Raw genomic sequence first — 115,343 nt, forward strand, 5'->3', positions numbered from 1 at the left:
CCGTTTTCCGAAGTGGGCGTTCCGCATTCAGGTGATGCCCGAGGCCGATGCGGCGAAGGTGCCGTACAACCCGTTCGACATCACGAAGATCTGGCCGCATAGCGACTATCCGCTGATCGACGTTGGCACGATCGAGCTGAACCGCAACGCGCAGAATTATTTCGCCGATGTCGAGCAGGCGGCGTTCACGCCGGCGAACGTGGTGCCGGGCATCGGCTTCTCGCCGGACCGTCTGTTGCAGGGTCGTTTGTTCTCGTACGGCGACACGCAACGCTACCGGCTCGGCGTGAACCATCACCAGATTCCGGTGAACGCATCGCGCTGCCCGTTTCACCATTCGTTCCATCGCGACGGCGCGATGCGAGCGGACGGCAACCTCGGGGGAACGGTGAATTACGAGCCGAGCCGCTTCGGCGATTTCGCGCAAGACCGCAATGCGATCGAACCGCCGCTCGCGGCCGGTGCAGTCGACCATTACGACCATCGCGAAGACGACGATTACTACAGCCAGCCGGCAGCGTTGTTCAAGCTCTTCGACGCCGCGCATCGCGAGCGCCTGTTCGCGAACATCGCGCGGTCGATCAAGGGTGTGCCGGACGAAATCATTGCGCGGCAGGTCGAGCATTTCCGTCGCATCGATCCGGCGTATGCGGAAGGTGTGGTTGCAGCACTCGTGAAGCTCGACGAAGCGACCGCAGCGAAGTAACAGGGAACAGCGGTGGGGCGCATTACGCTCCACCGGTTTTGAAGACGAATCGAAGGAGAACGATCATGATCCAGATGATGATGGCAGGCATCGGCGGAAACGCATTCGCGCAGCACGCGTACCGCCTGCGAGGCGCCGCATTCGTGCGGAAAATGACCGGACTTGCGGTCGTCGGCAGCGGCTTCGCGGTGATCTTCGCGCACGGTCTGCAGCACCTGACCGGCGCGTGACGGGTGCATGAGGCAACGCCGCCGGACAGCCGTGGCGCGGGGCTGCAGCGCATAGAACACGGGCTTTCTACGCTACACTGTCGGGCGTTCGAGCAACCGGGTTGTCTGTCGTCAATCCGGAGCCGCCGACCGGTTCGCATCACTCTTCAAAGGAGTCATCATGGCCAAAAAAGCAACCTCCGTACCGCACGTCAACATCGGCATCAGCGACAAGGACCGCAAGAAGATTGCGGAAGGTCTGTCGCGTCTGCTGGCGGATACGTACACGCTATATCTGAAGACGCACAATTTTCACTGGAACGTCACGGGTCCGATGTTCAACACGCTGCATCTGATGTTCGAGACGCAGTACACCGAACTCGCGATGGCAGTCGATGCGATCGCCGAACGTATCCGTGCGCTGGGCGTGGCCGCGCCGGGCAGCTACAAGGAATTCGCGAAGCTGTCGTCGATTCCCGAAGCGGACGGCGTGCCGGCTGCTGAAGAAATGATTCGCCAACTGGTGGAAGGTCAGGAAGCGGTCGTGCGCACGGCGCGCGAAATTTTCCCTGCGACCGAAGCGGCGAACGACGAACCGACCGCCGACCTGCTGACGCAACGCATGCAGACGCACGAAAAGACCGCGTGGATGCTGCGTTCGATGCTGGCGTAAAGCTGTTCGCGGGTTGCGCCATGTGGCGGTGACCCGCGTCGATGGAAGTGTGTAGATGCGGCCCGACAGGCCTTGCCTGTTGGGCTGTTTTTTTTGTGCGAACTGTTTGTGTTGCCTAGCTCCGCTGCCGCGTAGTGGACGACACGACGCGCCGCTGCTCTAGAATATCGGCATCGTCTTGATCCGTACCGCCATGTTCGCCCGACTTCCGCTTTACCTGCGCCTTGTCCGAATGGACAAACCGATCGGCAGCCTGCTGCTGCTGTGGCCGACGCTCAACGCGCTGTGGATTGCGTCGGGTGGCCACCCGACGCCGCAACTGCTCGTGATCTTCGTGGTCGGCACGCTGCTGATGCGCTCGGCGGGCTGTGCAATCAACGACTACGCGGACCGCGATTTCGATCGCCATGTGAAGCGCACCGTCGACCGTCCGTTGACCTCGGGCAAGATCGCCGCGTGGGAAGCGATCGCGCTTGCCACCGGGCTGTCGCTGCTCGCGTTCCTGCTGATCCTGCCGCTCAATACGCTGACGAAGGAACTGTCGGTTGTCGCGTTGTTCGTTGCCGGTTCGTATCCGTTCATGAAGCGATTCTTCGCGCTGCCGCAGGCGTATCTCGGCATCGCGTTCGGCTTCGGGATTCCGATGGCGTTCGCCGCGATCCAGAATCACGTGCCGATGCTCGGGTGGGCGATGCTGGTCGCGAACATATTCTGGTCGCTGGCCTACGATACCGAATACGCGATGGTCGATCGCGACGACGACATCAAGATCGGCATCCGCACATCGGCGCTGACATTCGGCCGTTTCGACGTGCTTGCCGTGATGCTGTGCTATGCGGGAACGCTCGGCATCTATGCGGTGATCGCCGTGATGCTCGGCTTCGGTGTCGTGTTCTGGCTCGGCTGGGCGGCAGCGGTTGCGTGTGCGATCTATCACTATCGGCTGATTCGCGACCGCGATCGTATGCAGTGCTTCGCGGCATTCCGGCACAACAACTGGCTGGGCGGTGCACTGTTCGCGGGGATTGCCGCGCACTACATGATCGCTGCGCTGTGATCGAGGCACGTAGGCGTCCATGCGCATGCGCGCATGTACGCCTACGGTGGTAACCCGCTTACTGCTTGCCGAATTCCTCGCCCATTTCCTTCGCGCGCGCATCCGCGGCCAGCGCGCCGCGCACGATCGCATCCTTCACGCCTTGAGCATCGAACGCTGCAAGTGCAGCTGCCGTCGTGCCGCCCTTCGACGTCACACGCTCGCGCAACACAGCAGGCGATTCCGTCGATTGCGCGGCAAGCTGAGCCGCACCGGTGAACGTCGACACGGCGAGCGCGCGACCCTGTTCATCGTCCATACCCAGTTGACGAGCAGCCTCCTGCAACGCCTCGATGAAATAAAACACGTACGCCGGCCCGCTCCCCGAGATCGCCGTGACCGCGTCGATCTTCGCTTCGTCGTCGAACCAGACCGTCTGGCCTACCGCACCCAGCACCTGTGACGCGAGTTCACGACCAGCGTCATCGACACCCGACGTCGCGACAAGCCCCGTCACCCCCATGCCGATCAGCGCAGGCGTGTTCGGCATCGTGCGCACGATGCGCACATGACCATTCAACCAGCGCGACAGGTCCGCCGAACGGATGCCCGCGACGATCGTGATCACCAGATGTGCCGCGCCGACATACGGCGCGAGTGCTTCGGCGACGTTGCGTGCGACCTGCGGTTTCACGGCAAGCACGATCGCATCGTATGACGCGAGGTCGGCGTCGGCCACTGCGCCGGTGCGAACACCGAACTGCTGCGCGAGGCGCGCGCGTGCCTCTTCATTGGGATCGATCGCGTACAGATCGGCCGGCGCGGTGCCGCGCTTGACGAGACCGCCGATGAGCGCGGCGGCCATGTTGCCGCCGCCGATGAAGGCAATTTTCATGATGGTGGTGAGTGTTTAGTGAGAGTAATCGCGGGCGCCGAAAATTGCGGTGCCGACACGGACCATCGTCGAGCCTTCGAGCACGGCGGCTTCGAGATCGCCCGACATGCCCATCGATAGCGTATCGAGTTGCAGCCCGTGTGTGCGTAGCGTGTCGAATAGTTCGCGTAGCACGCGATGCGGCACACGCTGTTCGTCGACGTTACCTGCAGGCTCCGGAATGGCCATCAGCCCGCGCAATCGCAAGCGCGGCAGCGCGGCGATTGCCTGCGCGACGCTCGACGCTTCAACAGGCACGACACCGCTCTTCGACGCTTCACCGCTGACGTTCACCTGCAGGCACACGTTGAGCGGCGGCAGATTGTCGGGACGCTGTTCGGAGAGACGCTGCGCGATCTTCAGCCGGTCGACCGAATGCACCCAGTCGAACTGCTCGGCGACCGGCCGCGTCTTGTTCGACTGCAGCGGACCGATGAAATGCCATTCGATCGATGCACGCAGATCGACCAGCGCCTCGAGCTTGGTTTGCGCTTCCTGCACGTAGTTTTCGCCGAACGCGCGCTGGCCGGCCGCGTGGGCCGCGCGCACGTCTTCGGCGGGGAAAGTTTTCGATACCGCGAGCAGCATCACCGTGCCCGGGTCGCGGCCGGCGAGCTGCGCGGCGAGCGCGATGCGCTGTTGCACGGCGAAGAGGTTGTGAACGAGATCGGGCATGAGGTCGGATTGCAGCAGGACGATGACCCGATTATACGGACGCTGGTGCGCACCGCCGACCTGGCCGATCGGCCAGGTGGCGGCGATGAACCTGCTCCGTTACGCTGACAACATGTGCTCGACGAGTTCGACCCAGTGCGCGACGGGCATCGACGTCCCGCTTTGCAGATGAGAGATGCAACCGACGTTTGCCGAGACGATCATCTGCGGTTCGAGCGCGCTCAGTTTTTCGAGCTTCTGGTTGCGCAGCGTGTACGACAGCGTGGGCTGCGTGAGCGAGTAGGTGCCGGCGGAGCCGCAGCACAGATGGCTGTCGACGGGCAGTCGCACATCGATGCCGAGCGCAGTCAGCAGATGCTCGACCTTGCCGCGTATCTGCTGGCCGTGCTGCAGCGTACACGGCGGATGGAACGCGACCGTATGCACGGCGCGGCGTCGCGCGAGGCCGGTCAGCGACTCTTCGAACTCGGGCAGGATTTCGGAGATGTCGCGAGTCAGCTCGACGATGCGTCGCGCCTTGTCCGCGTACGCCGGATCGTCGCGCAGCAGGTGCGCGTATTCCATCACGGTCACGCCGCAGCCCGACGCGTTCATCACGATCGCTTCCGCGCCCTGTTCGACGTGCGGCCACCACGCGTCGATGTTCGCGCGGATGTCGTCGAGTGCTTCGTCGTGATAGCCGAGATGCAGGCGGATCGCGCCGCAGCAGCCCGCTTCGGGCGCGATGACGGTCTGCACGCCGAGCGCATCGAGCACGCGGGCGGTCGCGATGTTGACGTTCGGCATCATCGAGGGCTGCACGCAGCCGGCGAGCATCAGCATCTTGCGCGGATGGGTCGCGGTGGGCCATTCGAGCGGGCGTTGTCGCGCGGGCACCTTGTCGCGCAGCTTCTTCGGCAGCAGCCGGCGCACGTGCTGGCCGAACAGCATCGCGGGCGTGAACAGCGCACTGTTCGGCACGAAGCTCGCCAGCATGCGACGCGTCAAGCGCTGGCCGACCGGTCGACGGATCTTCTCTTCGGTGAGCTTGCGGCCAATCTCGACGAGACGTCCGTACTGCACGCCGGACGGACACGTCGTCTCGCAACTGCGGCAGGTGAGGCAACGGTCGAGGTGAGTCTGCGTGCTACGCGTCACCGGCGCACCTTCGACCATCTGCTTGATCAGGTAGATGCGGCCGCGCGGACCGTCGAGTTCGTCGCCGAGCAGTTGATACGTCGGGCAGGTCGCCGTGCAGAAACCGCAGTGCACGCATTTGCGCAGAATCGCGTCGGCCTCGTCGCCTTCCGGTGTATTGCGGATGAAGTCCGCGAGGTTCGTCTGCATCGTGTCCCTTAGAAATCGGGATACAACCGGCCGCGATTGAAGATGCGGGCGGGGTCGAACGCGGCCTTGAGGCCGCGGTGGATTTTCATCAGCGGCGCGGGCAGCGGCGTGAATACACCGGAGCTGCGATCGTAGCCGTGACCGGTGCGGAAGATGGTCGCGTGGCCGCCGGCCTGCTTCGCGCTCATGCGTACGGTTTGCGCGTCGGTGTCGGTGATCCACCATCGCTGCGCGCCGCCCCATTCCATCAGTTGCGCGCCGGGCAACTGCAAAGGCTCGGTGATGGTCGGCAACGCGAGGCGCCACAACGCGGCCTTCGGTGCGATCGCCGAGAAGAACGGATCGGTCTGTTCGCGCAGGCCGGCCCAGAAGCGTTCGGCCTCGACCGCGTCGACCACCTCGCCGCCAAGCGATGACTTCGCCGCTTTCACTGCGGCTTCCGCGCCGCCGAGCCGCAGCGCGAGCGTGCCGTTGCGCCATGCGCTCGCGGTGATCGGCAGCGGTCGGCCGCCCCATTCGTTGAGCTTGCGGACGGCATCGGTGCCGTTCATGTCGAACTTCAGCGTGGCCTCGGTCTTCGCGCGCGGCAGCACTTTCACCGACAGTTCGAGGATCAGCGCGAGCGTGCCGAGCGAGCCGGCCAGCAGCCGCGACACATCGTAGCCCGCGACGTTCTTCACGACCTGTCCACCGAAGTGCAGCACCTGGCCGTTGCCGTTCATCACGACCGCGCCGAGCACGAAGTCGCGAGGCGCACCTGCAGTGGGGCGGCGCGGTCCTGCGATACCGGCCGCGATGCAACCGCCGAACGTGGCCTGCGCGCCGAAGTGAGGCGGCTCGAACGGCAGCATCTGGTCGTGTTCGGCGAGCGCCGCTTCGATCTCGAGGAGCGGTGTGCCGGCGCGCGCGGTGATGACGAGTTCGGCGGGGTCGTAGGAAACGATGCCGCGATGGGCGCGCGTGTCGAGGATTTCACCTTCCAGCGTTTGACCGTACCAGTCCTTCGTGCCCCCGCCGCGAATGCGCAATGCACGCCCCGCTGCGGTAGCCGAGCGGATTCGCTCGGACCAGCTAGCGACGATGTCTTCCTCTTCCATGGTGCCTTGCCTGGTTGTCGCCTGATTGTCTTTGCTTCGATTGTACCGGGCAGGACCGCGCTGGCAACCCGGAGCGGCCCCTAGGCCGTGGACCGACCCTGCAGCAGATGACGCACGGGGGCAGGACAAAAGAAAACGCGGCCATGCGTGACGCACGGCCGCGTTTCTTTGGTTATGTCCGGCATGCGGACGGCATCAGAAGCGGGGCAGCTCGGGATGCGGCAGCAGGCCGCCGCGGATATGCATCTTCCCGTACTCGGCACAGCGAGCGCGTGTGGGGATGCCCTTGTCGGGGTTCAGCAGACGGGCCGGATCGAATGCACGCTTCACCGCATGGAACGTATCGCGTTCTTCCGGCGAGAACTGCACGCACATCGAATTGATCTTCTCGATGCCGACGCCGTGTTCGCCCGTCACCGTGCCGCCGAGTTCGACGCAGGCCTCGAGAATATCGGCGCCGAACGCTTCGGCGCGATGCCATTCGTCGAGATCGTTGCCGTTGAACAGGATGAGCGGATGCATGTTGCCGTCGCCTGCATGGAACACGTTCATGCAGCGCAGCCGATACTTCTCTTCCATCGCTTCGATACGCGCAAGCAGCGGACCGATGCTGCGGCGCGGCACCGTGCCGTCCATGCAGTAGTAATCGGGCGAAATGCGGCCGGCTGCGGGGAATGCGTTCTTGCGTCCCGACCAGAAGCGTAGCCGCTCGCTTTCCGAACGCGAGATCTGGATGCGGGTCGCGCCGTGTTCGCGCAGCACCGCAGTCATCCGGACGATTTCATCGGCGACTTCTTCAGGCGTGCCGTCCGATTCGCACAGCAGGATCGCGGCTGCGTCGAGATCGTAGCCGGCGTTGACGAAGCCTTCGACTGCACGCGTCGCCGGCTTGTCCATCATCTCGAGGCCGGCGGGAATGATGCCGGCCGCGATGATCTCGGCTACGGCGTTGCCGCCTTTCACGACGTCGTCGAAACTCGCCATCACGACCTGCGCGGTCTGCGGCTTCGGGATCAGCTTGACGGTGACCTCGGTCACGATCGCGAACATCCCTTCGCTGCCGATCAGCACCGCGAGCAGATCGAGCCCGGGTGCATCGGGGCTCAGCGAACCGAATTCGACGACATCGCCGTCCATCGTCACCGCGCGCACGCGCAGCACGTTGTGAACCGTCAGCCCGTACTTGAGGCAGTGCACGCCGCCCGAATTCTCCGACACGTTGCCGCCGATCGTGCACGCGATCTGCGATGAGGGATCGGGTGCGTAGTACAGCCCGTAAGGCGCGGCGGCTTCCGAGATCGCGAGATTGCGCACGCCGGGCTGCACGGTGGCCGTGCGCGCATACGAGTCGACCTCGACGATCTTGCGAAAGCGCGCCAGCGACACGACGATGCCGTGCCGTATCGGCATCGCGCCACCCGACAGCCCGGTGCCCGCACCACGCGGCACGATCGGTACATCGAGCCGGTTGCAGATCTGCACGATGCGCTGCACCTGCGATTCCGTTTCCGGCAGCACGACCGCGAGCGGCAGACGACGATACGCCGCGAGCCCATCGCATTCGTACGCGGTCGTGTCTTCCTCGCGATACAGCAGACAGTGTGTGGGCAGCACGGCCATCAATGCTTGCACGACTTCGCGCTGACGCTGCGCGAGCACGTCGGCCGACAGCTCGGCGGGCGTGTTCAGGTCTTCGGTTGCTGCGACCTCTTTCATGTCCGGGCGCTCCGTATTGTCACGCTGGTTACGCTGCTTCACGCGGCCCACGAGAAAATCTTGCCAGGGTTCATCAGGTTACGCGGATCGAGTGCGTGCTTGATCGAACGCATCGTATCCACCGCGACGGCACCGTGTTCTTCGAGCAGGAAGTTCATCTTGTGCAACCCGACGCCGTGTTCGCCGGTGCAGGTGCCGTCCATGCGCAGCGCGCGCTGCACGATGAGCCGGTTGAGCCGTTCGGCTTCGGCGAGTTCTTCCGGTTTGTTCGGGTCGATCAAAATCGCGACGTGGAAATTGCCGTCGCCGACATGGCCGACGATCGGGCAGGGCAGCGGCGACGCGATCAGATCCTGCTCGGTTTCGACGACGCATTCGGCGAGTCGCGAGATCGGCACGCAGACGTCGGTGGTGACCGCGCGGCAACCGGGTTTTAACTGCAGCATCGCGAAGTACGCGTTGTGTCGCGCGTTCCACAGCCGGCTACGATCTTCGGGACGCGTCGCCCATTCGAAGCCTTCACCCGCGTTCTGTGCGGCGATGTCCTGCACGAGTTCGGCCTGTTCTTTCACGCCCGCTTCGGTGCCGTGAAATTCGAAAAACAGCGTAGGTGCTTCGCGCAGCGTCAGATGCGAATGACGGTTGATCGAACGGACCGCAAGTGCATCGACGAACTCGACGCGCGCGATCGGCACGCCGATCTGGATCGTCTCGATCACTGCGCGCACCGCCTCGCCCATCGACGGAAACGCGCACACTGCCGCCGACACCGCCTCCGGTTGCGGATAAAGCCGCAGCGTGATTTCGGTGATGACGCCGAGCGTGCCTTCGGAGCCGACGAACAGACGCGTGAGGTCATACCCCGCCGACGATTTGCGCGCGCGCGTGCCGGTGTGGATCGTGCGGCCGTCCGCGAGTACGACGCTCAAGCCCAGCACGTTCTCGCGCATCGTGCCGTAACGCACCGCGTTGGTCCCCGATGCGCGCGTCGCCGACATGCCACCGATGCTCGCGTCGGCGCCCGGATCGATCGGGAAGAACAGGCCGGTGTCGCGCAGCGCTTCGTTCAACTGCTTGCGCGAGATGCCGGGCTCGACGGTGACGGTGAGGTCTTCTGCGTTGATCGACAGCACGCGGTTCATTTCGGAGAGGTCGATCGACACGCCGCCCTGCACGGCCAGCAGATGCCCTTCGAGCGACGAGCCGTTGCCATATGGAATGATCGGCGTGTCGTATTGCCCGCACAGCTTGACGATGGTCTGCACGTCTTCGGTCGTTCGCGCGTAGACGACTGCGTCGGGCAACTGTGGATCGAAAGGCGATTCGTCGCGGCCATGGTTCGTGCGCACGGCCTCGGCAGTGGAGACGCGTTCGCCGAAAGCGGCTTTCAGCGCGGTGAGCAGTGCGTCGGGAAATGGACGGCGCACGGATGCCGGCGGCACGGGATGGTTCACGCATGTCTCCTGGTGGCGGGCGGGATGTTTTTTGATTCTGATGTATCGGGGCATTTTACGCCGCGATCGTCCGGGGCGGGCGCAGGGAGGACACCAGGTGCGCGCCCCGATCCGTCACCCCGGCCACCTATAATGACTGCGATCCACCGATCCACCGATCCACCGATCCACCGATCCACCGATCCACCGATCCACCGATCCACCGACTCGGCACGCGGCCAGCAGCCAGCGGCACGCAACGCCGACGGGCGGTCACCGAACGCAATCCACCGGGACTCATCATGGGCAACCGCTTGAGCAAGATCGCTACCCGCACCGGCGACGACGGCAGCACCGGCCTCGGCGATGGCCGGCGCGTGCGCAAGGACGATGCGCGGATCGCCGCGATGGGCGACGTCGACGAGCTGAATTCGAATCTCGGCGTGCTGCTGTGCGAGCCGCTACCCGACGACGTGCGCGCCGCGCTGACCGCGATCCAGCACGACCTGTTCGACCTTGGCGGCGAGCTTTGCATACCGGGTCACACGGTGATTTCGGATGACTATCTCGCGCGGCTCGACGGCTGGCTTGCCGACTACAACGCGACGTTGCCGCCGTTGAAGGAGTTCATCCTGCCCGCCGGATCGCGCGCGGCTTCGCTTGCGCATGTGTGCCGGACCGTGTGTCGCCGCGCCGAGCGGACGATCGTCGCGCTAGGCGAATCGGAGACAATCAACGCGGCGCCGCGTCGTTATGTGAACCGTCTGTCGGATCTGCTGTTCGTGCTCGCGCGTGTGTTGAATCGCGTGGACGGCGGCAGCGACGTGCTGTGGCGTCACGATCGCGGCGCGGGGTAGGGCTTTCATCCGGGTGCGGTGCGCGAGTGCGGTGCACGCTGTGGTTTGAAGAAGCGATGCTTACCGCCACATCGCACCGCGATGCCTCTGCGCGACCGCACCGCCGTGCCGTCGCGCAACCTCACCTCACGCGAGGCAACGCTCAGTTCCCGCTACCGCGCGCAACCCGCCGCTGCTTCACCGCCTCCGCGAGCCCTTCGAGCACGCCGATGCTCTCGTCCCAACCGATACACGCATCGGTGACGCTCTGACCGTACGTGAGCTCACAGCCTTCCTGCAGATCCTGGCGCCCAGCGACCAGATGCGACTCGACCATCACGCCGACGATCCGCTCGTCGCCCCCCGCAATCTGCCGACCGATATCCGCGCACACCGGGATCTGGTTCTCGTGCTTCTTCGAGCTGTTCGCGTGGCTCGCATCGATCATCAGACGCGCCGCGAGACCCGCCTTGCCGATGTCCGCGCACGCTGCGTTGACGCTTTCGGCATCGTAGTTCGGCGCCTTGCCGCCGCGCAGGATGATGTGGCAATCCTCGTTGCCGGCCGTCGACACGATCGCCGAGTGGCCGCCCTTCGTCACCGACAGGAAATGGTGCGGCTGCGACGCCGCCTTGATTGCATCGACGGCGATCTTCACGTTGCCGTCGGTGCCGTTCTTGAAGCCGACCGGGCACGACAGCCCCGACGCGAGCTCGCGATGCACCTGCGATTCGGTCGTGCGCGCGCCGATCGCCCCCCACGAAATCAGATCCGCGATGTACTGCGGGCTGATCATGTCGAGGTATTCGGTGCCGGCAGGCAGACCGAGTTCGTTGATGTGCATCAGCAGTTCGCGCGCGGTGCGCAGACCGTCGTTGATCTTGAAGCTGTTGTCCATGAACGGGTCGTTGATGAGACCCTTCCAGCCCACCGTCGTGCGCGGCTTTTCGAAGTACACGCGCATCACGATTTCGAGTTCGCCCGCGAAGCGCTTGCGCTGTTCGACGAGCCGTCCCGCGTATTCGAGCGCGGCCTTCGTATCGTGAATCGAGCACGGCCCGACGATCACGATCAGCCGGTCTTCCATTCCATGCAGGATCCGGTGCATCGACTGGCGGGCGTTGTAGATCAGGCTCGACACCGTTTCGTTGCAGGGGAATTCGCGGATCAGGTGAGCCGGCGGCGTGAGTTCCTTCAGTTCCCGGATGCGGACATCGTCGGTGTTGTGCGGGGGCATGGTTTTTCTCCAGGGTTTTGCTTGTAGCGTGTTCGCGCGGCGGACCGCGGCGGAAAACTCGTCAGGCTAAAAAGGTTGAAAGAGGGAAACGATGAAAACAAGGGAAACGGCGAGGGCGAAAAAAAACCGCCAGACTCGCTGGCGGTTTTTTCGGGAATTTCGGGTGCACTGTCACCCCTCTCGATCCGCCAGCGGTCTGAGATGCCAAAAGAAGTAAAAATAAAACTTGGCGGACATGGCGTTAAAAGTGATCGCTGATCTGGAAAAGGGTGTCGTGCTTTATAACCCGGCGTCGAACGGCTGACAAGCCAAGGCTCGTAAAAATGCGGAAAATCCGCACGTTTCGTTGCTGCAACGCAAGAAACGTGCGACTGGCTGCGATTTAAGCCGTGCCGCCGACCGTCATCTTCTCGATGCGCAGCGTCGGCTGACCGACGCCGACCGGCACGCTCTGGCCTTCCTTGCCGCACACGCCGACGCCGGTATCGAGTGACATGTCGTTGCCGATCATCGTCACGTACTTCAGCGATTCCGGGCCGCTACCGATCAGCGTCGCACCCTTCACCGGGTAGCTGATCTTGCCGTTCTCGATCATGTACGCCTCGGATGCCGAGAACACGAACTTGCCGTTCGTGATGTCGACCTGACCGCCGCCGAAGTTCACCGCGTACAGCCCGTTCTTCACGGACTCGATGATTTCTTGCGGGTCCTTGTCGCCGTTCAGCATGTACGTGTTGGTCATGCGCGGCATCGGCAGCGCGGCGTACGACTCGCGGCGCGCGTTGCCGGTGACCGGCATCTTCATCAGGCGCGCGTTCAGCGTGTCCTGGATGTAGCCCTTGAGGATGCCGTCCTCGATCAGCGTCGTGCACTGCGTGGCGTTGCCTTCGTCGTCGATGTTCAGCGAGCCGCGACGGTTCGGCAGCGTGCCGTCGTCGACGACCGTGACGCCCTTCGCCGCGACCTGTTCGCCCATCCGGCCCGCGAACGCGGACGAACCCTTGCGGTTGAAGTCGCCTTCGAGCCCGTGGCCGATCGCCTCGTGCAGCAGCACGCCGGGCCAGCCCGGTCCGAGCACGACGGTCATCGCGCCGGCGGGGGCGGGGCGTGCGTCCAGGTTCACCAAAGCCGCATGCACTGCGTCGTCGACATATTTCGACAACACGGCATCGGTGAAGTAGCCGTAGTCGAAGCGTCCGCCGCCACCGCCGCTACCGATCTCGCGACGACCGTTCTGCTCGGCGATCACCGTCACCGACACGCGCACCAGCGGCCGGATGTCGGCTGCGAGCACGCCGTCGCTACGCGCGACCAGCACGACGTCGTATTCGCCGGCGAGACCCGCCATCACCTGCGTGATGCGCGGATCGCGGCTGCGTGCCATCTGCTCGACGCGTTCGAGCAGCTTCACCTTGGCGGTTGCGTCGAGTGAATGCAGCGGATCGGACGGCAGATAGAGATCGCGACCGGCCACGCCCGTCAGCGACGATGCGACCCTCACCTTCTGCCGGCCGCCACCGGCCTTTGCGATCGAGCGGGTCGCGAGCGCGGCCTGGCGGATCGCCTCGGGCGACAGGTCGTCCGAATACGCGAACGCAGTGCGGTCGCCGGACACGGCGCGCACGCCGACGCCCTGGTCGATGCTGAAGCTGCCCGATTTGACGATGCCTTCTTCAAGGCTCCATGCCTCGCTGCGGGTCGCCTGGAAATACAGGTCCGCGTAGTCGATGCGATGCGTGAAAATTTCCGCGAGCGTGCGCGTGAGCACGGCTTCGTCGAGGCCGTAGGGCGTCAGCAGGACGTCCTTCGCGGTTGCAAGATTACGGATGCCGGGTTCGATGATATTCATGCGTGTGTGGGTCGATGGAGTCGGGTCGTCGGTTCGGAGGTGTCGCGAAATGCCGTTCGGTACGTAGTGTTGAGCGCGGGCTGTTTCATCAAGATGGATCGGATGGGCCGTACTTTCAATAGCTTAATTGTTTCGATGGAGTATCGACGCGAGGACATCAGGCCAGCACGCGATGGCGCCACGCCGGCAGGCTCGTGCGGACTTCGTCGATACGCGCGCGCTCGATCGTGCCCGCGACAACCCCGGCGCCCTCGTCGCGCACCGCGACGATCTCGCCCCATGGGTCGATCAGCATGGTGTGTCCCCACGTGCGGCGGCCGTTTTCATGTTGACCACCCTGCGCGGCGGCGAGCACGTAGCACTGGTTTTCCACCGCGCGGGCGCGCAGCAGCGTTTCCCAGTGCGCGCGTCCGGTGGTGTACGTGAACGCCGACGGCACGACGATCAGCGCACAGTCGCCCAGCTTGCGATACAGCTCCGGAAAGCGCAGATCGTAGCAGACCGACAGGCCGACCCGTCCGAACGGCGCATCGAACGTCCGGACGGCATCGCCGGGCCGGATCGTGCGCGCTTCGTCGAACGATTCGGCGCCTTTCTCGAAATTGAACAGGTGGATCTTGTCGTAGCGCGCGGCTTCGCGGCCCTGCGGATCGAACACGAGCGTCGTGTTGAGGACCCGTGACAGTTCCGGCGCAGTCAGCGGCAGCGTGCCGCCGATGATCCACACGCTGTGACGGCGTGCCGCATCCGCAAGAAACCGCTGGATCGGGCCATCGCCGTACGGCTCGCGGATCGACAGCTTGTCGGTGTCCTTGAAGCCCATGAAGCAGAAGTATTCGGGCAGCAGCACGAGTTGTGCGCCGTCGGCGGCGGCCTGCGCGATCAGTTGCTCCGCTTCCGCCAGATTGCGATCGCGGTCCGGCGTGCTGACCATCTGCAGCGCGGCGACGCGGGCCGACGGGACGAGCCCGGCTGCGGAAGGAACGTGTGGGTCGCTCATGGGCGTTTCGCAAAACTCCTGATCAGGACGGCGCGGACGATTGGGCCGCCAGTGCCGCAGCCTGCAAGACAGACAGATTCAGGGCGTGGCGACCGTGGCCGAAGCGGGTGCGTCCATCTTACCTCTATCGCCATGCACCCGCTCGATGTGCGGCTTGGACCACGATCCGGTGATCGCGTAGTCGAGCGCGAAGGCCTTGCTGATCGAATGCGACAGCGCGAAGTCGGCGACCAGTGCGCCGAGCCCGAGCAGCGGATTGACGACCGCCGCCGCGACCACAGCGGCGCCCGCGCTGACGGTCGGCACGACGTGGACGTCGAGATTCTGCGTTTCCTTCGCGAGATTCACGGTGCCGTGCATCTCGGCGCGCGCGGGTGCGGTCACCATTTCGAAGTTGTCGGTGCGGCCGATGCCGTTCTCGATCTTGCCGGTACCCGTCACGCGTTCGAACGGCAGCCCCTCGCCGATCACGTCGCGGAAGTTCAGCGTCGCGAAGCGCGCGAGGCTTTGCAGGCTCAGCACGCCAAGCAGCTTCGCGACGCCCGGATCGACCTTGAGAATCTGCCCGTGCCGCAAATCGACGGACAGATTGCCGCCGAGCGTCGGATAGTCGATCGCAGTCGGGCCGCCGCGCCAGCCGACCTTGCCGGCCAGCGTACCCGAGCCGCCCTTCAGCGTACGCGGCAGGCCCGCGCGTTCGAGCAGCGCACCCGCGTCCTTGATGTCGAGCTTGAAATCGAACACCGTGCGACGCGGGGTGTCCTCGTCGGCATTCGCGCCGAGGCGCCGCGACGTGCGCCAGTTCGCCGTCGCGGTAAGTTTCGCGGCCGGATTGCTGATCTCGAGATTGTCGAGCTGCCAGACCGCGACGCCGTCGTCGTCGGTGTTGTGCGCATCGACTTCGAGCCGGCCGATGTTACGGTCGCGCACGATCAGCTCGTTCACGACCAGATCGATCGACGGCATGTTCTGCGCCGGCTGCGACATCGCCTGGCCGAGCAGATCGTTCTGCGAGGTCGACGGCACGACGAGTCGCGCGAGCCGCGCCTGCAGCGTGCCCGGCGATTCTTTGGTCGCGCCGGGCAGCCAGGACACGTGGCCCGACACCTGGTTCGACGCGACGTTCGCCTGCCATTTATTGTCGACATGCGACGCGCCGACGACCACGCTTTCCCAGTGCCGTTTCAGCAGTGTCAGCGTCCCGATGTGGACCGCGAAGCGGTTCGGCAGGAATTGCGTCAACGTGCCCGGCGACACGCCGGGCGGGGGCACGTCCCCGCCGCGACGCCGCAGATCGGCGACGAGCGTGCGCCACGCATCGGCGTCGAACGTATCGAGATCGACGGCAGCGACGACGCCTTCGGACGGCAGGTCCGCCGGCTTGTTCACGCCGACCGCGCCGCGCAGGACCGACGGCTGCCCGTGCGGCGCGAGCTGCAGCAGATAGCTGGCGGCGATCGGACCGAACGTCAGATCCGCACGCTCCAGACCGGGGGCATTCGCGGCGCCGACGTGCGGTTCCTGCGGGGCGGCTTGCAGCGCGAAGTGCAGTGGCATCGGTGTGCCGACCGGCTTGTTGAACGGCGCCGGAAAATTCAGAGCGAGGCCGGTGAGGTCGGAATTCGCGGTGACGTCGGGCAGTTCTCCCTTGCGGCCGCGCACGCTCAGGTCGTACGGCGCCGTGCCCGACATCCGTGTCAGCACCTGTGCGGCCGGGCCGTGCAGATTCAGACCGCGTGCAGCATCGGCGGCGATGTGGCCCGCGACGTCGAGCGCATAGCTGCCGTCTTCCTTCAGGCCGCCGTTTGCGCGGATGTCGCCGCCGAGGATGCGGCCCGACAGCCGGTCGAGCGCGGCCGTGCGCTGCGTGAAGTGGACCTTGCCGTTGAGCTGCGACAGCGGCGGCACGTTGTCCATCGCGAGGCGGTTGTTCAGGAAGCCGACCGTGCCTTCGACCGCAACGTGCGGCTTCGGTGTGCGGGGAACGGTGAGTTTCAGCGCGAGCGTCGCGGGGCCGTCGGCGTGAATCTTTTCGGCCACGTGCTTCGACATGCCGCCGAGCGCGCTGCTGTTCACGTAGTCGAGCATATCGGCGAGCGGGCCGCGACCGTCGCCGGCGATCACGAGGCTCGACGCCTTGGTGCCGAGATCGTCGATCTTGCCGGTCACCTTGTTGAGCGCGACACGCCGGTAATGCGCGCGATCGACGTCGAAGCGCAGCAGGTTCTCCTTCAGCTCGAACACGCCGTCGATCCCGGCGAGCGGCGGCCACACGCTCGGCGTGCCGTCCTTCATCTTCTTCGGCGGGAACGGCGACGGGTCGAACGTGCCGCCCTTGAACGGCGCGACGATATGGAACACGCCCGCCGACGGCTCGCGCGAGTACGGGAATTTGGTCAGGTCGCCATGCACTTCGATCGTCGCGCCGTGCGACGTGCCGGCCTGCAGACCGTGACCGAGATAGGTGCGCAGTTTCTCGCTGATGCTGGTCGGCAGATAGCGGACGAGTCGCGGTACCTGCGCGTGGTCGATGTTCGCTTTCAGGTCGAGTGCGCCGCGGCCGTGGCCCGGGTTCGAATAGTTCGCGACGATCGTCCCGAGCAGGTCGGGGTTCTGTACGGTCAGTTCGGATACCGACACGGTGAACGCCTTGTGCTTTTCGCCCGGCGCCGGCGTGACGGTCCACGTGCCTGCGCCGTGCAGCCGGTCGAACGTCAGTCGCGGATCGTCGAACACGCCGGGCAGCGTGACCGCTGCGTTCGCGGTGTCGAGCGTGATCGAGCCGTGCGTTTCGTCGGCGTCGACGCGGCCCCACAGATTTTCGACGCCGGGAATCCCCGCGCGCGGGTGATTCATTGCAGTGAGGCCCGGCGGCGGTTCCTGCGCGGCGACGCTGATGCCCTGCAAGTCACCCTTGAAGCGGTAGTGCTCGACCGGCTCGCTGCCGGTCGAGCCGCGTTCGGCCGCAGCCTCGCCGCCCTCGGGCTTCGCGCGCTCGATTTCCATCTCGTAATTAGCGACGAGCCCGCGCGGATTGAAACGCACCAGCTCGTTCAACAGACGGCGCGGCAGCGGCAGCGCGCGGCTGAATTCGGCAAGGATGCCCAGGTCGACGCGATCGCCGGTCACGCTGACCAGTTGCCCGTGCTGCACGGTGGGCATCCGGTAGTGGCCGGTCAGCGTCGAGAACGCGAGCGTGCGGGTGAGCGGCGTGCCGTCGTCGAGCGGCGGCTGGCCGAGTTCCGCGTGCAGGTTGCGCAGCGTCAGCGTGTAGTCGCCGCGCTCGGGCGCCTCGAACATCCACGAGAAGCGTGCGGCCGGCATGTCGAGCTTCGGCTGGGTCGGCCGCACGCGCAGCGACACGTCGGTGCCCGACAGCTCGCCGCTCGCCGACTTCATCCGGCCTTCGCTGAAGTCGATCCAGATGGCGTTGTCGACGCGGCCCGCGAAGGTTTCGATCGGGAAGTCGAGGTAGTGCGACAGCGTCGGTAGATCGACGGGACCGGTCGATACATACGCAGTGCCGCTCCAGTTGATCGGCTTGCCGATCGCCGACATCCGCGCGTGGCGGAACTGCGCGCGGAAGTCGAGCGGACCGTGCAGCACGGTGCCTTCGGCGGGTGCCTGCAGCGCGACGCGGTGGTCGTAGCCGTCGTTGAGAATGGCGAGGCGGATGTCCTGCAGCGCGAGTTCGGGCGCGTCGTGCTGTGCGTCGCGCCAGCGCAGCGTGCCGCCGCGCAGCACGACCGCCTGCTGGCGCAGCAGCCACGTGCTGAACGTGTCGTTGCCGGTGTGGGTGCTCGGCATCTGCACGCCGGCCACCGACAGCGTGCCGTCCGACGCACGCTCGACCAGCACGTCCGGCTTGTCGACGATCAGGCTCGACAGCAGCGGCGTGAACTGCACGAGCGAGCGCCACGACAGCGTCGCGGTGGCATGGGGGATATTCAGCGCGACGTGGCCGTCGCGGTCGCGAATGGTGAGATCGGTAACGTCGACGCCCGGCTGGAAGCCGACCCAGTGCGGGGCGAGCTTGCCGATCTTCAGTTCGGCGTGGATCTTGTCGGAGACGAGCGCTTCGATGCGCGGACGGAAGGCGTCCACGCGCGGCAGCACGCCGTAGCGCAGCCCGAAAAACAGCGCGGCTGCAATGAAATAAACGACGAGCGCGATACACAGCGCCACCCGCAGCGTGTGACGCAGTACCACGTGGTCGCTTCCGCCTGCGGGCCGGGGATTTCCGGCTGGTTGCGGGTCGGCGGAGTCGTTTCGCTCGGACATGCTGCGGCGGATAGCGGGTATGGTAGTTTTGCGGTCTGACGACGAAATGTAACACACGGGCCTGTGCCCACGGACTCCCGGCAAACCCGCGTGCAGGCCGCTTTGCAGGCCGTCCGCGGGGATGCGCGGCAGTGCGTCGCGCGAGCGGATCGACACTGCGCAGCGACACAAGAAGACACGAAGCAACGAGTGAGCCAGACCTTTGATGACTGATCCCATCCCGCTGAGTTCCAGCTATTCACATTACGCCGCGCGCGCGATCGCCGCGCGTCCCGACCTCGCGGCGCGCGTCGCGGCGCTCGCTGCGGCGCCGATCACGCGCGAGCGCATCGAAGCGCGGCTCGACGCACTGTACGAAGCCAGCGCCGCCACCGCTTCCGGCGACGATGCACTGAAGCGGGCGCTGCGGCAGCTGCGCACCGAAGTGTTCTGCGCCGTGATGGAGCGCGATCTCGCGCGCACCGCGGACGTCGCCGAAGTGACCGGCGCGATGACCGACCTCGCCGAAGCGACGATCCAGCGCGCGCTCGCCGCCGTGTCGGCGGATCTCGAAGCGCTGTACGGCGAACCGCGCGGCGCGAACGGCGAACGGCTCGCGCTGGGTGTCGTCGGGATGGGCAAGCTCGGCGGGCGCGAGCTGAACGTGTCGTCGGATATCGATCTGATCTTCGTCTACGAGGACGACGGCGAGACGGCTGGCGGCGAACGCGCATCGATCGCCACGCAGGAGTTCTTCACGCGCGTCGGCAAGCGGTTGATCGGCGCGCTCGCCGAAGTCACCGCCGACGGCTACGTGTTTCGCGTCGACATGCGGCTGCGGCCGAACGGCGATTCGGGGCCGCTCGTGTGCAGCCTCGGCATGCTCGAAGAGTATTTCTACGTGCAGGGCCGCGAGTGGGAACGCTATGCGTGGATCAAGGGACGCCTCGTGTCCGAGGGGCGCAGCGAATCCGCGCAGCGTCTCGCGAAGCAGTTGAAGGCGATCGTCACGCCGTTCATCTATCGCCGCTATCTCGATTTCGGTGTGATCGGCGCGATCCGCGCACTGCACGTGCAGATTCGCCAGGAGGCGCAGCGCCGCGCGTCGATGCGTCCGGATAAAGCCGACGACATCAAGCTCGGTCGCGGCGGTATTCGCGAGATCGAATTCAGCGCGCAGGTGTTCCAGTTGATTCGCGGCGGCCAGGATGCGGGCTTTCGCGTGCGGCCGACGCTCGCGGTGCTGCGTCATGCGGCTGCGCACGGGCTGATCGCGCAGTCGGTGTGCGACGAGTTATCGAACGCGTATCGCTTTCTGCGCGAACTCGAACACCGGCTGCAATATCGCGACGATGCGCAGACCCATGCAATGCCGGTCGATCCGGCGGAGCGTGCATGCCTCGCCGACGCGATGGGTTTTGCCGACTACGCCGCGCTGATGACCGAACTCGAAGCGCATCGCGATCGCGTCGAGCAGCAGTTCGACCAGATTTTTTCCGACAAGGTGAAAGGTCATCGCGGCAGCGGCGTCAGCGAAGACAGCGCGGCCATGTGGGTATGGAGCAGTGCGCTTGCCGACGACAGCGCCGGTGACGCGCTCGAAGCGCATCTCGTCGAGCTGGGTGTCGCCGAGCCGCAGGCGTTGCTCGCGCGGCTGCGCGCGATGTGGCAGTCGTCGCGCTACGTCGGGCTGCCCGAGCGCAGCCGGCAGCGCTTCGACATCGCCGCGCAGCGCGCGCTCGAAGCGGCCCGGACGCTCGAACCGCCCGAGCGGCGTGGCGACACCGTCGCGCGGTTCTTCGATCTGCTGGAAGCGGTGAGCCGGCGCGGCGCCTATCTCGCGCTGCTCACCGAATATCCGAATGCGTTGCATCGCGTGCTGTCGGTACTCGGCGCATCGCATTGGGCGGCCGGTTATCTGATTCGCCATCCGCAGCTGCTCGACGAGCTGCTCGACGACGAAGCGATCGCGAGCCCGTTCGACTGGCCCGAGTTCAAACGCGGACTGCGTGCGCGTCTCGCGGCAGCCGACGGTGTCGAACTGCAGATGGACCTGCTGCGTCACGCGCATCAGGCGGAGGTGTTCCGCATCCTGCTGATCGATCTCGCGGGCAAGCTGAGCGTCGAACACGTCAGCGACCGGCTGTCCGAACTCGCGGACGCCGTACTCGACGTCGCGCTCGAAGCGGTGTGGGCGCATCTCGCGAAACGTCATCGCGACGTGCCGCGCTTTGCGGTGATCGCGTACGGCAAGCTCGGCGGCAAGGAACTCGGCTACGCGTCGGACCTCGATCTGATTTTCCTGTACGACGATCCGGACGATGCATCCGCCGACGTCTACGCGACCTTCACGCGACGGCTCATCACGTGGCTCACGATGGCGACCGGCGCGGGCACGCTGTTCGATGTCGATCTGCGGTTGCGGCCGAACGGCGAGTCGGGATTGCTTGTTACCGATCTCGATGCGTTCCGCCGCTATCAACTGCGCGAAGGCGATGCGGCCAACACCGCGTGGGTGTGGGAGCACCAGGCGCTGACGCGTGCGCGCTATTGCGCAGGCGACGCGGAGATCGGCGCGCGGTTCGAGGCGATCCGCGAGCAGGTGCTGACGATGCCGCGCGAGGCGGAACCGCTCGCGCGCGAGATCGTCGATATGCGTGCGCGCGTCGAGGCTGGCCATCCGAATCGTTCCGAGCTGTTCGATCTGAAGCACGATCGCGGCGGGATGGTGGATATCGAGTTCCTCGTGCAGTACTGGGTGCTGCTGCATGCGGCACGCGATCCGGAGCTGGTCCGCAATACGGGCAACATCGCGTTGCTGCGCGAAGGGTCACGCTTCGGTTTGATGAGTGCGGAGGAAGCGGAGACGGTCGGCGCGGCGTATCGCGCGTACCGGAAGATGCAGCATCGGCTGCGGCTTGATGGGATGGAGAAGGCGCGGGTCGATCCGGCGACTGTTACCGTAGAGCGCGGCATCGTGCTCGCGCTGTGGGCGCGGGTCTTTGGGGAGCGGGCGGCGGATTGAGTTCGCTGTTGCTGCCTTCGTTCGGACAGTGGCTCGACGATGCTGCTGCAACATCGTCGAGCGTTCGAGCGTGCTTTAGTAGTACAGGTACACGTCGCTCGGATCGACGGCGAGGTTGTAATTGCACTGCGGCGAGATGGACCCGCTCGCGTAACCTCCACGCCACGGCGGCGACAGCGTATTGCCGTTCGTGTCCCAGACGGTCACGCCATAGAACTGCGTCATCGCCTGCGGCGGAAGCTGATTGCAGTTCGCCACGCCATACACTTCCAGCACGCCGCCGAACACCCACTGCAGTTCTCCCTGCGGCGCGGTATTCAGCGTGACGCTGCGACCGTTGGTCGTGTCCTGCGTGACGATCGACCAGGACCCGCAGTCGTAGACGCCTACGCCACACAGCGAATACGTATCGCCGACGATCTCGTCACCCGGAGACACGGCGGCGGGATCGGTATGCGTCGTCGTGCCGGCCGTGCAGCAGTTCCAGCTCGCGATACTCCACGCGTGATCGCCGAAACCGTTCCAGCCGAGCACCGGCTGCAGGATCGACTGCACGTTCGGCGACTGCTCGAGCCCGGGGAAGAAGAACACGGTCTGATTCTCAGCGTCGTTTGGTGCGGACGGGACGCGCCAGCTGGCTCGCAGTCGGCCGACGTTGCTGCCGTTCTGATAATTGACGCTCTCGATCCAGCCGGTGTACGTCGGTTCTGTCGCACGCGTGCCGGGCGCTTGCAACATCGGGCCGACTGCCGTCGGTGCGATGCTGCGACCCTGACGATCGAAGTGTGCACGACCGCATTGCACCCGCGCACGAATCGCTCCGTTCTTCTGCCGGATACTGCCGTCCGCCTGCAGCGTCTCGTTCGAGTGGACGACCTGGACGCAATCGGGAGAGAAGTAGCCGTTCGGTGTGACGACGTAGTCGAGCGGCACGTTCGCGGGGCGTGTAGCTGCGCTCAACGAACCTGCGGTGGTTAATCGACTGGTGGAGGTGAGCGCTTCGTCTGCGTGCGCCGGTGTGAAGACCAGCATGAGCAGCCAGGCAAGCGCGAATAGAGCGAATGGCCAGAAGTGATGCGGCCGGGAGAGAAACCGTCGTTGAGTCTGGTTCATGGGACATCCTCGTGGAATGAAGGGGGTTGTTGTTACCGTCGCAATGTGAGCTACGGACCTGCGACCCTCGCTTACGTTGAGAATGGTCGACACGTTCCCCTTGAAATGTCCCGATGCGAAATCCCGTTCGAGAATGCGAAGCGACCGAACCAGGCTAGTGGCTCGGAAATGCGGAGTGGTTTAGATTGTTTCGCTTTGTTTTTTTCGGCTGGTGATCGTTGCAGGTTTCAGGCGATGTGGTGCTGTTGGGCTGAAGGATCGTGCGGGGCGAGTGGATGCGATGTCTGCGATTGCGCGCGGGAGCGCGCGCCATGCAGCACGTCTGGAGAGCGAAGTAATTCACACGGCCCGCGTGAACGAGACCGCTTCATGGCTCGGAAATGCCTCGTTCTGCGATGGCGCTGTTGCTGCTGCAGCACCCCCTCAAGCCGTCAACATTTCCTTCGCATGCTTGCGCGTGGTCGCGGTGATTTCGATACCGCCGAGCATCCGCGCGACTTCCTCGATGCGGTTCGCGCGATTGAGCGGCGTGACCGTGCTGATCGTGCCGCTCTTGCCGTTCGATGCCTTCGCGACCTGGAAATGATGATCGCCGCGCGCCGCCACCTGCGGCAAGTGCGTGACGCACAGCACCTGACGATTGCGCCCAAGCTGATGCAACAGACGCCCGACCACTTCGGCAACCCCGCCGCCGATACCCGTATCGACTTCGTCGAAAATCAACGTGGGCGTCGGGCTCGCGGCACTCGCGATCACCGCGAGCGCCAGACTGATCCGCGCAAGTTCGCCACCTGACGCAACTTTCGCGAGCGGCCGCAGCGGCACGCCCGCATGTCCGGCGACGCGGAACTCGACCTGTTCGAGTCCGTGCGCGCCGCCTTCCGGCAACGCGACCAGCGCGACCTCGAAGCTGCCGCCTGCCATCGACAGTTCCTGCATGCCCGTCGTCACCGCCGCGCCGAGTGCTTTCGCGGCCTTCGCGCGGGCCTTCGACAACTGCTTCGCGTCGACGAGATACGCGTCCTTCGCTTTCGCTTCGGCGGCGCGCAGGCTGTCGAGGTCGGCGGCGGCGTCGAGCGCCGCGAGTTGCGCGCGACGCGCTTCGTGTTCTTCCGGCAGCGTCTGCGGCTGCAGACGGAATTTGCGCGCGGCCGAATGCAGCGCTTCGAGACGCTTTTCGATCTGCGCGAGCCGGTCCGGATCGAGTTCGAGACGCTGCGCGTAATGCGACAGCGAATACGCGGCTTCCTGCAACTGGATCTCGGCGGGTTCGAGCGCGGCGAGCGCATCGTTTAACGCCGGATCGATATCGGCGAGGTCGCGCAGCTTCGACACGATCGAGCCGAGCTGCGAGATCATCGCGTCGTCGGATTCGGACAGCGCGCTGAGTGCACTCTGCACACCGTCGATCAGATTCGCCGAGTGCGACAGCCGCCGATGCTCGGCATTCACGTCGTCCCATTCGCCGGGTTGCGGCGCGAGCTTGTCGAGTTCGGCGAGCTGCCATGCAAGACGTTCGCGTTCGAGCTGCAACTCGCGATCGCGGGTCTGCGCGAGTTCGACGGCCTGCGCCGCGTCGCGCCAGCCGCGCCACGCGCGATTGACCGTCGCGGCGGTATCGAGCAGACCGGCATGCGTGTCGAACAGTTGACGCTGAGCGTCGGGACGCATCAACAGTTGATGCGCGTGCTGTCCGTGAATATCGACCAGCATTTCGCCGACTTCGCGCAACTGCGTGAGCGTGGCCGGCGTGCCGTTGACGAACGCGCGCGAGCGACCGTTCGCATCGATCACGCGACGCAGCAGCACGGTGCTGTGTGCGCTGTCGTCGGTGGTGGCGAGCGCCTGGTCGTCGAGCCAGCGGTCCACGTCGCCGTGCGTGTCGAATTCGGCCGTGATGTCGGCGCGGGTTTCGCCGGTGCGCACGACGCTCGCATCTCCGCGGGCGCCGAGCGCGAGCGCCAGCGCGTCGATCAGGATCGACTTGCCGGCGCCTGTTTCGCCCGAGAAAACCGTGAAGCCGCTGTCGAATTCGAGATCGAGCGCGGCGACGATGACGAAGTCGCGTATCGAGAGGTGGCGAAGCATGGAGTCGTCTGGTTGGCTGGGGAGGCGTCTAGCTGGCGGCGTCGTCTTCGTGCGACGGGGATTCGTTCCAGTGCAGCTTCCTGCGCAGCGTCGCGTAATAGCTGTAGCCGACCGGATGCAGGAACGGCACCGTGTGACGCGAGCGGCGCACCTCGATCGTGTCGCTGAGTTCGAGCGCGGTGAACGACTGCATGTCGAAGTTCACGTTGACGTCGCGGCCGGACACGATCTGGATGCTCACCTTCGAGTCGTCCGGCAGCACGATCGGCCGGTTGGACAGCGAGTGCGGCGCGATCGGCACGAGCACGAGTCCCTGCAGTTGAGGATGCAGGATCGGCCCCTGCGACGACAGCGCGTACGCGGTCGACCCCGTCGGCGTCGCGACGATCAGACCGTCCGAGCGCTGGTTGTACATGAAGCGGCCGTCCACCGACACGCGCAGCTCCGCCATCCCCGAAAAGCCGCTACGGTTCACGACGACGTCGTTGAATGCGAGCGCGTGATAGATCGGATCGCCGTCGCGCATGATGCGCGCTTCGAGCAGCGTGCGCTCCTCGCGTTCGAAGCTGCCCGCGAGCATTTGCGGGATGGCCTCGTACATGTCCGAGATCGGGATGTCGGTGATGAAGCCGAGCCGGCCGTGATTGATACCGATCAGCGGTGTGCGATACGGCGCCAGTTGCCGGCCGATGCCGAGCATCGTGCCGTCGCCGCCCAGCACCACCGCGACGTCGGCGCGTGCGCCGATCTCCGCGGGCCGCAGCGCGGGGTAACCGGACGCGCCGATTTCGGCAGCGGTGTTCGCCTCGAACACGATGTCGAAGCCGCGCTTCTCGATGCACGCGGCGAGCGCCATCAGCGGCTCGCCGATGCCGGGCGTGTTGCTGCGCCCGATGAGCGCAACGGTCCTGAACTGGCTGGTAACTTGCATGCCGGCATTACACCATAGGTGGGTTCCGAAAAGAACCGTTGCCGCCCCCATTGGTGCCCTGTCTTCCGGCACGTGCAGGACGGGCACCGGCGGCTGTGCCGGTCATCGCGCCGATTGCCGCGCGGGCCACGTTATTCCCGGCTTGTGCGATACCGATTGTCGTTAGAATGGTGAAGCTTCGATGACAACGGGCGTTGCCCGTTCGCCCGGCGCGGCTGCGTGCGGGTGCGCAGCGCCGGGCCGAGGTTCGTCGGGCCACGAGGACGTCGGCCTTTCCGTCATATCGTTCGTCGCGCCATTGAGCTAAAATTTTTCTCCATGCTAGATCCTCGCGCACAAACGCTCCTCAAAACCCTGATCGAACGCTACATCGCGGAAGGTCAGCCGGTCGGCTCGCGCACGCTGTCCCGTTATTCCGGGCTGGAACTGAGCCCGGCGACGATCCGCAACGTGATGTCCGATCTCGAGGAACTGGGACTCGTGGCCAGTCCGCACACGTCGGCTGGGCGGATCCCTACGCCGCGCGGATACCGGCTGTTCGTCGATACGATGTTGACGGTCGAATCCGCCGCTGACGAAGAAGCGGTCACGCGCGCAGTCAAGACCACGCTGCAGGCGGGCGAGCCGCAGAAGATCGTCGCGGCGGCCGCGAGCGTGCTGTCCAGTCTGTCGCAGTTCGCGGGTGTCGTGCTGACGCCGCGTCGCAGCCATGTGTTCAAGCAGATCGAGTTCATGCGGCTGTCGGACAAGCGCATCCTGCTCATCATCGTGACGCCCGAAGGCGACGTGCAGAACCGGATCATGGCGACGCAGCGCGACTTCTCGCCGTCCGAACTGATCGAGGCATCCAATTACATCAACGCGCATTTCGCCGGACTGTCGTTCGACGACGTGCGCCGCCGGCTGCGCGAAGAAATCGACACGCTGCGCAGCGACATGACCACACTGATGCACGCGGCCGTCACCGCGAGCACCGAAGAATCCGACACAGGCGAGACGGTGCTGATCTCCGGCGAGCGCAATCTGCTCGAAGTGGCGGACCTTTCGTCCGACATGGCGCGGCTGCGCAAACTGTTCGATGTGTTCGACCAAAAGACCAGCCTCCTTCAGTTGCTCGACGTATCGAGTCACGCGCAGGGCGTGCAGATCTTCATCGGCGGCGAGTCGACGCTCGTGCCGATCGAGGAAATGAGCGTGGTGACCGCGCCGTATGAAGTGAACGGGAAGATCGTCGGCACGCTCGGCGTGATCGGCCCGACCCGCATGGCGTACAACCGCGTGATCCCGATCGTCGACATCACCGCGCGGCTGCTGTCGTTGACGCTTAGTCAGCAATAGACGCTGCGCTCTTCGGTTCGTATAGATAGTGCGCGCGGCGCCGGCCGCCGCCAATCGGCCGGACGGCCAGGTGGCCGGCCCGAAGCGCGCCGCTATAATGATCCCTTTCGCCCCCACTCCGCAGTACGCGGTTGACTGTTGCCTATGCGTTTCGATCTCGAGCGGCCGTCGCAATCCGCTGCCCATCGCGTGGGCGTGCTGCTGATCAATCTCGGTACGCCGGATGCGCCGACGCCCCGTGCAGTGCGCCGTTATCTCGCGCAGTTTCTGTCCGACCCGCGCGTCGTCGAAATTCCGGCGCTGCTGTGGCAGATCATCCTGCGCGTGCTGATCCTGCCGTTTCGCGGCCGGTCGTCGGCGAAGAAGTACGCGGCGGTCTGGATGCCCGAGGGTTCGCCGCTGCGCGTGCACACCGAAAAGCAGGTCGATGCGCTGCGCCAGCTGCTGCACGCGAACGGCTACACGACGCTCGTCGAGTACGCGATGCGCTACGGCACGCCCGGCATTCCGGCGATGCTGAACCAGTTGAAGCTCGCGGGCGCCGAGCGCGTGCTGCTGATGCCGATGTACCCACAGTACTCGTCGTCGACCACGGCCACCGCATTCGATGACGCGTTCGCCGCGCTGCGCCGCATGCGCAACCAGCTCGAGATCCGCACCGTGCGTCACTACGCGGATCACCCCGCGTACATCGCCGCGCTCGCTGCGCAGGTTCACCACTACTGGCATACACACGGCCGTCCCGATTTCTCGGCCGGCGACAAACTCGTGCTGAGTTTCCACGGCGTGCCGCGCCGTACGCTGGATCTCGGCGATCCGTATCACGACCAGTGCCAGCAAACCGCCTCGCTGCTGATGCATGCGCTCGAACTGACGCCGGTCGAATGCCGCGTGACGTTTCAGTCGCGCTTCGGCAAGGCCGAATGGCTGCAGCCGTACACCGCACCGACGCTGAAGGAACTGGGCGCGGCGGGCGTGCGGCGTGCCGACGTGTTCTGCCCGGGCTTCACGGCTGACTGTCTCGAGACGATCGAAGAAATCGGTATCGAGGTGCGCGACGAGTTCGTGCATGCGGGCGGCAAGGAGTTTCACCGGATTCCGTGCGTGAACAACGCGCCTGCATGGATCGCGGCGCTCGGTGAGATCGTCGCGGTCAATCTGCAGGGCTGGCCAGTTCAGGCGGCGCAGCCGCACGGCGTCGCGACGACATGAATGCCTTCGCCATGACATCGCGCGCAGGCATGCTATCTGCGTTGGGTTGCGTCCGGAGCATCCGATGAACTACAGGATTTCGACGGACCCCGGCGCGCGGCTGCGCATCGACAAATGGTTATGGGCGGCGCGCCTCTTCAAGACCCGTTCGCTGGCAGCGGACGCAGTGGAGAAAGGCCGGGTGCGGATCGGCGGTCTGACTGTGAAGCCGGCGAAGGAAGTGCGGGTCGGCGACCGGGTCGAGGTCGAGATCGAACACGCGGTCTGGCAGCTGGACGTGCTGGGTCTGTGCGACGTGCGCGGTCCGGCCAGCATCGCGCAGACGCTATATACAGAGACAGTGGAAGGAAAAGCGAAGCGGCTGCTGGAACTGGAGCGCCGCAAGACGTATCGCGAACCGGCCGCCGCGTTTCACGGCCGGCCGACCAAGCGGGACCGGCGAACTATCGACAAACTTTCAGGTGGGGATTGAACAGCTGCTCCATCGTCGCGTGCACGCTACCGTATTCGGTCGTGCTGTCGGTGACGGCGCCGGACATGCAGATGGTCGTGGTACCCGCGACGAGTACCAAGGCGACCACGGATATTGCAAAGGTCAGTTTCACTGGTACCTCCTGAATGCACAGGATGGAAACGGGCAATTGAAAAATGATGGCTCGGCGTAAGGTTAGGGTAAACGTGCCTTTTCCTACGCTTGGATGGAGTTTAGGCCAGTCGCGAGGCAGGCTCAATCTCAATCTGATGAAGCTTGGGTAATGGTTGTAACGGGCCGTTTCCGCGGCACGGTTGAAGTGCAAAAAGCGCCGTCGGATGGCTTGAAAATGCCGTTTTTGCGCCCATCTGCACCGGCAGTGAGCGCAACGACGTCGCGCCGTGACAACACGGCAATGCGAGGGCAGCGACGACATTGGCTGCCTTGTCTTTGCTTCTGTTTTTATATTTCTAATGACTTTCAGCGACATGGAAAACACGCAAGAGAATCCGGCGGGGCAGAATCCTGCTCCCGCCGCCGACGCCGAGCGCCAGGCCGCCGAGGCCGCTGCCGCCCAGCAGCAGGAACCCGCGGACGCGGCGAACGAAACCGCCGCCGCGCTCGCCGAGGCTCAGGTGAAGATCGCCGAGTTGCAGGAAAGCTTCCTGCGCGCGCGCGCCGAGACCGAGAACGTGCGCCGCCGCGCGCAGGAAGACGTCACGAAGGCCCACAAGTTCGCGATCGAAAACTTCGCCGAGCATCTGCTGCCGGTGGTCGACAGCCTCGAGGCTGCACTCGTCCATTCGTCGGACGATCTGGTGAAGGTTCGCGAAGGCGTCGAGCTGACGCTGCGCCAGCTCACGGGTGCGCTCGAGAAAGGTCGCGTCGTGCCGATCGATCCGGTCGGCGAGAAGTTCGACCCGCATCGCCATCAGGCAATCTCGATGGTGCCGGCCGAGCAGGAACCGAACACCGTTGTGACCGTGCTGCAAAAGGGTTACGTGATCGCGGACCGCGTGCTGCGGCCGGCGCTCGTGACCGTGACGCAGCCGAAGTAACCCCGGCGGGCTCGCACACTTCCCCAAATCAGCAGTTGACCCGGCCATGACGAGCATTCCCGTCGACGCGACCGCATTCGCCGCATTCGACATGCAGGAAGTGACCGCGGAGTCGTTCGACGCGGCGCTGGCCGGGGCAGGCGACCAGCTGACGGTCGTGTTCTTCTGGGGGCTCGACTGCTTCAACTGCGAGATCGCGAAGAAGGCGATGCTGGCGCAGCCGGACGCGATCCGGGCGCTCGGGTTGAGGTGGTTTCACAGCAATGTGTACGAGCATCGGGAGCTGGGGCGGCGTTTTCTGCTGCACGGCGTGCCGACGTGGTTCTTTTTCCATCGGGGCAAGCGTCTCGGTCGCGCGACCGGCTGGCATGGACTCGGGCAGTTCGAAGCAGCGGTCGCGGCGGCGCGAGCTAAGGTGAACGAGTCGCCGGCGATTGAAAAAAATTAAAGACCGCATCGGGTAAAAGGTCTTGAAAACGATGCGGTTGCACTTACCTTAAGTGCAGGCACGAATTTGAACGCGGAAAACGCCTGAAAACCAGCAGGCAAGGCGTTCCGCAGCACATCGAATCTTTGGAGATTGGTAAAAATGGGCAAAATCATCGGCATCGACCTCGGCACCACGAACTCGTGCGTGGCGTTGATGGAAGGCAATCAGGTCAAAGTGATCGAAAACTCGGAAGGCGCCCGTACGACGCCGTCGATCATCGCCTACATGGACGACAACGAAGTGCTCGTCGGTGCGCCGGCGAAGCGCCAGTCGGTGACCAACCCGCGCAACACGCTGTACGCGGTCAAGCGCCTGATCGGCCGCCGCTTCGACGAAAAGGAAGTGCAGAAGGACATCAACCTGATGCCCTACAAGATCGTCAAGCACGACAACGGCGACGCATGGGTCGAAGCCCACGATCAGAAGCTCGCGCCGTCGCAGGTCTCCGCCGAAGTGCTGCGCAAGATGAAGAAGACCGCTGAAGACTACCTCGGCGAGCCGGTCACCGAAGCCGTGATCACGGTTCCCGCGTACTTCAACGACAGCCAGCGTCAGGCCACGAAGGACGCCGGCCGCATCGCCGGTCTGGAAGTGAAGCGGATCATCAACGAACCGACCGCAGCCGCGCTCGCGTTCGGTCTGGACAAGGGCGCAGAGGGCGACCGCAAGATCGCGGTGTTCGACCTCGGCGGCGGCACGTTCGACATCTCGATCATCGAAATCGCGGACGTTGACGGTGAAATGCAGTTCGAAGTGCTGTCGACGAACGGCGATACGTTCCTCGGCGGTGAAGACTTCGACCAGCGCATCATCGATTACATCATCGGCGAGTTCAAGAAAGAGCAGGGCGTCGACCTGGCAAAGGACGTGCTCGCGCTGCAACGCCTGAAGGAAGCCGCTGAAAAGGCGAAGATCGAACTGTCGTCGGGCCAGCAGACCGAAATCAACCTGCCGTACATCACGGCCGACGCGTCGGGTCCGAAGCACTTGAACCTGAAGATCACCCGCGCGAAGCTCGAAGCGCTGGTCGAAGACCTGATCGAACGCACGATCGAACCGTGCCGTGTCGCGATCAAGGACGCCGGCGTGAAGGTGAGCGATATCGACGACGTGATCCTGGTCGGCGGTCAGACGCGTATGCCGAAGGTGCTGGACAAGGTGAAGGAGTTCTTCGGCAAGGACCCGCGCCGCGACGTGAACCCGGACGAAGCCGTTGCAGTCGGTGCGGCGATCCAGGGCCAGGTGCTGTCGGGCGACCGCAAGGACGTGCTGCTGCTCGACGTGACCCCGCTGTCGCTCGGCATCGAGACGCTCGGTGGCGTGATGACGAAGATGATCAACAAGAACACGACGATCCCGACGAAGCACGCGCAGGTGTACTCCACTGCGGATGACAACCAGGGCGCCGTGACGATCAAGGTGTTCCAGGGCGAACGCGAAATGGCAGCCGGCAACAAGCTGCTCGGCGAGTTCAACCTCGAAGGCATTCCGCCGTCGCCGCGCGGCGTGCCGCAGATCGAAGTGAGCTTCGACATCGACGCGAACGGCATCCTGCACGTGGGCGCAAAGGACAAGGCCACCGGCAAGGAAAACCGCATCGTCATCAAGGCGAACTCGGGTCTGTCGGAAGCCGAGATCGAGAAGATGGTGAAGGACGCGGAAGCGAACGCCGAAGAAGATCACAAGCTGCGTGAGCTGGCCGATGCCCGCAACCAGGGCGACGCGCTGGTCCACAGCACGAAGAAGGCGCTCACCGAATACGGCGACAAGCTCGAAGCCGGTGAGAAGGAAAAGATCGAAGCGGCGCTGAAGGATCTCGAAGAAACGCTGAAGAGCAGCGCGAGCGACAAGGCGGCGATCGACGCGAAGATCGAAGCAGTGGCGACGTCGTCGCAGAAGCTCGGCGAAAAGATGTACGCCGACATGCAGGCAGCGCAAGGTGCAGCAGGCGCGGCGGCGGGTGCTGCCGGTGCGGCGGGCGGTGCTTCGGCAGGTGCGAGTGCCGGCCAGCCGGAAGACGATGTCGTCGACGCCGAGTTCAAGGAAGTGAAGAAAGACTAAGGCCGGTTGCGTTGCGTTTAACAACGACGACACCATGCGCAGCACCGCTGCGCATGGCCGGCTGCAAGAAGGTCTGCGCTGATCGGGCGCATGACCGGTTACCACGCTCGGCGAGCCTTCCGGCTCCCCGGGCACGTTTGTTTTGTGGAGGTCGCTGCGTGCGTCGTGCAAACGGCAGTGCGCGCGGTGTCCGGACGAGTCGCGAGACTCCAGCATTCAACAGGAGCCGCCGCGCTGTACCGCGCGGCTGGCGCTGAACCGATATGGCGAAACGGGATTACTACGAGGTTCTGGGCGTCGCGAAGAACGCGAGCGACGACGAGATCAAGAAGGCTTATCGCAAGCTCGCGATGAAGCATCACCCCGACCGCAATCCGGACAACAAGGATTCGGAAGAGCGTTTCAAGGAGGTGAAGGAGGCCTATGAAATGCTCTCGGACTCGCAGAAGCGTGGCGCCTACGATCAGTACGGCCACGCGGGCGTCGATCCGAATATGGGCGGCGCTGGTGCGCAGGGCTTCGGCGGATTCGCCGATGCGTTCGGCGATATCTTCGGCGACATCTTCGGCCAGGCGGCCGGCGGTGCTGCGCGCGGTGGACGCGGCGGCGGTCCGCAGGTGTATCGCGGTGCCGATCTGCGCTACAGCATGGAGATCACGCTCGAACAGGCCGCGCACGGCTACGACACGCAGATCCGCGTACCCAGCTGGGTATCGTGCGAGGTGTGCCACGGTTCCGGCGCGAAGCCCGGCACGAAGCCGGAAACCTGCCCGACCTGTAACGGCTCCGGCGCGGTCCGGATGTCGCAGGGTTTCTTCAGCATCCAGCAAACCTGCCCGAAGTGCCACGGCACCGGCACGTATATTCCCGAGCCTTGCACGCACTGCCACGGCGCGGGTAAGACCAAGGAAACCAAGACCCTCGAAGTGAAGATCCCGGCCGGCATCGACGACGGCATGCGGATCCGCTCGGCCGGCAACGGCGAGCCGGGGATCAACGGCGGTCCGTCGGGCGATCTGTACGTGGAAATCCACATCAAGTCGCACACGGTGTTCGAACGTGACGGCGACGACCTGCATTGCCAGATGCCGATTCCGTTTACCACCGCAGCGCTCGGCGGCGAGATCGAAGTGCCGACGCTTGCCGGTCGTGCGAGCTTCCCGGTGTCGGAAGGCACGCAGTCGGGCAAGACGTTCCGTCTGCGCGGCAAGGGCATCAAGGGTCTGCGCTCGAGCATCGCGGGCGATCTGTACGTGCACGTTCAGGTCGAAACGCCGGTCAAGCTCACCGAGCAGCAGCGCGAACTGCTGCAGCAGTTCGAGAAGTCGCTGGTGGAAGGCGGGGCGCGACATAGCCCGCAGAGCAAGAGCTGGTTCGATCGGGTGAAGAGCTTCTTCGATTGAGCGTCAGCGGTCACGCGGGGTGAACATGGTCATGCCGGGAGTCCCGACGACAGCTAACGAGCAGCACGAACGCGATGCCATGTTCGTGCTGCTGGACGACAGCGCGTCGACCGCGCAGCATCCGACGAGCCGCCTGTACACAGGCTTCGTGCGCGAGCATGTGTGCGCGGAAGCGAACGGCGCCGCGCTCGACGCGGTTGGCGTCGCAGTCACGGCGGGTCAGCGCGAAGGTTTGCACGCGGTCGTGCTGGGGGACTATGAGTTCGGTCGCGATCTCGACCTGTCCAGCAGCCGCGATCGCGATTCACACGCATCACCGAAAATACAAACGCAGCCGGGCGACGCCTCGCTGCGTTTTTTATTGTTCTCGCGCTGCGAGCATCTGTCGCGCGACGCGGTCGATGCATGGCTCGCGCAACGCGACGGCGGCGCGGAGCAGCCGTCGGTGGCCGGTGCGGCGAACCTGCGCGAAAGCGTCGACCAGACGCAATTCACCGACGCGATCGACCGCATTCACGAAGCGCTGCGCGACGGCGACTCGTATCAGGTCAACTACACGTACCGGATGACGTTCGACGCGTTCGGCATGCCGCTCGCGTTCTATCGACGGCTGCGTGCGCGTCAGCCGGTGCCGTACGGCGTACTCGCCGCGCTGCCGGACGATCGCTGGGTGCTGTCGTGTTCGCCGGAGCTGTTCGTGCGCAACGAACGCGGCACGCTGCTCGCGCGGCCGATGAAGGGCACCGCGCCGACTTCCACCGATCCCGATGCGAATCGCCGTGCCGCCGACTTCCTCGCGAACGATCCGAAGAACCGCGCCGAAAACGTGATGATCGTCGACCTGCTGCGCAACGACCTGTCGCGGGTCGCGCAGATCGGCTCGGTGAGTGTGCCGGCGCTGTTCTCGGTCGAACCCTATGCATCGGTGTGGCAGATGACGTCGACGGTGACCGCGAAGCTGCTTCCGCAGGCGTCGTTCGGCGACGTGCTGCGCGCGCTGTTTCCGTGCGGCTCGATCACCGGCGCGCCGAAGCATCGCACGATGCAGCTGATCGACACGCTCGAAACGACGCCGCGCGGACTCTATACGGGCATGATCGGCTGGCTTGATACGCCGGCGGAAGAGGACGCGTGCGGTGACTTCTGTCTGTCGGTGGCGATCCGCACGTTGACGCTCGATGTGCCGCTTCACGCGACACACGCGGACGGTAGCGAGCGGCGCGGCACGCTGGGCGTCGGCGCGGGAATCGTGCTCGACAGCATTGCCGCCGACGAATACGCCGAGTGCCGGCTGAAAGCCCGCTTCCTGACCGACGCCGATCCGGGCTTCGAACTCTTCGAAACGATGTACGCGACGCGCGAGCAGCACGTCCGTCATCTCGACCGGCATCTCAAGCGATTGTCTTCAAGCGCGCGCTGCTTCGGCTTCGCGTTCGATGAAGAAGCGGTGCGCACACGACTCGACGAGCAGTGTGCGGCGTTGCCGCCAGGCGTTGCACATCGTGTGCGGCTTGCGCTGGGTAAAGCGGGTATCGCGCAGATCGTCGCCGCACCGCTTGCACCGTTGCAGAGCGAGACGGTGGGTGTGCTGCTCGGGCCGGATCACGGGTTCGCCGCGACGCGGGCCGACGATCTGCTGCTCCTCCACAAGTCGACGCGCCGCGCCGACTACGATCGCGCCTGGCGCGAAGCGGAAACGCACGGCGCCTTCGACACGCTGTTCTTCAACGAGCGCGACGAACTGACCGAGGGAGGGCGTTCGAATGTGTTCGTCAAGCTCGACGGTCGCTGGTGGACGCCGCCGCTCGCGGCAGGTGTGTTGCCCGGCGTGATGCGCTCAGTGCTGCTCGACGATCCGGCATGGCAGGCAGAAGAACGTGTGCTGACGCGTGCCGATCTGCTGCGCGCCGATGCGCTGGTGATCTGCAACGCGCTACGCGGCGCGTTGGCTGCGCGCATCGTTACAACCTAGAGGCACAGCGCGCGTCGCGCTGCAGCCATTTGGTCGCTACCGCTATTACGCGGGCTCGTTCAGAAAGTGGCGAACCGTACGCTGCGTCGCAACTGCGCGCGTTGCCATGCGTCAGCGCGGCGGCCTTACCCGGGAATCAGAAAGAGCGCAGCGATGCTGCGCGACCTGCGCATGTCGCCACGCCCCGGCGCGAACCGTTCGCCGCAGCCTCACCCCAAATCAAAACGTATGCTCCGCCCCAGGAAACGCTCCATCCTTCACCTCACGCACATACGCCGATACCGCATCGAAAATACTCGGCTGTCCCTGCATGAAATCCTTCACGAAGCGCGGCCGCTTGCCTGGGAAAATACCCAGCATGTCGTGCAGCACCAGCACCTGACCCGAACAGTCCACACCCGCGCCGATACCGATCGTCGGAATGCGCAACTGCTTCGTGACGTCGGCGGCGAGCTGCGTCGGGATTGCCTCCATCACGATCAACTGCGCGCCCGCGTCCTGTAGCGCGCGCGAATCGCGCAGCAGCTGGCTCGCTCCGGCCTCGGTCTTGCCTTGCACCTTGAAGCCGCCGAACGCATGCACCGATTGCGGCGTGAGTCCGACGTGCGCGCAGACCGGCACCGCGCGCTCGACCAGAAAGCGCACCGTATCGACGAGCCATTCGCCGCCTTCGAGCTTCACCATCTGCGCGCCGGCGCGCATCACCTGGGTTGCGCTCGCGAATGCATCGGCGGGCGTCGCGTAAGTGCCGAACGGCAGGTCCGACACGATCAGCGCCGACGGCTGCGCGCGGGCGACACAGGCCGTGTGATACGCGATATCGTCGAGCGAAACCGGCAAGGTGGTGGTGTGGCCTTGCAGCACGTTGCCGAGCGAATCGCCGATCAGCAACACGTCGACACCCGCGCGATCCAGCAGCGCGGAAAAGCTCGCGTCGTAACAGGTGAGCATGGCGATCTTTTCGCCGGCGTCGCGCATCGCCTGAAGCTTCGGGACGGTGATCGCGTGCCGGCTCGCTTCCTGCAGATAGGTCATGAGGAAATCCGTTGAAAATACGTTGGAGGTGTCGTGCAGCGCGCCGTCGATTAAAGCGACGTGCCCTTGACGAAGAATTCCTTGCGCCCGCGCATCGTCTCGATGCGTTCGATCAGTAGCGCGAGATCCGCGTCGGAATCGAGCGGGTTCAGATGTTCGGCGTTGACCGTCAGCACGGGCGTGCGGTCGTAATGGTAGAAGAAGTCGTTGTACGCGTCGCACAGTGCGCGCAGGTACGCGTCGGGGATCTGCAGCTCCATCGGGATCGCGCGCTTCTGGATACGCGAGAACAGCACCTCGGGGCTGGCCTGCAGATACACGACGAGGTCCGGCGAAGGCGCGCCACGCGGACTGCCTTCGGATGCCGGCGCGTCGATGCGCGCGGCAAGCGAGCGATACAGCTGCCACTCGTCGTCGGGCAGCGTGAGGCGCGCGAAGATCTCGTTCTTCTGCGTCATGAAATCGGCGACGAGCGGCGTACCGGTCGCATACGCGGCACCAACTTCCTGCGCCTGCTGCGCGCGCTGCATCGCGAAGTGCAGCTGTGTGGCGAGCGCGTAGCGGCTCGTGTCGCGATAGAAGCGCTCGAGAAACGGATTGTCCTGCGGCCGCTCGAACAGCGTGTTCATTGACCAGCGTCCGGCGAGCCGTTTCGCGAGCGACGTCTTGCCGACGCCGATCGGCCCTTCGATCGCCAGATAACGAAACGGCGGACGCAGTGCCGGCGCGGTGACGGTAAGCGGCGGCGTACTCATGAGCAGGAGCCTTTGGCGGCATCGCCGTTGGCCGCGAGCGCGCTGAGCATCGGGCACTGGCACGGCGATTTGACCTTCTCGATGCGTTGTCCCGCGACGTCGCCGAGAAACGCATCGGCGCGGCCGCGCTGCGGAATGATCAGATTGGGTTCGATCTCGACGAGCGGCACCAGCACGAACGCACGTTCGACGAGCCGCGGATGCGGCACGATCAGATCGGCTTCTTCGATGGATTGCTCGCCGTACAGCAGGATGTCGAGATCGAGTGTGCGCGGCGCGTTGCGAAACGGACGCTCTCGACCGAAGTGGTGTTCGATCTTGTGGCACAGCGCGAGCAGATGTCGCACCGGCAGCGTCGTATCGAGTTTCACGACGCAATTGAAGTAATCGTCGCCGCCCGCGTCGACCGGGGCGGTGCGATAGAGGCTCGATTTCGCGAGCACCGAGATGGTGTGCTGCTGCGCAAGACACACCACCGAGTCTTTCAGGGTCTGGCGCGCGTCCCCGAGATTTGCGCCGAGGCCGAGATAGGCAACCGTCATGGCATCACTTCCTGCAACTGTCGTTCGACGTCGAACGCAGGCGCCGCATCAATCGTCGTGACTACCGCCGGGGCTCACGTCGTTTGCTGCGCGGCTGTCTGCTGTCGTACCGCCCTCCATTCCGTCACCCTGTGCGCGGTTTCTGGCGCCACCGCGCCGCCGTCGTTTTCTGGGTGCCCGGTCCTTCCCGCCTTGCACGAGCAATGTCTCGCGCGCAGCGATGTCTCCTTCGATGAACTCCGTCCACCACGTTCCCACCGACTCGTCGAGTTCGCCGGATTCGCAGCGCAACAGGAGGAAATCATACCCCGCTCTAAATCTTTGGTGTTCCAGCAGCTTCAGCGCCCCACGGCCGCGTTTTTCGAGACGCAGTTGCAGGCCCCAGATTTCTCGCATGTCGGACGAGAAGCGCTTGTGGATCGCGAGCTTCTCGGTCTGCATGTCGAGCACGTCGTCCATCGCCTGGTGCAACGCGGGCACCGGATATTCGCCGCGTGCTGCGTTCTGTTGCGAGCGCTGCTGCACGTCGTGCCACATCAGTGTCGCGAACAGGAAACCCGGCGACACCGGCTTGCCGGCGCGCACGCGCGCATCGGTGTTGGTCAGCGCGAGCGTGATGAATTTTTCGCCGTGCGGCTGTTCGAGCACGACATCGAGCAGCGGCAGCAGCCCGTGATGCAGCCCTTCCTTGCGCAGCCGCTGCAGGCACGCGAGCGCGTGACCCGACAGCAGCAGCTTCAGCATCTCGTCGAAGAGCCGCGCGGCCGGCACGTTGTTGATCAGGTCGGCGAGCGAGATGATCGGTGCGCGTGTCGCTTCCTCGATCTCGAAGTCGAGCTTCGCGGCAAAGCGCACGACCCGTAGCATCCGCACCGGATCTTCGCGATAACGCGTCGCCGGGTCGCCGATCATCCGCAGCAGACGCGCGCGGATATCGGCCATCCCGTTGTGATAGTCGAGCACCGTCTGCGTCGCGGGATCGTAGTACATCGCGTTGATCGTGAAGTCGCGCCGCGTCGCGTCTTCGTGCTGTTCGCCCCACACGTTGTCGCGCAGCACGCGGCCGCTCGCGTCGACGGCATGCGTGCGGCGATCGAGTTCGTCGCGGCGCAGGCGCCTCGGCGGCGGCGCGTCTTCAGTGCTGTCTTCCTTCGGCGCAGCCGGCGGATCGACCAGCGCGCGGAACGTCGACGTCTCGATGATTTCCTGGCCGAACTGCACGTGCACGATCTGGAAACGCCGCCCGATGATGCGCGCGCGGCGGAACAGCTTCTGCACCTGTTCGGGCGTTGCATCGGTGGCGACGTCGAAGTCCTTAGGCGCGACGCCGAGCAGCAGGTCGCGTACCGCGCCGCCGACGATGAACGCCCGGAAGCCCGCCTGCTGCAACCCCTCGGTGACGCGGATCGCGTTGCGCGAGATCAGCGACGGATCGATGCCGTGGATGTCGGACGGGATGATGACGGGGACGTCGGGATCGGGCTTCGCGTTTTTCGCGGATTTCGTCGCCGGCTTGCGGCGCGTTTTCGTCGCGGCGGAGGCCTGGGAGGGGTCTGCTGCTGTCGTCTGGGCGGAGTCCGCCGGTGAGTCGTCAGCGGCTGCCGTATCCTGGCCGAACAGCTTGCGGATGAGTTTCTTGATCACGTGGGTTGGAAGAGTTCGAGGATGCGCCAGCCGCGTGTCTGCGCATGGGCGCGCAGCGTGTCGTCGGGGTTGGTCGCGATGGGGTCGGTGACCCGTTCGAGCAGCGGGATGTCGTTATGCGAATCGCTGTAGAAGTAGCTGCGTTCGAAATCGGACCACGTCTTGCCGAGCGACGCGAGCCAGGCTTCCGTGCGTACGATCTTGCCTTCCTTGTAGCTCGGCGTGCCCGTGGGGCGACCGGTGTAGGCCGACTGCGGATGGCCGTCGACGGTCTCGGCCTCGCAGGCGATCAGTTTGTCGACGCCGAACACTTCCGCGATCGGGCCGGTGATGAATTCGTTCGTCGCGGTGATGATGCAGCACAGGTCGCCCGCATCGCGATGCCGGCCGACGAGATCGAGCGCGGCCGGTACGATGGCCGGCCGGATCACTTCATGCATGTACTGGTCGTGCCATTCCTTCAACTGCGCGCGCGAATAGCGGGCGAGCGGCGTCAGCATCGCGAGCAGGTACGCGTGGATGTCGAGCTTGCCGGCCTTGTAGTCGGCGTAGAAGCGGTCGTTTTCGCGCGCGAAGTTTTCCGCGTCGACGATTCCGAGCTTCACCATGAAGCGGCCCCATTCGTGGTCGCTGTCGGTGGGGATGAGCGTGTGGTCGAGGTCGAACAGAGCAAGATTAGCCATGGGGGCACATTTTACTTGAAGCGGGTGCCGGTAGCCGGCAATGGACCCGTACGCGGATCTTCGATGCCGCCGGGCGCGGCCAGCATCGCGCGCAGCAGCGGCAGCGTGACCGCGCGCTTCTGTTCGAGCGAGAAGCGGTCGAGCGCGTCCAGCAACGTCATCAGGCTCGGCATATCGCGACGGAAATGCGTGAGCAGGTACGCGGGTACGTCGTCGGCGAGTACCAGGCCGCGTTCGCGCGCCGCGTGTTTCAGCGCGGCGACCTTCGCGTCGTCGGGCAATGGGACGAGATGAAACACGAGCCCCCAGCCGAGCCGCGTGCGCAGATCCTCGCGCACCGCGAGACCGATCGGCGCCGCGTTGCCGGCCGCGACGAGCGCGCTGGTCGGATGCGCGCGCACTTCGTTGAACAGGTTGAACAGCGCGATCTGCTGCGCGGCCGACAGGCCGTCGCAATCGTCGACGGCATACAGCGCGGTCTGCGGATCGAACGCGAACGCGTCGAGGCTGCTTTGCGGCCCCGCGAAGCGCGCGTGTCCCGGCGCTGCTTCGTGAGTGAGCGCCTGCAGCAGATGCGTGCGGCCGCTGCCCGTTTCGCCCCACACGTAGAACGTGCGATCGGCGACTGGACCGGCCGCGAGCGCGCCGTCGAGCTCGCGCAGACGCGTCACGAGTTCGGCGTTCGCACCGGCGAAGAAGTTATCGAATGTCGATGGCGGCGGGGTGCCGAGATCGAGCGTCAGCTGTCGGAGCACGATGGGGGCGATGCGTAAATAAAGGCTGGAATCAATTAGTTCTTGTACAGCGTGCTCGCGAGATAGCTCTGCCGCAGTTCGCGCAGCGCCACCGTGAGCATCGCGCTGACCGGCAGCGCGAGCAGCACGCCGAAGAAGCCGAACAACTGGCCGAACGCGAGCAGCGCGAAGATCACCGCGAGCGGATGCAGCCCGATGCGCTCGCCGACGAGGCGCGGCGTCAGGAAGAAGCCTTCGAGCACCTGACCGACGCCGTAGATCACCGCGACCGCGCCGAAGCCGTACCAGTTGCCGAACTGCAGCAGCGCGGCGAGCAGCGCAAGCACGAGGCCGGTCGCGTAGCCGATGTACGGGATGAACACCGCGAGCCCGGTGAAGATGCCGACCGGCAGCGCGATCTCGAAGCCGGCGATCCACAGCGCGACTGCGTAGAACACGGCGAGCACGGCCATCACGAGCAGCTGGCCGCGCAGATACTGCGAGAGCATGCGGTCCATGTCGCGTGCCATCTGCATCGTCTTGTCGAGCAAGCGGCGCGGAATGAAGCCCTGCACGCGCGCGAGCATCGCGTTCCAGTCGTACAGCAGGTAGAACAGCACGAGCGGCACCATCACGATGTTGCCGATCAGCGTGATCATCACGTTGCCGCTGGTGCGGATCGACGTCCACGCGTAGGACGCGACGGTTTTCGCGCTGCCTTCCAGCTGACCCATCACCATGTCGCGCAGGCTCGCAAAATCGAGCAGCGAATCGTCGATGCCGAGCATCGCGAGCTTCGGCTGCGCCCAGTCGTGCGCGTGCGCGAAGAAGCCGGGCACCTGCTGGCGCAACTGCGGTCCTTCCTTCTGGATCACCGCGAGCACCAGCAGCACGAGCAGCGAGACGAGGATCGCGAACAGCAGCATCATCAGCAGCGCGGCGAGGCCGCGCGGTACCCGCCGCCGCACCAGCCACGCGACGCCCGGCTGCAGGATGTACGCGAGAATCGCGCCGAGCAGGAACGGCGTCAGCACGGGGCTCAACAGCCACAGCAGGATGCCGGTGCCGAGCGCAATCGCAAGCCAGATGAAGGCGCGGCGCTGATACGGGGTAAGAATCGGAGCGTTCTGCTGCAAGACGGATTTCCTGGTGAGCGGATCGGTGGATCGGCGTGACGGCGGCTAAGGCCCGGGTGACGGGCGGTTCATGGGCGATTCACGGGCAGATGAGCGCCGCGTCGGCAAATTCCAGCTTGCCTGCCTGCATCGGGTAAAATCGCATTTTACCGACCTTCTCGCGCTTCCCCATGAATCAACCAAAAACCGCCCCTGACGCCCAAGGTTTGTCGTATCGCGACGCCGGCGTGGACATCGATGCAGGCGACGCCCTCGTCGATGCGATCAAGCCCTTTGCCAAAAAGACGATGCGCGATGGCGTGCTGGGCGGCATCGGTGGTTTCGGAGCGCTGTTCGAGGTGCCGAAGAAGTACCGCGAGCCGGTCCTCGTGTCGGGCACCGACGGCGTCGGCACCAAGCTGAAACTCGCATTCCAGCTGAACCGGCACGACACGGTCGGCCAGGATCTGGTCGCGATGAGCGTCAACGACATCCTCGTGCAAGGCGCCGAGCCGCTGTTCTTCCTTGACTACTTCGCGTGCGGCAAGCTCGAAGTCGGCACGGCGGCGACGGTCGTGAAGGGCATCGCGCAAGGGTGCGAATACGCGGGCTGCGCGCTGATCGGCGGCGAAACCGCTGAAATGCCCGGCATGTACCCCGACGGCGAGTACGACTTGGCAGGCTTCGCAGTCGGCGCGGTCGAAAAGAGCAAGATCATCGACGGCAGCACGATCGTCCCCGGCGACGTGGTGCTTGGGCTTGCGTCGAGCGGCATCCATTCGAACGGTTTCTCGCTGGTGCGCAAGATCATCGATCGCGCACAGCCGGATCTGAACGCGGACTTCGATGGCCGCTCGCTCGCCGACGCGCTGATGGCGCCGACGCGGATCTACGTGAAGCCGCTGCTCGCGCTGATGGAACAGATCGCCGTGAAGGGGATGGCGCACATCACCGGCGGCGGGCTCGTCGAAAACATTCCGCGCGTGCTGCGCCAGGGCCTCACCGCCGAACTCGATCATCGCGGCTGGCCGCTGCCGCCGCTGTTCTCGTGGCTGCAGAAGCACGGCGGCGTCGCGGATGCGGAGATGCATCGCGTGTTCAACTGCGGGATCGGGATGGCGGTCATCGTGTCCGCAGCGGAGGCGGATCAGGCGCTCGGCCTGTTGTCCGCAGCCGGCGAACAGGTGTGGAAGATCGGCACCGTGCGGGAGAGCGGCGAAGGCGAAGCGCAGACTGTGGTGGTTTGAGGTTGTTCTGAATGAGGCGGGCCGCTGCGTTGTTTCTGTGTCGGCCCGTTTCATCTTGCTGTTACGGCGAACGCTGATTCAGGCGTCGCCGCACCCCTCTAGCGGTTACATGCGCACTTGTAGTACCGCATCGAGCGCCGCAAGCGCGCGCTCAGTAGCATCCCCCGCACAGCAATCCACGACGATCCGCTCCGGCATCGATCTCAACCACGTCAGTTGACGCTTGCAAAGCTGGCGCGTCGCGAACACACCCTTGTCGCGCATCGTGTCGTAATCGATTGCGCCGTCCAGATACTCCCACGCCTGCCGATACCCGACACAGCGCATCGACGGCAACCCCGGATGCAGATCGCCGCGTGCGCGTAGCCGTTTCACTTCATCGATAAAACCGTTCGCGAGCATCGCGTCGAAGCGTCGCTCGATGCGTGCGTGCAGCACGCTGCGATCCGACGGTTCCAGCGCGACCGGCACGAAGCGCCAGCGGATCGCTTCGTCGTCGCGCGACGGCGTCGCGAGCAGTGCCGACATCGGCTGGCCGGTCAGCATGAAGACTTCGAGCGCGCGCTGGATGCGCTGCGAATCGTTCGGCGCGAGGCGCGCAGCCGTGACGGGATCGACGTCCGCGAGTCGCGCGTGCAGCGCGGGCCAGCCGTCGCGTGCGGCGTCGGCATCGAGCGCGGCGCGGATCTCGGGTGCGGCCGCTGGCAGATCGTTCAATCCTTGCGTGAGCGCGCGGTAGTACAGCATCGTGCCGCCGACCAGCAACGGCACGCGACCGCGCGCCGCGATCTCGTCGACGAGACGCAGCGTGTCGGCGCGGAAATCGGCGGCGGAGTAAGCGTCGACAGGATCGACGATATCGATCAGATGATGCGGCACGCGCGCGCGTTCGTCGGCGTCCGGCTTCGCAGTGCCGATATCCATCCCGCGATAGACGAGCGCCGAATCCACGCTAATGATTTCGACCGGACGTTGTGCGGCGAACGCGAGCGCGGCGGCCGTCTTGCCGGACGCGGTCGGTCCGAGCAGACAGGCGACCGGCGTGCGGGCGTCGGTTGAGTTCGTCATGAGCGTTTCGCCGGATACCGCCGCGACCTCATTGCCCGCGCATGAACAGGCGGTCTAGATCGGTCAGCGTCAGCTGGTACCACGTCGGCCGGCCGTGATTGCATTGATCCGCGCGTTCGGTCGCTTCCATCTGGCGCAGCAGCGCGTTCATTTCGTCGAGCGTCAGACGACGGTTCGCGCGCACCGCGTGATGGCATGCGAGCGTGCCGAGCAGTTCGTGCTGCCGTTCGGTGAGCACGCGCGAGCCGCCGTATGAATGCAGATCGGCGAGCACTGCGCGTGCGAGCGCCTGCAGATCGGCGTCCTTCAGCAGCGCGGGCACCGCGCGGATCGCGAGCGTGGTCGGCGACAGCACCGCGAGATCGAAGCCGAGCGCATCGAGCGTGTCGCGTTCTTCTTCGACGACGCCGATCTCGATTGCGTCGGCGGGCATCGACAGCGGAATCAGCAGCGGCTGCACGGCGATCGTGCGATCCGCGAGCGCGTTCTTGAACTGCTCGTAGAGGATGCGTTCGTGCGCGGCATGCATGTCGACGATCACGAGTCCGCGAGCATTCTGTGCGAGCACGTAGATGCCGTGAATCTGGCCGAGCGCGAAACCGAGCGGCTGTTCGTCGTCGGAGAATGCCTGGGCCGGCGATCCGAAAGGTGCTGACGCGTTGTCGCGTGCGTCGAACGTGGTCGTGCCTTGCGATGTGCCGGCGTTGGTATCGCGACGGCCGAACAGTGCGTCGTAGAGCGCGAGCGGTTGTGCGACGGGCAGCGTGCCCTGCGTCATGCGTGCTTGCCGTAGCCAGGTGTTGCCGGGTTGGGCCTGCGAACCGCTTGAGCCAAAACCACTGAGGCCACCGAGGCCCCCACGCGAAAAAACATCGCCTCCCGGCGCAAGCGCTCCATCCGCCGCGACCGGGGCAAGATGCGCGGCATGACCGCCCGCGGTCGTTTCCGGCGACGCACCCGCATGCCGCGCAAGCGAGCGCTGCACCGCGTGGAACACGAACTGGTGAATCGACCGCGAATCGCGAAAACGGACTTCGATCTTCGACGGATGCACGTTGACGTCGACCGCTTCGGGCGGCAGATCGAGGAACAGCACATACGACGGATAGCGATCGCCGTGCAGCACGTCTTCGTACGCGGCGCGCACCGCGTGCGTGAGCAGCTTGTCGCGCACGAAACGGCCGTTCACAAAAAAGTACTGCTGGTCCGCGCGTCCCCGACTCGCGGTCGGCAGTCCCGCGCAGCCATAGACGGCAAGCGGACCAGCCGATTCATCAAGCGGCAGATGCGCGGTCGCGAACGTGTCGCCGAGAATCTTCGCGACGCGTGTCGCGGGATCGGTTGCGTTCCAGTGTTCGACTGCGCGGCCGTTATGCAGCACCGAGATCGCGACGTCGGGCCGCGCGAGCGCCGCACGACGGATCATCTCGAGGCAGTGGCCGAGTTCGGTCTGTTCGCTTTTCAGGAATTTGCGGCGCGCAGGCGTATTGAAGTACAACTCGCGGACTTCGATCGTCGTGCCCTGCGTGCCGGCCGCCGGTGCGAGCACGCCGGTGTGCGCGTCGATGCGCACCGCGTGCGGCGCGTCGCCGGTGCGACTCGTGATCGCCATCTCCGCGACCGACGCAATCGACGCAAGCGCTTCGCCGCGAAACCCGAGCGTCGCGACCGATTCGAGTTCGGCGAGCGAGCGGATCTTGCTGGTCGCGTGGCGCATCAGCGCGAGCGGCAGCTCGCCTTCGGGGATGCCGTGGCCGTCGTCGGTGATCGAGATGCGTTTGACGCCGCCTTCGTCGAGCAGGATGCGCAGCGTGGTTGCGCCGGCGTCGAGTGCGTTCTCGAGCAGTTCCTTGACGACCGATGCCGGCCGCTCGACGACTTCGCCCGCGGCGATCTGGCTGATCAGTTGATCGGGCAGCGGCTGGATCGCGCGCGCGGCGTGCGGTGCGCGGCGCGGCTGGGGCTGGACTGCGGTCGCCACGTTGGCGCTCGCGGACCCTTCAGCGGTTTCAGAAATTTCGGACATGGACGGATTATAGCGATTCGTGCCATTCGTCCGTGGGCGCGCGAAACCATGCAAAACGCCCGTTGCAGACAACGCATGCGCCGACCCGCCGGCTTTTTTTTATCGCGCCCGGGCACTTTCGGTATCATGGCGCGGTCGATTTTCCGGCTCGTGCTTTCGCGCGAGCACACTCCGCCCGCCAGTCCTGCATGTTGAGCGACGGGCCGGTCATCTCCTCCATTCGTAAAGGTTGCTTCTTGGATACGCTGCTACAGTTTGCGAACCTTGTCCTGCACATCGACAAGTTTCTCGGAATCTTCATTCAACAGTACGGCGCATGGGTGTATGCAGTGCTGTTCCTGATCGTGTTCTGCGAGACCGGCCTCGTCGTGCTGCCGTTTCTGCCGGGCGATTCGCTGCTGTTCATCGGCGGCGCGTTCTGCGCGACCGGCGAGATGAGCCTCGGTCTGCTGATCGTGCTGCTCGTCGTGGCCGCCGTCACCGGCAATACCGTCAACTACCTGATCGGCCGGTCGATCGGCTCGAAGGTGTTCGACTCGCACATCCCGGTGCTGGAACGTTTCCTCGACCGCACCGCGTTGCAGAAGACGCACAACTTCTACGAGAAGCACGGCGGCAAGACCATCGTGCTCGCGCGCTTCATTCCGGTCGTGCGGACGTTCGCGCCGTTCGTCGCGGGCGCGTCGCAGATGACGGTGCGCCGCTTCCAGCTGTTCAACATCGCGGGCGCGCTGTTCTGGGTGCTGCTGCTCGTGCTGCTCGGCTACTTCTTCGGCAACATTCCGTTTATTCGTCAGTATCTGAATGTGATCGTGCTGGTGGGGATTGGGGCGGCTGTGGTGCCGGTCGTGCTCGGCGCGTTGTGGAAGATGTTTCGGAAGTGACGGTGTGGTGGCACGGGGTGGGCCGCGATAGCGGTTGGCTGGAGGCTTTCGGCCAGACCCGGTGAGTCAGGCGCGGTTGGCGAGACGCGGTCGCTCAGACGCGACTGTCCCGGCAAAGCGTGCTCACACGCAATCAGCCTTACCCACAAAACAAAACGGCGTCGCGAACTCTCGCGACGCCGTTTTGTTTTTGCAGAAACGCGTGACTACGTTCAGCTCGCGTTCCGTCGCACGAGCGGCGTTTCCGGCGTCGGATAGCCGGCTTCGCGGAACGTCTCGACGATCGCGCGGTTCGTGTCGAAATAGACCTGCCAGTAGTTATCCGTGTGCGTGTAGGGACGCACGCACAGCAGTGGACCTTCGGGCGTGAACGACAGTACCTCGACATCGGGCGCCGGGCTTTCGACCACGTTCGGAATCTTCGCGATCGCCGCACGCAGCCGCGTCGCTGCATCGAGCGGATCGACGCCGTTCGCGATCTTCGCGGTCAGCTCGACGCGCCGCACCGGCAGCACGCTGTAGTTCGAGATCGTGTCGGAGAAGATCTTGTTGTTGCCGACGATTGTCGTCACGTTGTCCGGTGTGATGATCGTCGTGCCGAACAGACCGAGTTCGTGCACGGTGCCCGTTACGCCGCCGGCCGTGACGAAGTCGCCGACCTTGAACGGCCGCAGCACCTGCATGAAGATGCCCGCCGCGAAGTGCGCGAGCAGCCCGCCCCACGCAGTGCCGATCGCGAGGCCGAGGCCGGCGAGCAACGCGGCAAATGACGTGGTCTGCACGCCGAACACCTGCAGAATCGCAAGGACCAGCAGCAGGTTCAGCACCGTCGCGAGAATCGAGCCGAGGTAGTGCGCGAGCGTCGGATCGACACGTCCGTTGCGCGCGAGCATCTTGCGCAGCAGACCGATCACGAGATTGATCACCCAGCGGCCGATGATCCACAGCGCGATCGCCGCGACCACTTTGGTCCCGAAGTCGATGCCTCGGGTCATCAGGAATGTGCGTACGGTTTCGAGATCCACGTTGTCCTCGCTAGAGTCGGTTGCGTTTGACTGCGTTGCGTTGCGCTTTCTTCCGATACGGCGAACAACTGTGTCGCGACGGCAGGAGGATCTCTGCCGCGGATAAGGAGGATTGGGTGCGACTCCCGGAATCCCAGGGAGTTATAGCCGACGCGCGCCGCACGCGCAAGGATCATTCCCGACGCATCGACGGACGGCCATGCTGTCGACGCGTGTCGATGCATGTGAGGGGAGCAGCGTCGCGTGCGGGATCACGGGTCCGCACGCGACGGATTCCAGCGGTTGCCGGTTACGTCGAAGAAGATTCGGACGCGACGCCGAACACCGATTCAAGTGCAAACTCAAGCGCGGTTTCCAATCCTGATTCAAGCATGGGTTCAAGCGACTGCGGCAGCTCGACCGGTTGCTTGCGCCGGTTGATCCGCGCGCAATACGGACACCACGTGCCGCGACTATGGACGTTGCGCGGCGCCGCCTCCCACACGTGACCGGCCGCGCATTGCCACGCGAGCTTCGATTCGCAGCCGCTATAGGCGGTGCTGAGACAGCGTCCGCCACGTTGGGCGGCGGCTGCCTGCATATCGTCGATGGTGCGGCGCATGCGCAGGTTCGCGCACACGCGGCACCACTTTCCGACGAGAATCAGATGACCCCAGCCGAGCCATTCGTGTCCATGTGCGCAGCGGAAACGGTACTTCGCCTGCAGCTTCGCGCAGAAGTCGTCGAGGCATTCGCCGCCGCGTGCTTCGGCGGCCGCTTTGAGACGGGCCAGCGCGTTCGGATCGCGGCGCGGGCGTTTCGGCGCAGGCCTGGTGCAGGACGACGATGTGTCGGACTCGATGATGCCGATCGAGGCTGCGGGCGTATCGCCGCGAGTGGTGCGAGGCAGGGATGAGAGCGTCGGGGCGGAGCGGGCCATGAAGCAGAGTTCCTGTGGACTCGCCGGCGAGCGATGCGGACGCGCACCGGCTTGACGGGTCGAAAGCATTGACGGGACAGCGCGGCACCGACTCCTCGCGACATGGCGGCACGCGACACACGATCGCGCTTCGTGCAGGCGATGATTTCGCCGGCTGGCCAACGACCAGAGGAGCGGTTCGTCCGTTCCGTTGCAGACTTCGGTGCGGACGAATAGCCGATTCTATGCAGCCGCGATCAGGCAAATCTGAAGTTTTGAAAACTGCCTATCGCGTGTCATACAGGCAGCGTTGGAGTGCAATTCGATCGAATCTTGACTAGACGACGAGCGCATTTTTCGTGGCGCGAAGGCTGGAAAAAACACGCCCAAGGTGTGATTGCGCCAGGGTAAATCCCGACCCTCATCAAACTTGTCTAGTCAAATTTGACCGAATACAGTCATCTCGAAATCGACGAAATCGACGACCCTGACGAAACCAAGGACTCAACAAGAATGGCTGCTCCCAACCCAGGCGCGCCGACGCGTAGCGCCGTTGAACGTCGGACGATCGACTACATTCCCGATGCCGAACGCCACGGCAATCCGCTGAGCCAGTTCACGCTGTGGCTCGCCGCGAACCTGCAGATCACCGCGATCGTCACCGGCGCACTCGCGGTCGTGCTGGGCCGCGACGTGTTCTGGTCGTTGATCGGCCTCTTGATCGGACAGGTGCTCGGCGGCGCGGTGATGGCGTTGCACGGCGCGCAGGGACCGCAACTCGGCCTGCCGCAGATGATCTCGAGTCGCGTGCAGTTCGGCGTGTACGGCGCGGTGATTCCGATCGTGCTGGTGTGCCTGATGTACGTCGGGTTCTCGGCGAGCGGCACGGTGCTCGCGGGCCAGGCCGTCGCGCAGTTGCTGCACGTCGGCGACGAAGCCGGCATCGTGCTGTTCACCGCCGTCATCGTCGCGTTCACCGTGTTCGGCTACCGGCTGATTCATCGCGTGGGACGTATCGCGAGTGTCGTCGGCGTGGTGGCGTTCGTGTATCTGTTCGCGCAGTTGCTCACCGGCAACGACGTCGGCGCGTTGCTCGCGAATCGCCATTTCACGGTCAGCAGTTTTCTGCTCGCGATCTCGCTGTCGGCATCGTGGCAGATCGCGTTCGGCCCGTACGTCGCGGACTATTCGCGCTATCTGCCGCGCAGCACGTCCGCACGCAAGACCTTCTGGCTGATCGGCGCAGGCTCGGTGCTCGGCGCGCAGACGTCGATGACGTTCGGCGTGTTCGCGGCCGCGCTCGCCGGCGCGCGTTTCTCGGGACACGAAGTGTCGTTCGTCGTCGGACTCGGTGCGAGCGGTGCGATCGCGGCGCTGCTGTACTTCGCGATCGCGTTCGGCAAGATCACGATCACCACGCTCAACGCGTACGGCAGCGTGATGTCGATTGCGACGATCGTCAGCGGCTTTCGCGGCGACAACCGTTTCTCGCAGCGCGGCCGGCTCGTCTACGTGATCGTGATGATCGGCGCGGCGATGTGGCTCGCGCTTGCAGGGCGTCACGCGTTCCTGAAGGAGTTCTCATCGTTCATCCTGTTCCTGCTCGCGTTCTTCACGCCGTGGAGCGCGATCAATCTGGTCGACTACTACTTCATCACGCGCGACCGCTACGACGTGCCCGCGCTGTACGACCCGAACGGCCGCTATGGACGCTGGAACGCGACCGGCATCACGATCTATGTGATCGGCGTGCTGGTGCAACTGCCGTTCATCTCGAGCGGGTTCTATACGGGGCCGTTCGTCGACCGGCTCGGCGGGACGGATATTTCGTGGATCGTCGGACTCGTGGTGCCGGCGCTGCTGTACTTCTTCATCGCACGTCGCTCGGTGTCGCGGGCGCCCGACCATCTGATCCTGCCGCGCGACGATGCTCCTGCGTCGGCTCGACAGAGCGAACGAACGGAAGCGGTTTCGAAGTAGCAACGAAGTAGCGAGTGACGCGCACGACCCCGAACCGCAGCGAACAGACCGCGACGCGCATCATCTGCCGGGTTTATTCCTCAGAACGCAGCGCGCGATGCGGTAGAAACAGCCGCATCGCAGACAATTCACCGGTCAATTGTGCTGAACAGCCGTGTAGCAGGCTCGACGCGACTTGTGCAAGGCGCCCCGCTTGGGTTACGGTATGTGCGGGCGGCCCCTGTGTCCGCGCAATTGCCCACCCATACTGGCATTGCGGGGATGTGAACAGGGGACCGGTATCGCATCGCGATCGAATTGCACGACTCTCACGGAGACTCCATGAACAAGCAGGAATTGATCGACGCCGTTGCGGCATCCACGGGTGCAAGCAAGGCTGCGACAGGCGAAGCGATCGAAGCGGTTATCGACGCGATCACGCAGGCAGTCGCATCGGGCGACGGCGTACAGCTCGTCGGCTTCGGTTCTTTCACGCAGGGCTCGCGTGCCGCGCGCACCGGGCGCAATCCGGCCACCGGCGCGGCCATTGCCATCGCCGCGGCGAAGACGGTGAAGTTCACGCCGGGCAAGGCATTCAAGGATGTCGTGAACAGCCAGTCCTGAGCCGCTTCACATGAGTCGTCTGGTTGTCGTTTCGAACCGCACCGCCGATCCGCGCAAGACCGCGGCGGGCGGTCTGGCGGTGGCGGTCCGTGAAAGTCTGCAGGAGACTGGCGGACTATGGTTCGGCTGGAGCGGAAAAATCCACGGCGAGACGGAAGGCGCCGCCGGACAATCCGACGTGCGCATGCAGACCATGGGCCGCGTCACGCTCGCCACGCTCGATCTCGATCAACGCGACTACGACACTTACTACCTCGGCTACGCGAACGATGTGCTGTGGCCGGTGTTTCACTACCGGCTCGATCTCGCGAACTTCGACGTACGCTTCGCGGCGGGCTACCGTCGCGTCAACCAGCTCTTCGCGCGCAAGTTGATGCCGCTGCTGCGGCCCGACGATCTGATCTGGGTTCACGACTATCATCTGATCCCGCTCGCCGCCGAACTGCGCGCGATGGGCTGCACGAACCGTATCGGTTTCTTCCTGCATATCCCGATGCCGCCGCCGTTGATCATGGCGGCCATCCCCGAACACGAGTGGTTGATGCGCTCGCTGTTCGCCTATGACCTCGTCGGTTTTCAGGCGGAAGCCGACGTCACGCATTTCGCGCATTACGTCGAATCCGAAGCCCACGCGAGTCGTCTTGAGCACGGCCGTCTGCGCGCATTCGATCGCACGCTGCGGGTCGGTGCGTATCCGATCGGTATCGACGTCGACGAATTCGCCGGACTCGCGCAAGGCAAGGATGGACGCGAGATGTTCGCGCGCATGCGCGAAGAGTATTCGCGGCGTCGCTTGCTGATCGGCGTCGACCGGCTCGATTATTCGAAGGGTTTGCCGCAGCGTGTGCACGCGTTTCGCGAACTGCTTGCGCAGTATCCCGAGAATCACAACAGCGCGACGCTGATCCAGATCGCGTCGCCGAGCCGCGAGGACGTCGGCGCGTACGACGATCTGCGTCGGCAGATGGACAGCCTGTGCGGCGAGATCAACGGCGACTACGGCGAACTCGACTGGATGCCGGTGCGCTACATCCACCGCAACGTGGCGCGCAAGCGTCTGCCTGGGCTGTATCGCGCGAGCCGTGTCGCGCTCGTCACGCCGTTGCGCGACGGCATGAACCTCGTCGCGAAGGAATTCATCGCCGCGCAGGATCCGGCCGATCCGGGCATGCTCGTGCTGTCCCGCTTCGCCGGCGCGGCCGAGCAGTTGAAGGACGCGCTGCTGGTGAATCCCTACGATACGCAGGGCACCGCGCAGGCCATCCAGCGCGCGCTGACGATGCCGCAGGACGAACGCATCAACCGGCACGAACGGTTAATGAAGCGGATCCGCGAGCAGGACGTGCACTGGTGGTGTTCGAGTTTTCTCGAAGCGCTTGAGCAGACGGGCGAGGAGCCGGCGCACTGACAGCGTGCTAGCCTGGCGATGCAGGCTTCATGTGCTAACGATGTTCTGCTCAAGCGGACGTTCGCCGATGCGCGAAGCCCGCTCGCAAACGTCGCGCTCAATTGCAGGCTCAAGCCTCGGGCTTGTGACAAACCAGCTCGACGTTGTGCCCATCCGGATCGATCACGAACGCCGCGTAGTAGTTCGCGTGATAGCGCGGCCGCAGACCGGGCCCACCGTTGTCCTTGCCGCCGGCCTCTAACGCCGCGCGATAGAAAGCATCGACCTGCTGACGATTTTCCGCGACGAACGCCAGGTGAAGACGGGCGGGCTTCTCGTCGGTCGGGAACAGGCACAACGAAGTCTTGCCGTCCGCACTCATTTCGATGCCAAGCGACCCCTCCTGCACCACAGCCATACCGATCGGCTCGAACGCCTTCAGAAAAAACGTCTTGCTCGCTTCATAGTTGCTGACGCCGAATACGACGTGGTCAAACATAAGTTCTCCTCCTGTTCGAATCGTGTTTCGTTCTGGTTCTCGACGATTGAGCGGGTTCCATCGTTCTCCGCAGACGTCACTATAGCGTTCGCCACAAGCTCGTAACGCGCTCACTTCGTAGTTCATCGCCTCAGACAGACCGGTACAACCCGTCCGCTGACATCGCCCCGTCACACAAGGCCGAATAATGGACGAAGCCGCATTGTTCGCAGTGCGGTTCGCGCAGCCGCAGCCGCTCATGCGTGCGCGTCCTTTCGCCACCCCACGACGAGAACGCTCACATGTCCAACGATAAAGACTCCGACGCGCAGGCAGCCGAACTGGCCGCCGCCGTCTCGCGCCGCGGCTTCCTGAAGCTCGCCGGCGCATCCGGCTTCGCCACCGCCACTGGTGCGCTCGCTTCGGCGAGCCGTGCCGCCACCGGCGCGGCAATGACTGCACCGGATGGCACACCTGAACAGATCCACATGACGTGGGGCAGCGACCCCACGCGCGAGGTCGTGATCTCGTGGGTCACGCTCGCGCAATCGACGAATCCGCGCATCCGCATCTCCGGACCGGGCGAGCAGCATCGCACCGTGCACGGCGTGCAGCGCACCTATACCGACGGCCTGAACGGCGAAGTCGTGTTCGCGTACCACGCGCGCGTGCATGACCTGAAGCCGGCGACGCGCTACGAGTACGAAGTCACCGCCGACAACGACAGCAATGCCGCGCGTCCGTTTTCGGCGAGCTTCGAAACCGCGCCGCGCGGCCGTGCGCCGTTTCGCTGGACCAGCTACGGCGATCTCGCGACACCGAACACCGCGTGGGTGCTGTCGTATCCGCAGAGTCGTTTCGCGGTGCAGGCCGTCGAGCAGTTCGAGCCGCTGTTCCATCTGCTGAACGGCGACCTTTGCTACGCGAACCTGAACCCGACGCATCAACCGGACGTGTGGCGCGACTTCGGCAACAACAACCAGACGTCGGCGGCGAACCGTCCGTGGATGCCGTGCCCCGGCAATCACGAGATCGAGTTTCACAACGGACCGCAGGGGATCGATTCGTATCTCACGCGCTATATGCTGCCCGAGAACGGCACGCACTTTCCGGGTCGCTGGTATAGCTTCCGCGTGAGCTCGGTGCTGTTCGTGTCGCTCGATGCGGACGACGTCGTCTATCAGGACGGTGCCGCGTTCGTCGCCGGGCCTGCGCCGTTCGTTCCTGCCGCGAGCACCGGTCATTCGCCGATCGAGCCGGGCACGTCGTTCTACGTGCGCGGCTACAGCCACGGCGAACAGACGCGCTGGCTCGAGGAAACGCTGCGCCGCGCGTCGTGCGACGACGACATCGACTGGATCGTCGTACAGATGCACCAGGACGCACTCAGTTCGTCGACCGGCAATGGCTCGGACAAGGGCATCCGCGAAGCGTGGCTGCCGCTGTTCGATCGATACGGCGTCGACCTTGTGTTGTGCGGCCACGATCACGACTACGAGCGCAGCTATCCGGTGCGCGGGTGCAATCATCATGCGGGCGTCGATGCGACGACGGGTGCGGTGGTGGACACGCTGCAGCCGCGTCCGGTTGTCACCAGCGATCCGCCGAATGCGACGTTCGACACGAGCCGCGGCACGATCCACCTGATACTCGGCGGTGGCGGCACCAGCGCGCCGCTCGACACGTACGGCAACGATACGGCCACCGGCATTGCGCAGGCGAAGGTGTTCACGAAGCCGAACCGTCCGATCCCCGGGACGAGCCCGAACACGTTCGTGCGCAATAACGCCGACGCGCTCGAAGACGCGATCTGGTCCGCGCGGCGCGACACCGGCACGGGTTACGGCATCGCGGTGTTCGATCACGACCCCGGTCACGCGGGCGGCAAGACGACGATCACGATGAACTACTATCACGCGCCCGGTGCGGACAAGACGCCGACGTCGACGTATGAGCTGTTCGAGACGGTTGTGCTGACGAAGGATCGACACCGCCGCTAGACGCGCGCCACGCTGTTCAAAAAAGCCTGCCTCTATAAGCGTTAAAACCGCCCCGTCCCGATGGACGGTGGCGGTTTTTCGCGCTTAGCGAAGCGCTCAAAACATACACCGTGTTTCGCATGTTTCGACATGCAAGTGAAATACCCCGACGACACAATTTGCGCGCTACGTGACGGGAAAAAGCGGACTAAAGCTTTAAAACGAAGTCCGTAGCGATGCGTTCGACGATCCCAATTCCTCTCCTCCACATTACGTACGCAACGCAGATTGCGTGCTTCATCGGGGTGTCTCATGAACAGTGTCCTGGTCTCTCCGGAACGCGTGGTCGATGCGCCGTTCCACCCGCAACTGCATCCGCTTGATTTCGCGCAACCGATCGACGATCTGGCCGCAACGATCCGCACGCTGATCGAAGATCACGCACTGGAAGCACGCTTCGATGCAAGTGCCGACGCATTCGACGCGCTCTCGAACGAACTCCACGATATCCTCGACGCGGCATTCGAACGCGACGAACCGTGGGCGCTGACGCAGGCGCACGCGGTGCTGTTCGCGCTCTACGAACTGCACGTCGCGCCCGCCGCGAGCGAGCGTTGCGCGAACCAGTTCAACCCGTGGCTCACGCGCCTGCGCGGGGCGATCGAGCGGCGCTGGTTCGCCGCCGAACTGCGCCGCACGCAACCGCTCGATGCGAACGTGCACGACGCGTGTGGTCTCGTCGAAGCGATTCGCGCGGATTCTGCGGCGCATCGCGCGTCGCATCATCCGCTGTTCGATTTTCTCGAACATGACGCGACGCCCGCGCAGCTCGCCGCGTTTTTTCGCAGCGACAGCGCGCTGAACATCCGCTTCTTCGATCTGATCGTACTGGCGCTGCTCGGCTCGGACCCGTCGGTGCGCGGCGAACTCTCGCAGAACTTCTGGGACGAAGCGGGCAAGGGCGATCCGCGTCGCGGACATGTCGCGCTGTTCCGCAATCTGCTGCTGTCGACGGGCATTCCCGAAGCCGTCGACGATCACGCGTCGTCGCTCGAATGGCAAGGACTCGCGGGCTATAACGTTTTCATGATGACCGGGCTGAATCGCAGCCATGGGTTCCGCTCGCTTGGCGTGATGGCGGTGACCGAACTGCTCGACCCGTCGCAGTACGAAAAGCTCACGCGCGGCTGCCGGCGCGTCGGCCTCGGCACACACGGCGAACTCGACTACTACGACGAGCACGTGAGCATCGACGTCGTGCATGCGGAGGGCTGGCTGTCGAACGTCATCGTGCCGCTCGCACAGCGCTTTCCGCAGCGGATGGCCGACATCCACATGGGCGCGCAATGGCGCCTCAATACCTGCGCCGACTACTACGACCGCCTGCACGCGAACCTGCTGAACGTCGCCTGACCGCGTTCAATCAAGTCTTCGTCATAGCGATAAAAAAGCCGCTCCGGCGTCGCATTGCGCGGCACCGGAGCGGCTTTTTTGGTGCATGTTGATCGCATTCAGCGATGTAAGACAATTGAATGGCAATGTCAAAAATAATTCAATAAAAACACCGTTTTCGCCCATCGCTTAACCAGACCCTTCTGTATAGAATGCGTCGGAGTATTTCATTTCTTTACGATGCCTTACCTGCTGTTTCCGCAGCAACATGCGCGAATCACATGAGACGCATGAGGAAATACGCACCGAGACCGACGGCTTTATTCCGTTGGAAATCTTTGCTCGAGAAAGAGGGTTGACATGGAAAACTGGTCGACGCCAGGGGTTATGGCAATTACCACACGCGATCTAAGCAAGAATCCGTCGAAGGCATTGCGCGACGTCGGCGACCGGCCTCTGGTCGTCATGCGTCATCAACGGCCGGTAGCCTGTCTCGTATCGATCGAACAATGGGCCGAGCTGATCGGCAAACTGAAGGACATCGAAATGAATACGAGCATCGCGCGGACCGATGTGCCGGTGCATACGGTACATACAGCGGAAGCGGCGATGCACGTAGCGAAAAGCAACTGGCCGGCTGTCGTGGCATCGACCAGCGGCAAATGATGTGGGACCCGGCCGCGTGAGCGGCCGGATATGTGTGCAGTCGAGCGGTGGGCAACGGCCGCGAAACTCTGAAATCGATACCAGCCGGACGCATCGCAGTCCGGTCGCAAAGAACAATGTCATTGACGCAGAAGAACGGTGCCGCTCAAGGTGCCAACAAACGCCAGGTGCTGATCGACAAGGCAACTGAGCTGTTTTCGCAAGAGGGTTACCACGCGGTCGGCATCGATCGCATCATCTCGGAGTCGGGCGTCGCGAAGATGACGCTCTACAACCACTTCCCGTCGAAATCCGAACTCGTGGTCGAAGTACTCAGGCAGCGCGAGGCGAGTGCGGCCGACTCGCTGCGCGCGTTCGTCGACCGCTACGCGCAGCCGCTCGATCGTCTGAAGGGCGTGTTCGAATGGCATGAAGCGTGGTTCAGCGAGAAGACGTTTTACGGCTGCATGTTCATCAACGCCGCGTCCGAGTTTCCCGATCGCGCCGATGCGATCCATCGCGCATCCGCCGCACAGAAACGCCACGTCACCGAATTGCTCGGTACGTTGCTCGAAGAACTCTTTTCCGCCGCTGTCGCCGCGCATCTCGCCGGGCAGTTTCTGATCCTGATCGACGGGGCGACCGTGACCGCGCAGATCTCAGGCAAGCCGGATTCGGCGATGCTCGCATGGGACGTCGCGCATCAACTGGTCGTCGGCGCGCTTGCACGCAGCAGCGCCGCTACCGCATAAGCGGCGACGGCGCCGTATCGTGCGCGGGCACCGACTGCCCCAGAAAACTCTCGACCAGCATCACTTCCGCGCGCGTGAGACGTGCCGCACCGTGCGATAGAAAATCGGCGTTCATCGGCACCTCGTCGCACGCGAGCAGATGCTGTGGCCCCGGGAACATCGACACACGCGGCGGCCGGTAACGCAGCCGGAACAGCCGCGGCGCGGCGCGTCCCGCACGTCCCGTGCGCAGATCGCCGACGCAATGCACCGACGCGTCGAACCAGAAGCGCAGCCACGCCGATTGCGGCACGCCAGGTGTCGTCGCGATGAATTCCGCGAGCACCAGAAAGATATACGGCAGGTCGGCCTGAACGAGCGTCGGCCACGCCCATACGTGCAGCACGTCGGCATGCTCGATCACGCGCGTCAGGCGCACGGCGGTGAAGCCGGGCACCTGCTGACGGATCGCATGGAGATGCTGACGCCAGTGACGCGCGAATTCATCGCGACGCACGCGTTCGTGATCGGGATCGACTGCATGCGCATCGACGAGCAGCGGGTTGGGCAGCGCATCGTTGACGAGCGGACACGCGGGCCGCTCGTGTGCAATGTGAGCGAAGTAGCGCGTATGCGCGCGATCGCGCAACTGCACGAGCTGCAGTTCGTCACCGCACAGCGGACAGCGCGGCGGTGCATGCGACGTGTGCGGCGTGTGCAACTCGGAGCTGTCGTCGGGGAAATCGGCCAGATATTCCGCGACGGTCGCCATCCGCGGTTCGAGCGGATGAAGTGCACGTACTAGCACCGGATTTTCTTTCATGACGTGTGGTGCGTGCAGGTGGACGGTTGCCGGGCGCGGTCAGGTCGTGCCCGCGTTGCCCGTTTCCATTTCGCGCGGCGGACGGCGGTACGCCGCACGCGCCGGTCTGTTGCCGGTTACCGGACATCGCACCGCAGAGTAAGCGGCGTCCGCGACGATGCGATGAAGGATTGTAAGTACAGCGCACTTTCATCGCTCTCATCACTTTCGTCATCGGTTGTCGGTCGTGTGTAGATTCGGACATGGTTATGCCACGTGCACTGGCTACGCTCATCCGGCTCACTGCGAAGTGCTTTCCTTCCTTCGCGATTCCTGTGCCGCTTCCCGTATGCCGGATAGATAGCGAGCGATGACTCTTCCTGCCGTAGCTTCCATCCGCGTTCGTCGTTTTTGCCGTGTGCGCGCCGTACGGTCGTCGGGCTTCACGCTGATCGAAGTGTTGATCGCGCTTGCGATCGTCGCGATCGCGATGGGCGCGGCGTTGCGCGCGGTCGGTTCAATGGCGACGGACACCGAGACCGCGAGGGCTCGCACGCTTGCGTTGTGGAGCGCGGACAACGGGCTCGCCGACGTGCGCATCGCACGAACATGGCCCGATATCGGGCAGCAGACGTTCTCGTGTCCGCAGGGACTCTATCGCTTCGTGTGCCGGCAGACTGTGCGCGCATCGCGCACACCGTTGCTGCGCGAAGTGACGATTCGCGTGTACGGATCGGCCGGCAGCACAAACGTACTCGCCGCCGTGACGACCGAGGTGCAGGATGAAAGACAGCGTTAGCCGACGCCGCACGCACAGACACGCGGGCTTCACGCTGATCGAGATGCTGGTCGCGATCGCGTTGCTCGCGATGCTCGCGGTGCTGTCATGGCGTGGTCTCGACGCGACGATCCGCGGACGCGACGATATCGTTTCCAGCGTCACGCAGACGCGCCTGCTGGGGCGCTATTTCTCGCAGCTTCAATACGACATGCTGAATCTCGTGCCGCCGAATGAAACGGGCGGGGCGCCGTTGCGCATCCGGCCGGATGAGCTTGTGCTGGTGCGGCGGTTAGGCGCGGGCAATGGAGCGAGTCGCGTGCAGATTGTGCGTTATCGACTGGTGGGGCATCAGCTTCAGCGCAGCGCGTCGCAGCCGCTCGAAACACTGTCGCAACTCGCGGACGAGCTGCATCACATGGATGACTTCGCGAGTGTGACTGCGAGTGATGATGTGCGGTCGATGAAGCTGGCAGTGTTTCTGGCGCCGGGGGGGTGGACGTCGAGTCAGGAGGCGATCGATGCCTCGTATGCGCTGTTTCTCAAGCAGTACGCGGTGAGCACGCTTGCCACGCGCGAAGTGTCGCTGCCACATGGACTGCGCTTCTCGATCACGCTCGGCAAAACGGGCGACTACACGCGCACCGTGATGCTCGGTGAATAGAAGTTCGGCCAGTGGCTGATCATGAGCTGGATTGTTCGCAACATCGGTCACGTGCCGGTTAAGTCGCGTCTCTAAGCTCGGCCGAATCGCCATTCGCAACGAGGCTGCACGACCATGAGCACAGTAGACGAACGGGCCGGGTCGCATGCCGCCGCGCCGCAGGTTTCCGCCGCGCAGGCAGTCGCGCGGGCGAAGGCACTGCACGACCAGGGTCGCCTCGACGATGCGCGTCGGCTGTACGACGCAATTCTCGCGACGTCGCCGGACAACGCTGAGGCACTGCATCTATACGGTGTGCTCGAATACCAGACTGGTCGCACACGTGAAGCCGAAACGCTGATGCGCCGTTCTATCGCCATCCAGCCGATGCCGCTGCCGCTCGCGAACTTGGGTTCGGTGCTCGCGGGAGCAGGTCAACGCGAAGCCGCGCTTGTGCAGTTCGATGCCGCACTCGCGCTCGATCCGGTCCATCTGCATGCACTGATTCGCCGCGGCAACACGCTCGTCGAACTCGAGCGTCATGAAGAGGCGGTCAAGACATTCGACCGCGCGCTCGTCGTTGCGCCGACATTGCTCGACGCGCTGTGCAATCGTGGTGCCGCATTGCGTGGCCTCGGCCGCTTCCAGGAGGCGATCCAGAGCTACGATCGTGCACTGACGGTCGATCCGCGATCGTTCGAATCGTATGTGAACCGCAGCAACGCGCTGCGTGAACTGGAGCGCTACGACGAAGCGCTCGCAGGCTACGATCGCGCACTCACGCTTGCGCCGGGCTACGCACAGGTGCTGTCGCTGCGCGGCATGACGCTCGTCGATCTCGGTCGCTTCCAGGAGGCGCTCGCGAGCTTCAATGAAGCGATCGCGAGCCAACCGGATTTTGTCGAAGCGATCTACAACAGCGCGGTCGCGCTGGAACGGCTAGAACGGATGGACGAAGCGATCGCGCGCTGCGACCGCGCGATCTCGCTCGAGGCGGGTCACGCAAAAGCGTACGCGACGCGTGCGAACGCGCTTGCCCATCTCGAGCGCCGCGACGAGGCGCTTGCGAGCTACGATCGCGCGATCGAACTCGACCCGGGCGTCGCCGAGGTGCTGTGCAACCGAGGCAGTCTGCTGCGTCATCTGCGGCGTCACAACGATGCACTCGATGCGTACGAGGCGGCACTCGCGCTGAAGCCGGATTTTGCGCAGGCGCATTTGAACCGCGCGAACGTGCTGCAGGATCTGAACCGCTTCGACGAAGCACTGAGCGAGAGCGACGCGATTCTTGCCACCGATCCGCGCTATGCGATGGCGTGGTTCAACCGCGGCAATCTGCTGCAGGAAATGAACCGGCCCGACGAATCGATCAACGCGTACGAGCACGCGATCGAAGTCGATCCTGAATACGTCGATCCGCACTGCGCACTTGGTTTTCTGCTGCTGGCGCGTGGCCGCTTCACGGAAGGTTGGCAGAAATACGAATGGCGCTGGCGCGACCGCAAGGTGTTCGCGAATCAGCGGGCATTCCCGCAGCCGCTGTGGCTCGGCGACGAACCGGTCGCGGGGCGCACGGTGCTGCTGCATGCGGAGCAGGGTTTCGGCGACACGCTGCAGTTCGGTCGTTACGCGGCGCTGGTTAAGCAACTCGGCGCGCGCGTCGTACTCGAAGTGCAGCCGGGTCTCACGACGTTGATGCAGACGCTGCCCGGCGTCGATCAGCTGGTGACGAAGGGCGAAACGCTGCCGCCATTCGATCTGCATTGCCCGCTGATGAGTCTGCCGCTCGCGCTGCGCACCGAACTCGAGACTGTGCCCGCGACGGTGCCGTATCTGTCGACTGATCCGCAGCGTGTCGCGCAGTGGCGCGGTCAATTGGGAGAGGCACGGCGGCCGCGAGTCGGGCTCTCGTGGGCCGGCAATCCGAAGCACGTCAACGACCACAACCGGTCGATCGCGCTCGCCACGCTTGCGCCGCTGTTCGATCTCGACATCGAATGGATCAGCCTGCAAAAGCAGGTACCCGTCGACGACGAAGCGACGCTCGCGACGCTGCCGCTGCGTCAGGTCGACACCGGGCTGCGCGAATTTGCCGACACTGCGGCGCTGATCGATACGCTGGATCTCGTCGTGTCCGTCGATACGTCGACCGCGCATTTGACTGGTGCGCTCGGCAAGCCTTCGTGGGTGTTGTTGCCGACGCCTTGCGACTGGCGCTGGCTCGCCGAGCGCAGCGACAGCCCGTGGTATCCGCATACGCGTCTGTTCCGGCAACGCACGCCGAAGGACTGGAGCGACGTGCTCGGCGAACTCGTGCCGGCGCTGCGCGAGTGGTCTGCCGCGCGCTGACGGATTCGCTGCATGCGACGCGAGCAGACCAGCACGCCTTCAGCGTCCGCGGCGATGCCCGGCGGCATCGTGCGCGACGCAATCATGCAGGGCGTGCTGCGCGCGCGACGTCACTATCAGGAAGGCGCACTCGACGAAGCGAAGCGCGCGTGCGAAGCAGTACGGGCGCTAATGCCCGACCAGTTCGACGCGTTGCAGGTGTTGGGCCTCGTCGCGCTCGGTCAGGGCGATCCGGTGACGGCCGAACAATGGATCGCGCGTTCGGTGCGGGTCGATTCGAAGCAGGGCTGGGCGTGGGCGAACTACGCGGTCGTGCTGAATGCGCAGGGACGTTTCGGCGATGCACTCGAGCCGGCTGATCGCGCGTTGCGGCTCGATGGACGCAGCCTCGCCGCGCGGCTCGCGCGCGCGAATGCGTTACTCGGTCTGCAACGCTACGCCGAATGCGATCCTGCTTATGAAGGCGTGCTCGCGCTCGATCCGTCGTCGGCGGAAGCTTGGGCCAATCGCGGCAAGGCGTTGCTGAAGCTGGGCCGTTTCATTGATGCGCTCGCGAGCGTCGACCGGTCAATTGCGATCGCACCGCGCGTATCCGCGCCGCACGTGAATCGCGGCAACGCGCTGAGCGCGCTCGGCCGCCACGAGGAAGCATTGCGCAGCTACGACCGCGCGCTCGAATTGCAGCCTGAGGTGGCGGACATCTGGTGCCTGCGTGGTGTCGCATTGCAGGAGCTTGGACGTGATGCGCTGGCGCTGCATAGCTTCGACACTGCATTGCGGCTCGCACCTTCGCACTTCGAGGCGATACTCGGCAGCGGTATTTCACACGAGCATCTGCAACATCATGCTGAAGCACTCGCATACTGCGATCGCGCAATTGGGCTGGTCGCGGACGACAAGCGCGCATGGTTGACTCGCGGCAACGCGCTGCAAGGGTTGCTGCGCTACGACGACGCGCTGGAGGCATACGATCGTGCGCTTACATTCGATTCGCAGTACGCCGACGCACTCGGCAATCGCGGCGCCGCGCTGCATATGTTGCATCGCTACGACGACGCGCTAGACAGCTACGAGCGCGCCCTGGCGATCGCGCCGACGCGCGCCGACACGTGGGGCGTGCGCGGCAATCTTCTGCAGCAGATTGGCCGCTACGACGACGCGGCCGCGAGCTACACGCAGGCGACGCTGCACGAACCCGACTGTGCACCCGCGTGGTTTCATCGCGGCAGCGCGCTGCAACACATGAACCGTCACGACGAAGCGCTCGATTGCTTTTCTCGCGCGATCGAATTGCAACCGACGCATGCCGAATCGCTGACAGGACGAGCGATCTGCAAGCTGCTGCTCGGCGATTTCTTGCAGGGCTGGCGCGAGTACGAAACGCGCTGGCTCGATCCGGCCGCTGCGCGCCGCGCGCGTCATTTCAATTCGCCGCTGTGGTTGGGACAGCACCCGCTCGCGGGCAAGACGTTGCTTGTGCACGCGGAGCAGGGTTTCGGCGATACGTTGCAGTTTTGCCGCTATGTAAGCGTTATCGCTGCGCACGGTGCGCACGTGGTGCTCGAAGCGCCGACGCAGTTGATGGGCTTACTCGCGACGCTCGACAGCGTCGCTACGCTGATTCCGCACGGCAAACCGTTGCCTGCGTTCGATTTTCACTGCCCGATGCTGAGTCTGCCGCTCGCAGTTGCCACTGCGGGATGGTGCGACGCCGAGCCGCTACCGACATCGTCTTATCTGCATGCCGATCCGCAGCTCGTATCGCAATGGCGAGAACGCATCGCGGTTCGCGAAACGGGGAAGCGGTTGCGTGTCGGGCTCGCATGGTCCGGCAATCCCGACCACACGAACGATCACAACCGGTCGATCGCATTCGCGCAATTCACCGAATGGTTCGCGCTCGACGTGCAGTTCGTGAGCTTGCAGCAAGTCGTACGTCCCTCGGACAGCGACGCGCTGGCGCAGAGCGGTGCACTGCATTTCGGTGACACCTTGCGCGATTTCTCCGACACAGCCGCACTCGTCGAATCGCTGGACCTGGTGATTTCGGTCGACACGTCGATCGCGCATCTGGCCGGTGCGCTCGGGCGACCAGTGTGGATGCTACTGCCGTTCGTCCCCGACTGGCGCTGGCAACTCGCTCGCGACGATACCCGCTGGTATCCACAGGCCACGTTGTTCCGTCAGCGGGCGCCCGGGGATTGGCGCACGGTGATCGCGCGCGTCGCGGACGCATTGCGCGAACGCGCAGCGGAAACCGAAACGGAAAAATAAAACGGACCGCACCTGTGTCGTTCGCATGGCAAAAGAATGGCAAAAGGTACGTACGTTTATCAGGAATCCATAGCGCGATATGTCAGTAACATCGTAAATACGACTGCCATCGTCGCTGCGTAACCTCGTCGGGATTTGGCGGGCTGTCGCGTCCGCTATCGGCCGTGCAGTCGGCGCTGGGTCGCCTGCTGCGCGGTGTCCGCTTATTTGCGCTTCAGGGATTCGACGATGCGAGCTCGTAGCTTCAATCAAAAAAACAAGAAGCGCGTTCAGCGCCCCGCTCATCTGCCGCAGTCCGCTTTGCGGCCGCTCTACCACGCGGTTGCGTTGATGGTGGCAGCCGGCATGTCGGCACATGCGCACGCGGCGGGCATCGTGAATCTCGGCCAGGTCGGCGCGCGAATAGCGGCCACGGGCGTCGGCGGGGCGGGTGGTGGCGCGGGCATGCCGAATCTTGGCGTGTCGCCGCAGCAGGCGCTGCAGGCGAGCCAGCCGTCGATCCAGAATCTCGGACGTGCCGCGCAAAGCATCGCGGCGCAGATCGCTGCGCAGCAGGCTGCGGCCGCCGCTGCGGTGGCTGCTGCGAACGTTCCGAACGGATTGGCGACGGGCGGTCTGCAGGTCGCACCGGGCGCGACGAATAATTCGATGCTGTGGCAAAACGCGAATCTGCCGACGCAGACGGTGGATGCGAACGGCCACGTCGACGTCGGCGTGAAGCAGAACGGCCAGACTGCGATTCTCACGTGGCAGACGATGAACGTCGGGCGGCAGACCACACTCAATTTCGATCAGTCCGGCGGCACGCAGAGCAACGGCGCGAACAACTGGGTCGTGCTGAACCGGATCAATGATCCGTCGGGTGCGCCGAGTCAGATTCTGGGCAATATGAATGCGCAGGGCTCGGTTTATGTGATCAACCGGAACGGGATTCTGTTCGGTGCGGGATCGCAGGTGAACGTGCATTCGCTGGTGGCGTCGTCGCTTGATTTTCTGAACATGAACGACGCGTTGAAGCAGTCGGCGACGGATGTTCAGAACAGTAACAACCAGTTCACTGCGCAGTTGGGTGGGCTTGTCGGTACGCAAACGAGTGATCCGACTGAAGTGCTCGGGCTCGGCAACGCCGTGACGACGACCTCGGCAAATGCATATCAGCCGCCCGGCGACATCACAATCGCTCCCGGTGCATCGATCAAGACGAATGCCAACGGCACGGTCAGCGATGGAGGCTTCGTGCTGATCGCCGCGCCGAACGTGACGAACGCCGGCTCGATCACCACGACCAACGGCCAGACCATCCTTGCCGCTGGTGTCGGCGTGAGCGTGCTGCCGCCGGCCGCGAATTCGCAACTGCTGCGGCCGCAATTGAGCGGACAGATCCTGTTCAACGGCACCGATGTCACGCCAGCAGGTACGGTTACGAATACCGGCATTATCCAGGCGGACAAGGGCAACATCACGCTGCTCGGATCGAACGTGCGGCAGAACGGTGTCGTCGGTGTGACGACCGGTGTCAGCTACCCTGGCAGCATTAACATTTCCACCGTCGACGAAGCGAGAGCGCTGAGTCCCAATGGCACGCGATACCTCGACGCGAGCGGTACCGGAATTGGGCCCGACTCGGTTACCACGCCCGCGAATCGCCGTGCGGGCCTGCTTTCATTCGGCCCGGATTCCGTCACGACGATCCTGCCGTCCGACGACGGCGAAACCGCGACGTCCAGCCCTACCACTTCGTTTACGCCAGGCAGCATCACACTGACCGGCCGCTCCATCTGGATGCAGCCCGGCTCGCTGATCGAAGCACCGGGCTCGACCGTATCGATGGCAGCGCTCGTACAGTCGGGTATCTCGACGACTGCGCCCGGCGACACCGTCGCGCCGGGACGGATCTATCTCGACACCGGCTCGACGATCGACGTGTCGGGGCTCCCGAACGTCGAAGAAGCGATGGCGTCGACGCTGGTCACGATTCCACGTATCGGCCAGAACGAGCTTGCCGATTCGCCGTTGCTTCGCAACAGCTTCCTGTTCGGATTGAAGAACGTTGTCGTCGACAGCACGCTGTCGGGGACTGGTGCAGATGGCCTGCAATGGGTCGGCAGCCCGATCCTGAATCTTGCGGGCTACGTGAGCCTGATTCCGCGCTCGGTCGATCAGTTGCTGGTCAACGGCGGCACGATCACGTTAGCAGGCGGCGAAGTGATGACCGCGAACGGTTCATCACTGAACCTGAACGGCGGCTACGTACATTACCTCGGCGGCGACGCGGCGACGACGCGCCTCGTCGACTCGAACGGTCTCATCGTGCCGATCGGCAAGGCGAGTCCATTCGACAACTACGTGGGTGTTGCGGGTCAGTTCTCGCAGTCGCATGGACGCTGGAAGGTCGTGGAGACCTGGTACAACCCGCTGCTGACCGGCGGCGCGTATCAGGCGGACTACATCGTCGGCGGCAATGCAGGCACGCTGAACGTGTTCGCCGAGCAGGCGCTCGTGCTGGACGGCAATATCAGTGCGCAGTCGCTTGCGGGCACGAAGCAGGTGCAGGGTAATGCGCAGCCTTCGGGCGGCAGTTTTACGCTGGGGCAGAATCCGTTGCTGGCCGATCCTGCGGCTGTTAGTTTGACCGGCACGCCTGCGAACGTGATCCTGCAGAACACCGCACCGCAACTGAGCGATCTTGCGCCCGGCTTCGGCGCCGGCACGCTGCTCGACACCACCGCACTCAACGCGCTCGGCAGCAGCAACCCCGACAATGTGCTCGCGTGGCAGACCGTGCCGGTCGATACGCTGAACGCGGCGGGCATGTCGAATGTCAGCGTGACGGTGGATAAGGCCAGTGGTGGCAGCATCGTCGTCGCGGCCGGTACGAGCCTGCACGTGCAACCCGGCGGATCGATCAAGCTGACGGGAACGTCCCGTGCGCCGATCACCGTGCTCGGCGATCTGATCGCACCATCCGGCAACATCACGCTCGCGCTGGCGGGCAAATTTAGCGGGACGACACCCGCAGACATCACGGTCGGACCGGACGCGGTGATCAGCACCGCAGGCCAATGGGTCAACAACGACGTGCAGGCGACTGGCGGCACGACGACGCCCGGCGACAGCGAATACATCAACGGCGGCAGCATCACATTGTCGGTCGATGCGGCGAGCGCGACGCTGCCCGACAAGAGCGTTATCGACACGACCGGTTCGATCGTTCTGCAGCAAGGCAGTGTGCTCGATGTGTCGAGCGGCGGCATGATGCAGGCGAACGGTCAGTTGCTGATGAGCAACGGCATCGCACAAGGCAAGGGCGGTAGCATCACGCTGTCGACCTACGCGAATGGCTACGGCTCCGACACGACGCCGCCGCTGCCTACCACTGAACCGACCGCTGGCCAGATTGTGCTCGACGGCACCCTGAAGAGTCTCGGCTTTTCCGGTGGCGGCATGCTGTCGCTGCATGGACTCGGTTTCGAGATCGGCGGCGATCCGGCGCTCGCGCCATCATGGGCGACGGTGCTGCCTGCGGACTTCTTCGCGTCGCAGGGCTTCGGCCAGTACGTATTGAGCGCGGCATACGACGCCGGCATTGCGGCAGGCACGACAGTGCGCGTGACGCAGCAGAACCTGCTACCCGATGCGGTCGCGCTGCAATCGGCCGTGAGCGGCAGCGACATCATGAGTGGCGGCCTGACGAGTATCGGCGCGCTTGACCCTTATCACCGGCAGGCCACAAACCTGACCATGACAGGGGGCGGATATCTTGGGCAGTGGCAAGGAACTGTAATCGGCACGGCAACACATGTGGGGGTGTATCCCGACGTGACCGGTGGCGTAACGGTCGGCGAGGGCGCGTCGATCGTCGCCGACGCAGGCGCGTCGATCGGACTCGGCTCGCCGACTCAGGTCACGGTGCTCGGCTCGATCGTTGCACCCGGCGGCTCGATCACACTGAGCGCCGACACCAACCAGGCCTACGGTTTCATGCTCCCCGGCCAGCCAGTGTTCGCGAGTGGTAATGGTTACACGACGCGCAGCCAGTCTGTATGGGTTGGCCCGAACGCGGTACTCGACGTGTCTGGCGTCGCGCTGACGAATCCGCTCGCCGCACCGGTTCATCTGGGGCAGACGATCGGCGTGCCGCAGACCGGCAAGATTCTCGCGGGCGGCAAGGTCGTGTTGTCGGACGACGAAGGCTCGGTGATCGTGCAGGCCGGTGCGCGTATTGACGTCTCGGGTACGTCTGCGAATTTCGATCAGGTGCAGTCGAACGGCACGTATGTGTCTCAGCCGGTATGGAGCGACGCCGGCTCGATCACGCTCGGCGCGGCGAACGGGCTCTACTTCAACGGTACGCTCGATGCGCATGGGGGGGCGGCGCTTGCGCAGGGAGGTACGCTGACGTTGCTGCCGGAGCATGTCCCCATCACCACTACGCAACCGGACGGAACCACAGCCACATCGCCGGGCGCCAGCGCGCTGATCATCCAGCAAAGCGGCGACATCCTGCCGATCGCGAGTGCCCCGGGTGCTGACCTCGGGACGTCGAACGGCGCGATCCGCTTCTCTGCCGACCGTCTCGACGGTTCCGGCATTTCGACACTCGTGCTTAGCGGGCCGCCACCGGGTAACCAGCAGCCGTTGCCGGTCGCATTTGCCGGCGACGTGAACCTGTCGCTCGGCAACGCAGTGATCGTCAACGCATCGCAGATCGTCGCGCTCGCGGCAGGTGCGACGTCGTTACCTTCGTCGCTTTCCGGAATCTCGAACATCGGCACGCCGACTGTTCGGATCGACGCGCCGTACGTTGCGTTTGTAGGTCCTTCGACCGTGGCGGTGCCTACGCCAGTGCCGATGGCGGCGGGTGGCACGCTACAGGTCGACGCGTCGTTCGTCGATCTGGAAAACCAGTTGCAACTCGGCAACTTCGGTAACGCGACATTTGCGAGTACGGGCGATATTCGCCTGTCGTCGACCAATACCGGCGGTACATCAGCGCTGCTGCCCGGCACACTGTTCACCTCAGGCAACGTCACCTTCAAGGCCGCCGACGTCTATCCAGCGAGTGGCAGCACGTTCGTCATCGCCGCGGTTGCCCCCGTCGACCCGTCGACCGGGAAAGCCGCATCGACAACAGTAACGTTCCAGTCGAACGGCACCTCCGACGTACCGCTATCGGCAGGCGGCAGCTTGCTCGTCGACGCGACGAATATCGTCCAGGACGGCACCGTGCGCGCGCCGTCGGGCAGTCTGATCTTTGGTGTCAGCAATGCTGTGGACCCTGCGACGCAAAAGCAGTTCGGTGGCTTGCCGCTCGTCGCGACGCAGTCAGTGTCGCTCGCGCCGGGCAGCATCACATCGGTGTCGAACGGCAATACGGTGATTCCGTATGGCGTGACCGTCGACGGTACGGAGTGGCAATACAACGCGACGAACGCGTCGCAGCCGGCGGACGTTACCGCACCGCCTGCGAAACTCGTCAGTGTCAACGGCAGCCAGGTGTCACTGAGCCCCGGCGCCACGATCGACCTGTCGGGCGGCGGCGATCTGCAGGCATCCGAATGGATCGCGGGCACGGGTGGTAGCCGCAACCTGCTGCAACAGTACAACGTCAGTTTCGCAACCAGTTCGTCGGGCACTGCGGTACCGGTCAACCCGGGTGCAGCGAACGTCTACGCGGTGGTACCGGGTTATCACGCACCGGTTGCCGCATACGATCCGGTGATCGCGCAGGTCACGCAGCCGACTTCGACAGGCGGCACGCAGACGGTATCGATGGGCGTCGGTCAGGCAGGCGTCGGAGGAATGGCCGGACAGGCTGTGTATCTGCAGGGCGTGCCGGGTCTCCCAGCAGGTGTCTATACGCTGCTGCCTGCGCAGTACGCGACGCTGCCAGGCGCCTTCCGCGTAGTCGCTCAACCCAACGCGAGCACGCCTGCTGCGAACGCCGCGGGCGTACTGCCGGATGGCACCGCAGTGGTCGCGGGCTACACCGTGAATGCGTTGAGCGGCAGCCGCAGTTCGACGCCGACGCTCTTCACCGTGCAGTCGGGTCCGGTGTGGCAGCAGTATTCGCAGTACACCGAGACGAGCGCGAACACGTTCTTCCCGGCGCTCGCAAGCAAGGCCGGCAACGCGACGCCGCGTCTACCGATCGACGGTGGTCAACTGGTGCTCGCCGCTACACAAGGGCTAACGCTCGGCGCGACGCTGAACTCGGCGCCGGCGACCGGCGGTGCACCGGCTAACGTCGACATCGCGTCGCAGGACATCCAGATCGTCGGCAATGGCGAGGCGGCGTTGTCGGGCTATCTGCAGATCGACGCAGGCCAGCTCGATGCGCTCGGCGCAGGCAGCCTGCTGATCGGCGGCACGCGTACGCAGACGACGAGCGGCATCACGATCAACGCGCTCGCGAACAGCGTCGTCGTGAGCAACGATGCGTCGTCGCCGTTGAGCGGTCCCGAGATTCTCCTCGTCACGAAGACTGATCCGACCGGCACCGATCCGAACGCATCGCGCGGGCTCGATATCGCGGCCGGCAGCGTGATCAACGCGACGGGCAGCTATCCAGCTGCGGCGGATCAGTCGATCACGATCGGCCAGAACGCGAACACAACAACAGGCGCGGCTGCGATCTCGGGCGACGGCGCATTGCTGCGCGTATCGCAAGGCGCGCAGGTGCTGGTCACGCGCAACGACGTGACCGGCACCGTGCCTGGCTTGCTGACCGTCGGCGCGGGTGCGACGTTGTCGGGCGGTCAGTCGCTGACGCTCGATTCGTCGGGCGATCTGCGCGTCGATCCGACTGTCGCGTTGTCCGGCAAGGCGATCGCGGCCGACGGTTCCGCGATCACGTTCACGGATCGCACTGATCCCGGTGCAGCGAACCTGCCCGGTTTCGTGATCGGACCGAACACGCTCGCGCAACTCAGCAACACGACCCAACTGACGTTGCGCAGTCGCAGCGCGATGACGTTCACCGGCAACGAGAGCATTACGTTCGGACCGAACGTCGATTTGAGCGCGCCGACCTTCGCAAGCGATGGCGGTTCGGTCGTGCTGAACGGTCAGCAGATCGCATTCACGAACGAACTCGGCACGACGGTGCCGGCGAGCACGGGCGGCACCGGCACGCTGACAGTGAACGCGAAGGAGATCGACTTCGGTACGGGCAGCAAGGGCGTCAGCGGCATCGGTGCGGTGACGATGAACGCATCGAGCGGCATCGTCGGGCAGGGCAGCGGATCGTTCGATTTCGGTGCGGCGCCGGTGACGTTCGCCGCGCCGATCTATCTCGCCGATACCGGCTCCAAAGAGGCCGTGACCACGACCGGTGTGCTGAACCTGAATGCGGCTGGCGGCACCGCGACGACGCTGAAGCCGCTCGGTGGTCAGCTGTCGTTCACTGGTGGCACGCTGAACGATAACGGCGCGACGATCGCTGCGCCGGCCGGTAACGTGAATCTCGAAGCAACGACCGGCGACCTGAATGTGGGTGCGGGTTCACTCGTCAGTTCGGCAGGTGTCGCGTTGCAGTTCTTCGATGTCACTGCATACGCTCCGGCTGGTGCAATCAAATTAACGGCCGATGCGGGCTCGATCAACGTGCAGCCGGGGGCGACGCTCGACTTCTCGGGTGCAGCCGGTGGTGGCGCGGCGGGCAGCGTCACGTTGTCGGCTCCGTCACAGACGGTGCAGCTTGGCGGCACGCTCAAGGGTGCGGCGGCGGCGGGCTACCTCGGTGGCTCGTTCTCGCTCGAGACCGGTGGCGCAGTGGATCTCGACGGCCTCGCGAAGACGCTCGCGGCGAGCGGTGTCAACGATGGAATTTCGGTTTGGACGAAGGCGGGTAACCTGACTTTGTCCGCGGGCAACACGCTGACGGCGCACCTTGTTCAACTGACTGCCGACGGCGGCTCAGGTGGGCCGACTACGGCAAGCGGTAACGTGCAGGTGCTGGGGACGATCAATGCCGCCGGCAACGCAGGTGGCGAGATTGACCTGTATGGGCGCAGTGGTGTCGACGTCGAAGGCTCGTTGATCGCTACCGGCTCTAATCCGAATCAGCGCGGCGGTACCGTTAATCTCGGGACGACCGGCACACCCGATACCGTCGGCGGTGTCGTGCAGTTGAACCCGACGTATGGATACGAGGACGTGTCTGCGGCGAACTCCGGCACGATCACGCTCGGCAATCGCGCGAAGATCGATGTGTCTGGTGGGACGGCTGGCGGGCTGTCGGGCGGTACAGTTAATTTCCGCGCACCGTTGCTCTCGAACGGTGATGTGAACGTGACGCTTACGCCGGGGACGTCGACGGATGCGCCGGGCGTGCAGATCGTCGGCTCGCGCGCGACAACGCTCGAAGCGTACGCGGTGTGGAGTACGACCGATCCGGGTAGCGGTCCGAAGCATTTCGATTCGATCGTCGATCCGGCGGGGTGGTACGACAGTAACGGCAATCTGCTTGCTGGGACTTTCACGGATCAGAGCGGCAAGACGATTGCGTACACGCCGGGCAGTATGAACGCTGTTGACCTCGCTAACGCGCTGCAGAACGACTACTTCACGCCGACCACGCCGAACGCTGACCATCAGACGTTCTACGGTTATCAAAGCGGCACGACGAACACGCCCGGCACGCTGATGGGCTTTGTCGAGAATCCGGGCTTTACGTTTGAGAATCGCTTCGCAGGCGTCGCGAATTTTCATGCGATGCCGGGTATCGAACTCGATAACCCGAGTCCTGCGATCAACAACGGCGATATCTCGATCAAGACGAACTGGAATCTCGGTGCGGGTAGTTCGCCGACGAATCTCGCATTCCGTTATGAAGGGCAAGGGCCCGACATTACGTTCCGTGCGGAACACGATGTGCAGGTGGATGCGAGTCTGACGGATGGGTTCTTTCAGATTGCGAATCCGACGCAGCCGGGGGTGCAGACGACGACGGTTACGGTGACGATTACGCCGCCGTCGGCGAGTAGTTATCACGACGCGTATTTCACGTTGGCGTACAACCCCTACTATAAGTACGGTCCAGCCTACGGTCCGAAGTACAACAGCAAGTACAGTCTTAGTGCTATATGGGGCGCAGTTCTGGCCAAACCTGCACCTGCATCCACGTTTGCATCGAATGCCGACGCGGCGGAGGTCGCGCAGTACTACGGCATGTATCTCGACTATCTGAACGACGTGATAGGGCCAACAAACGCCAACGGAAATACCGCGCACAACCGCGCCATTGGCTTACTTATGGCGCAGTTTCGTGACGAGAGCACTGCCAAGCCATCGACACCGGTAGTCGCTGGCCAACCTGTATTTGGCGGTCAGGCTCCTACCGCAGCAGATGTAGCCGCCGACCCGGATGCCTGGTTGAAGTACGAGGCCGTTTATACGGCGTATGCGACGGCGATGAATACGTGGCTCGACCTGCCGGCAGCAGGGGGAGGGCAGAATTCAAGCCATCCCTACAATCTCGTACCGTTCGTGGCCCCACCGGCAGTATTGACAACACTGGTTCAGCCATCCACGACGACGACGACAGTTACCACCGGCACACCTGCTCCGGTCGACAACACGCCGTCTCCGGTTGCTACCTCGACCAATCCGCTGCCGCTACTGACTGCGTCGCTCAACGGCGGTGCGAGTACGTCGTTCCGTCTTGTCGGCGGCGCGGACCTGGGCAGTGCGGACCCGTTGGCGCTGCAGCCCGCTACCTCCACGGGTAGCGTCACGATCGACGGCCACTTCGCCTACGTCACATCGACCGGCGGCCACTTCGTCGACAACGCGGCCAACACGTTGACGATCCTCGCACCTACATTGATCCGCACAGGTACCGGCTCGATCGATATCGCCGCGGCCAACGACATTACGTTGCTCGACACGTCGGCACCAGGTGCGATCTATACGGCGGGGGCGCCGGCGGCAGGTACGACGCAGCAAGGATCGACGCTGATCGCAGCAGGCCAGGCTTCGGCGGCCGCACAGAACTTCCTGATCACGCCCGCAGTCAACCCGGACAGTGCCGGAGATATTTCAATTCACGCGCAGAACGACATCACGGGCATCGAGAATGTCGTCGATACGACAGGTGCTGTGACGGGCACCAGGGGCGCATCGATCTCGCAGTTCTGGTGGCCGTGGATGGAACTCGGCAACGTGGTGGATGGGACTGGAACGATCACGCAGACATCGATCAACTTCGGTGCATTCGACCAGGGCGTGATGAGCGTCGGCGGCAACGTGTCGGTGAGTGCGGGCGGCAATATCACCGATCTCGCGGTTTCGCTGCCGACCACCTACACCGGCAATGTAGCGGGAAGTACCTCGCAACCTCGCGTCGTGGGCGGCGGCAATCTCGACGTACAGGCGGGTGGCGACATCCTGAGCGGCGACTACTTCGTCGCGAACGGAACGGGCACGATTACGGCAGGTGGACGGATAGGCTCCGACGGGCAGGCTTACGCCGTCAATCAGGCCGGGCGGGTGGGGTCTATCGGCACCGTATCGACACTGCTCGCGACTCAGAACGGGCAGATCGACGTGTCGGCACGCTCCGGGGCAGACATCGGTGGCATTCTCAATCCGTCGTATATCGAGGGCGTCGACTTTGCTGTCTACAAACAGCATGCGGATTCGCAGGGGTACTCTGCTAGTTCTGCTGTGAGCATCGCATCGACCACCGGTAATGTCACATATGGGGCGGTCGGCGTCGGTGAATCTGCTTCGTCGAGTGGCGGCCTCATGCCGTTCCTGATTGGATCCAGCAGTAGCACAGCGCTGGCCGCTACAGAAATTCTGCCTGCGAACCTGAGTCTGACTGCATTCACAGGCGGTATCGCCATCGAGGCACCTGGGCAGATGTATCCGTCCGCCGATGGCGAATTGAGCATGCTTGCTGCACAGTCGGTTGTGTTCTCGATGAACCCTGCGTGGACCGGTGCCCTGTCGCTCTTCGGCATGATCGACTCGGATCCGTCGACGATGCCGTCGCCGACGAACACCGTCGCCAGTAGCATCGCTACTCTCAACGGCTACTTGAACAGGCTACCGAGCGGTGGTCTTCAGCATCAGGTCGCCGCGCTGCATGGGGGTGACACGCAGCCGGTGCGTATCTACAGCCTCGATGGCAGTATCGTCAACGGCGCCCCAGATGCGAACGGCGTTTACCAAAACCTAATGACGCTCGACGTCGACAAGGTCGCGCAACTCTATGCCGGCAAGGACATCGTCAACCTCGCGTTCAACGGGCAGAACCTGAGCGCCGACGACGTTACGCGTATCGTGGCCGGCGGCAACATTCTGGATGTGCCCGTCACTTCGCTCCCCACTCTCAGCAATGTTAGTGCGGTGACACCCGCATTCGTGCTCGGCGGCCCGGGCACATTCGATATCGAAGCGGGCAGCAACATCGGCCCATTCATCAGCCAGCTTCAAGCACCCAACCGCACAACCGGCATTAACGCGGTCGGCAACGCGAACAACCCGTTCCTGCCGCACGAAAGCGCGAACGTACAGGTGCTGTTCGGCGTAGCGCCCGGCATCGACAACGCGAATTTCATCGCGACATACATCGACCCTTCGCAGTCGGTCAAGGGCGTACCGAGCACTACACCGGCGTTGATCGCCTTCATGGAACAGTACGACGCGGGCAAGGGCGTCGACACAGGGTTGCAGGCAGACAGGACGAATGCGCAGAACGCGGTCGGGACGCTAACGGCCGCCGAAGCGTGGAAGGAATTCCAGGCGCTTCCCGCCTACGTCCAGCAGATTTTCGCGCAGCAAGTGTTGTTCAGCGTGCTGACCGCGGTCGGCACGGACTACAACAACGCGAACAGTCCGTTCTTCCAGCAGTACGCACGCGGTTACTCCGCGATCGCGACGATGTTCCCCGCATCGCTCGGCTACACGGCGAACGACACGGCAGGAGGCAGCAACGGCTCGAACAAGCCGGTATCGACCGGCAACCTCGACATCCGCAGTTCGACGATCCAGACGCAACAGGGCGGCTCGATCTCGATTCTCGGCCCGGGCGGCGAAGCACTGGTCGGCAGCAGCGCGGCGCCGCCGAACGTCGGCAACGCGAGCAAAATCGGTATCCTTACCCTCGAGAAAGGCGACATCAACATCTTCACCGACCAGAGCGTATTGCTCGCGCAAAGCCGGATCTTTACCGAGCAGGGCGGCAGCATGACGATCTGGAGTTCGAATGGCGACGTCAACGCGGGTAAGGGGTCGAAGTCCATCGCCGACGTACCGCCGCCTGAATACCTGTGCGATCGCGATCACTACTGCACGGTGGATGCGCGCGGCGAAGTGACCGGCGCCGGTATCGCGACACTGCAGACTATTCCTGGCGCAGCGGCGGGCGACGTGAACCTGATCGCGCCGCGCGGTACCGTCGATGCGGGCGACGCGGGTATTCGCGCGTCGGGTACGGTGAACGTCGCGGCGCTGCACGTTGCGAATGCCGATAACGTTACGGCAGCCAAGAGCACCGGTCTGCAGACTGCACCGACGGTAGACCCCGGTGCGTTGGCTGCGGCGAGTTCAGCGGGGTCCGCGGTTAACCAGATTGCGCAGGACATCGCCCGGAACGCTGCGTCGGGCGGGCCACGGCGGCGCTGGATCATCACGGTTGAGGTTGAAGGGTTTGGCGACAACGGTGACGACAATTCGTGTACCGGCGACTCACGCAAGTGCAAGCAGCCGTAACGCAGAGGTTTTATCATCGCATCGCGATCGTAAAAGGACATGACGATTTGACCCTGCTCGAGGAAAAGCAAGCCACACAGGCTGCGCGCGACGAAGCGCAGCCATTCATCAACCTGCGCGACACGGATCGCTTCCTGCCCGTGCTCGAAGCGCTGCAGTGCACGCTTGCGCTTAGCCGCAGGCCATCGGGTGTCGCACTGCTCGGTGTCGACAATGGCGTACCGACGCTGTCTGCGTGCTTGCTGCCGCGCTCGATGGGCCTTGCCGCGAGCGGCGATCGGCTCGCGATCGCGACTGCACGCGAGTTGATGATCTACGCGAACGTGCGCTCGATCGCTGCGGAATATCCGTTACGCCCGGATCACTACGACGCGGTGTTCGTCCCGCGTGCGTCGTTCTTCACCGCGTACTGCGATCTGCACGACATGGCGTTCAACAAGCAGGCCGTGGTCGCTGTGAACACGCGATTCTCATGTATTTCGGTGATCGACGGGTTTTACAACTTCACGCCGCTCTGGCAACCGCCGTTCGTCACGGAGTTTTCTGCGGACGACCGCTGTCATCTGAACGGCATGGCGATGGAGGACGGCAAGGTACGCTTCGCCACTGCGCTCGGCCGGACGAATACCGCGTACGGCTGGCGCAAGGACATGGCGCACGGCGGCATCGTGATGGAGGTGCCGAGCGGGCGCATCGTTGCCGAAGGGCTATCGATGCCGCATTCGCCGCGTGTGATCAACGGGCAGCTGTATGTGCTCGAAGGCGGTCGCGGCAGGGTGCTGCGTATCGATCAGCAGTCGGGAAAAATCACTGTGCTCGCGACGTTGCCCGGTTTCACGCATGGCCTCGCCGAATATGGTGGCGTGCTGTTCGTGGGGTTGTCGAAGCTGCGCGATAAGCGCGGTCCGCAGGGATTGCCCATCGAAGACGAAGGTGAACTGGTGGCTGGCGTTGCCGCGCTCGACGCGCACACCGGCAGCGTGCTCGGCATTCTGCATTTCTTCAATGGTGTCGATGAAGTGTTCGACGTGCAGGTGATTCCACGTGTACGTCGCGCGGAGATTCTGTCGCCCGATCAGTGGTTCCAGACACCAAGCCTCGTGACGCCGCACGGCGGCATGTGGGAGCGTCGCTCGCCCGATCAGACAGCGGAAGACGAAGAGGGCGCAGGTGCCTGATTGCGTCATACCGACCCGCGCGGAACGCGAACGTCGCCATGGTCATCGCGGGGCGGTGATCTGGCTGACCGGGTTGTCGGGGGCTGGCAAATCTACGATCGCTTCGGGTGTCGAGCAGGTGTTGTTCGATGCCGGGTATGAGGTGATCGTGCTCGACGGTGATCGGTTGAGGGCAGGTCTGAATCGCGACCTCGGGTTCGACGCTGACGACCGTGCCGAGAATGTGCGTCGGGTCAGCGAGGTTGCCGCGCTGCTTGCCGACGCGGGGATGATCGTGATCGTCGCATTGATCTCGCCGTTTCGTGAGGGGCGTTTGGCGGCACGGCGTGCAGCGGGCGATGCGTTTCACGAGATCTACGTGAAGGCCGATCTCGCTGTCTGCGAGGCGCGTGATCCGAAAGGGCTTTATCGACGCGCGCGTCGCGGAGAGATTGCTGAGTTCACTGGTATCTCGTCCCCGTATGAGGTGCCCGAAGCTGCGGAACTCGTGGTCGATAGCGCTCAGCTAGATGCTGAGGCCGCGATTGACTTGGTAGCGACGTATGTAAGGGCATCTGTGTCGTTCGATGGCCCCCCGTATTCGTGATCGCGCAAGACGAAGTTGCGTAGATTCGGTTGCCAATCCGATTTGCAAGGTTCATTGAGATTTAACTTGGCTAATTGCCGGGCGATCTAGATTAAGAGTTGTGAATTCTTATCTACCGTCGATATGCGGTTGGCAATTTAATCAATGGGAAGTCAAAATGAATCTGGTTAAGCGTAAATTGGCTGAGGCAGTTGTTTTAGCGTGTGCTGCCTGGGCGTCGGCAGAGGTAAGAGCACAGGTACCGGTCGTGATACTTGGTGGAGGGGCGTCGTCAGTAGCTCCGGCAATCGCTTCGGAAATCACGCAGTTTGGTTTGCCGATCACTTACTACGCAGTGGGCAGCAGTAATGGCGAGAGGGCATTTCTGGACAATGACCCGACGTGGTTGAGCGTAGAGCTCACCGGCACTGTGCACTTTGCGAATAGCGACGCCGCGCTGACACCGGTCCAGGTCGATACAACAGGCTCATATGCCCGCACCTCCACCGACGGGAAATTGATTCAGTTGCCCTATCTCGTGACGCCCGTCACGATTCCCTATGTGAGTCAACCGTCGACCGTGACGGGTACGGTGTCGCTGAACGACAATGACCTGTGCGGTATCTTCTCCGGCAAGATCACGGACTGGAACGCCATCATCAACCCGGCAACGGGCGCAGCCTATACGGCGGCTAGCACGCCGATCAAGGTTGTGTACCGCACGGACGGCAGTGGCATGACCGATCTGCTGACACGGCACCTGGCCAAGGTTTGCACGACCGGCGCTGGCGGCAACTCGAACATCGCATTCGCTGAAACACCGACGTTCGCCAGCAATTTCATCAACTCCACGCCGCCGTTGAATTTCACGGGCAAGTCCGGTGATGCTTCCGTTGCATCCCAACTGGTGTCGTTGCGTACCGCCGGCGCAACTGCATTTGGTTACCTGAGTCCGGCTTATGCGAACACGACGCTGGCCCCCGCGTCGACACTCGCGGCGGCGAACCAACTGACGGTGGCAAGCCTGCGCAACTCGCATACGAACGCCGACGTGACACCGACGTATCAGAACGCGACGCTCGCGATCGGCACGGTGGTGGCTCCGACGACTGCTGCGGATGAGGCCAATCCGTTCAAGTGGGTGCCGGGTGCCAATATCAGCTCGACGGACCCGTCGTGGGTTGCGATCTCCGATCCGACCGTCGGCTATCCGATCTCCGGTACGAGCAACATCATCGTCAGCCAGTGCTACAAGACGGACAGGCCGGCCCCGGTGGTGCGTATCCGTATGCTCAACTTCCTGACCAGCCACTACACCAACTCCTCGTTCGCTGCCATCCTGAGAAACAATGGTTTCGACGTGGTTCCGACTGTCTACAGGACGTCGATTACCACTGACATCCTGGCGAACAACAGTAGCCCCGCCCACAACCTGAACATCGGCAATCCGACGGCTTGCGGTTCGCTCGGTCGTTAATCGATGTAACGCAACACTCCGCGTAGATAGGCAAAAGGCGCACGACGTCAGGACAGCGTTCAACGTGAAGCCCTCTTCGCGGAACAAAAGCAATCAGGTTGAACATGGCAAGCAATACGCCGTGCAGGGTAAGACCTGGCAACATGGCAGCAACGTGCGTCCCGGCGAAGGCTTTCGCCGGGACGCATTTTTATTTTCGGCGGCAACGCGCGTGATGCGCACAATCTGGTGTGACAGATGGACAGAAATTCCGATATCAAGGGAATCAGTCCGCAAGTTTTATCTGTTAATAGGGAATTCAAGTTCGTCATTCTATTTTCGGAGCGAGAAAAACATCTGGTAATCAATGAGCATAAATATCAATAAAAGTTAAGCACATTCTGTTGCCAAACCGCCTCCTCTAATTCACGCACATTTAATCCATGACCAGGGAACTCAAACATATATTTGGCATGGCAGCACGACGAAATAGTCGTCTGTATTCCGTAGCTTCCCCTTGGACAATCCAGAAGGAATGGCGATGAAATTCAGCAAGCGCAAGATCTGCACCGCAGTCGTTTTCGCATGCTCGGCACTCGGCGCATCGGCAGCGATGGCTCAAGTGTCTCTCCTCGGTGGCGGTTCGTCGCTCGTGTTCCCGAGCATCACGTCGGAAATCACGCAGTTCGGCGGCGGCATCAATTATTTCTCGGTTGGCAGCGGCGCCGGTCAAACGGCATTCCTGACCAACGCCCCGGCTTCGCTCGGTCAGACGAGCGGCACGGTTCACTTCGCGAATAGCGACGCTGCTCTGTCGTCGACGCAAGTCGACACGACGGGCTCGTATGCCCGTACGTCCACCGACGGCAAGCTGATCCAGCTGCCGTACATCGTCACGCCGATTACGGTTCCGTATGTGAGCCAGCCTTCGTCGGTGACGGGCACGGTTGCACTGGACGACAACGATCTGTGCGGCATCTACTCCGGTAAGATCACCAACTGGACGCAGATCATCAACCCGACGACGAGCGCCGCCTATACGACGGTCAGCACGCCGATTCAAGTGGTGTATCGCCTTGACGGCAGCGGCACGACCGATCTGCTGACGCGCCACCTGGCCGCGGTCTGCACGACCGGCGCCAGCGGCAATTCGAACGTCGCGTTCAACGAAACGCAGGCGTTCGCGAGCAACTTCACCACGGTGCCGGCGAACTTCATCGGCGCGACGGGTAGCGGTGGTGTGGCATCGCAACTGGTGTCGTACCGTACTGCTGGCACGGCTGCATTCGGTTACCTGAGCCCGGACTACACGAACACGACGCTCGCTCCGTCGTCGCCGAACGCGACGAACGCGCTGGCAGTGGCCAGCCTGCGCAATTCGACGACGGGCCTTGACGTTGCCCCGACGTATCAGAACGCGACGATCGCCCTTGGCTCGGTGGCAGCGCCGAGCGGTGCGGCTGCCGAAGCCAACCCGTTCAACTGGGTGCCGGGTGCCAACATCAGCAAGACGGACCCGTCGTGGATCGCCATTTCGAATCCGAAGGCAGGCTATCCGATCTCTGGTACGAGCAACATCATCGTCAGCCAGTGCTACAAGACGTCGCTTCTGCGTACGCGTCTGGTCAACTTCCTGACGGCGCACTACACCAACGCCACGTACGCTGCGATCCTGAACAACAACGGCTTCGATGTGGTTCCGGCTTCGTATAAGAACGCGATCACCGCCGACATCCTGGCGAACACGAACGGCTACAACCTGAACATCGGCAACTCGGTCTGCGGCACGCTCGGCCGTTAATCGATGTAACGCTGCACTCCGCGTAGAAAAGCAAAAGGCCCAAGACGCTTAGACAGCGTCCAAACCCCAAAGCCCATCTCCACGGACCAAAAGCAATCAGGTAAAAAAACACGGTAAGTAGTAAGCCGTGCAGGGTAAGACTCAGCAGCACAGCAGCAACGGTGCGTACCGGCGAAGGCCTTCGCCGGTACGCATTTTCATTTCCAGACCCAGCGCAAGTGATGCGCACAATCTGTCACACGCGCTGCCAATCGCTCTGCTTAACCTGCAAGCACTGAGAAGCACCGCGCAGCACCAGGAAGCCCCGCACCCGGAGAACCCCACAATGACCGCATTCCGTTTCGAAGCCATCGACACGGCCGGCAAGGCACGCAAGGGCGTACTCGACGGCGACAGCGCACGCTCGGTACGCAGCCAGCTGCGCGCGCAGGGTCTGGTTCCAATGACGGTCACGACCGCCGCCGGACGCACGCAGGGTGCAGCAGGTCAAAACTCAACCGCAGCACGTTTCGGACGCAAACTCTCGCAACGCGAACAGGCACTGCTAACGCGCCAACTAGCGAGCCTGCTGACCTCAGGCTTGCCGCTCGACGAAGCGCTATCAGTGCTCACCGATCAAGCCGAACGCGACTACATCCGCGAACTGATGGCTGCGATCCGCGGCGAAGTGCTCGGCGGTCATTCGTTTGCGAACGCGCTTGCACAACATCCGCGCGATTTCCCCGACATCTATCGCGCACTCGTGTCGGCCGGCGAACATACCGGCAAGCTCGGCCTCGTGCTGTCGCGTCTCGCCGACTACATCGAACAGCGCAATGCGCTCAAACAGAAAATCACGCTCGCGTTCACGTACCCGGCGGTCGTGACGGTCGTCGCGTTCGGCATCGTCGCGTTCCTGCTGAGCTACGTCGTGCCGCAGGTCGTCAACGTGTTCGCGAGCACGAAACAGCAACTGCCGTTTCTCACGGTGATGATGATGGCGCTGTCGGACGCGGTACGTCACTGGTGGTGGGCGATGGCGCTCACCGTGCTGGTGATTGCGTATTTCGTGCGCTCGACGCTGTCGCGTCCCGGCCCCCGTCTCGCATTCGATCGCTGGCTGCTCACCGCGCCGCTCGCGGGCAAACTCGTGCGCGGCTACAACACGGTGCGTTTCGCGAGCACGCTCGGCATTTTGATTGCCGCCGGCGTGCCGATCCTGCGCGCGCTGCAGGCAGCAGGCGAAACGCTCAGCAACCGCGCGATGAGCAGGCTCGTCAGCGATGCGATCGTGCGTGTGCGCGAAGGCACGTCGCTGTCGCGCGCGCTCGGCAATACGAAAACGTTTCCGCCGGTGCTCGTGCATCTGATCCGCTCCGGCGAAGCAACCGGTGACGTGACGACGATGCTCGATCGCGCATCGGCCGGCGAGGCATCGGAGCTCGAGCGTCGCACGATGTTCCTCACCAGCCTGCTCGAACCGCTGCTGATTCTCGCAATGGGCGGCACGGTACTCGTGATCGTGCTCGCAGTGATGCTGCCGATCATCGAGCTGAACAACCTGGTCCACTGAGCGACGGCGATGCGCGACTTAAACAAGCGACGCAATCAGCGCGGCTTCACACTGCTCGAAATGCTGGTAGTGCTGCTGATCGCGGGAATGCTGATCGCAGTCGTTACGCTCGCACCGACGCACAATCGCAGGACCGATCTCACCGAGGAAGCGCAGCGGCTCTCGATGCTGTTCGAATCCGCCGTCGACGAAGCGCAGATCCGTTCGACGCCGATCGCATGGCAACCGGTCGGCGGTGGCTATCGTTTCATGCGACGTGGCGCGAACGGCAGCTGGCAACCGCTCGCCGACAGCGTGCTCGGCGCACATCGCTGGCAAGCGGAAGTCACGGGCGTATCGATTCGCTACACCGGCGGCAGCACGACGCAGCGCGTCGTATTCGGCGAAGAAAGCATCGATGCACCGATCACGGTCACGCTCTATTCAGGCGATACGCGAATGCAGGTAATGAGCACGGGCATTGGAAGTTTTAGCGTGCGACGGCCTTAATGCATAAAGCATAATTAACCGGCTTAAAACCCCGTCGACAAAAGCACGCAATCCGCATTTCCCGATTGTGAATGCTTGATGTTGAATGGTACGTATCACCGTCGATTAGAGTCCTGCAATCCCATCTTTTATACGTACATTCTGTCTCGACAAATTAATAATTCGAATTCCGAAGAGATATTCGTCGAGGCATTGTATTAATCGGTTGTTAAACAATTGGCCCGTCTATAGAATGAATCGCACGAATAAGGTCAAGGTCTTGAAGCACTGCGGTTCCTTCCGCGGGCTTCGGTAATCGGGGATTAGTGCCCGCCAGAAGACCTTCTACAAGGACTGACAGGTGAAGCAATTCTTTTGGCAACAGGCCGTCAGCATGGCCACGCGCGACTTCAGCAGGAATCCCTCCAAGGCATTGCGAGAGGCTAATACCCACCCCGTCATGGTGACCAAATACGGTCAGCCGGTGGCATGCCTGATTCCGATCGATTACTGGAATTCAGTGATCGACATGCTTCGCAATATGGATATATCCACCCGCATCGAACGACGCGACATGTGAAACCCGGTGAATGCAATGAGCGGCACAATCAGCCGCTCAACCGGTGCACCCACGTCACGACCGTCCAGCTGAAATCGCCGATCCCGTACCGCGCAATCAACGTATCCATCCGCATGTTGATGCGCTCCGAACGAATCCGGCAATGCACGATGAAGTAACCACTGGTCACGCCGACGATCGAGCCGAGCGGCAACTGTCCGTTGCCGAGCGTCGAGTAGAGCGTGGTCGCGACGTCGCCGGTGCTGACGAAGTAAGCGGTATTGCGCCGGTTGATCAGCGCGTCGGCCTGCCCGTGTGTCAGCGTCGGAATCGCGGCGGCGAGCACGTCGGGTGACGCGGTGTTCGCGTTGATCGTCGTGGTGTCGGGCAGCACCGTGACGAGCGGTGCGAGCGTGCTGATCGTGTGCGGATCGTAGCCGGGCACGCTCGCGAAATCGTCGATCGACGTGGGCTGTAGCGGCCAGTCGTCGGCGTCGCTGCTATTGCCATTGCGTGGCCCGATCGCGAGCGCACGCAGCAGATGGTCCGCAGTCGGTTTGGCGAGCGCCGGGTCGAGCCCTGCGCCACTGAGTAGCCGCCGGTATGCCGCGAGACCATCCACGTCGACCTGGAACGGCGCGCTCGGACCTGGTCGCGTCACCAGGTTCATCAGATTGAATTTGGCCTGCGCGTCTTCGACTTCGCCGGAGATCGTCGCGTGCTCGAGATCGCTGTTCACGGAGACGACGTCGGCCGGCAGCAGGTCGGCGAGTTTGGTGTCTTGTACCGGTGCGGCCCAGCGTTGCGCCGGTTGCGTGATGCCCGACGTCGACGTTTGCAGCCGCAGCTCCGCGCGGGCCCATTCCACTGCCGCGCGTTCGATCCACATTGTTTGCGTCGCGACGCGTTGATTCTCGACGTCGCGTACCGCGACCCATTCGCGCCATAGCAGGCTCGCGGCAAGCGTGGCCACAAGCGCGACGATCAACAGCACCGTCACGATCGCGACACCGCGTTCGCGCGTCGTTACACGTGTCACCCCGCGCGTCACCCTCTTCGTCGTGGTTAAACGTTTTCGCACAGGCCGGTGATGCGCCGCGCGTCGTTCGATGCGTGCTTCGCTGCGGCGTGCCTGCATGCGTTCCCCGTGCGCCCGAGTGTGTATCGCTATCCCTCGCGGTCTTCGATATTAGCCGCCGCCCGCTTTGCTTCGGATGACAGAAGTTACGTACATTGCGGCGCGAAACAGACATCGCTCGCCGCTACGATGGCCGGATTTTCTTTCCGCGAAACAGACCAGTCGCGGGACGACACGTGGAGCGAAACGCGCGGGACCGGCTACGTAAAAAATGCGGCCCGAATGCGGGAAAACTGAAAACGCTTCGCTGTACGTACAAGAGGTCACGATCCCGACTTTAGAAATTTGTATCTTGCACGACTTGAAAAATCCACTGAATCCGCCACGCGGGTCGACACAGTCAATCGAATCAGAGAGGAGTGGCGTGATGGCGCCCGCGAGTCACGGGGAAGCAACTGGCAGGCGGCTTGGCTGGGTATCGGCGCTGATCGCGGGAAGCGTCGCACTGGCCGCCGGCACTGCCCACGCGCAGACAGCTGCGAACGGCGTGATGACCGCCGCCGATCCGGCAACGCATCCGTCGAGCTTCGACGTGAACGAGTTCATCGTTCGGGGCAACACGGTACTTTCATCGCTCGACATCGAGAAGGCGGTCTATCCGTTCGAAGGCCCGGGCCGCTCGATCAACGATGTGAACGCTGCGGTCGATGCATTGACGAACGTGTACCACGACAAAGGCTATCAGTCGGTCGTCGTCGAGCTGCCGCAGCAGCAGGTGAAGAACGGCGTGATCGTGCTGCAGGTGGTCGAGGCGAAGGTCGGGCGTTTGCGTGTCGAAGGCGCGAAGTACTACTCGCCGCAGAACGTACGCGACGCGGTGCCCGCGCTGGCCGAAGGCAAGGTGCCGGACTTCACGCAGGCGCAGCAGCAATTGAGCGATCTGAACCGCTCCGCCGATCGCCAGGTGATTCCGGTGCTGAAGCAGGGCGCGATGCCGCAGACCGTCGACGTGGATCTGAAAGTGGACGATCACAATCCGTTGCACGGCACGCTCGACGTGAACAACGACAACAGCCCCGGCACGTCGTCGCTGCGCACGAGCGCGACGGTCAGTTATTCGAACCTGTGGCAGCTCGGTCATGTGGTGTCGGCAACCTACCTGATCGCGCCGCAGCATCCGACCGACGCGCGCGTCTACTCGTTCTCGTACCTCGCGCCGCTCCCCGATTCGCACTGGAGTCTGCTCGCCACGGTGCTGCATTCGGACAGCAACGTCGCGTCGCTCGGCAACACGAATGTGCTCGGCAAGGGCACGACGTACGGCTTCACCGCGATCTACACGCTGCCGTCGACCGACACGTACGCGCATTCGGTCAGCGTCGAGATCGACCGCAAGCACTACGACGAAACGGACACCTTCGGCACCGTTGGCAGCATCGCGCAGTCCGCACCGCTCACGTACGTGCCGATCACGCTTGCGTACAACAGCCAGCTGAACCTGAAGCAGTCGCAGACGTCGTTCTCGGCGTCGGTGACGGCGGGCATCCGCGGTCTCGGCAGCACGTGGGACGAATTCGACAACAAGCGCTTCAACGCGCAGCCCGATTTCGTGTACGGCAAGTTCGACGTGAATCACACGCAGAACCTGCCGCACGACGTGCAGGCGAACGCGCACGTCAGCGTGCAGATTTCCGGCTCGCCGCTGGTATCGAGCGAGCAGTTCGCGGCCGGCGGCATGACGAGCGTGCGCGGCTACATGCAGGCCGAGGACACCGCCGACAGCGGCGTGATCGGCTCGGTCGAACTGCGCAGTCCGTCGATTGCGTCGTATGTCGGCAGCGCGCTCGACGAGTGGCGTTTTCATGTGTTCGTCGACGCCGCGCATCTGTGGCTGCTGAGCCCGCTGCCCGAGCAGACGTCGTCGTTCAACCTGGTGAGCGCGGGCTTCGGCACGCGCGTGAAGTTGCTGAAGTACGCGAGCGCGGATTTCGAGGCCGGCTGGCCGCTGCGCTCGGGTGTCTACACGCGGGCCTACAGCCCACGCTTCGATTTCTATGTGCGACTCGGTTTCTGACCGGGACCGGTATTGGCCGACGCTCGTTAAACGAGCGGGCTTGAGAGGGAGAGGATTGTGAAACGTGCTTTGCTGATGCTGTTGACCGTGCTGCTCGGCTGCCTGCCGGGGATGGCGCATGCGTGGTGGCAGAACGACTGGTCGTATCGCAAGGCGATCACGATCGATACCGGGCCGAAGGGCGCGAATCTTACCGATGCCGCAGGCCGTACGCCATTGTTGATTCGCCTGCACTCGGGCAATTTCCAGTTCGATGGTCTGCAGGATAGCGGTGCCGACATCCGCTTCGTCGCCGCCGACGACAAGACGCCGCTCAACTATCACATCGAGCAGTACGACCCGGTGCTCGGCGTCGCACTGGTCTGGATCGATGTGCCGTCGCTGCCTGCAGGCTCGACGCAGCCGCTGTGGATGTACTACGGCAACACCAAGGCGCCGGACGGCGCGAAGGCGGCCGAGACATTCGACGCGGACTACACGCTCGTCTATCACTTCAACGGCGCGGCCGGCGCCCCGCCGAAGGACGTGACCGCGTATGCGAACAACGCGCAGAGCGCACCGGCGCGGATTGCCGAAGACGGCATCGTCGGTAAGGCAGCGCAGTTCAATGGCGCGAGTCCGCTGAACCTGCCGGCGAGTCCGTCGCTGGCAGTGACGGCCGGTGGTGCATTCACGTTCAGTGCGTGGGTCAAGCCTGCCGCGCTGACACCGCAGACGCTGCTGTACAGCCGTCGCGATGGCGCGAATGCGTTGTTCGTCGGGCTCGACAACGGCGTGCCGTTCGCCGAGATCGACGGCGGCACGGCGCCGGTGCGTGTGGCCGGGACGCAGCCCGTCGCAGCGAATCAATGGAGCGCGATTGCGTTCACCGCCGACGGCAAGAACCTCACGCTGTACGTCGGCGGCAAGCAGGTTGCGCAGAGCGCCGGCGCATTGCCTGCGCTCAATACCGCAGCGGTGGTCGGCGGCGACGTCGCGAATGCGCCTGCGGGCACGACGACCTTCACGGGCTACACCGGCGAGATCGACGAACTGCGTCTGTCGAAGGTCGCACGTTCCGCTTCAACGCTTGCAATCGACGCGCTGTCGCAAGGCGCCGAATCGAAACTGGTCGACTACGGCGCTGACGAAAAGCAGTCGGGCTTCGGCTTCGGTTACTTCGGTGTGATCGTGCATTCGGTCACCGTCGATGCGTGGGTCGTGATCGGCATCCTGCTGCTGATGGCGTTCGTATCGTGGGTCGTGATGTGGACGAAGGCGACCTACGTCGGCACCGTCGACAAGGCGAACAACTTCTTCATCGAGCGTTTCCGCGCGGTGGCCGGCAAGCATCTGGTCGGGCTCGCGCATGCGGACGACAAGACCGACGAAGGCCGACGTCTGCATCGCTCGTCGCTGTACCGGCTGTACAAGGCAGGCGTCGACGAGATTCACAGCCGCGTCGATACCAATGGACGCACGGTGATCACCGCCGAATCGATCGAAGCGATCCGCGCATCGATGGACGCGACGCTCGTGCGCGAGAACCAGAAGCTGTCGAAGTCGATGGTGCTGCTGACGATCGCGATTTCGGGCGGTCCGTTCCTCGGTCTGCTCGGCACGGTGGTCGGCGTGATGATCACGTTCGCCGCGATCGCCGCAGCCGGCGACGTCAACGTGAACGCGATCGCGCCGGGTATCGCCGCTGCGCTGCTCGCGACGGTGACAGGTCTGTTCGTCGCGATTCCTGCGCTGTTTGGCTACAACTACCTGCTGATCCGCAACAAGAACGTGACCGCGAACATGCAGGTGTTCGTCGACGAATTCGTCACGCGGCTCGCCGAGGCACACCGCTCGGCCGATCATTCGCTCGCCGCGGATTGACACGGATTGAACCGGGAGAACTGCGATGCAGGTTCAGGACGACGACAAGCCCTACGACGACATCAACATCACGCCGATGCTGGACCTGGCGTACGTGCTGCTGATCATCTTCATCATCATGACGACCGCGTCGGTGCAGGGCATCAAGGTCGATCTGCCGAAGGCGAGTTCGGCGACGAGCCTCGCGAAGCCGAAGACGAAGGCGATTACCGTCGCGGACTCGGGGCAACTCTTTCTCGACGCGTACCCGGTGACGATGGCCGAACTCGAAGACCGGCTGCGCACGCAGAAAGCGCTGTCGCCGGATTTTCCGATCGTGCTGAAGGGCGACGCGACCGTGCAGTACCAGCGCGTGATGGACGTGCTCGATCTGCTGCGTCGTCTCGATCTGTCGCAGGTCGGTCTCGTGACCGGCAAGAGCAAGGCGAGCTAAAGCGAGTCGATCATGGAAATGACCTACAACGGCGGCGGCCCAGGCAAGGGACCGTGGCGCTTCGTCAAACCGGCGGTGATCGTGCTGCTGCTGATCGCGCTCGCCGCGGCGATCTGGCATTTCGCGAGCCAGACGGCCGGCGTGAAGCGTGCCGAAGCGCCGCAGGTGACGACCGTGATTCCGTTGCCGCCGCCTCCGCCCCCTCCGCCGCCGCAAAAACCGCCGCCTGAAAAACCCGTCGACGTGAAGACGCCCGTCGACAAACCGACCGACGTACCGAAGCCCGCCGACACACCGAAGCCATCGGACAACCAGCCGAAGCAGATGACGATGAACGCGCCGGCACAGGCCGGCACCGACAACTTCGGCATCGGTGCAGGCGACGGTTCGGGCATGGCCGGCAGCGGCGGGGGTGGACGCTTCGGCAACACGAGCTACGCGCGCTACATCGGCTCGCTGGTTCAGCAGGCAGTGGAGCGCGACAAGAACGTGCAGGACGCGGGCGGCTCGCGCTTCGAGATGAACGTGAACGTCTGGATGGAGCCTTCGGGGCGCATCACGCGGGCGGAGGTCGCGAAGTCGACGGGCGACGCGAAGCTCGACGCCGCCGTCGTCGCTGCGGTGCTGGCGATGGGCAAGGTCGACGAGGTCCCGCCGCCGAACGCGGTGTATCCGGCGCTCGTCAAGCTGCACGGCCGGGCGCCGGCCTGACGCGCGCATAGACAACACATACGCACGCCGAACGCACAGATCGCACGACAGGTACGCAAAGCATGCAATTCGACATCAAGTGGAGAACGGGAATGCAGATCAGGACGGCACGGGGTGGCCGCAATCCTCAACGCGCGGAGCCGCGTCTGCGCGGCACGCGCATCGCTGTCGCGGCGCTCGGTCTCGTGCTCGCCACAGCGGCGCACGCACAGTCGCTCGAAGATCAGGCTGCGACCGGCAGCGCATCGCCGACCGAGAGCACGGTGATCAACCTGATCAACCTGCTGGTGAAGCGCGGCGTGATCACCCAGGCGAGTGCAAACGACCTGATCCGCGAAGCCCGCACCGAGACTGCGCAGGCGAAGGCCGCGAATGCGCGGGCGGCGAATGCAACGAATGGACGCGCCGGCACGGCGGTCGCAGGCGCGGCGATCGTCAACGGTCCGACGCAACCCGGCGACGTCGCGGTGCCGTACGTGCCGCAGGTGGTGCGTGACCAGATCAAGTCCGAGGTGAAGCAGGAAGTGATGGCGCAGGCGAAGGCCGAGAACTGGGCGCAGCCGAACACGTTCCCCGACTGGGTATCGCGGATCAAGCTCGACGGCGATCTGCGCGTGCGCGACGAATATCACTTCTATTCGAACCGCAACGCGACCGGCCTGACGAACTTCGCGGCGATCAACGCGGGTAGCCCGTACGACATCAACCAGAACACGACCAAGTCGCTACCGCCGACGCTCAACACGACGCAGAACCGCAACAACCTCGAACGGTATCGCGCGCGTCTTGGTGTGACCGCGACGCTGTCCGACGAATTCACCGCCGGCATCCAGCTCGCGAGCGGCAACGACAACGGCCCCGTGTCGACGACGGCAACGGCAGGCGGCGGCTTCGCGAAGAAGAGCATCTGGCTGAACAAGGCCTACATTGCGTATCAGCCGACGGCATGGCTGAACATCACCGGCGGCCGTTTCGACAATCCGTTCTTCTCGTCGGATCTGCTGTTCGCGAACGACCTCGAAATGGACGGCCTCGCGGCGAACTTCCGTCACGCGTTGCCCGCTGATCCCGACGTCACGCTGTTCGGCACGCTCGGCGTGTTCCCGATCCAGTACACGGCGGAAAGCTTCCCGTCGACGAGCATCGACAAGGCCGGCAGCGACACGAAGTGGATGTTCGGCGCGCAGTTCGGCGCGGAGTGGAAGATCAACGAGCAGAACCGCGTGAAGGGTGCGCTCGCGTACTACGACTTCCAGAACATGCGCGGCACGTTGTCGTCGCCGTGCGCGGTGTATCTCGGCGCGCAGAGCTGTAGCACCGACAACGAAGCACCGGCGTTCATGCAGGGCGGCAATACGCTGATCGCGCTGCGTAACATCGCGCAGGACCCGAACGCCGGGCCGGGTCTGACGCCCGATCCGCAGCTGTTCGGGCTGGCGTTCAACTACCGGCTCTTCGACATCAAGGCGCAGTGGGACACGGTCATCGCCGATCGCGTGAAGGTGCGACTCGATGGCGAGTACGTGCGCAACCTCGCGTACAACGAGAACAAGGCGTTCAGCGCGGCGACGCTGCCCGTGAACAACTACGAGGCGAGCGCGGCGAATCCGACGCGCTCGGACTTCCGTAGCGGTCCGAACGGCTACATGGCGAAGGCGACGATCGGCGAGCCCGATCCGAAGAGCAAGGGCCAGTGGAATTTCTCGATCGCGTACAAGTATCTGCAGCCTGATGCGACGCTCGATGCGTTCACCGATCCCGACTTCCATCTGGGCGGCACGAATGCGCGCGGCTACATCATCGGCGCCGCGTATGCGGTTGCGCGCGACACGTGGCTCTCCGCGCGTTACCTGAGCGCGAAGGAAGTGTACGGGCCGCCGGTGTCGATCGACGTGCTGCAGATCGAACTGAACGCACGCTTCTGAGGCCCCCCATGAAGCCAGTTATCGGAACAGCCTGCGTCAGCGTGCGTGCTCTCTGCGCCGCTGTATGCGCGGGCACGCTGCTGTGTGCCGCATTGCCCGCGCATGCGCAGAGCATCGAAGAGCGTCTGCGCACCCAGTTGCGCACGACAGCGCAGCAGTTGCGCGAACTGCAGGACGCCCAGGCGCAATCGCAGGCGGACCGCGCGCAGGCGGAACAGCAGCGCGACAAGGCGCTTGCCGATCTGAAGGCCGCGCAGGCCGAGCTTGCATCGTCGAAGGGCAAGCCCGACGCGCAGGCGGCGCTGCAACGCGAACTCTCCGCAGAAAAGGCGGCGCGCGCGCAGGACAGCCAGCAGCTCGCGAAATACCGCGCCGCGTACGAGCAACAGGTCGCCGCACTGCGCACGCACGGTGCCGAGCAGGAGCGTCAGCAGGGCGCGCTGAAGGCGCGCGCGGCGCAGCTGCAAGTGTGCGAGGCGAAGAACGCGCAGCTGTACGACGTCGGGCAGGAGGTGTTGTCCGCGTACGAGCACGTCGGCATCGGTTCGATTTTCAGTTCACGCGAACCGTTCGCGCAAAGCGCACGCGTGAAGTACGATCAGATTGCGCAGGGCTATGGCGACCGTCTGTATGCGGGCAAGTACGATCCGCGGGCTCCGTTGCCTGCGTCGGGTGTAGCGGCTGCGTCGGCGGTAGCGGCGCCGTCCGCTGCATCCGCGCCCTAGACATTCCGCTGCGGTGCATCACCATGCCGCGTCGATAACCGGAGAATCCGACTCATGAATACCAACACCAACGAATCGCAGCAGGACAACGGCGCCGCGCATTTTGCCGGCACGCCGATCGAAACGATCCACGTCGAACAGCTAGCCGATATCTTCAAGGCTGCAGGCTATCGCGTGACCGCTGCCGAGTACGACGGCGGCGTGCAACTGATGAGCGCGAGCCAGGGCGTCGGCTTCACGGTGCGCTTCGGCAACCCCGCACCGGCCGATGCAGCGGATGCCGCCGCGCCTGCCGCATTTTTCGACTACACGCTGAGCTGCGCGCTGCAGGTGCAGGGCGAACTGCCCGCCGAACTCGTGTCCGCATGGAATCGCACGAAGCGTTTCGCGCGACTGTCCGCGCATCAGCAGTTTCTCGTGCTGGAGATGGACGTCGTCGTGGCCGGTGGCGTGAGCGAGCGCCACATCCGCTCGACGATCGAACTGTGGGACCGGCTGATTCAGGAGTTCCTGCTGCATCTGCGCAACCGTCCGGTGTTTGCCGCGGCGGAACAGGCGGCAGCCGGCGCGAAGACCGCGACCGCTGCAACGGATGAAACGACCGCGTCGAAGGACGGCGCGAACCCGACGCTGCAATGAAATCGCGCGGACCGGCCGGCATGTTGTTCGCTGCGGTGCTCACGCTGTTTGGCCACAACGCGGCTGCGCAGGGGCAGCCGGTTGCCGAAAGCGATGCGCCGCGTGCGTGGGTTGCGTATGCGCAGGCGGTATCGCTGCATTTTCAGGCGGCGCTCGTGGGCGATAGCGAACCGGCGCAGCGCTTCAATGCGTTTCTAGATGCACGCGACGACGCGGCGGCGAGCGATGCGGCCGTTGGCAACGGTGGCAATGGTGCGAACGCCGGTGCGCAAGTGCCGGCGACGCTGCGCGTGAAGGCATGGTTCGATGCGTCGGGCCATGTAACGCGAGTCGAGTTCCCGTCGTTCGGCAACGACGCAGCGGACACTGACCTGCGCACGCTGTTGACGCAGCAGATGAACTTCGCACCGCCGCGCGGCATGCGGCAGCCGGTGGTGGTTCGTATCGGCCTGGCGCCGGCGCAATGAGAGTGTCGACGGAAATGAAGGGGGCGGTATGAAGGCGATCGTATGGGGCGCGCTGGTGCTCGTTTCGGGGCACGCGCTGGCACAGGGCGACGTGGTGGCAGGAACGGGCAGCACGGCACTCACGCAGGCCGACGTTGCCGGTTTCGTCCGGACACTGGGCGCGGACAACCGCGCGCGGATCGAAGCCGATCCTGCTGCGCTCGACAATATGGTGCGCGCACGTCTCGCACAGAAGGTCGTGCTCGCGGAGGCGAAGTCGAAGGGCTGGGATCGTCAGCCGCAGGTGCAGACCGCGATCGACGAAGCGCAGCGCGAGGTCGTCGTGCGCAGCTATCTGGCGTCGGTCAGTGCGGCACCCGCCGATTACCCGGCCGACGACGACATCCAGCGTGCGTACGATCAGAACAAGGCGGTGTTCATGACGCCGCGCGCGTTGCATCTCGCGCAGATTTTTGTCGCGGTGCCGCCGGGTGCGGATGCGGCGGTCCGCGAAGCGGCGCGTCAACGCGCGGTCGATCTCGGCCGCAAGGCGCGTGCGGCCGGTGCGGATTTTGCCGCGCTGGCGAGTGCGAGTGCTGCTGCCATTCCGAATGCACAGGACAAACCGGGCTCGGTGACCGGCGGCGATCTCGGCTATATCGCCGAGCCGCTGGTCGTGCCGGAGGTGCGCCAGGCGCTCGCAACGATGAAGCCCGGCGACGTGTCCGCGCCGATCGCAACCGCGAGCGGTTTTCACATCGTCCGGTTGATCGACGTGCGTGCGCCTGTGTTGCGGCCGCTCGCCGACGTGAAGGAGCAGGTACGTGCGTCGCTGCGGCAACAGCGTGCTCAGCAGAATGCGCAGGCCTACCTCGCGAAGCTCGCGGGCCCTGGTGCGGCTTCGATCGATGAAGACGCGCTCAGGAAAGCGCTGGCTTCCGCGCAATGAGTTCGCAATGAACCTCCGCCTGCCGCGATTCGTCATGTACGTGAGCGGTGTGCGTGCTGCGGCGGCTTCGCTGTGGATGCACGTAGGCATGGTGTTCATCTGCACGCTGGCGGTAATCGCGTTCCCGTCCGGCCACGCATTCGCGCAGGCTGCATCTGCATCGTCGACGCCGTCCGCGAAGCAGCCGTTGTGCGTCGACGCCGAAGTGGATGGCGTGCGCTCGCTGTCGTACGACTGCCTGAGCCGGCAACTCAAGCCGGCCGCTACACCGGAAGACGCGACCGCAGGCGGCACGAGCGTCGACAGAAAAAGCGCGGCGGAAGCGCTCGCCACGCAGCCGTCGAATCGCGTCGGCACGTTTAACCTGTCCGCCGAGCGCAACCGGTTCGGTTCGAACTGGGGCAAGTCCGCGCAGCCGCAGCGTCCGGCGCCGCCTGTCGCGCTGCCGCCGGTGCATTGACCGGCGCGTTCGCGGCCGGCGTTTTTCGAAAGCGATACGACATGCGAAAACCGAACCTGCGATGGATCGTGCTCGCTGCACTGTACGGCGCTTCGTTGATCGCGTCGCTCGATGCGACAGCAGCGATGGCTTCGGCCGCGGCGTCGGCCGAGATGAACAGCGCCGCTGCCGAACGCCCGCGCGTCGTGTTGCCGGACTTCTCGACACTCGTCAAACGCTACGGCGCGACCGTCGTCAACATCAGCGTGACGCGCGAGGTGACGCAGATCGGTGTGCAGCTTCCGCCGGGCATGTCGCCCGACAATCCGCTCGCGCCGTTTTTCGGGCGTCGCGTGATCGGCAATCGCGAGGAAGTGAACCTCGGGTCGGGCTTCATCGTGAGTCCGGATGGCTACGTGCTGACGAATCGTCATGTGGTCGGCGATGCGTCGGTCGTCGACGTGAAGCTCACCGACAAGCGCGAATTCAAGGGCAAGGTCGTCGGCAGCGATGCGGTGTCGGATATCGCGCTCGTGAAGATCGATGCGCAGAATCTGCCCGCGGTGGTCACCGGCGATCCGGCGCAGGTCGAGGTCGGCGACTGGGTGATGGCGATCGGTTCGCCGTACGGCTTCGCGAATACGGTGACGGCGGGCATCGTCAGCGCGCGTTCGCGCTCGCTGCCCGGCGAGACCGGTGTGCCGTTCATCCAGACCGACGTGCCGATCAATCCGGGCAATTCGGGTGGCCCGCTGTTCGATCTGAACGGACGCGTGATCGCGATCAACTCGCTGATCTATTCGAAGACCGGCGGTTATCAAGGGCTGTCGTTCGCGGTGCCGATCGATGTCGCGCTCGACGTGAAGGATCAACTGCTGCGCACCGGACGCGTGAGCCGTGGACGGCTCGGCATCGCGTCACAGGATCTGAGCCAGTCGCTCGCGCGCTCGTTCGGGCTGACACGCCCGGACGGCGCGCTGATCAGCATGGTCGAGCCGGGCGGACCCGCTGCGGCGGCGGGGCTGCGCGCGGGCGACGTCGTGCAGGCTCTCGATGGCGTGCCGGTGAACGATTCCGGCGATCTGCTGGGGCGGGTCGCGAAGCTGCGGCCGGGTACGCGGGTCGATCTGCTGGTGTGGCGCTCGGGCGGCGCAGTGCTGCTGGCGGCGACCGTTGGCGCGGTGCCTGGCGATGGCGGTGCCACGCCGGCCGAAGCCGCGCTACCGTCCGAATGGGGGCTCGTGGTGCGTCCACTGACCGCGCAGGAGCAACAGCAGTCGCAACTCGATCACGGGCTGCTGATCCAGCGCGTTGCTGGTCGTGCCGCGCGGATCGGGCTGCGTGCAGGGGACATCGTGCTGGCAGTCAACGATGCGCCGGTCGCGACGGTGGCCGAATTCGCGACCCGCGTCGGCGATACGCGCCGCAGCGTCGCGCTGCTGATTCAGCGCGGTGCGTCGCGGCTGTATGTGCCGGTCGATGCGGGTTGATGCTGGCTGAGCCGTTCGTGCTACGTGGCAAACAGGGCACGCACATCAGGTACCTACAGGCCGCGACCGCAGCTCACCACGGGCCACCACCGACTTACGATGTCGACCCCGACGTCAGACTCAGCGCCACCGCCTGCGCGACTTCGATCCCATCGATAGCCGCCGAATAGATCCCGCCCGCATACCCCGCACCTTCGCCGGCAGGATACAGACCTTCGACGTTCATGCTCTGGTAATCGTCCTTGCGTCGAACCCGGATCGGCGACGATGTGCGCGTCTCCACGCCGGTGAGCACCGCATCGTGCATCGCGAAGCCGGCGATCTTTTTATCCATCTCGGGGAGTGCTTCGCGGATCGCTTCGATCACGTAGTCGGGGAGCGCGGTGCTGAGATCGGTTGGGTGCACGCCCGGCTTATACGACGGCACCACGGAACCGAGCGACGTCGACGGTCGGCCCGCAATAAAATCACCGACCAGTTGACCCGGCGCCTGGTAATTGCCGCCGCCGAGTTCGAACGCGCGCTCTTCCCATTTGCGCTGGAACGCGATGCCTGCGAGCGGTCCGCCGGGATAGTCGTCCGGTGTGATGCCGACGACGATGCCCGCATTCGCGTTGCGCTCGGCGCGCGAATACTGGCTCATGCCGTTGGTGACTACCCGGCCGGGTTCGGAGGTCGCTGCGACCACCGTGCCGCCGGGACACATGCAGAAGCTGTAGACAGCCCGCCCGTTGCTGCAATGGTGCACGACCTTGTAGTCGGCCGCGCCAAGCTCCTTGTGACCGGCAAACTTGCCGAAGCGGCTGCGATCGATCAGCCCCTGCGGATGTTCGATCCGAAAGCCCAGCGAAAACGGCTTGGCTTCGATATAGACACCGCGATCGTGCAGGATCTGGAAGGTGTCGCGCGCGCTGTGGCCGACGGCCAGCACCACGTGATCGCAGCGCAGCGTTTCGCCGTTCGACAGCTGCAGCGAGCGCACCTTGCCCTGATCGATTTCGATATCGTCGACGCGCGTTTCGAAGCGCACTTCGCCACCCAGTTCGTGGATGGTCGCGCGCATCTTTTCCACCATGCTGACGAGGCGGAACGTGCCGATATGCGGCCGGCTCAGGTACAGGATGTCTTCCGGTGCGCCGGCCTTGACGAATTCGTCGAGCACCTTGCGGCCGTAGTGATGCGGATCCTTGATCTGGCTGTACAGCTTGCCGTCGGAAAACGTCCCGGCGCCGCCTTCGCCGAACTGCACGTTGGATTCCGGGTTGAGCACGCTTTTGCGCCACAGGCCGAAGGTATCTTTGGTGCGCTCGCGCACGGCCTTGCCGCGTTCGAGGATGATTGGACGGAACCCCATCTGCGCGAGGATCAGTCCCGCGAACAGGCCGCACGGTCCCATGCCGATCACCACCGGACGCGGGTGGGTCGTGTGCTCGGGTGCCTGCGCGACGAAACGGTATGTCATGTCGGGCGTCACCGCGCAATGCGGCTTGCCGGCGATCCGCTTGAGCACGGCTGCTTCGTTGCGGACTTCGACGTCGACGATGTACGTCAGCTTGATATCCGAGCGCTTGCGCGCATCGTGCGCACGGCGGAAGACCGTGTAACGGACGAGGCCGTCTGCCGCTACGCCGAGATCCTCGAGGCGCGCGAGAACCGCGGCGTCGAGATCGCTTTCGGCATGGTCCAGAGGGAGTTTGACTTCGCTTAAACGTAGCATGGGTGCTGGGGTGCGGTTGCCCCGGGAATCGTGGTGAATCCGTATTTTATAGGTTCGGCGGGTTTTCGAATGAAAGCGGCTGCGCGGGGAAGCGCGAAGGCTGCTGTGGCGAGCCGATTTTGACCGTGTCGATGCAGGCGGAGATCGGCTATGCTGGTCGCGCTGACCAGGTCGTGCAGTCGCAAGCCGTAGTACCCGCCGCAAATACTGCTGCGCGCTATGCTCCAGGCATTTTCGCGCATTTCTGATTCACAAATAAACGATATATACTGTTTATATTGTTTATCGATCAGGAGGTAGATTTGAACGCCACCCGTACTACACGTACTCCCCGCGCCGCGACCAAAACCGCAGCCGCAACGAAGAAAGCCGCGGCCCCCGCGAAGAAAGCGCCGCGCGCAGCGGCTAAATCGAATCAGCCGGCAGCCGAAGCAGCGGTGAAAAAGCCGCGTGCCGTGAAGACGGCCACGACCGCAAAGACCGTGAAAGCACCGGTCAAGAAGGCCGTTAAGGTGGTTAAGCCCGTGCCGAAAGCGCTAAAGGCAGAGAAGCCCGTACCGAAGGCGCTGAAAGCAGCGAAGCCTGTACCGAAAGCGCTGAAAGTAGAGAAGCCGGTACCGAAAGCGCTGAAAGCAGAAAAAGCCCCGAAGGCCGCGAAACCCGCAGCTCCCGCACCGGCACCGGTCGAAGTGAAGGTCAAGCGCTCGAAGAAGGAAAAGGTCGTGCGCGACAGCTTCACGATGCCGAAATCCGATTACGACAAGATCGCGGCGTTGAAGCAGAAGTGCCTCGACGCAGGCGTCGTCGTGAAGAAGAGCGAACTGTTGCGAGCTGGGCTCGGACTGCTCGAATCCGTACCGGCACACCAGCTGCTGGCCGCGATTGCCGCAGTCGAAACCGTCAAGACGGGGCGTCCTGCGCGTTCGTAATGCGTGGTGCTGGAAGGCTCGCGGTGGAAGTACCGGGTCGCGTGCCCTTGGTATAAGCCTAATTCAACAGACGCAGCGCCGAAGCCAGCACCGCCGCCTTGAACGCGGCGGGCCGCTTCGGCAGCGACGTGAACGGCAGCATCACGTGGCTATACGCGACTGTTTTCCCGATCCCGTTGACGAGCAGCGATAACGCTACGTACGGGTCCTGCTTCGCGATCTCGCCGGATGCAATCAAGTCCTTCAGCAGCGGGATAAACACCCCATAGCACGGGCGCATCAGGTGCTCGGTCAGTGCATCGAGACGATCGCCCGTTTCGGTCGCGGCAGTCGAGATGAACATCCCGACGTCGGGTGATGCAAACACCCGGTCCACAAACAACGCGATCGCTTTCTCGAACCGCTCGCGCGGGGTGAGATCGGCGCAGTCCCGTAGTGTCTTCATGCTGTCGACCATCGACATGGTCTCTCCGGCGATCTGCATCACGACCGCCATCCACAGTCCTTCCTTCGTTCCGAAGTGATGCGCGATCAGCGCCGAATCGACGCCGCATCGCCGCGCGATGTCGCGGATGCTCGTCGCTTCGAATCCCTGCCGCGCGAACGCTTCGCGCGCACTTCTGAGCAACGCATCCGCGCCGACCGTGCTGCACGACGCGGGTCGCCCGCGTGCACGTCGCACAGGTTTGGCCCGGCTTTTTTCGGTGTCTCCAGCAGTCATTGTCGAATGGGGTCCTTACTGATTTTTACGTCGACTGCATGTGTGTCGATCGCAGCGGCACAAGTTTAACCGCATGACCCCTACGCCTGCCTATCTGGGTTTGTACCCGTACGTCACCTCACACCCGCCCGTTTGACAGATCGGTCGCCGGACCGTACCATGCATTAATTCATCAGTAGATGAATATTCGTTCGCAACCCGGCAGCGGTGTCGCGCGGTGCCTTATCGGCCGTGCGGAGCGCGTGCGCCGGTGCGCATCGACTATCGACGTATTCGACACATTCGACGCATAGCCCTGCCGAAGACGCATCCCATCCGGCGCCGCGTGCGTCGTTCAGCGAAGCGAAGGCACTTCATCAAACGAGGTGAATCGTGAGTAACAGCAGCATGCCGATGGACGCGTGGCAATGGGCCGTGAGTCTGCTCGATACCGGTATGGTGGGCGTCGCGGTAGCAAAGGTGAATGCGGTGGTTCGTGCCGGCGCCGCCGATCGCAAGCGCAGCCGTGCACCGGTGCGGGCGTTGTCGCAGGCGTCCGGATCGAACGTACAGGACGTCTCGATGGTCACCGTGTCGGTGATCGACCGGATCGGTCCGCGAACGGCGGTCGTGTCGTGGAGCGATTCGCGTCTGGGCTCGTACGGCGATCAGGTCTGGCGAGCGGCGCTCGCGCGCAGGAAGGGCCGGTGCGCGCTGAGCGGGCAGCCGGTGCGCAAGGGCGACGCGATCTATCGGCCGCGCCGGAGCGATCCTCCGCCGATCAACGAAGACGCGATGATTCTCGCAGTGTTTCTCGACGAGATCGTTTGAGTCCGCAGCCAGTTGCCGCCGGGCCTTTATCCGATCTTTACGCAGCCCCTCCGAGCTTTTGCAGCGCATAGATCCGTCATGTGCTGAAATCGAGCCTTCTGACAACTTTCGTCTGTCGAAATCGGAGTCTGGATGCTGCGGTTACTGATTCCTGTCGTCGATCGTGGAGGCGCGGTACTCGCCGCGCGCCACGCGGCGTTCTTGTTCCTCGAGCAATGCGTCGCCGAAGTGGAACTGCTCGAAGTGCTCGAACCCGCCGACGAAGGACGCAGCGTCGCCGCCGGTTCACGCGACTCGCTGCGCCTTCACGAAAAACTCGGGATGTCGGGCGCGCTGATCGAAACGCGTTCGATCCTCGAGGACGCAGGCGTTCCGTACAAATGGAAGCGCGTGTTCGGTCACGGCGCGAAGGCCATCGCCGATTACGCGAAGCAGAAGCAGTCCGACGTCGTCGTGATCGATGCGAGCCACTTCAGCATGTTGCGTCGCTTTGCGTTGCTGGCGGGGTTGTGGCGGTTGATGGGCACGCCGGTCACGATGCTGCATTAGCTTGTTATACGGGGCGTGGTGAGTCCGCACGCGGCGACGCCTTAGCGGCGAACCGTCGCTTTCCATTCCTCTGCATAATCGTCGGCGCGACATGTATGCCGTTGACGATCCAACGCATCGTTTAATCGCCAAGCCTGATCGCGAGCCCACGTTTGCATCTGTAAACGCACACACGCTCATCATCCCGAGCAAAAGCGCATCGCCCTCATAACGGGCCCATCGCGACAGCCCAAACCCGAATCAGCGAAGCTCTCCCCGCATTCCTTAGGTCGAACGAGGCCCATTGTTCCGTACGACCGCCTGAAACCCACCCGCACGTATCCCTCACCCCCACCGCAGGCAATGTTTTGTATCCACCAACCGACCAGATACATTGAGATACACAACCCCCTCGGCGGCCGGCGCGCATTGCGCTATAAAGCGTTCATCGACTGAACTGGAGCGCACCATGAGCGAATCGCTGCTGCACGGGTCCTGCCATTGCGGGGCCGTTAAATTCGAAGTCCGTACCGCCGTTACACCCGCGACGCGCTGCAACTGCAGCCTGTGCCGACGCAAGGGCGCGCTGATGTCGCCAATGGTCCCGGTCGGCGATCTGCACGTCACCGAAGGCGCGGATGCGCTGTCGCTGTACCAGTTCAACACGCAGGTCGCGAAGCACTATTTCTGCAAGCACTGCGGCATCTATCCGTTTCATCAGACGCGGACGAAGCCGGACATGTGGCGCGTGAATCTGGGCTGTCTCGACGGCATCGATCCGTATGCGCTCGAAGCAAGCGTCGCCAACGGCGCGAGCCTGTCCATCGTGGAGGGCGCATGAAGCGGCTCGTCGCGATCCTCGCTTTTCTCGCGGGCGGTCTCGCGGCCGAACTCGCACATCCGCTGCAATGCTCGATGGTGCCGGCAAGCGGCGTGCTGCGGCGTCGCAACGGCACCCGTAACGGGACCACGAACCGCACGGTATGATTTCGCGATGGACAAGATAGACCACGTACTGATCGTCGACGACGACCGCGGCATCCGCGAACTGCTCGCAGGCTACCTCGAGAAAAACGGCATGCGCGTGTCGCTCGCGGCGAACGGCCGCGACATGCGCACCGCGCTCGACAACGGCGCGCCCGACCTGATCGTGCTCGACCTGATGCTGCCCGGCGAAGATGGCCTCGTGCTGTGCCGCGAACTGCGCGCCGGCAAATTCCGCACGGTGCCGGTATTGATGCTGACTGCGCGCAGCGAAGAAACCGATCGCATCGTCGGCCTCGAAATGGGCGCCGACGATTACCTCACGAAGCCGTTTGCCGCGCGTGAACTGCTCGCGCGGATCCGCTCGGTGCTGCGCCGCACGCGCATGCTGCCGCCCGGCATGCAGGTCGCGGAAACTGCGCCGCTGCTCGGTTTCGGCGACTGGCGACTCGACACCACCGCGCGGCACCTGCTCGATAGCGAAGGCACGATGGTCGCGCTGAGCGGCGCGGAGTATCGACTGTTGCGCGTGTTCCTCGATCATCCGCAGCGCGTGCTGACGCGCGATCAACTGCTTAATCTCACGCAGGGACGCCAGGCCGATCCGTTCGACCGCTCGATCGATCTGCTGGTGAGCCGTCTGCGTCAACGTCTGCGCGACGTCGCGCGCGAACCGCGCTACATCAAGACGCTGCGCAGCGAGGGTTATGTGTTCTCGGCGGCGGTCGACGTTGTCGGCGATCCATCATGAGGCCGCTCATGTGGCGCTGGCCGCGCTCGCTGTTTGCGCGGCTCACGTTGATACTTTGCGTCGGTCTCGCGCTTGCGCAAGGGCTGTCGTTCTGGCTCACGATGACCGAGCGCGATCAGGCGACGACCAACATGATGATGGGCTACATCGAACGCGAGGTCGCGAGTTCGGTCGCGCTGCTCGATCATCTGCCGGCCGCGCAGCGCGCCGCGTGGTTGCCGAGACTTGAGCGGCGCAGCTACCAGTTCGTGCTCGGGCCCGGCGTCACCGGTACGCCGCCGGGCGCGCGATTGTCCGCACGAGTCGAGCGCTCGATCTCCGACGGCATCGGTGCCGAGTACCCGATGACCGCGAACGAAGTGCCCGGCGACACCGAACACTTCCAGGTGCATCTGCGTCTCACCGACGGCTCGCCGCTCACGATCGACATCCATCCGATGTCGTCGGTGCCGCTGTCGCCCTGGCTGTTGCTGGTGCTCGTGCTGCAGCTCGCGGTGCTGGCCGCGTGCTGCTGGATCGCGGTGCGCCTCGCGACGCGTCCGCTGCACGAACTCGCGGAGGCCGCCGATACGCTCGGCCCCGATCTGAAGGCAGCACGACTGCGCGAAGATGGTCCGTCGGAAGTCGCGCGTGCCGCGCGTGCATTCAACGCGATGCAGGACCGCATCGCAATGTATCTCGCCGAACGCGTGCAGATTCTCGCGGCGATTTCGCACGACCTGCAGACGCCGATCACGCGGATGCGTTTGCGCGTCGACGTGATGGACGACGACGTACAGGGCACGAAGCTGCGCCAGGATCTGCAGGAAATGGAAACCCTCGTGAAGGAGGGCGTGACCTACGCGCGTACGCTGCACGGTACCGTCGAGGCGCCGTGCCGGATCGATCTCGATGCGCTGCTCGATAGCCTCGTCTACGACTACACGGACGCAGGCAACACGGTCACGTACGAGAACCCGCAGCCGGTCGCGGTGGTGACGCGTCCGCAGGCGTTGCGGCGGATTGTCGTGAATCTCGTCGACAACGCGCTGAAGTTCGGTGGGGCCGCGTCGCTTGAAGTATCCGGTGCGCCGAAGGGGCCGGTGACGATCGCCGTGCTCGATCGCGGCCCCGGCATTCCGGCCGAGCAGCTCGACGCGGTGTTCGAACCGTTCTACCGGATCGAGTCGTCGCGTAACCGGCAGACGGGCGGCACCGGTCTCGGTCTCGCGATCGCGCGGCAGCTCGCGCAGGCGCTCGATGCGACGTTGTCGCTACACAATCGCGACGGCGGCGGGCTTGAGGCGCGGCTCACGTTGAAGGCGGTGCGCGAGGGCAGCTAAGCTAGCGATGCCTTCGCGCACACCACGCTACAAAAACCGTTCGACGCGAAACGGCGTCGGATCGACGAACGTGTCCTCGCCGGTCATCATCTCCGCGATCATGCGCCCGGTGACCGGGCCCAGCGTCAACCCGTGGTGCGCGTGGCCGAACGCGAACCACAGATCCTTATGCCGCTTCGCCGGCCCGATGATCGGCATCATGTCCGGCGTGCACGGACGGCTGCCCATCCACGGCTCGTCGTCGACGCGCGCGCCGAGCGGAAAAAGTTCGCGCGCGACCGGTTCGACGGCGGCAAGCTGCAGCGGCGTTTTAGGCGCATCCCGATGCGCGAATTCGGCGCCGGTGGTGAGCCGGATGCCGCGTGTCATCGGTGCGAGCAGATAACCGATCTCGGCATCGAGCACCGGATGATTCAGCCGCGCGTCGCCGACGGTCGCATAGTGCATGTGATACCCGCGCTTGACCGCGAGCGGTAGCCGGTAACCGAGCTTCGTCGAGATCACGTTGGACCACGGCCCCATCGCGACCACGACGGAGCCTGCCTCGATCGGACCTCGCTCCGTGTTCACCTTCCAGCCGGGTTCGAGCGTCGCCGCATCGCCGATCAGAAACTGTCCGCCGAGCTGCTCGAAAAGACGCGCATACGCGGACACAAGTGCGTTCGGATCGCTGACCGAATCGGCGGCAGTGAAGTGCAGGGCTCCGGCTAACGATCCGCGAAGCGCCGGCTCGACCTGCTGCAATTGCGCGGCGTCGAGCGCCTTGAACGCGACGCCGAATTCGCGGTTCCAGCGCTCCGCCGCGCGCGTCTCTTTGTCGCGCTTCGCGGTGCTGCGGAACGCCTTGATCCAGCCCTGCTGACGGATCAACGCGCTCGCGCCGGCGGCGTCCGCCAGCGCGCGATGTTCGGTGACGCAGTGCTCGATCAGCGTCGCATACGAGCGCGCGATCGCGGCATGACGGGCCGGCTGCGAGTTGCGCCAGTAGCGATAGAGAAACGGCGCGAACGCGAGCATCGCGCTCGGGTCGTAGCGCACGTCGGTCGAGCGGTTGCGTGCGTAGCGCAGCAGCGTGCCGAGCTCGCGCGGAAACGCGTACGGATAGACACCTTCGCGCTGGATCAGTCCGGCGTTACCGAACGACGTCTCGTTACCCGGCTGCTTGCGGTCGACGAGCGCGACCGATCGGCCGCGCTGCTGCAGATGCACGGCGATCGACACACCCACCACGCCGCCGCCGAGCACGACGGTATCGAATCTGTTTGCCACGATTGCCTGCCTCCGGGAGTTAAACCGCCGACGTACCGGCATTGCTTTCGCCGGTCGAGTCGAGGATGGGAGGCGCAGTGACGATCGATTTGAGCGACGGCGTCGGCTGCGTGAGCTTCGTCACATCGGGACGCGGGCGGCGCAGTGCGGGCACTGCATCGAAGGCCTGTTCGAACGCATGCGCGACGGCGAGCGTTTTGCGGTCGCCGTGAAACGGACCGACGATCTGCAAACCGAATGGCATGCCCGCGTGATCGACGCCGCACGGCAGCGACAGCGCAGGGTGAGTCGTCAGCGTGACGACGTACGTCAGCGCGAGCCAGCGGTAGTAGTTTTCCTGCGCACGTCCGTTGATCTGCGCTGCGTACAGTTCCTGCCACGGGAATGGCGAGACCGGTGTGGTCGGCGAGAGGATCACGTCGTAGCGTTCGAACGCGGCTTGAAAGCGCCGGAAAATGCGTGTCTGTTCCGTCTGTGCCCACGCGCTGTCCGCGAGCGACATCTTCGCACCCATCTCGTAGTTCGAGCGCGTGTTGGGACCGAGCGCGTTCGGGTCGCGTGCATACGCATCGCGCAGTCCGGCGACGAAACTCTCCGCGCGAATCACGTCGAAGCAGCGGTGCACATCGCCGAGATCGAACGTCACCGGCTCGCACGTGTGGACCAGCGGCGCGATTGCGGCGATGCGCGAACGGAACGTCGCGCGGATATCGTCGTCGACGTCGCAGCTGTCGAAGTCCTCGGTGTAGCCCACGCGCAGCGACGACAGATCCAGCGGCGCGGGCATCGCAAACGAAAGCGGATCGACTTCGTAGCTGAGCGGATCGGTGGTCGAGAGGCCGGCGGTCGCGGCCAGTTGCAGCGTGGTTTCGGCGACGGTGCGGCCCATCGGACCGACGACCGAGATCGGTGTCCAGCCGAGTAGCCGCCGCGAATTGGGCACCAGCCCCGCCGACGGCCGGAAGCCGACCACGCCGCAGATCGACGCCGGAATGCGCAGCGACCCGCCCGTGTCCGAGCCGGTGCAGACCGGCAGCATGTCGCACGCGAGCGCGACGGCGGAGCCACCTGATGAACCGCCTGCGTTCAGTTCCGGATTGAACGGATTGCCGGTCGCGCCCCACACAGGGTTGCGCGTGTTGGCGCCCGCGCCGAGTTCGGGCACGTTGGTCTTCGCGACGAGGATCGCGCCGGCCGCGCGCAGGCGTTCGACCAGCAACGCGTCGTGCGAAGGCACATTGCCGCGCGACATCGGCGAGCCGTAGGTGGTGAGCAGACCGGCAGTGTCCTCGAGGTCTTTGACGCCCAGCGGCAGGCCGTGCAGCAGGCCGAGCGGCTCGCCGTTCAATACGGCGCGCTCTGCGGCCTTCGCGGTGCTGCGCGCGGCGTCGAAACAGGTGGCGGTGATCGCGTTCACGGCGGGGTTGATCGCTTCGATGCGCGCGATGCACGCATCGAGCAGTTCTACCGGTGAGATGTCCTTCGCGCCGATCATCCGGCGCAAATCGACGGCGCTGTGGCCGGGCAGATCAGCGGATTCATTCATGACGGGATGTTCTCCTGGCAAGGTTCAATCGAGTGCTTCGCCGGTCCGGTCGCGCAGCCAGATCGTCGGCACGGGGTGCCTGGCGACGAGGATCGCGAGAAACGCGGAGACAACGCACAGCGTCAGCATCGAAGGATAACGGCTTGGTAGCACGAATGCCCAGAAACGGGACGATCCGCAAGGTGGCCGGCGTGTCACGCGTGACGGGCGAGCCCTCGCACTGTGCGTTGCCCGTAAAACAACGATATGTGAACTTTGTTGCTCTTGCTCGCTGGCGTCCGTGGAGACACCATGGACACACTTCGACGAACCGCAGCACACGATCCACGCTGTACCGTCGATCCATCGAGTCCAGCAGCAATCATTTAAACGGGACCGCGGCACACGCCAGAGGCGTTAACCGCGATCGACAGGAGAGTTCGCATGTCTGACCAGATCAACGCTCGTCGCCGTCACTTCCTCGGAACCGCTTCGGTCGGAATCGGCGCATTGGGGCTGGGCCTCGCGGGTCTCGCGCATGCGCAGTCGGCATCGGGTTCGCACGGCGTATCGAGTGCGTCGAACGCTTCGTTCGGCGATCTGCGACAGATCAATGCCGGCACGCTGAGCATCGGCTACGCGGAAGCGGGGCCCGCCAACGGTCCCGTCGCGATCCTGCTGCACGGCTGGCCGTACGACATCTACAGCTTCGTCGACGTCGCGCCGCTGCTCGCGGCCCAAGGCTATCGCGTGATCGTGCCGTATCTGCGCGGCTACGGCACGACGCGTTTTCTCTCCGCCGATACGATGCGCAACGCGCAGCAAGCGGTCGTCGCCGTCGACATCATCGCGCTGATGGATGCGTTGAAAATCGACAAGGCGGTGATCGCCGGTTACGACTGGGGCGCGCGCACTGCGGACATCATCGCCGCGCTGTGGCCCGAACGCTGCAAGGCGCTGGTGTCGGTGAGCGGTTATCTGATCGGCAGCCCGGAGGCGAACCACGCACCGCTGCCGCCGAAAGCGGAATTCGCGTGGTGGTACCAGTTCTACTTCGCAACCGAGCGCGGCCGTCTCGGCTACGAAGCCAATCGACACGACTTCGCGAAACTGATCTGGCAGACTGCATCGCCGAAATGGAACTTCGACGACGCGACATTCGACCGCTCCGCGAAAGCCTTCGACAACCCGGACCACGTCGCGATCACGATTCACAACTATCGCTGGCGGCTCGGTCTCGCGCAGGGCGAGTCGCAATACGACGCGCTCGAAAAGCGCCTCGCGGCAGGGCCGACCATCGGCGTCCCGACGATCACGATGGAAGGCGATGCGAACGGCGCGCCGCATCCGGACCCTGCGTCATACGCGAAGAAATTCACCGGCCGTTACGCGCATCGGACGATTACCGGTGGCATCGGTCACAACCTGCCGCAGGAAGCGCCGAAGGCGTTCGCCGATGCGGTGCTCGACGTCGCGCGGTTCTGATCGACGACGCGGTGAAGGATGTACCATGACTGCTTTTCGGGCACCGCCCGAAGAGCAGTAAAGACATCCTCCACCCAAGCGGAAACCGGAACCGTCGAGATGAATCTGCGGGCGCTGCAATGCTTCGTGATCCTTGCCGAAGAGCTGAACTTCAGCCGCGCGGCCGAGCGCCTGCACATCGCGCAGCCGGCGCTGAGTCAGCAGATCCGTCTGCTCGAAGAACGACTCGGCACGCAACTGGTCGATCGCGCACGACGGCCGCTGCGCCTCACCGAAGCGGGTCACTATCTGTGTACCGAAGCACGGCAGATTCTCGGTTCATGGGAACAGGCGAGCATCGCCGCGCAGGAGATCGGCATCGGCCGGCGCGGCTGGCTCAGCATCGGCTTCACGCGTTCGGCGATGTACAGCATTTTGCCGCCCGCGTTGAAGGCGTTTCATCACGCGTATCCGCAGGTCGAACTGAAGCTCTTCGAAATGCTCACCGAAGAGCAGACCGACGCGCTACGCGACATGCACATTCACGTCGGCATCGGCCGCCAACCGCTCGCGATTCCAGGCTGCACGTCGATCCCGCTGCTGCGCGAGCGCGTGATGGTTGCGCTCGAACCGGGCCACCCGCTCGCGTCGCGCAAAAAAATCCGCATCGTCGAACTCGCCGATACGCCGTTGATCCTTTATCCGAAGCATCAGAACGCGCAGTTCAAGCGCTCGGTGCAGTCGCTGTATCGCGACGCTGGCGTGACGCCTGTCGTCGCGCATCAGGCCTATGAAATCCAGACCGCGATCGCGCTGGTCGCAGCGGGGCTCGGCGTGACGCTGATCGGCGAATCGGTCGCGCGACATGGGCGCACCGACGTCGTGTTTCGCCATCTCACCGGCCCCGGTTCGTCGTACCGCTCGACACTGGCCGCGACCTTCCGCACCGACGATCAATCGCCGCATCTGCGCGCCTTTCTCGGCTGTCTGCCCGCGCCGCTCGCGGACGGCACACTATAAGAAAAATCCGATAGAAGAATAAGCAACTCGTCTTGGACGCGTCGCTCTGCCGTTCTTATTATTGATTGCTCTTTCCGGAGCGTACATACGATAAGAACGCCGCCCCGGTCACGGCCGCTGCGGCATGGGACAGGAGACAAGACAGCATGACGTCCTTCGACGAAACAGCAACGATGCGAAAGGTCTACAAGCGGCTGATGCCGCTGCTTTTCGCGATGATGTTCTTCAATTATCTCGACCGGATCAACATCGGTTTCGCCGCGCTGGACATGAATCATCAGCTCGGTTTCAGTCCTGCCGTGTTCGGCTTCGCGGGCAGCATCTTCTTCTTCGGCTACATGCTGCTCGAAGTGCCGAGCAACCTGCTGCTGCATCGAGTGGGCGCGCGTCGCTGGATCGCGCGCATCCTGCTGACGTGGGGCGCCGTCGCGGCGGCGACCGCGTTCGTGTTCAACGATTCGAGCTTCTACGTGCTGCGCTTTCTGCTCGGCGTGATGGAAGCGGGGTTTCTGCCGGGCGTCGCTGTCTACCTGACGCAATGGTTTCCGGTGCGCTATCGCGCGCGGGCCGTCGGCGGCTACATCATCGCGGGGTCGTTTTCCGCTGTGCTGGGCGGACCGATCTCCACTGTTGTGATGACCTACGCGAATGGCACGCTCGGTCTGCAGGGCTGGCAATGGATGTTCCTCCTCGAAGGCGTGCCCGCGATGCTGCTCGGCCTCGTCACGCTGCGCATCATGACCGAACGTCCCGCTGACGCGACCTGGCTCGCCGACGACGAAAAGCGCTGGCTCGAATCGACACTGTCGGCGGAGCGCGCGGCGCTCGGCGGCAACACGCATTACCCGCTGCTGCGCGTCGCGAGCGACATCCGCGTGTGGAGCCTCGCGTGCCTGTTCGGCTGCGCGCTGGTCGGCATCTACGGGCTGTTTCTGTGGCTGCCGCAGATCGTCAAGAGTCTCGGTCATCCGACGAACATCGAGGTCGGCTTTCTGTCCGCCGTGCCGCCGTTGCTCGGCGTGCTGGGCACATTTCTGATCAGCCGCAGTTCCGACCGCACCGGCGACCGCAAGAAGCATCTCGCATTCGTGTACGGAATGAGTGCGCTCGCGATCGCGGGCAGTGCGTACGCGCCGAATCCGCTGATCGCATATGTGCTGCTGTGCGTGACCGGTCTCTTCATCTACGCGGGCAATCCGCTGTTCTGGAGTCTCGCGTCGTCGTTCAGAACCGGTGCCGCGGGCGCCGCGACGATCGCATTGATCAACACGATCGCGCAGTTCGGCGGCCTCGTCGGACCGTGGAGCATCGGCCTCGTGCGCAACGCGACGGGCAATTTCAAGCTCGCGTTGCTGACCATCGCGGCGTTTCTCGTGGTCGCGACGATCATCGCGCTCGTGATGCGCGTGACGCCGCGCGACGAAGAAGCTGCAGCGCTCACCGGCGATCCGGCCACGCATACCTGAACGTATCTACGCATCCACGTAACCTCGGAACACCACACATGATCATCGACTGCCACGGTCACTACACGACCTCACCGCCACAGCACGAAGCGTGGCGGACGAAGCAGATCGCCGCGCTGAAAGACGGCACTCCGGTTCCGCCGAGGCCCACGATCACCGACGACGAAATCCGCGCGAGCATCGAAAACGGCCAGCTGCGCATCCAGCGCGAACGCGGCACTGATGTGACGATCTTCTCGCCACGCGCGGCGGGCATGGGTCATCACCTCGCGGGTGCGCAGGCGAACGAACACTGGTCGGCCGAAAGCAACGACCTCGTGCATCGCGTGTGTGCGCTGTTTCCGCGCAACTTCGTCGGCGTGTGCCAGTTGCCGCAGGCGCCGGGCGTTGCACCGGACAACTGCATCGCGGAGCTGCGGCGTTGCGTGCAGGAACTGGGTTTTATCGGCTGCAACCTGAATCCGGATCCGTCCGGCGGACACTGGTCCGGGCCGCCGCTCACCGATCGCTCGTGGTATCCGCTGTACGAAGCGATGGTCGAACTCGATGTGCCCGCGATGATCCACGTGTCGTCGTCGTGCAATCCGAACTTTCATGCGACGGGCGCGCACTACATCAACGGCGACACGTCGGCGTTTATGCAGTTGCTGACCGCCGATCTGTTCGCGGATTTCCCGACGCTGCGCTTCATCATTCCGCACGGCGGCGGCGCGGTGCCGTATCACTGGGGACGTTATCGCGGTCTCGCGCAGGACATGAAGCGGCCGCTGCTGCGCGACTATCTGCTGAAGAATGTGTTCTTCGATACCTGCGTCTATCACCAGCCGGGCGCCGAACTGCTCGCGAAGGTGATTCCGGTCGAGAACATTCTGTTCGCGTCCGAGACGATCGGCGCGGTGCAGGGCATTGATCCCGAAACGGGCCACTACTACGACGACACGCGCCGCTATATCGACGCGATCGAATGGCTGAGTGCCGACGATCGCCAGCGCATCTACGAAGACAACGCGCGCGCGGTGTACGCGCGGCTCACGCAGCAACTGGACCGGCAACGGTCCGCAGAAGGAGCGACGGCATGAACCCGATCGGATGGCGCGAATACGAATCCGCGCCGCAGGCCAGCACGGCGACGCTGGAGGCCTTGCGCGAACTGGCGGTGTCGCTGCTGAGCGACAACATGGCGCGCTCGAGCGGGATCGTCGGTTTGCGCGCGTTTCATCAACCGAAGGCCCTTGTCGGCACGGCGGTGACGGTGCGTACGCGTGCCGGCGACAACCTCGCGATCCATCGCGCGTTCGACTATTGCCGGCCCGGCGACGTGCTCGTGATCGACGGCGAGGGAGAAGTCACGCAGGCGCTGATGGGCGACATCATGGCGAGTTTTGCGGAGCGGATCGGCGTGCGGGGACTTGTGATCGACGGCGCGATCCGCGACGTCGGCTCGCTTCGTCAACGGGATTTTCCGGTGTACGCGCGTGGTGTCACGCATCGCGGACCGTACAAGAACGGGCCGGGCGAGATCAACGTGCCGGTGACGGTCGGTGGGACGGTGGTGATGCCGGGCGATCTGATCGTCGGCGACGAGGACGGTCTGCTCGCGATTTCGCCTGTCGATGTCGAAGCCGTGATCGAAGGCGCGCGCAAACAGGCCGCGAAGGAAGCGGCGGCGCTCGACGCAATCGCGCACGATCGCTTCGACCGTTCGTGGGTGATTCCGCAGCGCGACCGGATGATGCAGGGTTGATCCATTCAACGATGGGCTGCACGCGAACGGAGTAGAGTCGCGTGCTGAACCTTCCTCTGAATTTCGCGGGAACGTAGACCCTTCATGCCGGAATATCTCGACGCCGCTGCGCTGCGCGAACTTGTACAGCAAGTAGAGCAAGCGGCCAGCACGCCATGCACGTGCACAAAAACCC

General features: G+C 64.1%; 91 protein-coding genes (2 of these 91 cut by a window edge). 60 read left to right on the top strand and 31 right to left on the bottom strand.

The features are described 5' to 3' along the window. From E1748_RS26370 to ubiA, 4 genes are all read left to right on the top strand, one after another. A protein-coding gene (locus E1748_RS26370; RefSeq protein ID WP_133650203.1) for a catalase crosses the window boundary here: on the top strand, window positions 1-706 show its 3' portion. 752 nt of this gene lie to the left of the window's left edge; only the last 706 of its 1,458 coding nucleotides appear in the window; its start codon lies off the left edge, out of view; it ends in the stop codon at window positions 704-706. A 65-nt stretch (window positions 707-771) separates the two neighbouring features. Next, window positions 772-936 carry a hypothetical protein gene (locus E1748_RS31585; RefSeq protein ID WP_166653631.1) on the top strand — a complete coding sequence of 55 codons (165 nt, stop codon included), beginning with the start codon at window positions 772-774 and terminating at the stop codon, window positions 934-936. A 160-nt stretch (window positions 937-1,096) separates the two neighbouring features. Continuing rightward, window positions 1,097-1,588 (top strand): Dps family protein, encoded by a 492-nt coding sequence (locus E1748_RS26375; protein ID WP_133650204.1) that lies wholly within the window; start codon window positions 1,097-1,099, stop codon window positions 1,586-1,588. A gap of 193 nt (window positions 1,589-1,781) precedes the next feature. After that, window positions 1,782-2,645, top strand: coding sequence for a 4-hydroxybenzoate octaprenyltransferase (gene ubiA, locus E1748_RS26380; RefSeq protein ID WP_133650205.1), 864 nt, complete (start codon window positions 1,782-1,784; stop codon window positions 2,643-2,645). Window positions 2,646-2,703: 58 nt separating this feature from the next. Here ubiA and proC read toward each other — a convergent pair whose 3' ends face one another. The 6 genes from proC to E1748_RS26410 all read right to left on the bottom strand — a co-directional run bounded on the left by proC (window position 2,704) and on the right by E1748_RS26410 (window position 9,826). After that, window positions 2,704-3,519 (bottom strand): pyrroline-5-carboxylate reductase, encoded by an 816-nt coding sequence (proC, locus tag E1748_RS26385; RefSeq protein WP_133650206.1) that lies wholly within the window; start codon window positions 3,517-3,519, stop codon window positions 2,704-2,706. Window positions 3,520-3,534: 15 nt separating this feature from the next. Then, on the bottom strand, window positions 3,535-4,233 hold the full coding sequence (locus E1748_RS26390) for a YggS family pyridoxal phosphate-dependent enzyme (protein WP_133650207.1): 699 nt from the start codon (window positions 4,231-4,233) through the stop codon (window positions 3,535-3,537). A gap of 99 nt (window positions 4,234-4,332) precedes the next feature. After that, window positions 4,333-5,559: a glycolate oxidase subunit GlcF gene (gene glcF / locus E1748_RS26395; protein ID WP_133650208.1), complete on the bottom strand. Its 1,227-nt coding sequence runs from the start codon at window positions 5,557-5,559 to the stop codon at window positions 4,333-4,335. Between the two features lie 8 nt (window positions 5,560-5,567). Then, window positions 5,568-6,656, bottom strand: coding sequence for a glycolate oxidase subunit GlcE (glcE, locus tag E1748_RS26400; RefSeq protein WP_133650209.1), 1,089 nt, complete (start codon window positions 6,654-6,656; stop codon window positions 5,568-5,570). Window positions 6,657-6,851: 195 nt separating this feature from the next. Next, complete coding sequence (locus tag E1748_RS26405; RefSeq protein WP_133650529.1) at window positions 6,852-8,345, bottom strand: FAD-linked oxidase C-terminal domain-containing protein; 1,494 nt, start codon at window positions 8,343-8,345, stop codon at window positions 6,852-6,854. A gap of 65 nt (window positions 8,346-8,410) precedes the next feature. After that, complete coding sequence (locus E1748_RS26410) at window positions 8,411-9,826, bottom strand: FAD-linked oxidase C-terminal domain-containing protein (RefSeq protein ID WP_133650210.1); 1,416 nt, start codon at window positions 9,824-9,826, stop codon at window positions 8,411-8,413. Between the two features lie 281 nt (window positions 9,827-10,107). On the opposite strand from E1748_RS26410, the gene E1748_RS26415 reads away from it, so the two are divergent. Beyond that, window positions 10,108-10,662, top strand: coding sequence for a cob(I)yrinic acid a,c-diamide adenosyltransferase (locus E1748_RS26415; protein ID WP_133650211.1), 555 nt, complete (start codon window positions 10,108-10,110; stop codon window positions 10,660-10,662). A 142-nt stretch (window positions 10,663-10,804) separates the two neighbouring features. Here the strand turns inward: E1748_RS26415 and aroG are convergent, their stop codons facing one another. Next, window positions 10,805-11,878 carry a 3-deoxy-7-phosphoheptulonate synthase AroG gene (gene aroG / locus E1748_RS26420; protein ID WP_133650212.1) on the bottom strand — a complete coding sequence of 358 codons (1,074 nt, stop codon included), beginning with the start codon at window positions 11,876-11,878 and terminating at the stop codon, window positions 10,805-10,807. A 75-nt stretch (window positions 11,879-11,953) separates the two neighbouring features. On the opposite strand from aroG, the gene E1748_RS26425 reads away from it, so the two are divergent. Continuing rightward, complete coding sequence (locus E1748_RS26425) at window positions 11,954-12,136, top strand: hypothetical protein (protein WP_133650213.1); 183 nt, start codon at window positions 11,954-11,956, stop codon at window positions 12,134-12,136. 124 nt (window positions 12,137-12,260) lie between these two features. Here E1748_RS26425 and tldD read toward each other — a convergent pair whose 3' ends face one another. The 3 genes from tldD to E1748_RS26440 all read right to left on the bottom strand — a co-directional run bounded on the left by tldD (window position 12,261) and on the right by E1748_RS26440 (window position 19,008). Continuing rightward, on the bottom strand, window positions 12,261-13,727 hold the full coding sequence (gene tldD, locus E1748_RS26430; protein WP_133650214.1) for a metalloprotease TldD: 1,467 nt from the start codon (window positions 13,725-13,727) through the stop codon (window positions 12,261-12,263). A gap of 157 nt (window positions 13,728-13,884) precedes the next feature. Further along, complete coding sequence (locus E1748_RS26435) at window positions 13,885-14,727, bottom strand: carbon-nitrogen hydrolase family protein (RefSeq protein ID WP_133650215.1); 843 nt, start codon at window positions 14,725-14,727, stop codon at window positions 13,885-13,887. 78 nt (window positions 14,728-14,805) lie between these two features. Next, window positions 14,806-19,008: a YhdP family protein gene (locus E1748_RS26440; RefSeq protein ID WP_133650216.1), complete on the bottom strand. Its 4,203-nt coding sequence runs from the start codon at window positions 19,006-19,008 to the stop codon at window positions 14,806-14,808. Between the two features lie 205 nt (window positions 19,009-19,213). On the opposite strand from E1748_RS26440, the gene glnE reads away from it, so the two are divergent. After that, window positions 19,214-22,012 carry a bifunctional [glutamate--ammonia ligase]-adenylyl-L-tyrosine phosphorylase/[glutamate--ammonia-ligase] adenylyltransferase gene (glnE, locus tag E1748_RS26445; RefSeq protein ID WP_133650217.1) on the top strand — a complete coding sequence of 933 codons (2,799 nt, stop codon included), beginning with the start codon at window positions 19,214-19,216 and terminating at the stop codon, window positions 22,010-22,012. Window positions 22,013-22,087: 75 nt separating this feature from the next. On the opposite strand, the gene E1748_RS26450 is transcribed toward glnE, so the two are convergent. From E1748_RS26450 to E1748_RS26460, 3 genes are all read right to left on the bottom strand, one after another. Continuing rightward, window positions 22,088-23,125 carry a hypothetical protein gene (locus tag E1748_RS26450; protein WP_240766791.1) on the bottom strand — a complete coding sequence of 346 codons (1,038 nt, stop codon included), beginning with the start codon at window positions 23,123-23,125 and terminating at the stop codon, window positions 22,088-22,090. A 423-nt stretch (window positions 23,126-23,548) separates the two neighbouring features. Continuing rightward, complete coding sequence (recN, locus tag E1748_RS26455; RefSeq protein ID WP_133650218.1) at window positions 23,549-25,213, bottom strand: DNA repair protein RecN; 1,665 nt, start codon at window positions 25,211-25,213, stop codon at window positions 23,549-23,551. Window positions 25,214-25,241: 28 nt separating this feature from the next. Continuing rightward, window positions 25,242-26,144 carry an NAD kinase gene (locus tag E1748_RS26460; RefSeq protein WP_133650219.1) on the bottom strand — a complete coding sequence of 301 codons (903 nt, stop codon included), beginning with the start codon at window positions 26,142-26,144 and terminating at the stop codon, window positions 25,242-25,244. Window positions 26,145-26,462: 318 nt separating this feature from the next. On the opposite strand from E1748_RS26460, the gene hrcA reads away from it, so the two are divergent. The 8 genes from hrcA (at window position 26,463) to E1748_RS26500 (ending at window position 36,150) form a co-directional block, all read left to right on the top strand. Then, complete coding sequence (gene hrcA, locus E1748_RS26465) at window positions 26,463-27,482, top strand: heat-inducible transcriptional repressor HrcA (RefSeq protein ID WP_133650220.1); 1,020 nt, start codon at window positions 26,463-26,465, stop codon at window positions 27,480-27,482. Window positions 27,483-27,626: 144 nt separating this feature from the next. Next, the gene (gene hemH, locus E1748_RS26470) at window positions 27,627-28,694 is read left to right on the top strand and encodes a ferrochelatase (RefSeq protein WP_133650221.1); all 1,068 of its coding nucleotides are present in this window, start codon (window positions 27,627-27,629) and stop codon (window positions 28,692-28,694) included. A 64-nt stretch (window positions 28,695-28,758) separates the two neighbouring features. Next, window positions 28,759-29,166, top strand: coding sequence for an RNA-binding S4 domain-containing protein (locus E1748_RS26475; RefSeq protein WP_133650222.1), 408 nt, complete (start codon window positions 28,759-28,761; stop codon window positions 29,164-29,166). Between the two features lie 488 nt (window positions 29,167-29,654). Next, window positions 29,655-30,224: a nucleotide exchange factor GrpE gene (gene grpE / locus E1748_RS26480; protein WP_133650223.1), complete on the top strand. Its 570-nt coding sequence runs from the start codon at window positions 29,655-29,657 to the stop codon at window positions 30,222-30,224. A gap of 46 nt (window positions 30,225-30,270) precedes the next feature. Then, a complete protein-coding gene (locus tag E1748_RS26485; RefSeq protein ID WP_133650224.1) occupies window positions 30,271-30,672 on the top strand; it encodes a thioredoxin family protein in 402 nt (133 codons plus the stop codon). Between the two features lie 141 nt (window positions 30,673-30,813). After that, window positions 30,814-32,775, top strand: a complete 1,962-nt coding sequence (dnaK, locus tag E1748_RS26490) for a molecular chaperone DnaK (RefSeq protein WP_133650225.1) — start codon at window positions 30,814-30,816, stop codon at window positions 32,773-32,775. A gap of 263 nt (window positions 32,776-33,038) precedes the next feature. Then, on the top strand, window positions 33,039-34,178 hold the full coding sequence (gene dnaJ / locus E1748_RS26495) for a molecular chaperone DnaJ (protein WP_133650226.1): 1,140 nt from the start codon (window positions 33,039-33,041) through the stop codon (window positions 34,176-34,178). A gap of 79 nt (window positions 34,179-34,257) precedes the next feature. Continuing rightward, window positions 34,258-36,150 (top strand): chorismate-binding protein, encoded by a 1,893-nt coding sequence (locus tag E1748_RS26500; RefSeq protein WP_240766792.1) that lies wholly within the window; start codon window positions 34,258-34,260, stop codon window positions 36,148-36,150. Between the two features lie 219 nt (window positions 36,151-36,369). On the opposite strand, the gene panB is transcribed toward E1748_RS26500, so the two are convergent. Genes panB through E1748_RS26535 form a run of 7 tightly spaced genes read right to left on the bottom strand, consistent with a single transcriptional unit; the run spans window position 36,370 to window position 42,679 of the window. Then, window positions 36,370-37,185 (bottom strand): 3-methyl-2-oxobutanoate hydroxymethyltransferase, encoded by an 816-nt coding sequence (panB, locus tag E1748_RS26505; protein ID WP_133650228.1) that lies wholly within the window; start codon window positions 37,183-37,185, stop codon window positions 36,370-36,372. Window positions 37,186-37,235: 50 nt separating this feature from the next. Next, window positions 37,236-37,940 carry a deoxynucleoside kinase gene (locus E1748_RS26510; RefSeq protein ID WP_133650229.1) on the bottom strand — a complete coding sequence of 235 codons (705 nt, stop codon included), beginning with the start codon at window positions 37,938-37,940 and terminating at the stop codon, window positions 37,236-37,238. After that, window positions 37,937-38,482, bottom strand: coding sequence for a 2-amino-4-hydroxy-6-hydroxymethyldihydropteridine diphosphokinase (folK, locus tag E1748_RS26515; protein ID WP_133650230.1), 546 nt, complete (start codon window positions 38,480-38,482; stop codon window positions 37,937-37,939). The genes E1748_RS26510 and folK overlap by 4 nt, the downstream gene beginning before the upstream one ends. A gap of 48 nt (window positions 38,483-38,530) precedes the next feature. After that, window positions 38,531-40,126, bottom strand: coding sequence for a polynucleotide adenylyltransferase PcnB (gene pcnB, locus E1748_RS26520; protein WP_133650231.1), 1,596 nt, complete (start codon window positions 40,124-40,126; stop codon window positions 38,531-38,533). After that, complete coding sequence (locus tag E1748_RS26525) at window positions 40,123-40,809, bottom strand: histidinol-phosphatase (protein WP_133650232.1); 687 nt, start codon at window positions 40,807-40,809, stop codon at window positions 40,123-40,125. The genes pcnB and E1748_RS26525 overlap by 4 nt, the downstream gene beginning before the upstream one ends. 11 nt (window positions 40,810-40,820) lie before the next feature. Beyond that, window positions 40,821-41,564: a DnaA regulatory inactivator Hda gene (gene hda, locus E1748_RS26530; protein ID WP_133650233.1), complete on the bottom strand. Its 744-nt coding sequence runs from the start codon at window positions 41,562-41,564 to the stop codon at window positions 40,821-40,823. 35 nt (window positions 41,565-41,599) lie between these two features. Next, window positions 41,600-42,679 carry an AI-2E family transporter gene (locus E1748_RS26535; protein WP_133650234.1) on the bottom strand — a complete coding sequence of 360 codons (1,080 nt, stop codon included), beginning with the start codon at window positions 42,677-42,679 and terminating at the stop codon, window positions 41,600-41,602. Between the two features lie 170 nt (window positions 42,680-42,849). On the opposite strand from E1748_RS26535, the gene purM reads away from it, so the two are divergent. Then, window positions 42,850-43,905 carry a phosphoribosylformylglycinamidine cyclo-ligase gene (gene purM / locus E1748_RS26540; RefSeq protein WP_133650235.1) on the top strand — a complete coding sequence of 352 codons (1,056 nt, stop codon included), beginning with the start codon at window positions 42,850-42,852 and terminating at the stop codon, window positions 43,903-43,905. A gap of 105 nt (window positions 43,906-44,010) precedes the next feature. On the opposite strand, the gene miaA is transcribed toward purM, so the two are convergent. Beyond that, the gene (miaA, locus tag E1748_RS26545; RefSeq protein ID WP_133650236.1) at window positions 44,011-44,973 is read right to left on the bottom strand and encodes a tRNA (adenosine(37)-N6)-dimethylallyltransferase MiaA; all 963 of its coding nucleotides are present in this window, start codon (window positions 44,971-44,973) and stop codon (window positions 44,011-44,013) included. Between the two features lie 28 nt (window positions 44,974-45,001). Beyond that, a complete protein-coding gene (gene mutL, locus E1748_RS26550; RefSeq protein WP_133650237.1) occupies window positions 45,002-46,999 on the bottom strand; it encodes a DNA mismatch repair endonuclease MutL in 1,998 nt (665 codons plus the stop codon). Between the two features lie 236 nt (window positions 47,000-47,235). On the opposite strand from mutL, the gene E1748_RS26555 reads away from it, so the two are divergent. Next, window positions 47,236-47,883: a VTT domain-containing protein gene (locus tag E1748_RS26555; RefSeq protein WP_133650238.1), complete on the top strand. Its 648-nt coding sequence runs from the start codon at window positions 47,236-47,238 to the stop codon at window positions 47,881-47,883. Window positions 47,884-48,095: 212 nt separating this feature from the next. On the opposite strand, the gene E1748_RS26560 is transcribed toward E1748_RS26555, so the two are convergent. Together E1748_RS26560 and E1748_RS26565 are read right to left on the bottom strand one after the other, a co-directional pair. Then, window positions 48,096-48,908, bottom strand: a complete 813-nt coding sequence (locus E1748_RS26560; RefSeq protein WP_133650239.1) for a mechanosensitive ion channel family protein — start codon at window positions 48,906-48,908, stop codon at window positions 48,096-48,098. A 289-nt stretch (window positions 48,909-49,197) separates the two neighbouring features. Further along, the gene (locus E1748_RS26565; protein ID WP_133650240.1) at window positions 49,198-49,827 is read right to left on the bottom strand and encodes a zinc-ribbon domain-containing protein; all 630 of its coding nucleotides are present in this window, start codon (window positions 49,825-49,827) and stop codon (window positions 49,198-49,200) included. Between the two features lie 492 nt (window positions 49,828-50,319). On the opposite strand from E1748_RS26565, the gene E1748_RS26570 reads away from it, so the two are divergent. From E1748_RS26570 to otsA, 3 genes are all read left to right on the top strand, one after another. Beyond that, the gene (locus E1748_RS26570) at window positions 50,320-51,786 is read left to right on the top strand and encodes a purine-cytosine permease family protein (RefSeq protein ID WP_133650241.1); all 1,467 of its coding nucleotides are present in this window, start codon (window positions 50,320-50,322) and stop codon (window positions 51,784-51,786) included. Window positions 51,787-52,107: 321 nt separating this feature from the next. Further along, on the top strand, window positions 52,108-52,389 hold the full coding sequence (locus E1748_RS26575) for an HU family DNA-binding protein (RefSeq protein ID WP_133650242.1): 282 nt from the start codon (window positions 52,108-52,110) through the stop codon (window positions 52,387-52,389). A gap of 10 nt (window positions 52,390-52,399) precedes the next feature. Continuing rightward, entirely contained in the window at window positions 52,400-53,797 is a 1,398-nt protein-coding gene (otsA, locus tag E1748_RS26580) for an alpha,alpha-trehalose-phosphate synthase (UDP-forming) (protein WP_133650243.1), read from the top strand. A gap of 109 nt (window positions 53,798-53,906) precedes the next feature. Here otsA and E1748_RS26585 read toward each other — a convergent pair whose 3' ends face one another. Continuing rightward, window positions 53,907-54,275 carry a VOC family protein gene (locus E1748_RS26585; protein WP_133650244.1) on the bottom strand — a complete coding sequence of 123 codons (369 nt, stop codon included), beginning with the start codon at window positions 54,273-54,275 and terminating at the stop codon, window positions 53,907-53,909. 281 nt (window positions 54,276-54,556) lie between these two features. Between E1748_RS26585 and E1748_RS26590 the strand changes: the two genes are divergently transcribed. From E1748_RS26590 to E1748_RS26605, 4 genes are all read left to right on the top strand, one after another. Then, a complete protein-coding gene (locus tag E1748_RS26590; protein WP_133650245.1) occupies window positions 54,557-56,254 on the top strand; it encodes a fibronectin type III domain-containing protein in 1,698 nt (565 codons plus the stop codon). 291 nt (window positions 56,255-56,545) lie between these two features. Then, window positions 56,546-57,646: an iron-containing redox enzyme family protein gene (locus E1748_RS26595; RefSeq protein ID WP_133650246.1), complete on the top strand. Its 1,101-nt coding sequence runs from the start codon at window positions 56,546-56,548 to the stop codon at window positions 57,644-57,646. Window positions 57,647-58,012: 366 nt separating this feature from the next. Further along, window positions 58,013-58,291, top strand: coding sequence for a type II toxin-antitoxin system Phd/YefM family antitoxin (locus E1748_RS26600; protein ID WP_166653632.1), 279 nt, complete (start codon window positions 58,013-58,015; stop codon window positions 58,289-58,291). A gap of 122 nt (window positions 58,292-58,413) precedes the next feature. Beyond that, window positions 58,414-59,022, top strand: coding sequence for a TetR/AcrR family transcriptional regulator (locus E1748_RS26605; RefSeq protein ID WP_205965299.1), 609 nt, complete (start codon window positions 58,414-58,416; stop codon window positions 59,020-59,022). Here E1748_RS26605 and E1748_RS26610 read toward each other — a convergent pair. Further along, entirely contained in the window at window positions 59,012-59,824 is an 813-nt protein-coding gene (locus tag E1748_RS26610; RefSeq protein ID WP_133650249.1) for a hypothetical protein, read from the bottom strand. The two genes, E1748_RS26605 and E1748_RS26610, sit on opposite strands and share 11 nt — an antisense overlap. 397 nt (window positions 59,825-60,221) lie before the next feature. On the opposite strand from E1748_RS26610, the gene gspI reads away from it, so the two are divergent. The 12 genes from gspI (at window position 60,222) to E1748_RS26670 (ending at window position 86,167) form a co-directional block, all read left to right on the top strand. Next, on the top strand, window positions 60,222-60,602 hold the full coding sequence (gspI, locus tag E1748_RS26615) for a type II secretion system minor pseudopilin GspI (RefSeq protein ID WP_240766793.1): 381 nt from the start codon (window positions 60,222-60,224) through the stop codon (window positions 60,600-60,602). Then, a complete protein-coding gene (locus E1748_RS26620; RefSeq protein WP_133650251.1) occupies window positions 60,586-61,245 on the top strand; it encodes a PulJ/GspJ family protein in 660 nt (219 codons plus the stop codon). The genes gspI and E1748_RS26620 overlap by 17 nt, the downstream gene beginning before the upstream one ends. 114 nt (window positions 61,246-61,359) lie before the next feature. Beyond that, window positions 61,360-63,573 (top strand): tetratricopeptide repeat protein, encoded by a 2,214-nt coding sequence (locus tag E1748_RS26625; protein WP_133650252.1) that lies wholly within the window; start codon window positions 61,360-61,362, stop codon window positions 63,571-63,573. A 12-nt stretch (window positions 63,574-63,585) separates the two neighbouring features. Further along, window positions 63,586-65,847: a tetratricopeptide repeat protein gene (locus E1748_RS26630; RefSeq protein WP_133650253.1), complete on the top strand. Its 2,262-nt coding sequence runs from the start codon at window positions 63,586-63,588 to the stop codon at window positions 65,845-65,847. Between the two features lie 228 nt (window positions 65,848-66,075). After that, window positions 66,076-78,567 (top strand): filamentous haemagglutinin family protein, encoded by a 12,492-nt coding sequence (locus tag E1748_RS26635; protein WP_240766794.1) that lies wholly within the window; start codon window positions 66,076-66,078, stop codon window positions 78,565-78,567. 47 nt (window positions 78,568-78,614) lie between these two features. Beyond that, window positions 78,615-79,745, top strand: coding sequence for a TIGR03032 family protein (locus E1748_RS26640; RefSeq protein WP_240766795.1), 1,131 nt, complete (start codon window positions 78,615-78,617; stop codon window positions 79,743-79,745). Beyond that, window positions 79,738-80,331 carry an adenylyl-sulfate kinase gene (gene cysC, locus E1748_RS26645; protein ID WP_240766796.1) on the top strand — a complete coding sequence of 198 codons (594 nt, stop codon included), beginning with the start codon at window positions 79,738-79,740 and terminating at the stop codon, window positions 80,329-80,331. The genes E1748_RS26640 and cysC overlap by 8 nt, the downstream gene beginning before the upstream one ends. Window positions 80,332-80,488: 157 nt before the next feature. Next, window positions 80,489-81,787 (top strand): substrate-binding domain-containing protein, encoded by a 1,299-nt coding sequence (locus E1748_RS26650; RefSeq protein ID WP_133650255.1) that lies wholly within the window; start codon window positions 80,489-80,491, stop codon window positions 81,785-81,787. Between the two features lie 520 nt (window positions 81,788-82,307). Then, on the top strand, window positions 82,308-83,567 hold the full coding sequence (locus E1748_RS26655) for a substrate-binding domain-containing protein (RefSeq protein ID WP_133650256.1): 1,260 nt from the start codon (window positions 82,308-82,310) through the stop codon (window positions 83,565-83,567). 325 nt (window positions 83,568-83,892) lie between these two features. After that, window positions 83,893-85,119 (top strand): type II secretion system inner membrane protein GspF, encoded by a 1,227-nt coding sequence (gene gspF / locus E1748_RS26660; RefSeq protein WP_133650257.1) that lies wholly within the window; start codon window positions 83,893-83,895, stop codon window positions 85,117-85,119. A 9-nt stretch (window positions 85,120-85,128) separates the two neighbouring features. Beyond that, window positions 85,129-85,608 carry a GspH/FimT family pseudopilin gene (locus E1748_RS26665; RefSeq protein ID WP_133650258.1) on the top strand — a complete coding sequence of 160 codons (480 nt, stop codon included), beginning with the start codon at window positions 85,129-85,131 and terminating at the stop codon, window positions 85,606-85,608. 340 nt (window positions 85,609-85,948) lie between these two features. After that, window positions 85,949-86,167 (top strand): type II toxin-antitoxin system prevent-host-death family antitoxin, encoded by a 219-nt coding sequence (locus tag E1748_RS26670; protein WP_133650259.1) that lies wholly within the window; start codon window positions 85,949-85,951, stop codon window positions 86,165-86,167. Between the two features lie 28 nt (window positions 86,168-86,195). Here E1748_RS26670 and gspK read toward each other — a convergent pair whose 3' ends face one another. After that, entirely contained in the window at window positions 86,196-87,185 is a 990-nt protein-coding gene (gene gspK, locus E1748_RS26675) for a type II secretion system minor pseudopilin GspK (protein WP_240766797.1), read from the bottom strand. A gap of 466 nt (window positions 87,186-87,651) precedes the next feature. On the opposite strand from gspK, the gene E1748_RS26680 reads away from it, so the two are divergent. The 11 genes from E1748_RS26680 (at window position 87,652) to E1748_RS26730 (ending at window position 98,918) form a co-directional block, all read left to right on the top strand. Further along, window positions 87,652-89,298 carry a ShlB/FhaC/HecB family hemolysin secretion/activation protein gene (locus tag E1748_RS26680; protein WP_133650261.1) on the top strand — a complete coding sequence of 549 codons (1,647 nt, stop codon included), beginning with the start codon at window positions 87,652-87,654 and terminating at the stop codon, window positions 89,296-89,298. 57 nt (window positions 89,299-89,355) lie between these two features. Continuing rightward, the gene (locus E1748_RS26685; protein WP_240766798.1) at window positions 89,356-91,161 is read left to right on the top strand and encodes a DUF2341 domain-containing protein; all 1,806 of its coding nucleotides are present in this window, start codon (window positions 89,356-89,358) and stop codon (window positions 91,159-91,161) included. Window positions 91,162-91,186: 25 nt separating this feature from the next. Continuing rightward, window positions 91,187-91,594, top strand: coding sequence for an ExbD/TolR family protein (locus E1748_RS26690; protein WP_133650262.1), 408 nt, complete (start codon window positions 91,187-91,189; stop codon window positions 91,592-91,594). A gap of 12 nt (window positions 91,595-91,606) precedes the next feature. Next, the gene (locus tag E1748_RS26695) at window positions 91,607-92,305 is read left to right on the top strand and encodes a TonB family protein (RefSeq protein WP_133650263.1); all 699 of its coding nucleotides are present in this window, start codon (window positions 91,607-91,609) and stop codon (window positions 92,303-92,305) included. A 92-nt stretch (window positions 92,306-92,397) separates the two neighbouring features. Then, complete coding sequence (locus tag E1748_RS26700) at window positions 92,398-94,230, top strand: putative porin (RefSeq protein ID WP_133650264.1); 1,833 nt, start codon at window positions 92,398-92,400, stop codon at window positions 94,228-94,230. A gap of 8 nt (window positions 94,231-94,238) precedes the next feature. Then, window positions 94,239-94,955 carry a hypothetical protein gene (locus E1748_RS26705; RefSeq protein WP_133650265.1) on the top strand — a complete coding sequence of 239 codons (717 nt, stop codon included), beginning with the start codon at window positions 94,239-94,241 and terminating at the stop codon, window positions 94,953-94,955. A 54-nt stretch (window positions 94,956-95,009) separates the two neighbouring features. Next, window positions 95,010-95,594 carry a YbjN domain-containing protein gene (locus tag E1748_RS26710; RefSeq protein ID WP_133650266.1) on the top strand — a complete coding sequence of 195 codons (585 nt, stop codon included), beginning with the start codon at window positions 95,010-95,012 and terminating at the stop codon, window positions 95,592-95,594. Further along, on the top strand, window positions 95,591-96,061 hold the full coding sequence (locus tag E1748_RS26715) for a YbaB/EbfC family DNA-binding protein (protein ID WP_133650267.1): 471 nt from the start codon (window positions 95,591-95,593) through the stop codon (window positions 96,059-96,061). The genes E1748_RS26710 and E1748_RS26715 overlap by 4 nt, the downstream gene beginning before the upstream one ends. A 28-nt stretch (window positions 96,062-96,089) precedes the next feature. After that, window positions 96,090-96,989 (top strand): peptidylprolyl isomerase, encoded by a 900-nt coding sequence (locus tag E1748_RS26720; RefSeq protein WP_133650268.1) that lies wholly within the window; start codon window positions 96,090-96,092, stop codon window positions 96,987-96,989. A gap of 7 nt (window positions 96,990-96,996) precedes the next feature. After that, window positions 96,997-97,449, top strand: a complete 453-nt coding sequence (locus E1748_RS26725; protein ID WP_240766799.1) for a hypothetical protein — start codon at window positions 96,997-96,999, stop codon at window positions 97,447-97,449. A 41-nt stretch (window positions 97,450-97,490) separates the two neighbouring features. Continuing rightward, window positions 97,491-98,918, top strand: coding sequence for a Do family serine endopeptidase (locus tag E1748_RS26730; RefSeq protein ID WP_133650269.1), 1,428 nt, complete (start codon window positions 97,491-97,493; stop codon window positions 98,916-98,918). Window positions 98,919-99,012: 94 nt separating this feature from the next. On the opposite strand, the gene E1748_RS26735 is transcribed toward E1748_RS26730, so the two are convergent. Beyond that, entirely contained in the window at window positions 99,013-100,635 is a 1,623-nt protein-coding gene (locus E1748_RS26735) for an NAD(P)/FAD-dependent oxidoreductase (protein ID WP_133650270.1), read from the bottom strand. Between the two features lie 302 nt (window positions 100,636-100,937). On the opposite strand from E1748_RS26735, the gene E1748_RS32030 reads away from it, so the two are divergent. After that, a complete protein-coding gene (locus tag E1748_RS32030) occupies window positions 100,938-101,564 on the top strand; it encodes a hypothetical protein (RefSeq protein WP_205965300.1) in 627 nt (208 codons plus the stop codon). Window positions 101,565-101,622: 58 nt separating this feature from the next. On the opposite strand, the gene E1748_RS26745 is transcribed toward E1748_RS32030, so the two are convergent. Next, window positions 101,623-102,285: a TetR/AcrR family transcriptional regulator gene (locus E1748_RS26745; protein ID WP_133650271.1), complete on the bottom strand. Its 663-nt coding sequence runs from the start codon at window positions 102,283-102,285 to the stop codon at window positions 101,623-101,625. A 372-nt stretch (window positions 102,286-102,657) separates the two neighbouring features. Between E1748_RS26745 and E1748_RS26750 the strand changes: the two genes are divergently transcribed. The 6 genes from E1748_RS26750 to E1748_RS26770 all read left to right on the top strand — a co-directional run bounded on the left by E1748_RS26750 (window position 102,658) and on the right by E1748_RS26770 (window position 106,680). After that, window positions 102,658-103,095, top strand: a complete 438-nt coding sequence (locus E1748_RS26750; RefSeq protein WP_133650272.1) for a DUF3331 domain-containing protein — start codon at window positions 102,658-102,660, stop codon at window positions 103,093-103,095. Window positions 103,096-103,227: 132 nt separating this feature from the next. Beyond that, a complete protein-coding gene (locus E1748_RS26755) occupies window positions 103,228-103,644 on the top strand; it encodes a universal stress protein (protein ID WP_133650273.1) in 417 nt (138 codons plus the stop codon). A 448-nt stretch (window positions 103,645-104,092) separates the two neighbouring features. Beyond that, on the top strand, window positions 104,093-104,464 hold the full coding sequence (locus E1748_RS26760; RefSeq protein WP_133650274.1) for a GFA family protein: 372 nt from the start codon (window positions 104,093-104,095) through the stop codon (window positions 104,462-104,464). Next, on the top strand, window positions 104,461-104,610 hold the full coding sequence (locus tag E1748_RS31590; protein ID WP_166653633.1) for a hypothetical protein: 150 nt from the start codon (window positions 104,461-104,463) through the stop codon (window positions 104,608-104,610). Before E1748_RS26760 ends, E1748_RS31590 begins: the two co-directional genes overlap by 4 nt. Window positions 104,611-104,617: 7 nt before the next feature. Next, a complete protein-coding gene (locus E1748_RS26765) occupies window positions 104,618-105,358 on the top strand; it encodes a response regulator (protein WP_133650275.1) in 741 nt (246 codons plus the stop codon). A gap of 8 nt (window positions 105,359-105,366) precedes the next feature. Further along, window positions 105,367-106,680: a sensor histidine kinase gene (locus tag E1748_RS26770; protein ID WP_240766800.1), complete on the top strand. Its 1,314-nt coding sequence runs from the start codon at window positions 105,367-105,369 to the stop codon at window positions 106,678-106,680. A gap of 27 nt (window positions 106,681-106,707) precedes the next feature. On the opposite strand, the gene E1748_RS26775 is transcribed toward E1748_RS26770, so the two are convergent. Beyond that, window positions 106,708-107,991: an NAD(P)/FAD-dependent oxidoreductase gene (locus E1748_RS26775; protein WP_133650277.1), complete on the bottom strand. Its 1,284-nt coding sequence runs from the start codon at window positions 107,989-107,991 to the stop codon at window positions 106,708-106,710. Beyond that, window positions 107,969-109,495 carry an amidase gene (locus tag E1748_RS26780; RefSeq protein ID WP_133650278.1) on the bottom strand — a complete coding sequence of 509 codons (1,527 nt, stop codon included), beginning with the start codon at window positions 109,493-109,495 and terminating at the stop codon, window positions 107,969-107,971. Before E1748_RS26780 ends, E1748_RS26775 begins: the two co-directional genes overlap by 23 nt. Before the next feature lie 423 nt (window positions 109,496-109,918). Here E1748_RS26780 and E1748_RS26785 point away from each other — a divergent pair, with 423 nt between their 5' ends. The 6 genes from E1748_RS26785 to E1748_RS26810 form a co-directional block, all read left to right on the top strand. Continuing rightward, complete coding sequence (locus tag E1748_RS26785) at window positions 109,919-110,959, top strand: alpha/beta hydrolase (protein WP_133650279.1); 1,041 nt, start codon at window positions 109,919-109,921, stop codon at window positions 110,957-110,959. A gap of 99 nt (window positions 110,960-111,058) precedes the next feature. Continuing rightward, on the top strand, window positions 111,059-111,958 hold the full coding sequence (locus tag E1748_RS26790; RefSeq protein ID WP_133650280.1) for a LysR family transcriptional regulator: 900 nt from the start codon (window positions 111,059-111,061) through the stop codon (window positions 111,956-111,958). A 146-nt stretch (window positions 111,959-112,104) separates the two neighbouring features. Next, window positions 112,105-113,424 (top strand): MFS transporter, encoded by a 1,320-nt coding sequence (locus tag E1748_RS26795; protein ID WP_133650281.1) that lies wholly within the window; start codon window positions 112,105-112,107, stop codon window positions 113,422-113,424. A gap of 38 nt (window positions 113,425-113,462) precedes the next feature. Beyond that, complete coding sequence (locus E1748_RS26800; RefSeq protein ID WP_133650282.1) at window positions 113,463-114,503, top strand: amidohydrolase family protein; 1,041 nt, start codon at window positions 113,463-113,465, stop codon at window positions 114,501-114,503. Further along, window positions 114,500-115,168 (top strand): RraA family protein, encoded by a 669-nt coding sequence (locus tag E1748_RS26805; protein WP_133650283.1) that lies wholly within the window; start codon window positions 114,500-114,502, stop codon window positions 115,166-115,168. Before E1748_RS26800 ends, E1748_RS26805 begins: the two co-directional genes overlap by 4 nt. Window positions 115,169-115,252: 84 nt before the next feature. Then, on the top strand, window positions 115,253-115,343 hold the beginning of the coding sequence (locus E1748_RS26810) for a hypothetical protein (protein WP_133650284.1). It continues 311 nt past the right edge of the window; the window shows 91 of its 402 coding nt (coding positions 1-91); the start codon lies at window positions 115,253-115,255; its stop codon lies beyond the right edge, outside the window.

This window comes from Paraburkholderia flava (assembly GCF_004359985.1).
Lineage (GTDB): Bacteria > Pseudomonadota > Gammaproteobacteria > Burkholderiales > Burkholderiaceae > Paraburkholderia > Paraburkholderia flava.

Bases quoted from the DNA above. Each gene is read 5' to 3' on its own strand.
- E1748_RS31585 (WP_166653631.1), top strand. From the start codon at position 772: ATGATCCAGATGATGATGGCAGGCATCGGCGGAAACGCATTCGCGCAG.
- E1748_RS26375 (WP_133650204.1), top strand. From the start codon at position 1,097: ATGGCCAAAAAAGCAACCTCCGTACCGCACGTCAACATCGGCATCAGC.
- ubiA (WP_133650205.1), top strand. From the start codon at position 1,782: ATGTTCGCCCGACTTCCGCTTTACCTGCGCCTTGTCCGAATGGACAAA.
- proC (WP_133650206.1), bottom strand. From the start codon at position 3,519: ATGAAAATTGCCTTCATCGGCGGCGGCAACATGGCCGCCGCGCTCATC.
- E1748_RS26390 (WP_133650207.1), bottom strand. From the start codon at position 4,233: ATGCCCGATCTCGTTCACAACCTCTTCGCCGTGCAACAGCGCATCGCG.
- glcF (WP_133650208.1), bottom strand. From the start codon at position 5,559: ATGCAGACGAACCTCGCGGACTTCATCCGCAATACACCGGAAGGCGAC.
- glcE (WP_133650209.1), bottom strand. From the start codon at position 6,656: ATGGAAGAGGAAGACATCGTCGCTAGCTGGTCCGAGCGAATCCGCTCG.
- E1748_RS26415 (WP_133650211.1), top strand. From the start codon at position 10,108: ATGGGCAACCGCTTGAGCAAGATCGCTACCCGCACCGGCGACGACGGC.
- aroG (WP_133650212.1), bottom strand. From the start codon at position 11,878: ATGCCCCCGCACAACACCGACGATGTCCGCATCCGGGAACTGAAGGAA.
- tldD (WP_133650214.1), bottom strand. From the start codon at position 13,727: ATGAATATCATCGAACCCGGCATCCGTAATCTTGCAACCGCGAAGGAC.
- E1748_RS26435 (WP_133650215.1), bottom strand. From the start codon at position 14,727: ATGAGCGACCCACACGTTCCTTCCGCAGCCGGGCTCGTCCCGTCGGCC.
- E1748_RS26440 (WP_133650216.1), bottom strand. From the start codon at position 19,008: ATGTCCGAGCGAAACGACTCCGCCGACCCGCAACCAGCCGGAAATCCC.
- glnE (WP_133650217.1), top strand. From the start codon at position 19,214: ATGACTGATCCCATCCCGCTGAGTTCCAGCTATTCACATTACGCCGCG.
- E1748_RS26450 (WP_240766791.1), bottom strand. From the start codon at position 23,125: ATGAACCAGACTCAACGACGGTTTCTCTCCCGGCCGCATCACTTCTGG.
- recN (WP_133650218.1), bottom strand. From the start codon at position 25,213: ATGCTTCGCCACCTCTCGATACGCGACTTCGTCATCGTCGCCGCGCTC.
- E1748_RS26460 (WP_133650219.1), bottom strand. From the start codon at position 26,144: ATGCAAGTTACCAGCCAGTTCAGGACCGTTGCGCTCATCGGGCGCAGC.
- hrcA (WP_133650220.1), top strand. From the start codon at position 26,463: ATGCTAGATCCTCGCGCACAAACGCTCCTCAAAACCCTGATCGAACGC.
- hemH (WP_133650221.1), top strand. From the start codon at position 27,627: ATGCGTTTCGATCTCGAGCGGCCGTCGCAATCCGCTGCCCATCGCGTG.
- E1748_RS26475 (WP_133650222.1), top strand. From the start codon at position 28,759: ATGAACTACAGGATTTCGACGGACCCCGGCGCGCGGCTGCGCATCGAC.
- grpE (WP_133650223.1), top strand. From the start codon at position 29,655: ATGGAAAACACGCAAGAGAATCCGGCGGGGCAGAATCCTGCTCCCGCC.
- E1748_RS26485 (WP_133650224.1), top strand. From the start codon at position 30,271: ATGACGAGCATTCCCGTCGACGCGACCGCATTCGCCGCATTCGACATG.
- dnaK (WP_133650225.1), top strand. From the start codon at position 30,814: ATGGGCAAAATCATCGGCATCGACCTCGGCACCACGAACTCGTGCGTG.
- dnaJ (WP_133650226.1), top strand. From the start codon at position 33,039: ATGGCGAAACGGGATTACTACGAGGTTCTGGGCGTCGCGAAGAACGCG.
- E1748_RS26500 (WP_240766792.1), top strand. From the start codon at position 34,258: ATGTTCGTGCTGCTGGACGACAGCGCGTCGACCGCGCAGCATCCGACG.
- panB (WP_133650228.1), bottom strand. From the start codon at position 37,185: ATGACCTATCTGCAGGAAGCGAGCCGGCACGCGATCACCGTCCCGAAG.
- E1748_RS26510 (WP_133650229.1), bottom strand. From the start codon at position 37,940: ATGAGTACGCCGCCGCTTACCGTCACCGCGCCGGCACTGCGTCCGCCG.
- folK (WP_133650230.1), bottom strand. From the start codon at position 38,482: ATGACGGTTGCCTATCTCGGCCTCGGCGCAAATCTCGGGGACGCGCGC.
- E1748_RS26525 (WP_133650232.1), bottom strand. From the start codon at position 40,809: ATGGCTAATCTTGCTCTGTTCGACCTCGACCACACGCTCATCCCCACC.
- purM (WP_133650235.1), top strand. From the start codon at position 42,850: ATGAATCAACCAAAAACCGCCCCTGACGCCCAAGGTTTGTCGTATCGC.
- miaA (WP_133650236.1), bottom strand. From the start codon at position 44,973: ATGACGAACTCAACCGACGCCCGCACGCCGGTCGCCTGTCTGCTCGGA.
- mutL (WP_133650237.1), bottom strand. From the start codon at position 46,999: ATGTCCGAAATTTCTGAAACCGCTGAAGGGTCCGCGAGCGCCAACGTG.
- E1748_RS26565 (WP_133650240.1), bottom strand. From the start codon at position 49,827: ATGGCCCGCTCCGCCCCGACGCTCTCATCCCTGCCTCGCACCACTCGC.
- E1748_RS26570 (WP_133650241.1), top strand. From the start codon at position 50,320: ATGGCTGCTCCCAACCCAGGCGCGCCGACGCGTAGCGCCGTTGAACGT.
- E1748_RS26575 (WP_133650242.1), top strand. From the start codon at position 52,108: ATGAACAAGCAGGAATTGATCGACGCCGTTGCGGCATCCACGGGTGCA.
- otsA (WP_133650243.1), top strand. From the start codon at position 52,400: ATGAGTCGTCTGGTTGTCGTTTCGAACCGCACCGCCGATCCGCGCAAG.
- E1748_RS26585 (WP_133650244.1), bottom strand. From the start codon at position 54,275: ATGTTTGACCACGTCGTATTCGGCGTCAGCAACTATGAAGCGAGCAAG.
- E1748_RS26590 (WP_133650245.1), top strand. From the start codon at position 54,557: ATGTCCAACGATAAAGACTCCGACGCGCAGGCAGCCGAACTGGCCGCC.
- E1748_RS26595 (WP_133650246.1), top strand. From the start codon at position 56,546: ATGAACAGTGTCCTGGTCTCTCCGGAACGCGTGGTCGATGCGCCGTTC.
- E1748_RS26600 (WP_166653632.1), top strand. From the start codon at position 58,013: ATGGCAATTACCACACGCGATCTAAGCAAGAATCCGTCGAAGGCATTG.
- E1748_RS26610 (WP_133650249.1), bottom strand. From the start codon at position 59,824: ATGAAAGAAAATCCGGTGCTAGTACGTGCACTTCATCCGCTCGAACCG.
- E1748_RS26620 (WP_133650251.1), top strand. From the start codon at position 60,586: ATGAAAGACAGCGTTAGCCGACGCCGCACGCACAGACACGCGGGCTTC.
- E1748_RS26625 (WP_133650252.1), top strand. From the start codon at position 61,360: ATGAGCACAGTAGACGAACGGGCCGGGTCGCATGCCGCCGCGCCGCAG.
- E1748_RS26630 (WP_133650253.1), top strand. From the start codon at position 63,586: ATGCGACGCGAGCAGACCAGCACGCCTTCAGCGTCCGCGGCGATGCCC.
- E1748_RS26635 (WP_240766794.1), top strand. From the start codon at position 66,076: ATGCGAGCTCGTAGCTTCAATCAAAAAAACAAGAAGCGCGTTCAGCGC.
- E1748_RS26650 (WP_133650255.1), top strand. From the start codon at position 80,489: ATGAATCTGGTTAAGCGTAAATTGGCTGAGGCAGTTGTTTTAGCGTGT.
- E1748_RS26655 (WP_133650256.1), top strand. From the start codon at position 82,308: ATGAAATTCAGCAAGCGCAAGATCTGCACCGCAGTCGTTTTCGCATGC.
- gspF (WP_133650257.1), top strand. From the start codon at position 83,893: ATGACCGCATTCCGTTTCGAAGCCATCGACACGGCCGGCAAGGCACGC.
- E1748_RS26665 (WP_133650258.1), top strand. From the start codon at position 85,129: ATGCGCGACTTAAACAAGCGACGCAATCAGCGCGGCTTCACACTGCTC.
- E1748_RS26680 (WP_133650261.1), top strand. From the start codon at position 87,652: ATGGCGCCCGCGAGTCACGGGGAAGCAACTGGCAGGCGGCTTGGCTGG.
- E1748_RS26690 (WP_133650262.1), top strand. From the start codon at position 91,187: ATGCAGGTTCAGGACGACGACAAGCCCTACGACGACATCAACATCACG.
- E1748_RS26695 (WP_133650263.1), top strand. From the start codon at position 91,607: ATGGAAATGACCTACAACGGCGGCGGCCCAGGCAAGGGACCGTGGCGC.
- E1748_RS26700 (WP_133650264.1), top strand. From the start codon at position 92,398: ATGCAGATCAGGACGGCACGGGGTGGCCGCAATCCTCAACGCGCGGAG.
- E1748_RS26705 (WP_133650265.1), top strand. From the start codon at position 94,239: ATGAAGCCAGTTATCGGAACAGCCTGCGTCAGCGTGCGTGCTCTCTGC.
- E1748_RS26710 (WP_133650266.1), top strand. From the start codon at position 95,010: ATGAATACCAACACCAACGAATCGCAGCAGGACAACGGCGCCGCGCAT.
- E1748_RS26715 (WP_133650267.1), top strand. From the start codon at position 95,591: ATGAAATCGCGCGGACCGGCCGGCATGTTGTTCGCTGCGGTGCTCACG.
- E1748_RS26720 (WP_133650268.1), top strand. From the start codon at position 96,090: ATGAAGGCGATCGTATGGGGCGCGCTGGTGCTCGTTTCGGGGCACGCG.
- E1748_RS26725 (WP_240766799.1), top strand. From the start codon at position 96,997: ATGAACCTCCGCCTGCCGCGATTCGTCATGTACGTGAGCGGTGTGCGT.
- E1748_RS26730 (WP_133650269.1), top strand. From the start codon at position 97,491: ATGCGAAAACCGAACCTGCGATGGATCGTGCTCGCTGCACTGTACGGC.
- E1748_RS26735 (WP_133650270.1), bottom strand. From the start codon at position 100,635: ATGCTACGTTTAAGCGAAGTCAAACTCCCTCTGGACCATGCCGAAAGC.
- E1748_RS26745 (WP_133650271.1), bottom strand. From the start codon at position 102,285: ATGACTGCTGGAGACACCGAAAAAAGCCGGGCCAAACCTGTGCGACGT.
- E1748_RS26755 (WP_133650273.1), top strand. From the start codon at position 103,228: ATGCTGCGGTTACTGATTCCTGTCGTCGATCGTGGAGGCGCGGTACTC.
- E1748_RS26760 (WP_133650274.1), top strand. From the start codon at position 104,093: ATGAGCGAATCGCTGCTGCACGGGTCCTGCCATTGCGGGGCCGTTAAA.
- E1748_RS31590 (WP_166653633.1), top strand. From the start codon at position 104,461: ATGAAGCGGCTCGTCGCGATCCTCGCTTTTCTCGCGGGCGGTCTCGCG.
- E1748_RS26765 (WP_133650275.1), top strand. From the start codon at position 104,618: ATGGACAAGATAGACCACGTACTGATCGTCGACGACGACCGCGGCATC.
- E1748_RS26770 (WP_240766800.1), top strand. From the start codon at position 105,367: ATGTGGCGCTGGCCGCGCTCGCTGTTTGCGCGGCTCACGTTGATACTT.
- E1748_RS26775 (WP_133650277.1), bottom strand. From the start codon at position 107,991: ATGCCGGTACGTCGGCGGTTTAACTCCCGGAGGCAGGCAATCGTGGCA.
- E1748_RS26780 (WP_133650278.1), bottom strand. From the start codon at position 109,495: ATGAATGAATCCGCTGATCTGCCCGGCCACAGCGCCGTCGATTTGCGC.
- E1748_RS26785 (WP_133650279.1), top strand. From the start codon at position 109,919: ATGTCTGACCAGATCAACGCTCGTCGCCGTCACTTCCTCGGAACCGCT.
- E1748_RS26790 (WP_133650280.1), top strand. From the start codon at position 111,059: ATGAATCTGCGGGCGCTGCAATGCTTCGTGATCCTTGCCGAAGAGCTG.
- E1748_RS26795 (WP_133650281.1), top strand. From the start codon at position 112,105: ATGACGTCCTTCGACGAAACAGCAACGATGCGAAAGGTCTACAAGCGG.
- E1748_RS26800 (WP_133650282.1), top strand. From the start codon at position 113,463: ATGATCATCGACTGCCACGGTCACTACACGACCTCACCGCCACAGCAC.
- E1748_RS26805 (WP_133650283.1), top strand. From the start codon at position 114,500: ATGAACCCGATCGGATGGCGCGAATACGAATCCGCGCCGCAGGCCAGC.